Origin of the sequence: Variovorax sp. RO1 (genome assembly GCF_002849325.1) — a bacterium.
In the GTDB taxonomy this organism is placed as follows: domain Bacteria; phylum Pseudomonadota; class Gammaproteobacteria; order Burkholderiales; family Burkholderiaceae_C; genus Variovorax.
In genome coordinates, this window is record NZ_PKMT01000004.1 from 55901 (window position 1) to 171243 (window position 115343).

A 115343-nucleotide genomic window follows, 5' to 3' on the forward strand; every position below is an offset into this window, starting at 1 on the left:
ACCGGCGTAGCTGTCGTTGCCGTCGTTCACCGTCGCGACGAAGCGGTCGTTGCCGCCGCCGCCGTTGAGCACGTTGGCCAGCGCATTGCCCACGAGCACGTCGGCGCCATCGCCTGTCGTCACGTTCTCGATGCCGGCGATCGAGGCGAAGCCCGAGGCCGTTCCGGCCGTGAGGTTCACCGAGATGGCGGCGGCGCTGGTGTAGGTCAGCGTGTCGACGCCGAGCTGCAGATCGGCCGTGACCGATTCGACATTGCTCACCGTGCCCCCGGCCACCACCGTGAGCGCGGTGCCGTTGTAGCTCACCGCCAGCGCGTCGGCCCCGGCCGTTCCGATGACGTTCAGGGTGTCCAGCCCCGCGCCGCCGTCGACGGTGTCCGTGCCTTCGCCCATCGTGTAGTTGATGGTGTCGTTGCCGGCGCCGGCCACGATGCTGTCGCTGCCTGCGCCGCCGTCGATGAGGTCGTCCTGGCCGAGGCCATTGATGGCATCCGCGCCGCCGCCGCCGAAGATCACGTCCTGGCCTTCAGTGCCCGTGAGGACCTGGGCGGCGTTGTTGGCCGCGATGAAGTCGCCCGTGACCACGGTGGCTGCGGAGCTCACCGTTTCGAGCGCGCCCGCATCGTCCGTGAAGCTCACCGTCAGGCGCAGTTCGCGGTTGACCTGGCCGGCGCCCGGCGTGAAGGTCGCCAGGGTGGCGCCCGCGATGGGCGTGAACCCGGCGCCGCCGCCGCCGACGCCCGTGTTGACGGCCTGTTCCCATTGGTAGCTGAAGACGGCCCCCGTCAGCCCGTCCACGTCGCTGATGCCGAGGGTCGATGCCGTGAGGGTCTGGCCTTCGGTCGGCGTGGTGTCGCTGATCGTCGGCTGTCCGGTGGCTGCGGCGTTGAGGGCCAGCGGCGCGGTGGCGGCGGAGTACACGTTCTCCAGCACGTCGTTGGCATCCTTGTAGACCGCCCGCACGCGCAGTGCCAGGCCGGACTCGAAGGTGCGCGGCGTGAAGCTCGTGCCGGTGGCCCGGGCCACCTCGCCGCCGGCGTTCTCGATCAGGATGTCCTCGAAGATGCCGGGGCGAACCTCGGCCTGCCAGTAGTAGGCGATGGGGCCGGTGATCGCGCCGTCGGGGTTGGTCGCGCTGACGTTGTCCGGATCGGTCACGCCCAGGGCCGACACGGTGAGCGTCGCGCCCAGGGTGGGCGTGGTGTCACTGATCGTCAGCTGGCCTTCGGGGTCGAAGTTGAAGCCTTCTTCCGCAATGAACGCCGCACCATCGGAGAACTGCAGGCGCTCGATGTTTCGCACCACGTCGATGCCGTCGGAGCCGGCCACGCCGTCCACGACATGGCTGACGCGCCAGACATCGTTCTCGAGGAAGGTGATCTCGTAGTTGCCGAACACGTCCGAGAAAACGGCCGTGTCGAAGTCCGGCCCGTCCGACATCAGGATCTCACGGGCAATGGTGAGTTGCCCCGGGTTGTAGGTGCCGTTGAAGACCAGCCGCTGCAGCGCCAGGTCGGTCATGGTGTCGTAGCTCGCGATCTCGGCGCCGGTGCCGTCGGCGTTCTCCCGCACGCTGATGCGCGCGTTCAGCCAGGCATCGCCGTCGATGATGTCGTTGCCGCCGCGGCCCTCCAGCAGGTCGCTGCCGCCGCCGCCCAGGATGATGTTGCCGGCGAACGAAGTCACCGGCCCGTCCATCTCCATGCCGACCCCGAGCACCTCGTCCAGAAGCTCCTGCAGGCCGTCGATGAGTTCGATGTGGGTCAGCACGCTGCCGGTGGTGCCCGAAAGCGCCATGGCGGCCGGATCGTTGTCGTCGCCGCGCAGGACGTCGGCATGCGCCGAGCCCGACATGCCCTCGATCGAGGTGAACCGCGCCAGCACGGTCGCATTCGAGATCGGCACGGGCGTTTCGTCGAAGGCGCGCAGGAACAGGTCGGCCGTGACGCCGAAGGCATCGTCCTTGAAGCCGGCCCAGTCGAAGCCGGAGCCTCCTTCGTAGCGGTCCACCTGTCCGCCGTTGCCGAACATGATGTCGTCGCCGCCTTCGCCGTCCATCCGGTCGGAGATCGAGTTGCCGATGAAGACGTCGTGGCCCACCACCTGGTCGCGGCCGAAGGCGTCGAAGTTCTCGCCGGCGCTGCCGTCGGCCATGCCGTGCTCGATCCAGTCGTCGCCCTCGTTGCCGAAGACGAACTCGTTGGCCCGGGCCCCGAGGATGAAGTCGTTGCCCGTGCCGCCGAACGCCTCGGACGGGTCTTCGCCGGTGACGATGAAGTCGTTGCCGTGGCCACCCAGGATCAGGTTGATGCCGTTGCCGCCGTGGATGGCGTCGTTGCCGTCGCCGCCCTGCATGTTGTCGTCGCCACCCAGGTCCGTCATGATGTCGTCGCCGGCCCCGCCGAAGACGAAGTCGTTGCCATCGCCGCCTTCGAGCCGGTCATTGCCGGCGTCGCCCCAGAGCGTGTCGTCGCCCAGGCTGGAGATGATGGTGTCGTTGCCCGCGGTGCCGCCCAGCACGACGTGGTCCTCGCCGCTGTAATGCAGGTAGTTGGCGTCGGCCGCGTCGGTGCCCGGGTTGTTGCGCAGCACCACCGGCGTGAGGCTGCCTTCACCCGTCGGATCGTCGCGCCCGTCGAGCCCCAGACCCGTGAACTGCCGGGACGAATCCACCTCCAGCGTGTATCCCGGCGCCGTGAAGATGTCGCCGGGCAGGTGCTCGACGTCGGTGTTGGCCATCACCAGGCGGGCGAAGGAGTTGTTCTCCAGCTCGGTGAGGAAGTTCAGGCCCTGCGTGCGCTCCAGGTAGTAGAAGCGGTCGCCGTCCTGGAGCTTCTCCATCTGCTCCTCGAAGACGAAGTTGAAGGTCGAGCCGAGCAGCCCGCCGAACGGCATCTGCTTTTCGGCCAGGCCGCCGATCCACAGGTCGATGTCGTCGACGCCGGTGGTCGTGATGCCGGCCTGGTCGGCGTAGGCATTGCGCCCGTACAGGAAGTCGAGCCGGTCTTCCGGCGCACCGATGCCGCCGTAGACCAGCGCCACCGCCGCCGCGCGCTTCTCGGCCAGGGTGTCGGCCGCGGCCAGGCTGGCGTGCACGCCGTAGGCCGCAATGAAGTTGACCACCGAGGCTTCATGCTTGATGTGCTCCATGAAGTCGACCCAGTTCGCGTAGGGCTTGAGCTGGCTGTCGCCGGTCACGCCGTAGAAGTCGCGTCGCGCGGCGTTGAGTGTCGGCACGCCGGTGTCGCGTCCGCGCACGATGTTGATCGTCGCCAGGTCGAGCGGCAGGCCCAGCAGGTTGTTGCGCAGGGCCTCGGTCACGAACTCGTCGATCTCGTTGCCTTGCTGGCGCGTGAGGCCGCGCGCCAGGGCGCCGGCAGCTTCTTCCGCCGTGATGCCGCTGGCTGCGAACGCGAGCGGATTGAGGAAGGCCTCGATCAGCCCGAGCTGCTGGGTCGGGTCGGGCGTGCCGCCGATCACGTTGAAGTCGGCGTCGAAGCGGTCGACCGTTTCCGTCAGCATCGAATGGCCGAAGCGGTACACGGTGTGCGCGAACTCGGCGACGATCGACGGGTCGATCTCGGTGTCGTAGACCTGCGTGGCGGCAAAGAAGATGTCGATCTGCGGCTGCACCTTGCGCGCGAACTCCTCGAACACCAGGTGCTGGTACTGCATCTCGGTGCCGAAGCGGGCCGCCTGGAACAGGCGCTCGCCGTCCCACGAGCCGTCGGGCAGGTGCCATTCGGCAATGAAGGCCGCGTCGCCCGAGGCCATGATCACGGCCTTGGTGTGTTCGACCAGCCGGTTGTGCTCCGCGTGGAACACATGGTGAATGCTGGTCAGCGCGATGTTCTCGTTGACCCGGCCATCGCCGGCGATGTAGTGCGCGTCGAGCAGTTCGTCGTCGTAGAAGCCCGCGGCCGGTGTGCCGCCGGTGATGTCGTCGGTGTCCGGCGCCAGCGCAACGCCCTGGCTGTTCACCGGGTTGGCGGTGTGCGCGATGTCGGCCAGGAACACATGGCCCGTGCGCACGGCCAGGCTCGCATCGATCGGCGTGCCCGGCGAGCCCGAGGCCAGCGTGCCGCCGGCCTGCAGCACGATCTGCGCGAAGCCGGTCACCGGGTCGGGAATGAAGTTGCCGTACTCGTCGGCCGCCAGCAGCGGCAGGTTGAGCGCGTCGGCATCGTCCAGCGCAATGCCCAGCAGATCGCGCGCCTGCGCCTTGACCACCGCCCAGGTGGCCATGCCACCCAGTTCGATGTCGTCGGCCGTGCCGAAGATGCCGTCGGCGCCGAGGTCGCGGTTGGTGATCAGCCGCCCGGTGGCGACCGGCTTGCCTTCGGCGTTGAGCTCGTAGGAACGCAGGAAGACCTGGTGCGAGGAATGCGACGTGTAGGTCTGGTTCTGGTCGATGAAAGGCGTCGTGAGGTTCGTGGCCTCGTGCGTGGTGTCGTCCGCGGTGCCCATGACGCCGTCCTCACCGGGGCCGGCCACCTGGGTGGCGCGCGTCAGCACCAGGAAGTTGCTGTTGCCGCCCGGCACATAGAGCGGATCGTCGGGCTGCAGCGGGACGAAGATGGTGCCGTTGCCGCCCTTGGCCACGAGGTCCAGGCCATGGTCGAAGAACTGGCCGAAGAAGGTCATGAAGGCGTTGAACGGCGCCGACAGGCCTTCGTCCGGCGCGGTGTTCGGAATGACCAGCAGGGTGCCGACGGGAATCGCCACGCCGTCCAGGTCGTACAGAACGCCGTCCACCAGCGTGCCCAGGCCCGCGTCGACGAACGCGCTCACCGCGGCCGGGTTGTTGCTCGTCATGTCGACGATCAGGTTGCTGATGATGCGAGGATCGGCATCGACCACATGGCCGCTGGTGCCGTAGTCGGTGTTGGTGAGCGTGGTCCCCGGGCCGAGGTTGATGGTGTCGCCGTCCTGGTCGTTGAGGAACACCGGATCGACCAGGCGCGGGAACAGCTGGTCTGCGGCGCCGTATCCGGACTGGCCCTGCACCAGGTTGTTGTAGGAGCCGTCCACCGTGCGCAGGCCGAGCGGCGCGCGCGCGTTGTCCAGGATGTCGGTCAGCGCCTCGCCGCTCGCATGCCGCTCCGAGATCTTGATCTGCTCCAGGATGAACTGGAGGTCCGACTGGAGGAAGCGAACGCCCGCGCTGTCGACCAGCGCGGAGGAGGGCGGTGGCGCTGGCGGTACGACGGTGGCCACGCCGGTGACGGCGGCGGTGGGCGTGGAGTACACGGTTTCCAGCACACCGTCGGCATCGCGGTAGACGGCCCGCACCCGGATCGCCAGGCCGTCGAAGGGCGCGGTGACCCGGAAGGTCGTGCCGTTCACCGTGGCAGGCTGGCCGCCGCCCAGGTCGATGATGTCGCGGAAGACGCCCGGCGCGCGCGTCGGGTCGGCCTCGTACTGCCACGTGTAGCTGATCGGTCCGGTGACCGTGCCGCCGGGATTGTCGGCATCGGTGAGGGCGGCCGACACGCTCAGGAGCTGGTTGATCTGCGGCGTGTCGTCGCTGATCGTGACCGAGCCGCCCGGTGCGTTGTTGCTGCCGGACAGCAGCTGGACGGCGTCGGAGAACTGCAGCCGCTCGATGTTGCGCAGGGTGTCGGTGCCGTCGGTGCCGACGTTGTCGGTCACGATGGTGCGCCCATCGGTGCCGGTGGTGACGGTGTAGTTGGCGCGCGGCCCGGAGAACATCGCCGTGTCGTAGTCGGTCCCATCGGACATCAGGATCTCGCGCACGATGCTGAGCTGGGTCGGGTTGATCTCGCCCGAGAGCATGCGCGGCACCAGCTCCTTCAGGCTGTCGACGCTGGTGAGGCCGGGCACGCCCGAGACGGCGATGCGCACGTTGAGCCAGGCGTCGCCATCGATGATGTCGTTGCCGCCGCGGCCCTCGATGAGGTCGCTGCCGTCGCCGCCGAGGATGATGTTGCCCTCGCCGAACGAGGTCATGCCCGCGGGCAGCAGGCCTTGCAGGCCGTCGATCAGCGCGATGTTGGTGAGCACGCTGCCGGTCCAGCCGGCCTCCAGGATCTCGGCGGCGTCGGCGTCGTCGCCGCGCAGGAAGTCGGCGAAGGCCGAGCCCGACAGGCCTTCGGTGAAGGCGAAGCGGTCCATCATCGCGGCGTTCGAGTTGACCACCGGGGGCACCACGAAGTCGTTGACGATCATGTCGGCGGTCACGCCGTACTTGTCGAACTTGTAGTTGGCCCAGTCGAAACCGGAGCCGCCGTCGAAGTGGTCTTCGCCGTCGGAGCCGGTGAAGATGTCGTCGCCGCCTTCGCCGATCAGCTCGTCGAAGCCGCCGCCGGAGATCAGCACGTCGTTGCCGATGACGCCGTCTCTCACGAGCGGATCGGCGCTGTCGCCCGTGGTGCCGTCCTGGGTGCCCAGCTCGATCCAGTCGTGGCCCTCGTTGCCCAGGGTCGGCAGGTTGCCCTTGCTGCCCAGGACGAAGTCGTTGCCCTGGCCGGCGAAGACTTCGGAAACGTCCTCGCCGGTGACGATGAAGTCGCTGCCGTCTCCGCCGATGATCAGGTTCGCGCCGTTGCCGCCGTGGATGACGTCGTTGCCGCCGTTGCCCTTGAGCACGTCGTCGCCGCCGCGGTCCGTGATGATGTCGTCGCCCGCGCCGCCTTCGACCTGGTCGTTGCCGTCGCCGGACTCGATGCGGTCGTTGCCGCCATCGCCGTAGATCGTGTCGTCGCCGATGCTGGCAATGAGGGTGTCGTTGCCCTCGGTGCCGCCGAGCACGACGTGTTCGTCGCCCGTGTAGCGCAGGTAGGTGGTCTCCACGGCCGCGGTCGTGGGATCGTCACGGATCACCAGCGGGATGAGCTCGGTGCCGCCTTCGGTCGGGTCGCCGTGGCCGTCCACGCCGATGCCGGTGAACTGGCGCAGCGGGTCGACTTCGAGAATCAGGCCCGGGGTCGAGAAGATGTCGGCCGGAAGGTGCGTGGCGTCGGTGTTGAGCATCACCAGCTTGGCGAACGTGTTGTTCTCCAGCTCGGTGAGGAAGTTCATGCCGGCCAGGCGCGAGAGGTAGTAGAAGCGGTCGCCGTTCTGCAGCGCCTCCATCTGCGACTCGAAGACGAAGTTGAAGGTCGAACCGAGCAGGCCGCCGAAGGGCATCTGTTCTTCGGCCAGGCCGCCGATCCACAGGTCGATGTCATCCACACCCGTGGTGGTGATGCCGTTGACCATCGCGTAGACGCCCGTGCTGTTCAGGAAAGCGAGACGGTCCGCCTCGTCCGCGGTGAAGGTCCGCTCGCTGGCCGTCCCTGCGTTGAGGACGACGCTGCCGCCGAAGACGAGTGAGCCCGCCACGGCCCGCTTCTCGGCCATCGTGTCGACGTCGGCGGCTGTCAGCGCGGCATGCGTGCCGTACGCCGCAATGAAGTTGAGGACGGAGGCCTCGTGCTTGAGGTGCTGGGTGAGATCGACCCAGCTCGTGTAGGGCCGCAGCTGCGGGTCCGCGGTCGAGGCGTAGAACTCCCGGCGTGCTTCATTGAGCGTCGGAATGCCGGTGTCCCGGCCGCGCGCGATGTTGATGGCAGCGAGGTCCAGCGGCAGGCCCAGGAGCTGGTTGCGCACCGCGTCGGTGACGAACTCGTCGATCTCGTTGCCCACCTGCCGGGTCATGCCGCGCACGATGGCGCCGGCCGCTTCCTCCGGTGTCAATGCACCGTCGTTGTTGAACCCGAGCGGGTTGAGGAAGGCATCGACGAGCGCGAGATCGCTCGACAGGAAATTGGGGTCCAGCCGGTCCACGGTCTCGGTCAGCATCGTGTGGCCGACGCGGAAGACGGCATGCGCAAACTCGGCGACGATCGCCGGGTTGATCGTCGTCTGGTAGTTGGTTTCGGCCAGGAAGGCATCGACGTTCGGCTGCATCTTGCGTGCGAACTCTTCGAACACCAGGTGCTGGTACTGCATCTCCGTCGCGAAGCGCGCGGCCTGGAAGATGCGCTCACCGTTCCACGAGCCGTCGGGCAGCTGCCACGAGGCAATGAACGCGGCGTCGCCGCTTGCCAGCACTGTCGCCTTGATCTCTTCCGCCTGCCGGTTGTGCTCGGAGTGGAAGACGTGGTGGACGGAGGTCAGGGCGATGTTCTCGTTGCCGCGACCGTCGCCGGTGATGAAGTGGCGATCGAGCAGTTCGTCGTCATAGGTGCCGGGTTCCGAGAGGCCGACAGCCGAGTCGCTGTCCGGCGCCAGCACGCCGCCCACGAACACAGGCGCCGCGGCATGCGCGATGTCGTTGAGGAAGGCGTGGCCGGTGCGAACGCCCACGCTGGCGTCGATGGGCGCACCGGGCGTGCCCGAGGCCAGCCCGTTGCCGTCCAGGTCCAGCGGCCCGCCGACGTCGGCGGCTCGCAGCACGATCTGCGCGAAGCCGGTCACCGGGTCAGGAATGAACTTGCCGAACTGGTCCGTCGCCAGCAGGGGCAGGTCCAGCACGTCGGCGTCGTCGAGCTGGATGCCGAGCATCAGCGCCTGCGCCTTGACCTGGGCCCAGTTGGCAAGACCACCGTCGGTTCCATCGAGAAGGTTGCCCGTGGCCACCGGGCGGCCATTGGCGTCGAGAACGTACTCGCGCAGGAATACCTGGTGCGAGGGATGCGAGGTGTAGGTCTGGTTCTGGTCGACGAAGGGCGTCGTCTGGTTGGTCTGGTCGCCGTTCTCGTCGCGTATGGCGCGCGACAGGATCATGAAATTCGGGGCGCCTGGGGCCGTACTGAACAATGGGTCGTCCGGCTGCAGCGGCATGAAGATCATCTCGGTGCTGCTCTTGTTGACCAGATCGAGGCCGTGGTCGAAGAACTGGCCGAAGAAGGTGAACCATGAGTTGAAGGGCGCCGAGAGGCCTTCGTCGGGCGTGACGTTCGGAACCTCCAGCAGCGTGCCGGGGGGAATGACGACGCCCTGCAGGTCGTACAGGACGCCGGCCCCGTCGAGCGTTCCGAGGCCCGCGGCCACGAAGGCGCTCACTGCCGCGGGGTTGTTGCTGGTCATGTCGGCGACCAGGTTGCTGATCAGCCGCGGGTCGGCATCGACCACATTCCCGGCGCTGCCGTAGTCGGTGTTGGTGATCCCCGCGAAGGCGTCGTCCTGCTCGTTGCTGTAGGTCTGCGTCACCAGCTGGGGAAACGGGTTGTCGGCCGAGCCGTAGTCGGTCTGGCCCGGCATCAGGTTGTTGTACGACCCGTCGACCGTCCTCAGGCCGAAGGGCGCAAAGGTGTTCGGGACCAGGCTCGCGGGGTCCGCGCCCGCTGCTTGTGCTTCCGCAATGAGAATTTGTTGAAGAATGAATTCGAGATCGGATCTGATCAGCGTGGCCATTTCTATTCTCCTCAAGACGAACGACTTTCAATGCAGCCCCGATCCCGCCTACATGGCAAAAAGGCTCATGTAGCGTGGCTCAGGAGTGACCGCGCGCCTGGAATTACCAGCCGCGGGTTTTGCGAGGGATTGGGGCAGTGCGTGACTTGGTGGCGGTCACGCCTGGGGAACTGTCAGGTTCGTCGTCGGCCACTCAGGCACCGCAACGGGGCGGTGTCGAGGACATGCATTGCGCGAAGTCGGCTGGACGCAATTCCGACAGGGAGATGAAGCCCGCATCTCAGGCGGACCTTGATTCGACACTTGTTCATGCGATACCCCCACCATTGATCTTGGTAACAAGAATCTGGGTCGGCACGCCGAGAGTCGTTGCCGCTGATAAGCGGACGGCAACCGGTGGTCGATTGGTTGTCTTCGTAAACGAAGGTGCTAATTATGAGAGTCCATCTTCAGAAATGCAACTTTCTCACATACAAATTAACTGACGAGAGACTGACTAGGAGCGCCCTAGCCAAAAAAAAACTGCAAATGCCGCGACAGCGGCCGAAATCAGGGCGATCAGCGTCATTTCCCCATCTGCCCCATTGTTTTTGGGGGACACCGGAGCGGAAGGGGGAGGGCTTTCATTGCCGTGTTGCGGACTCGCGAAGGGGCTGTAGACGGCCGAGCCGGGACGGTCCGGGTCATCGCTTCCTGAAGCCGTCGGCGCGTCGGGAGAGGCCGTCACCACGGCCGCGTCATTTGCGACTTCTCCGTCTGGAACGCCGCCATCGGGGTTCTCTTGCACAGCATCGGCTGCAGACGCGGCTTCCGACGCGATCGCCAGGTTCGCGCACAAGCCCTGCGTTGCACAGGCAGCCACAAGCAGTGCCTGCACGAAGGGCCGCTTGTCGCGCGCGCGGCGAGGGCGGTCGGGGAAATCGAGCGGGTTCATGAGGGTCGCTGCCTCTCAGATCAGGCCCGTGTGAACGGCGAAGTTCACTGCCTGGGCGCGCGAATGCACATGCAGCTTCTTGTAGATGCTCTTGATGTGCACGTTGACCGTCTGGCCGGTGATGCCGAGCTTGGCGCCGATCTCCGCGGAGACGTAGCCCGAGGCCACGCAACGCAGGACCTCGCTCTCGCGTGGTGTCAGCGTCATGTCGCGCGGCGGCGGTCTCGGCGGCGGTGACGCCGGGTCGGCGACCGGCGCGCGCGGGTGGTAGTCAAGGCGGTGCAGCAGGCGCCGCGTGAGCCGGGGCGTGATCGCCGCGCCGCCGTTCACCACGTGCAGCACGGCATCGGCGAAGCTTTGCAACCAGGCGTTCTTCAGGAGGTACCCCATCGCGCCCAGTTCGAAGGCGCGCAGCACGTGGGCATCGTCCTCGAGCGAAGAGATCACGATGACCTCGCTGCTGCGGTGCAGACGGCGTGCCTCGGTGATCAGCTCGAAGCCCATCTCGTCGCCCAGCTGCAGTTCGAGCATCAGCACATCGAACGTGTGCGTGGCCAGCAGCCTGCGCCCCTCGCGAACGCTGTCGGCCTGGCCCTCGAGTTGGATGCGCAGGTCCGACAACAGCTCCTGGGCGATCACCCGGCGCATGTACTCGTCGTCGTCGATGAGCAGCACGCGCACCGGCGATTTTTCCTGGCCGATCAGGAAATCCGGCCACAGCCTCGCGGCGGGCGCGCAGATGCCGGCAGAGGCCTTTTCGCCCGAGCTGATGAGCCTGTGGTCAAGCATGTTCTTGCCCCGGTTGGCGTGAGCGACGCAGGCCGGTCGTTTCGGGCGCGGTCGGGCAGACGAAAAGGTCGTCCGGCGAGGGCTTCGGGGCCACTCCCCCCATCGGCGGTGAAGCAGTTTGGGGTTTCATACATTCTTCAAAAGAAAATGAGAGGCGCGTGCCGAATTGGATATTTTTCTTTGAGTTTTGAGTGGAATTCAATTCGGACCGAGGCTCACGCAATCCTATGAAGTTGACGCAGCGGTTGCGCGGGTCTTTTGCTCCTGTTTGTGGAAAGACATGAGTGTTTCAAAATGGAACTACCTGAACCATGACGTTCGATATACCTAACTTTCCTGCTTTTGAAGGTTAGGCGAAAAATCAGCGAATTGTCAGTCGTGCGAGCAATCCCGGTGTGAAGTCGGAATGCGTGGATTTATGAGGGAAAATTTTGAAGAATATGAAATTAATCAAATATCGAATACACGGCAAATGGAATATTTCAGGATTGTGCGAATTGCAAATATCATAAAACCATTTGAAACCACGGAAATAATTTGATTTTAATCGTCAATTTCAATTTTATCATTTGACGCCATCAGTTGAATAAATAAAACCTTGCCTTCATTTAATTTTTTGATGCTTTGGTCGTGATTTAAATTAAATTGAAATTCGTTGTTCTTTAAAACAACGCGAGATGCGATGCCGGGTCTTTTTCCCTCTGCCACACCGGTGCGCTCCCGCACGCCACCGAATCGCCGCAAATGGAGATCGGAAAGCGGGGAAATGGTTGATCCCAGGAGGCAAGCCGGCGTTATGCGGCCCGCAGTGAGTACCCCCGGGGCGCGGGGCCGGCGCGTGTCAGTGCGCCATCGCGTCGAGGCGGTGCTTGACGGCGTAGATGTACAGCTCGAGCCGGTTCGTCACGCCGAGCTTCTGGTAGATCGACGTGAGATGGTTGCGCAGCGTGTGTTCGGTGACGAAGGTCTGCCCGGCCAGGGTCTTGTTGGAGGCGCCGCTGCCGTGCACCACGGTGCGGACGATGTCGCGCTCCTTCTGGGTCAGGCTGGCCTGCTTGGCAGACTCGGGGTCGGCTTTCGGTGGTTTCTTCACCGAAGTGAGCTCCGAGAGCACGCGACCCATGGTCGGAGCGTCGACGCAGAGCTCGCCGTGGTGCACGCGTTCGATCGCATCGAGCACCTGCTCGGCCGAGGCGTCCTTGCGCATCACGCCGCGCGCCCCGCGCAGCACCGCAAGATCCAGGGTGCGCTGCTCGCGTTCGCCGGTCAGCACGATGACGCGCGACACCTCGTTCGACAGCAGCTGCGGCAGGATGTTGAGCGCGCATTGGCCGTCCAGGTCGAGGTCGAGCACGATGACATCGGGAACCAGGCTCTGCGTGTGCGCCACGGCTTCTTCGCAGCAACTGGCGGTGCCGACGACCTTCATGCGCGGCTGTTCGCCGTCGATGAGCCGGGACAGGCCCCACAGCATGGTCTGGTGATCGTCCACCAGCAGGACGCCGATGGGATGGGCTTCAGTTTGCATGAGGGGCTCCTCGGGGTGTCGTCGTGCTTTTTCTGTCAGATGGGGATTTCGATCAGCACCTCGGTGCCGCCGCCCCTGCACCGGTTGACCTGCGCGCGGCCTCCGAGCGCTGCGGCGCGGTCGCTGAGGGAGCGGGGCCGGAAATCCGCGAAGTTCTCTTCTTCGCCGCCTTCGTTCTCGATGCGCAGGTGCAAGCAGCCGTTGCGGCAGCCGATGCGCACGCTGCCGTGCCGCGCCTGCGTGTGCTTGCAGATGTTGTTCAGGCCTTCGCCCACCATCTGCAGGACCTCCGCGGTCATCCGGTCGTCAAGGCGCATCTGGCCTTCGACGTTCACCGAAATCTCGATGCCGTAGAGGCCCTGGATGCGGGCGGCCTGGCGGTACAGCTGGGGCAGCACGAGCCCGCTCGAACTTTCTGCGCCGTCCTTGACCGTGCCCGCAAAGCGCCGCAGGTCGGCGATCACGCCGTTCGCCACCTCGGCGAGCTTGTCGAGGTCTTCGAGCAGCGGGTTGTCTGCGGCGGCCTTCTTGCGCAGGGCGCACAAGCCCATGCGCAGCCCGATGTAGGGCTGCACGGCCGTGTCGTGCAGGTCCAGCGAGATCTTCAGGCGCTCGGTCGCGGCCGCTTCGGAGGCCATGCGGTCGAGCACCTCGATGGTCTCGATGACCGGGAAGATCTGTTCCATGAGGTGCGCGAGAAACAGCGCATCGGACTTGCTGAAGTGGCCGTTGCGTGACGAGATGAACACGCGGCCTTCGCCCAGCCGCAGCGGCAGCGCGGCGCTGATGAACGCGCGGGCCTCGAGCATGGCGGCCACCGCGGCACTGCGCCTGGCGCCGTCGCGGTCTTCGGGACGCCAGCCGGTCGTGCCGGGTCCGTGCATGTGGCTGCGCGCAAAAACGAGGTGCAGCGGCCAGGGCAGGCGGTTTCTCAGCACGGTGTGCGGATGCCCGAGCGCCATCAGCGGCGATTCGGCGATGCCCCCGAGCGTCTCGACACCGACATGCTCGCAGGTGTCGTCCTTGCGCAGCGTGCGCAGGGTCCAGTTGCCGGTGGCGGTGTCGCGCATCATGAGGATGCAATGGCTGGCCCTGAAGAAGGCCAGCGTCTTTTCCATCGTGCGGGCGATGGTGCGGCCCGCGCCGAAGCGTGGGTTCGACAGCTGGCTGATGTCGCCCAGGAGGGCCAGGCGCCGCTGCAGGATGAGCTTGGAGCCGCCCCAGTGCACGATCATGTGGCCCAGTGCCAGCAGGAAGGTCGTGCGCATCAGCAGCTGCGGCGCGTCGTCGCCCGTGCTGGTGCCGAGCCCGCAGGCGGCGAACGATGCGACCGAGACGACCGTGACGCGGGCGCCTTCCTCGAAGCCCCAGCGGAACGAGGAGGTCAGGATGGCGAAGAAGTAGAACAGGAAGAACAGGCTGTGCACGCCGCCCGACACGAAGACGATCAGCGTGAACCACATCACGTCGGACCAGTGGACGGCCTTGCCCTGCACATGACGCCAGCCCCCCTGCGTGCAGGCGTGCACCAGCACGCTATGCAGAAGGTACCCGCAAAAGGCCAGCCAGACCGCGCTGGCCACCGGTTGCCGGGCCGGCCCCGCATCGACCGCCATGGCCAGCACGGCCGAAATCGACAGCACGAGCCGCATCCGGGCGGCCATGAGGGCGTCCGTCGACAGGCTGCTGTCGAGGCTGGGGGCGGAGACGGGAGCGCGCATGAAATGGCATCCTTCGCATGAACCGGTTCATGCGCGGCAGGGGCCGAAACTCAGCTGTAACAGCGGGGCGTTCATTTCTTCTGGCGAATGACGTGGCGTATGTGAAGGTTTCACATTACTGCTTTGGTTTTCGAAAGGAACCTTGTGAGTGATCTGTGACGTCTGTTGCGCTTAGTTGCAATTGCGTCGCCGACAGGCTTTTTTCATCGCTGCACGAGGAGCGTCCACCTAGGCCGAGGACCACCGCATGGCAAACGGGTACCCGTTTCATGGAGGTGTGGGGGAGGGGGATGCGAGGGGCGATGGGCGTGTGCGCCGGACGCAGAAATCCATCAGCGCGCCAGGTCTGGCACGCCGCGCGACCCGGGCTCGGATTCAGGTCCGCCGTGGCACCAGCGCCGTCCGTCCCAGGGGCGTGACCCGCAAGACGGTGGCCTGCCGCAGCTTCTGCCGTGCACGGCAGATCGGGGGGAGGGTGGCCTCCACCATGCCGGCGGCTTCAAGGACCGCCACGGAGTTGATCTCCGACGGGTCCTCGGTATGGAGGGGAAAGGTCGAGTTGCCGATCCTGCGCAGGTAATCGAGCGGCATGACGCTCCATTGGGGGCGCTCTTCATGGACTGAAGTGCCGCCGCCGCAGAGCGTGGCGGCCTCCGCATGCCCCTCGTCCGTGATGGCAAAGACCTGGGCGCTTTCGTACCGCTGGTAGCCGAAGTTGTCGACATGGAACTCGGCTTCGATGAGTCCGGTGGCGACCAGCACCGATGCGTGCCGGATGTCTGCTTCGGCAGTGAGCATGACCGGAAAACGCTTGTTCAGAAGTCGAAGAAGAAGGACGAGCGGCATGCGGTGCTCCTCGGAGTGTCAGCGGTGCCGGCTGGCCCGGCAGCGAACAGGCATCCGATGCGTAGCCCCGCAAGGGGTGGCATCCGTCAGGCGTGGGCCTGCGATGCCAAGGGGGCGCAACGGTCGCACTGAACTCGCTGGGACAGACACGGAAGCCACCAATGTAAAAAATGTGATTTTTTCACTTTAATCCCTTTTTCGTACTTTCGCCACGGGTTTGGAGACAGATGGCCGAAGGTGTTATCTGGCCCGCGTGCGCGCAGGCCCGCCGCGGTGCGGCGATGTCGAACTGAATGGGAACGTCCCGGCTTCGCCTGCCGCCGGGAGGGGCGGGCGATGCGACCGGATAGCGGCAGGGCGCTGCGCCGCCGCTTCAGGTCAAGGGGTGAATGTCACCCGCTGGGCGATCAGAACGCCGTCGACCACCCGGTCTCCGACGACTGTCACACGCTGGCCGTTGGCCAGGTTCGCGGCGGTGCCGTTCTCGAACACGGTACCCGATCCGCTGGCGTCCACCGGCTGGCCCTGGACCCGGAAGTAGGCGAGCGACTGGTAGCCGCCGATGGCGCCGATGAGCGTGAACGATGCCGGCCCGCCCGTCCCCGGCACATGGCGGATGCGCAGCTTCTTGACGACCAGTACGCCGCCGGACATGAAGCCGTCGACCTCGACCTTCACACCGTTGCCGAGCGAACCGACGGGGCCGCCCGTGATCAGTGCGTTGGTGGCGTCCACCGGCGTGCCCAGCACCTCGAAGGCGCCGCGCGAGGCGAAATCGGTGATGACCCCCGCGAGCTGCAGTGCGATGCCGTTGCTCACCGGTATCGCGTACCAACCCTCCACCTTGGTTGCCGTGAACGCGCTGCCGACCGGCGCGGCGGTGCCACGGGCGCGCACGATGACGCCGTTGGCCAGCGACGAGGCGTCGATGCCCGCGAAGCTCGCGCCGCCATAGCTGACCGTCAGTTGGCCGAGCGTGAAGGTCTGGTTCGTGGCATCGAGGTTCTCGATGGCGCCCGTGACCAGCGGGGCGGTCAGCGTGGGCGCAATCTGCACGCGGGTGGCGCGCAGCGTGCCCGGTGCACCGGGCAGGCCCCACACCTGGATGAGGCTGCCATCGGCCACGCTGGCGAGCCCGCTCGCGTCGGCCCAGACCGTGGCCGCATCGATGCTCACGCTGATGCCCATCACGACGAAGCTGCCGGCGCCCACATCGATGCGCGAGACGGCCCCGCGCAGCTCGGCCCCCGACACGACCTGCGTCGCAATGCCGCGGGTGAAGTCGGAGTCGACCTTGCCAGCGACCCGCGCGCTCATGCCGATCTGGAGTGCGGTGGCGTCCTCGACGGTGATCGTGGCCGTGGCGGTGTCGTAGCGCAGGCCGTTCAGGATGATGCTGCCCAGGCCGTCCGCCGCGCCGATGCCGGCGGCGTCTGCAGTGACGCCGGTGCCGCCCGAGCCGACACCGGAGCCGTCGGTGTTGCCGTTGCTGGCGGTGTCGCCAGAGCCGCCCGTGCCCGCACCGGACCCGGTCGAATCTCCGCCCGAGCCTGTGCCCGCGCCGCTCGGGCTGTCACCGCCGATCGCAGTGCCCGTGCCCAGGCCGAGGTTCGATGCCGAGCCACCACCGCCGCCTCCGCAGGACATCAACAGGGCCATGAGGCCGGCCGATAGCAAGCCGAGCATGAGCCGGCGAGGTGTCTTCATCGTGCTCATGATGTGCGCTCACTTTCAGAGGACGTGGGCGGGGGCGGTGTGCCCTCGTCTTCGTAGTACGTGTAGATGCCGACCCGGATCCGCCCTTTGGCGCGGGCCGACGCGCGGTCGACCGCCTGCGCCATTTCCTGTGCGAGCTCGTGGTGCAGGGCGGACCAACGTTCGCGCACCAGGCGATGGATCTGTTCGCAATCGTGCAGCGACAGCCCGCGCGCGTACACCGCGCGCTCGAGCATGCGGGGCTGCTCGCCCAAGGTGTTGGAGACGGCTGCCAGCAGGTGGTCCCGCCCGTTGTCGCCCAGAAAAGCCAGCATGGATTGCAGGTCTTCCACGGGCACGAAACCATCGGTGGTGAGTTCGGCCACGCCTTCGTTTTCGGTCACCATGTTCAACCGGATCAACTCGTCGAGGATGGTGCGGTGGTGAACGTTGCCGCGGCTGCTCAGGCGCGCGACCGCCTCGAACGAAGGTGCCGTGTGGCCCGCCGTGACGGGCAGGCGCCGGAACGAAGCGTCTTCGGTCAGCATCTGCAGCCACAGCGTGAACGTCTTGGCCGCGGCCGACAGCTCGGTGTGTGGCAGGGGATCGACGGTGGCGCGGACCTTGGCGGTCACCGCCTTGCGGTTCAGGCCCGTGGTGACGGACAGCTGGCTCAGGTTGGGCTTGGGAACGCCCTGCGTACGCCAGGAGTGCTGCGCTTCCTCGATCAGCAGGTCGCGCAGCAACTCCTCCAGGTGGGGATGCTTGACCCCCATCGCGAGGGCGAGCCTGACCACGGGTCTGAGGATGCGTGAGCAGGCCGCGAGGGCCCAGTCCAGCCGTTGTTCCATGACGCGACGTGTAGTCCTGAAAGTGCAATGCCGACAGGATCGGAGGCGGCGCCTCCGACCACCATCAACGCCGCATTGTCCTGCGCACTGCGCTGGAGTGAAAGCTTTGGACCACGGTTTGTCGGCCAGTGGGCCAAAGTTTCATTGTTCAGGCACTGGGCGGCCGTCCGGCCGGTGATGCGGGTGCCGATCGGCTGATCGACTGGCCAGGCTGTCTATGTCTATGTCGATGCCGGCAGCGAGCGTGTCGATGCGCGGGCCTGAGCGTCAGGCCGCTTCGAGCCCGGTCGGAAAGTGCACGCCCGCGCGCTGCGCGGCCTGCACGATGTGCTGCGTCATCGCCTGCTGCGCCAGCGCCGGGTTGCCTTGCGCGAGCGCTTCGATGATCGCCATGTGCTCGTCGTAGGTGGCATGGCGCGCGCCGCGCTTGTAGAAGGGCAGGCGCTGGCTCTCCTGCATCACTTCGGCGCTGTTGCGCAGGATCTCGGCGATGGCCTGGTTGCCCGCGATGCCGATGATCTGCATGTGGAAGTCGAAGTCGAGCTGCGTGGCCTGCGTGAAATCGCCGGCGTCGATGCACGTGCGCATCGCCTGTGCATTGGCGCGCAGCGCGGCCAGATCGTCCGCCTCGATGACCAGGCAGGCCAGCCGTGCGGTGAAGTTCTCGACCGCGAAGCGCAGCTGGTACACGTCCTGCAGCGAATGCGAGGTGGCGAACTTCCAGGCCGGGGAGGCCGCCGGCGCCAGTTGGCCGCCGTCTTCGGCCACGTACATGCCCTTGCCGGGGCGCGGAATGACGAGGCCCGTGCCCTGCAGCGTCGACAGCGCCTCGCGCAGCGAGGTGCGGCTGATGCCGAGCTGCTCGGCGAGGTCGCGCTGCGAAGGCAGCAGCCCGCCGGCCACGTAGGTGCCGTCCGCAATCCGCTGCTGGATGAGGCGGGCGGCGGTGGCGGCAACGGCGGGGGAGGCGAGCATGGGCGGTTTTCGGTTCGGAGTGCGGCAGTGGCGGGAGCTGGAAATCTTACTGTGGCCGCACCCTGGGCCTTCCCTACTTGTTGACCAGCTTCGCCGGCACCGTGTAGGTGAGGAAAGCGCCGAACAGCAGCACGCCGGCCAGCACGAACAAGGCGATGTCGGTGCTCTTCGTGGCGTCCTTGATCAGGCCGATCATGTAGGGGCTCACGAAGCCGGCCAGGTTGGCGAAGGAGTTGATGAGCGCAATGCCCGCCGCCGCGCCCGCGCTCGACAGAATGGCCGTCGGCAGGCTCCAGAACAGCGGCGACGTCGCCAGGCTGCCGCCTGCGGCCAGGGCCAGTGCGGCCAGCGACAGGTACACGTTGTTGCTGAAGATCGCGCTCAGCGTGAGGCCCAGCGCGCCGCAGCAGAAGGGCACGATCAGGTGCCAGCGGCGTTCGCGCATGCGGTCGGAGCTGCGGCTCACCAGCAGCATCGAGACGATGGCCACGGCAAACGGAATGGCCGTGAGCAGACCGATGTTGAGCGCGCCCGACACGCCCGACTGGCGCACCAGCGTGGGCAGCCAGAAGGTCAGGCCGTACTGGCCCATCACCGTGCAAAAGCAGATCAGCGCCATCTTCACGATGCGGCGGTCGGCGAACAGCGCGCGCAGCGTCATGTGGCTGGTGCCGCCCTTGGTGGCGTTCTCGGCGGCGATGTTGCGTGCGAGCACGGCCTTCTCTTCGGCCGTGAGCCAGCGTGCGCCCTGGATGCTGTTGTCGAGGTACACGATGACCAGCAGGCCGATCACCAGCGAAGGCAGCGCCTCGACGAGGAACAGCCACTGCCAGCCGCGCAGGCCGCCCATGCCGTGCATGGCCTCCATGATCAGGCCCGACAGCGGTCCGCCCAGCACGCCCGACACCGGAATCGCGCACATGAACACCGCCACCATCTTGGCGCGGCGGTGCGAGGGAAACCAGTAGGTGAGGTACAGGATCATCCCCGGGTAGAAGCCGGCCTCGGCCGCCCCGAGCAGGAAGCGCAGCACGTAGAACTGCGTGGGCGTGGTCACGAACATCATCGCGGCCGAGATCAGGCTCCACGTGATCATGATGCGCGAGATGGTGGCCTTGGCGCCGATGCGGTGCATCAGCAGGTTGCTCGGCACCTCGAAGAAGAAGTAGCCGATGAAGAACAGGCCCGCGCCCAGCCCGTACATCGTTTCGCTGAACTGCAGGTCGCTGAGCATGTTCAGCTTGGCGAAGCCGACGTTCACGCGGTCCAGGTAGGCGGCCACGTAGCAAAGCATCAGGAAGGGCATGAGTCGCCATGCCACTTTCTTGTAGAGCGCGTTCTCCGCTGCAGCAGAGGTGGTGGCCGGCTGCAGCGGCGCATGAAGGGTGGTGGTTGACATGGGCGGTCCTCGAAGGCGTCGATGGGATGGATTAACTGGTATTACCGGTATGATTTAACGCGACCGAGACCTTAAGGCTTCACGCACCATTGGACACTAGCGATTTCCCTGACGCCAGGCGATTGACTGTCCGGATGCATCGCAAGGATACTGGTAGTACCAGTTGGACCAAATGCCGAGGAGTTTCCGTTGACGATTGCCAGCCCCACTTTCCTGCCCCCGGCGCCGGGCACGCCCGCGTCGCTCGCGCTCGTTGCGCAGCCGCTGACGCGCGAGGCCTTCGCCGCGTTCGGCGACGTCATCGAGAGCGCGCACAGCCGGTCGATGTCGATCAACGCGGGCATGACCACGCGCTTCCACGACCTCGCGCGCGTGGACCCGGGCCCCGGCGACAGCCGCGTGCTGGTGAACATCTTCGAGACCCAGCCCTATGCGATGCCGTTGCAGGTGCGCATGCTGGAGCGCCACCCGCTGGGCAGCCAGGCCTTCGTGCCGATGGACGGCAGCCGCTTTCTCGTGGTGGTGGCACCGGCCGGCGAGGCGGTGCGCGTGGAAGACATCCGCGCCTTCGTCACCGACGGGAAGCAGGGCGTGAACTACGCGCGCGGCGTCTGGCACCACCCGCTGGTGGTCACGCAGCAGCCGGCGAGCTTCGTGGTGATCGACCGCGGCGGGGTGGGGCCGAACTGCGACGAGATCTTTGTGCCGCCGGGGTGTGAGGTGCGCGTCAGTCTTGCGGACTGAGCGGGCACGCGCAGTAGCTCAGTACTGCAGCTTGGGGTACCAGTCGGTGCCGCGTCCGTCGGGCGTGAGGTCGAGCACCGACCACAGCGAGGCAATGTCGGGGGCATCGCGCGGGTCTTGCCCGGGGTCGGCCATTTCGCGCGTCATCTCGCTGGCCCAGAACAAGCGCACCTTCTCGCCGTCGCGCTTGAACACGACCAGCGCCGGGTACTCGCTGCCGTCCGCGAGCAGCACGCCCAAATCTTTCGCGTAGTCGTCGCCGACCGTCTGCACGAAGTTCAGGTCGCGCCAACCGCGCTCCTGCGCGAAGGCGCACTGCCGCTCCACCGGCGAGCGCCCGAGGATCTTCAGTGCCACGCGCTGCTTGATGTCGGCCGCGTTGCCGTTCACCGCGCCGAGCCAGTTGGTGCACATCGGGCACGGGCGTTCGCGCTGCGGCCCGTACATCCAGAAGTAGGTGACCAGCGTGTCCTTGTCGCCGAAGAGATCGGCCATGCCGACCTCGAAGGCCTGTTCGTCCTTGAAGCGGTAGTCCTTCAGGATGACGGGCCCCGGCGGCAGCGCGCGGCGCTGCTCGCCCAGCCGCGTCATGTGCCGGCGGAATTCGATTGCTTCCGCCAGCAGCGCCTGCCGGGCGGCCGCGTACGCCGCCGAGGCGCCGGGAAAAGAGGCCTTGCCCTGGGCCGCAAGCACCGCGGCCGGAATGCGTGAATCTTGCATGGGTGGCTCCTTGTGCATCCTTGTGCATCCTTGTGCATCCTTGTGCATCCTTGTGCCTGAAGGCCGCATGCTCTGGCGTTTGTGCCGCGTGCCAAGTAGGCGGAAACCGACAACCCGCCGTCGGCCATCGCCAGGGCATGTCTGTGCTGGCACCGGCGAGCATCCACAGCGCGCATCGCGAAGGCGATGAACGACGACAGCAGCTGCGGGCTTGCCTCGGACGATGTCATCTCCGCCTGACGGAATGCCCGGGCACCGCGTCGCTGACTTGCGGCCACTGGCGAACGAGGCCTACACCGTCAAGTTCATCTCGGTGAAACCTTCGGGCCATGGGTGAACGCCATGCGCAATCCAACGACATTCATGTGTATCGGAAGCCTCGCCATCGCGGTGCTCTTTGCCGCGCCGGTTGCGGCGCAGCCGACCGACAAGGCGCCCGCGCCGCAAGCGCAGCCCGACCCCGAGTTCATCGTGAAGCCGCCCGCCCATGGCAATCCGCGGCTGCTGAAGCCGGCCCCGCCCGACCGGGACCCCGGTCTGGTGAAGAAGCCGCCGACCGATGCCAAAGACGCGAAAGACACCAAGGACGCGAAGCCGGATGAGGGCAAGGCGCCTTCGCGCCAGGACGACTGCCGGGGCACCGCCGAAGACTGCAAGCAGAACTCCCCGCGCTGACGACCCCGGCGCGCTTTCATCGAAACGCTTCGACGACACGACACGACACGACACGAAACGACAGGAAGGACACGCTTCGCCATGAAATTCAAGGTTCTCAACGCCGGCCCGGAACGCACCATCGCGCTGGTGTTCGACACGGGCGACGAGGTCGTGCCGCTGCTTGAAGAGTTCGCGAAGGCGCAGGGCCTGTCGGCCAGCCGCTTCAGCGCGATCGGCGCGCTGCGCGGGGCGGTGCTGGGTTACTTCGATTGGGAGCGCAAAGAGTACGAGCGCATTCCCGTCGGGGAGCAGGTCGAGGTGCTGTCCCTCAACGGCGACGTCGCGCTCGATGGCGACCAGCCCGCGGTGCATGCGCATGTCGTGCTGGGCCGGCGCGATGGCAGCACGGTCGGCGGCCATCTGCTGCAGGCCACCGTGCAGCCGACGCTCGAGGTGCTATTGATTGAGTCGCCCGGTTATCTGCGCAAGACCTGCGACCGCGAGAGCGGCCTGGCGCTGATCGATATCGACGCCTGAGCAGGCGTCAGCTGTGCGCGGTGGGCTTGTTTATTGGCACTGGAACAGCACGCCCGATTCGGCGGGCGCCTTGCCGAGCCACTTGGGCTCCTGGCTCTTGGCGCTGCAGTAGTCCGAGGCCTGGGTGTAGGTCATGGCACGCAGCACACCGTCGCGGAAGGGAACGATCTGGTTGGGCGGCGTCGAGCAGCCGGCAATGACCAAAGCCAGGGGAAACAGAGTGATGCGCCAGTTCATCGGGCCATTCTAAAGAGGTCCCGCGGGCGCCGAAGTCTGCGCCGAGGGGAGGGCGGGGTCGACCCGCGCCGGCTTCTTTTTGCCGGGGCACGGGGCTATAGTCTGCGAGCACTGCCGCAGCCCCTTCCGATCCCCAAAGGACGTTCGTGCCGGACTCTCTGACTTCCACGCTCACCAGTTACTACGATGCGGTGCCCTACGACTCGCACCCGTTTCCCCAGTCCGCCGTGGAGCACCTGGAAGCCCTGGCCTTCTTGTTCGGCCTCGATGCGCCGCCGCCGCAGACCGCGCGCGTGCTGGAGCTGGGCTGCGCCGCCGGCGGCAACCTGATTCCGTTCGCGGTGCGCCACCCGGAGGCGCGCGCAGTCGGGGTCGACCTGTCGCGCGTGCAGGTGGCCCAGGGCGCCACGGCGCTCGACCACGCGGGGCTGTCGAACATCGAGCTCAAGACTTTCAACATCGCCGACATCGATGCCTCGTTCGGCCTCTTCGACTACATCGTCTGCCACGGCGTCTACAGTTGGGTGCCGGGGCCGGTGCAGGACGCCATCTTGCGCGTGTGCGCCGAGAACTTGGCGCCCAATGGCGTGGTCTACGTGAGCTACAACGTGTACCCGGGCTGGAAGGCGCGCGAGATCGTGCGCGACGCGATGATCTTGCGCGGCGGCCCGCGCGACACGCCCGAGGAAAAACTCTCGTACGCGCGCGGCATGCTCGAGTTTCTCGAGCAGTCGGCCCGGGCCGACAGCGTGCTCAGGAGGACGCTCGAAGAGACGATGCCGATCGTGCGCAACGCCGGCAACTACTATCTGCTGCACGAGTTCCTCGAGCCCTGCAACGAACCCTGCTATTTCAAGGAGTTCGTCGCCCGTGCCGAGGCACGCGGGCTGGCCTACCTGTGCGACGCCGAGCCCTCGACCATGTTCGTGCAGAACTACGGCGAGAAGGTGCGCGACCCGCTGCTGCGCGAATGCGGCGGCAGCCAGGTGATGATGGAGCAGTACCTCGACTTTCTGGTCAACCGCACTTTCCGCCAGACGCTGCTGGTGAAGCAGGGCAACGCCGCGAACATCCGCTACCGGCTCGAGGTGCCCCGCCTGCGCGCGCTGGAATTCGCCGGCGTCTTTCGCGTGGATGGCGGTGATGCGCTCACCATGGACGCCCGCGAGCAGCCCTGCACCGCGCTGCGCGACCTGAAGGTCACGTTGCGGCTGCCGGCGCACAAGGCGGTGGCCCAAGCGCTCGATGCGAGCTATCCGTGCTCGATGTCGACCGAAGCGCTGCTGGCCGCCGTGGTGACCCTCACCGGCGAGCCGCGCGAAGCGGTCGAGCCCATCGTGCTCGCCATGCTCGAAGAGCTGCTGATTCTTGGCGCGCTGCGCATCCGCCGCACGCCGGTGCCGGCGGCGTCTGCCGTGTCCGCGCTGCCGCAGGTGCTGGCGCCGGTACGCCACGCGCTGGCCGGCATGCCCGCATCGCAAGCATCGGCCGTGGTCTGCAACCAGTGGCACGAGCCGGTGTCGCTCTCGGTGCTCGAGCGCAGCCTGCTGCCGCTGCTCGACGGGGCGCACACGCACGAGGCGCTGGCCGCTTTCCTGCTCGACGAGGTGCGCGCCGAACGCTTGCGCTTCCTCAAGGACGACCAGCCGCTGACCGACCCGTCGGCGCTCGACGCTTTTTCGCAGGAGCAGGTCGCGCAGGCGCTGCAGAGTTTGCGGCGCAAGGCGCTGCTCACGGCCTGAAGCCCGCACCATTCACCCCTCCCTCATTCTTCATCCAACGCACAGAGGAGACTTTTCCATGCAGCATTTCAAGTGGACCCCCACCTTGCGCGCCGCCGTCGCGGCCGTGCTCACGTTGGCGGCGGCCGGCGGCGCGCAGGCCGCGTCGCAGGCGCCGGTTGCGGCCGAGCACGGCATGGTCGTGAGCGCACAGCACCTGGCCAGCAAGGTCGGCGTCGATGTGCTCAAGCGCGGCGGCAATGCGGTCGATGCGGCCGTGGCCGTGGGCTATGCGCTGGCGGTGGTGTATCCGGCCGCCGGCAATCTCGGCGGCGGCGGCTTCATGACCGTGCAGCTGGCCGACGGCCGCAAGACCTTTCTCGACTTCCGCGAGAAGGCCCCGCTGGCTGCCACGGCCAACATGTACCTCGACAAGGACGGCAACGTCGTCAAGGGCCTGAGCACCAATGGCCACCTCGCCGTGGGCGTGCCGGGCTCGGTGTCGGGCATGGAATACGCGCGCGAGAAGTACGGCACGATGAAGCGCGCCGACCTCATCGCCCCGTCGGTCCAGCTGGCCGACAAGGGCTTTGCGCTGGAGCAGGGCGACATCGACATGCTGCTCACGGCCACCAACGACTTCAAGAAAGACCCGGTCTCCGGCGCCATCTTCCTGAACAAGGGCGAGCCCTTCGCGGTCGGCCAGAAGCTGGTGCAGAAAGACCTGGCCAAGACGCTGAAGGAAATCAGCGCCAAGGGCACCGACGGCTTCTACAAGGGCTGGGTCGGCAAGGCCCTCGTGGCGTCGAGCCAGGCCGGCAAGGGCATCATCACGCAGGCCGACCTCGACCAGTACAAGACGCGCGAACTCGCGCCGGTCGAGTGCGACTACCGCGGCTACCGCGTGGTGTCGGCGCCGCCGCCGAGCTCGGGCGGCGTGATCATCTGCGAGATGCTCAACATCCTCGAGGGCTACCCGCTGAAGGACCTGGGCTACCGCTCGGCCGAGTCGGTGCACTACCAGATCGAAGCCATGCGCCAGGCCTATGTGGACCGCAACAGCTACCTGGGCGACCCCGACTTCGTGAAGAACCCGCTCGACCGCCTGCTCGACAAGGGCTACGCCGCGAAGATCCGCGCCGCCATCGACCCGAAGAAGGCCGGTGTGTCGAAGGACATCAAGCCCGGCGTGGCGCCGCACGAAGGCAGCAACACCACCCACTACTCGATCACCGACAAGTGGGGCAATGCCGTCTCGGTCACCTACACGCTGAACGACTGGTTCGGCGCCAAGGTCACGGCCGACAAGACGGGCGTGCTGCTGAACAACGAGATGGACGACTTCACCTCGAAGGTCGGCGTGCCCAATCTCTACGGCCTGGTGCAGGGCGAGGCCAACAAGATCGAGCCGGGCAAGCGGCCGCTGAGCTCGATGAGCCCGACCATCGTGTCGAAAGACGGCAAGCCGGTGTTCGTGGTCGGCACGCCCGGCGGCAGCCGCATCATCACGGCCGTGCTGCACACCATCCTGAACGTGGTCGACTACGGCATGAACGTGCAAGAGGCCGTCGATGCGCCGCGCTTCCACCAGCAGTGGCTGCCCGACGTCACCAACGTCGAAACCTTCGCGATCAGCCCCGACACCCGCAAGATCCTGACCGACATGGGCCACAACCTGGGCGTGCCGCAGCCGGCCAACCACCTGGCGGCGATCATCGTCGGCGCGCCCTCGCTGGGCGGCAAGCCGGTGGGCGCCAACCGCTTCTACGGCGCCAACGATCCCCGTCGCAACACGGGCCTGGCGGCGGGCTACTGAACCTGCGGCACACTTGAAGGCGGTCGTGCCCCTGTCGGCACGGCCGCTTTTTTCATTTTTCATGCACCTGCAAGACATCCTCTATACCCAGGGCTTCGGCACGCGCCGCGTGTGCGCGGGCCTGGTCCAGCAAGGCCACGTGAGCATTGCCGGCGCGGCCGTGACCGATCCCTTTGCCGACCTCGACCCCGAAGGCCTGCTGTTCACCGTGCAGGGCACCGAGTGGGCGTACCACGACAAGGCCTACCTGATGCTGCACAAGCCGGCCGGCACCGAGTGCTCGCAGAAGCCCTCGACCTACCCGAGCATCTACACGCTGCTGCCGTCGCCGCTGCGCCTTCGGCCCAACAAGGGCGCGGTGCAGGGCGTGCAGGCCATCGGCCGGCTCGACCAGGACACGACCGGCCTGCTGCTGCTGACCGACGACGGCCAGTTCATCCACAAGATGGGCTCGCCCAAGCACCACGTGCCCAAGGTCTACGAGGTGACGGCCAAGCACCCGATCGACGAAGCGCAGATCGCCAAGCTGCTGGCCGGCGTGGTGCTCGACGACGACCCGAAGCCCGTGCGCGCGGCGGCCTGCGAATCGGACAGCCCGCTGCACCTGCGGCTCACGCTCACCGAGGGCAAGTACCACCAGGTCAAGCGCATGCTGGCCGCGGTCGGCAACCGGGTCGAAGGGCTGCACCGTTCGCGCATCGGCGGCTTGGCGCTGCCGGACGACCTGGCGCCGGGCCAATGGCGCTGGCTCACGGCCGAGCAGGTGGCCCAATTGCGGGCGCCGGTGCCCCGGGCCGCTTGACATAGGTCAAGGCGCCGGGCCCGACAGCGGGGGGGAGGGCGTCGGCGGTCAGCTGTTCGTCGGGTTAGACCGTTAAGATTGTTAACTCTCTCCCGGAACCTTCCCTTGCGACTTCCTGCCTGCCCGAACGGCCGCATTGCGGCCTTCCTTTTCTCCTGCCTGACAGCCCTGGTGACCCTCCCCGCCGCGGCGGCGCCGCCGGCCCCCCCACCGGTCTTCGTGCTCAATTCGCTGGACGCCAGCGTGAGCGTGATCAACCCGGTCGACTGGACCGAGAAGCAGCGCATTCCCACCGGCAAGGAGCCGCACCACATCTACATGACGCCCGACGAAAAGTCGGTCATCGTGGCCAATTCGGCGGGCGACTCGCTCACGTTCCTGGACCCGCGCACGGCCGAGGTGCAGCGCGTGGTGTACGGGATCATCGACCCGTACCAGCTGCAGTTCTCGCGCGACATGAAGTGGTTCGTCACGGCGGCCAACCGCCTGAACCACGTCGACGTGTACCGCTGGGACGGCAAGGACCTGAAGCTGGCCAAGCGCATCGCCACCGGCAAGACGCCCAGCCACATCTGGATCGACAACACCAGCACGGTGGCCTACGTCACCATGCAGGACAGCGACGAGCTCATTGCAGTCGACCTGCCGACGCAGACCGTCCGCTGGCGCATGGCCACCGGCGCCATGCCGGCCGACATCTTCGGCGCCCACAACGACAAGACGCTGCTCGTGGGCCTCACCGGCAGCGACGGCGTGCAGGTGTTCGACGTGGCCGGCCCCCAGCCCAAGCTGGTCGGCAAGATTCCCACCGGCAAGGGCGCCCACGCCTTCCGCTCGGCCGGCGACGGCAAGACCGTGTTCGTGAGCAACCGGGTGGCCAACACCATCAGCCGCATCGACCTGACCACGCTGAAGGTCGTCGCCACCTACAACGTGCCGGGCGGCCCCGACTGCATGGACGTGTCGGCCGACGGCAAGACGCTGTACGTGACCTCGCGCTGGGCCAAGAAGCTCACGGTGGTCGACCTGGCGAGCCAGAAGGTCGTGCGGCAGGTCAACGTCGGCCGTTCGCCGCACGGCGTCTGGACGCTGGACCATGCGAAGCGGACCTGAGCGGGTGCGCGGTTTGCGCATCGCCGGGGTCGCCTGCGCCGTCGCGGCGCTGGCCTGCGCTACCGTGCCGGCGGCCGGGGCCCAGGAAGCCGCCGCCTGCGACAAGCCGGTCTACCTGACGCTGGACACCGGCCACATGGGCGTTGCCCCGCTGGTGGCCGACGTGCTCAAGCGCCAGGACGTGCGCGTCACCTTCTTTGCCGCCGCCGAGCGCACCCAGACCGACGGCGACAGCCTGGACGACCACTGGGCGCCGTGGTGGAAGGCGAGGGCGGCCGAAGGCCACGAGTTCGGCTCGCACACCTACGACCACGCCTACTGGCGCGGCGACGTCAAGGGCACGCCGCCCAGCTTTCGCATCAAGCCGTCGGCCGGCCCGCAGACCGGGAAAGAATCGGTCTGGAGCGCGGCCCAGTACTGCGCCGACATCCGCAAGTCGTCCGACCGGCTGGCCGCCATCACCGGCAAGAAACCGCTGCCGCTGTACCGCGCGCCGGGCGGCAAGACCTCGCCCGCGTTGCTGGCGGCCGCCAAGGATTGCGGCTATGCGCACGTGGGCTGGTCGCCCGCCGGCTTCCTGGGCGACGAGCTGCCGAGCGAGACGTTCCCCAACCCCAAGCTGCTGGCCCAGGCGCTCGGGGGCATCCGCCCCGGCGACATCCTGCTGGCGCACCTGGGCATCTGGTCGCGCAAGGACCCGTGGGCGCCCGCCAACCTGGAGCCGCTGATCGTCGGGCTGAAGGCCAAGGGCTTCTGCTTTCGCACGCTGCGCCAGCACCCGGACTACCGCGCCTGGATCGCCTCCCACCCCTGATTTCTGACTCCGAGTTCGTGCCGTGATCGATTGGTTGACCGACGTTTTTTCCGCCATGCAGGGCTGGCTCTTCGAGACCGCCGTGCAGCCGCTGGTGTACGCCATCGGCCTGGGCGGATGGGCCGAGGACGCCTTCGACGCCACCGGCTGGCTGCTCGTCGGCGTGATCCAGATCCTCGTGCTGCTGGCCGTGATCGGCCCGCTGCAGCGCTGGCGCGCAGTCGAGCCCGTGACCGACCGTCGCGCCATCCGCACTGACGTGCTCTACACGCTGATCCACCGTCTGGGCCTGTTCCGGCTGGCGCTGTTCTTCACGCTGCAGCCGTTGTTCGACGACCTGCTCGGCAACCTGCGCATGGCGGGGTGGGGCACCTTCCACCTGGACGAGGTCTGGCCCGGCGTGACCGACGTGCCGTGGGTGGCCTTTGCCATCTACCTCGTGGTGCTCGACTTTGTCGGCTACTGGATTCACCGCGGCCAGCATCACTTCAACGCGTGGTGGAGCCTGCATTCGCTGCACCACTCGCAGCGCCAGATGACGATGTGGAGCGACGACCGCAACCACCTGCTCGACGACGTGATCCACGACACGCTCATCGTCATCGTGGCGCAGCTGATCGGCGTGGCGCCGGGCCAGTTCATCGCCGTCGTGGCCTTCACCCAGCTCAGCGAGAGCCTGCAGCACGCCAACCTGCGGCTGAGCTTCGGCGCCATCGGCGAGCGGCTGTGGGTCAGCCCGCGGTTCCACCGGCTGCACCACAGCATCGGGCTGGGCCACGAGTCGCACGGCAAGAGCACGCTCGGCGGCCACAACTTCGGCGTGCTGCTGCCCTGGTGGGACATGCTCTTTCGCACCGCCAACTTCGAGAACCGCTACGACCCGACCGGCATCCGCGACCAGGTCGAGCCCGGCGCCGATGGCCGCCCGCGCGACTACGGCCAGGGCTTCTGGTCGCAGCAGTGGCTGGGGTTGAAGCGGCTGTTCGGCCGCGCCTGAACCGGACGCGGGGCCGGCGGCTGGCGGGCCGGGGCCTTGCGCTATCCTCGAACCTCATGCGCCTGCTCCTCGACTCCTTCTGGCGCGCGGTGGCCTATTGCATGCTCCCGCGCGTGATCGTGCTGTCGCTCCTGCCGTTGGCGCTCATGGTGCTGCTGGCCGCGGGGCTCGGCTACTTCTATTGGGACGCCGCCGTCGTCTGGACGCGCGAAGCCCTCGACGCCTGGCCGTTGCTGTCCAGCTTCTGGGCCTGGATCGGGCGCCTCTTTTCGAGCGATGTCACGGCCGCGCTGGCGCCGCTGGTGGTGGTGTTCGGTGTCACGCCGCTCATCGTGGTGCTGTCGCTGCTGATCGTGGCCGGCTTCATGGCGCCGGCGCTCACCAAGCTCGCGGCCGAACGGCGCTTTCCGACGCTCGAACAGAAAAAGGGCGCCTCCTTCTTCGGCAGCGTGCTGCGCTCGCTCGCCGCCACCGTGCTGGCGTTGATCGCCTTGGTGGTGTCGATGCCGCTGTGGCTCATTCCGCCGCTGGTGCTGATCCTGCCGCCGCTGATCTGGGGCTGGCTCACCTACCGGGTGATGAGCTTCGATGCGCTGGCCGAGCACGCCAGCCCCGAAGAACGCGCCACGCTGCTGCGCACCCACCGGCTGCCGTTGCTGTGCATCGGCGTGCTGTGCGGCTACCTGGGCGCCGCGCCGAGCATCGTCTGGGCCTCGGGCCTGCTGTTCGCCGCCGCCTTCTTCGTGCTGGTGCCGATCGCCATCTGGATCTACACGCTGGTCTTCGCTTTCTCCGCGCTCTGGTTCGCCCACTACTGCCTGGACGCGCTGGCCCAGATGCGCGCCCAGCGCGCGGCGCTGCAGCCCGCAACCGGCAGCGGCGAGGCACCGGCCCTCGAGGCGGCCGAAGCCACCGAGGCCAACAAGGCCGCTCTTTCTCAATGGGGTTCACCATGACACGCGCATTCGGTCTCATCGTCGTCGGCGACGAGATCCTTTCCGGCAAGCGGGCCGACAAGCACATGACCAAGGTCATCGAGCTGCTGGCTGCGCGCGGCCTGCAGCTGGGCTGGGCCGAGTACGTGGGCGACGAGCCCACGCGGATCACCGCGGCCCTCATGCGCGCCTTCGCCTCGGGCGACATCGTGTTCTCGACCGGCGGCATCGGCGCCACGCCCGACGACCACACCCGCCAGTGCGCCGCGCAGGCCCTGCGCGTGCCGCTGGCGCTGCATCCCGAGGCTGAAGTGCTGATCCGCGAGCGCATGCAGGACACGGCCCAGGAGCAGGGCGTGCCCTACGAGCCCGACCGGGCGGACAACATCCACCGGCTGAACATGGGCGTGTTTCCGCAGGGCGCGTCGATCATCCGCAACCCGTACAACAAGATCCCGGGTTTCAGCGTCGAGCACGTGCATTTCGTGCCGGGCTTTCCGGTCATGGCCTGGCCGATGATCGAGTCGGTGCTCGACAGCCGGTATGCCGATCTGTTCACCCGTAACGCCGTCGCCGAGAAGTCCGTGATCGTTTTCGGTGCGATGGAAGCCACCCTCACGCCGCTGATGCAGGCCATCGAGCAGGCCCACGCCGGCATCAAGGTGTTCAGCCTCCCCAGCGTGGATCACCCTCAGTACGGCCGCCACATCGAGCTGGGCGTCAAGGGTGACCCCGGGCTGCTCGATGCTGCCTATGGCCAGCTCATCGAAGGCTTGCACAGCTTTGATGCGAAGCTTGGCCCTGAATTGGTGCGTTAATTCGTATTGCACCAGTTTGGTGATTAATTCCTTTTCCGGCAGCCCCTGGGCCGTCACCCGGGCCTCATCCGGCGGGGTGACAATGGCACAGAAACTGCATCCTTCCGTTCCCGTATTCCTAACCACCATCCAACTCAGGAGAAACTGATGGCAAAGACCGTCGCCGATGTACTCAAGCTCGTCAAGGAAAACGAGGTCAAGTTCGTCGACTTGCGCTTCACCGACACCCGCGGCAAGGAACAGCACGTCACCGTGCCCGTGTCGCATTTCGATGAAGACAAATTCACCTCGGGCCACGCGTTCGACGGTTCGTCCATCGCCGGTTGGAAGGGCATCGAAGCCTCGGACATGCAGCTCATGCCCGACCCGAACACCGCCAACATCGACCCCTTCTTCGAAGAAACGACGCTGATCCTGACCTGCGACGTGATCGATCCGGCCGACGGCAAGGCCTACGAGCGCGACCCGCGCTCGCTCGCCAAGCGCGCCGAGGCGTACATGAAGGCTTCCGGCCTGGGCGACACCGCCTTCTTCGGTCCGGAACCCGAATTCTTCGTGTTCGACGGCGTGCGCTGGAAGAACGACATGTCGGGCTGCTTCGTGAAGATCGATTCCGAAGAAGCTTCGTGGAACACCGACAAGGAATACGAGCACGGCAACAGCGGCCACCGTCCCGCAGTCAAGGGCGGCTACTTCCCCGTGCCCCCGGTCGACAGCCTGCACGACATGCGCTCGGAAATGTGCCTGGTGCTCGAATCGCTGGGCATCCCGGTCGAAGTGCATCACCACGAAGTGGCCAACGCCGGCCAGCTCGAAATCGGCACCAAGTTCAGCACGCTGGTCCAGCGCGCCGACTGGGTCCAGCTGCAGAAGTACGTGATCCACAACGTGGCCCACGCCTACGGCAAGACCGCCACCTTCATGCCCAAGCCCATCGTCGGCGACAACGGCTCGGGCATGCACGTGCACCAGTCGGTCTGGAAGGACGGCAAGAACCTGTTCGCAGGCGACGGCTACGCAGGCCTGTCTGACTTCGCGCTGCACTACATCGGCGGCATCATCAAGCACGCCCGTGCCCTGAACGCCATCACGAACCCCGGCACCAACAGCTACAAGCGCCTGGTGCCCGGCTTCGAAGCCCCGGTGAAGCTGGCCTACTCGGCCAAGAACCGTTCGGCCTCGATCCGCATCCCGTTCGTGGCCAACCCGAAGGGCCGCCGCGTCGAAGCGCGCTTCCCCGATCCGCTGATGAACCCGTACCTGGGCTTTGCCGCGCTGCTGATGGCCGGCTTGGACGGCGTGGAAAACAAGATCCATCCGGGCGAAGCCGCCAGCAAGGACCTGTACCACCTGCCGCCGGAAGAAGACGCGCTGATCCCGACCGTCTGCCACAGCCTGGACCAGGCCCTGGAGCACCTGGACAAGGACCGTGCGTTCCTGACCAAGGGCGGCGTGTTCACCGACTCGTACATCGACGCGTACATCGACCTCAAGATGCAGGAAGTCACGCGCTTCCGCATGGCGACGCACCCGGTGGAATTCGACATGTACTACTCGCTGTAAGAAGCGCTGTAGAAAACCTGCCCTCGCGGGCAGGTAAGACAAAAGGACGGCCCCGGCCGTCCTTTTTCCTTGGTGCGGAACATCCCATCGTGAGAGGGCCCGAATTGCATCAAAATGCGCGTTTGTCGCGCCCTCTCCAGAATCAAATGAAGACTGTCTCCCTGATTTTCCTGGCCGCCGCCTCGTTCGCCACCGCCTCGGCGGCGCTCGCGCAAGAGCGCGTCTGGCGTTGCGGCAACGAGTACACCAACAACGCGACCGTGGCCCAGCAAAAGGGCTGCAAGGTCATGGAAGGCGGCAACGTCACCGTCGTGCAGGGCACGAAGCCTTCCGGCGGTGGTGGCGGCAGCGCGTCGTCGGGCTCGGGTTCGTCGGCCGCGCGTGCGCCGGCAGGCAGTCCGCGCGTCGAAGGCGTCGACCAGCGTGCCCGCGACGGCGAGGCGCGCTCGGTGCTCGAAACCGAGCTGCGCAAGGCCGAGGCGCGCCAGACCGAGCTCAAGAAGGAATACAACAACGGCGAGCCCGAGAAGCAGGGCAGCGAAGGCCGCAACTACCAGAAGTACCTCGACCGCGTGGCTGAAATGAAGGCCGAACTCGCGCGCAACGAGAGCGACATCGCCGGCATCCGCCGCGAAATCGGCCGCCTGCCCGGCAAGCCGCAAGCGCAGTAAACGGCGTCACCATGGTGTTCGGGAAGAAGGCGACTGGCGCCACTCCGCGCTTTCGCGCCTTCGACCTCTTGTCCACGCTGATCGCGGTGGTCAACAGCGACGGCTCGGTGCTGTTTGCCAACGCAGGCCTCGAAGACGCGCTGGGCACCTCGCGGCGCACGCTCGAGGGCTCGCAGTTCGGCGCCTGTTTCCATGAGCCGCAGGTGCTGCGCACGGCGCTCGACGGCGCCAGCAGCAACGACTTCGCCACGCTGCGCTACGAGGCCTTTCTGCGGCGTGTGAACCACGAGCTGATGCCCGTGCAGGTCACGCTGGCGCACGGCGACAAGAAGGGCGAACTCATCATCGAGATGTCGCCGCTGGAGCAGCAGGTGCGCCAGGACCGCGAAGAGCGCCTCATCGACCAGGCGCAGGCCAACAAGGAACTCATCCGCAACCTCGCGCACGAGATCAAGAACCCGCTGGGCGGCATCCGCGGCGCGGCGCAGCTGCTGCAGATGGAGGTCGAGTCGCGCGACCTCATCGAATACACCCAGGTCATCATTCACGAGGCCGACCGGCTGCAGACGCTGGTCGACCGGCTGCTGGCGCCGCACCGCCGCCCGCACGTGGTGGGCGACGTGAACATCCACGAGGTGTGCGAGCGTGTGCGCTCGGTCATCCTGGCGGAGTTCTCGCGCGACCTGCACATCGAGCGCGACTTCGACGTCTCCATTCCCGAGTTCCGCGGCGACCGCGAGCAGCTCATCCAGGCCACGCTCAACATCGCGCACAACGCGGCGCAGGCCCTGGCCGAGCGCCGCGCGGCGGGCGATGCGCAGATCACTTTCAAGACGCGCGTGGCCCGACAGGTGATCTTCAACAAGCAGTGGTATCGATTGGCACTGGAATTGCATGTCATCGACAATGGACCGGGTGTGCCGGACACGATCAAGGACCGCATCTTCTATCCGCTCGTTTCGGGCAGGGAAGGCGGAACCGGGCTGGGGTTGACGCTTGCACAGACTTTTGTGCAGCAGCATCACGGCGTGATCGAGTGCGACAGCGTCCCGGGCCGAACCGATTTCAAGATATTGATTCCGCTGCCCTAGCGCAGCCCCGGCAACAGAGGAGATGCATGAAGCCGATCTGGATAGTTGATGACGACCAATCGATACGCTTCGTGCTCGAGAAGGCCCTGCTGCGCGAAGACATGCCCACGCGCAGCTTCACGAACACACGCGAAGTGCTGGCCGCACTCGAACAGGCCGAGGGTGACGAGCAGCAGGGCCCGCAGGTCCTGGTGAGCGACATCCGCATGCCGGGCGGCTCGGGGCTCGACCTGCTCGACAAGATCAAGGCCAAGCACCCCGGCCTGCCGGTCATCATCATGACGGCCTTCTCCGACCTCGACAGCGCGGTCTCGGCCTTCCAGGGCGGCGCCTTCGAGTACCTGCCCAAGCCCTTCGACCTGCCGCGCGCCGTGGAACTCATCCGCCGTGCCGTCGACGAAAGTCAGCGCGAAGAAGTGTCCGAAGAGCGCATGGTCGCCGCGCCCGAAATGCTCGGCCAGGCGCCCGCGATGCAGGACGTGTTCCGCGCCATCGGCCGGCTCTCGCAGAGCAACGTCACGGTGCTCATCACCGGCGAATCGGGCTCGGGCAAAGAGTTGGTGGCGCGTGCGCTGCACAAGCACTCGCCACGCGCCAACGGGCCCTTCGTGGCGATCAACACCGCCGCCATTCCCAAAGACCTGCTCGAGAGCGAACTCTTCGGCCACGAGCGCGGTGCCTTCACCGGCGCGCAGACGATGCGCCGCGGCCGCTTCGAACAGGCCGAGGGCGGCACGCTGTTCCTCGACGAAATCGGCGACATGCCCTTCGACCTGCAGACGCGCCTGCTGCGCGTGCTCAGCGACGGCCATTTCTACCGCGTGGGCGGTCACAACTCGGTCAAGGCCAACGTGCGCGTCATCGCGGCCACCCATCAGGACCTCGAACAGCGCGTGAAGCTCGGCGGCTTCCGCGAAGACCTGTTCCACCGCCTCAACGTGATTCGCTTGCGCCTGCCCGCGCTGCGCGAACGCGGCGAAGACGTGCCCGCGCTCACGCGGCACTTCTTGCAGCAGAGCGCGCGCCAGCTGGGCGTCGAGCCCAAGCGCATCTCCGACGCCGCACTCGCCAAGCTCGCGACCTTCGGCTTCCCGGGCAATGTGCGCCAGCTCGAGAACATCTGCCACTGGCTGACCGTGATGGCGCCGGCGCAACTGATCGAGTCGAAAGACCTGCCGCCCGAAGTGATGGCGGTCAGCGGGGCGGACGTGCATGCGGCGGTGGCCGAGGTTGCGGCGCCCGTGCAGGCTGCGGCGCCATTGGCTGTCGAGCGCGACGCTTCGGCACCAGTTGCCGCCGCTCCCGAGGCGGTGTCAGGTGCACCGACCGGCCCCAGCGCCTGGGAAAGCGGCCTGGAAGCTGAAGCTCAGGCCCTGCTCGCCGCAGGCCGCACCGACGTGTGGGACGTGCTCACGCGCCGCTTCGAATCGCGGCTGATCCTCACCGCGCTGGCCAACACCCGCGGCCGGCGCATCGAGGCGGCCCAGAAGCTGGGCATCGGGCGCAACACGATCACCCGGAAAATCCAGGAACTCGGTATCGAATGAAAAGGCCCTCTACGGGCCTTTTTTACGACCTGCCAACGCGCGCGACTTGAATCCTTCCAGGGGATACCGCGGAACCGGCTTTGCCGGGCCGCTGGTATCGCCCCCTGCAAGGGGGTTGGCGTAGCGACACGAAGTGCGCGCAGCCTGGGGGTGTGCCAAGTTATCGGCTGCGTTGGCCCAGGGTGAGGGAGTCGAGCTGGAAATTGCCGCTCTTGTCCCAGAGCCAGGTGTCGACGTAGGTGTGGCCGCCCAGCTTGCCGGGGCTGGGCAAGGGCGAGGTCGCCCGGATCAGGTCCGCGATCATCGGCGGCACTTCAGGCGCATGACTGGGCACGCGGCTGAAGGTCACGTTGGTGATCTTGCCGTTTGCATCGATCTCCGTCTCGACCACGACCACGGCATACACCAGCGGCGGGATCTTGCCCTTGTAGATGCGGCTGGCGTAGGCCTTGTAGATGTGGCGCGCGCCGGTCTTGCGGTAGGTGCGGATGGCGGGCGTCTGCGCGGTGATGAGCCGCACGGTCGGCACGTCGCGGCTGCCTTCCGTGGCGGTTGCGCCGCCGGGCGATGTGCTGCCCGTGCCGCTTTCCGACCCGCCACCCGGCTTCAAGACCGAGCAGGCGGTCAGCGCGAGCACCGCGGCGGCGATCGCGGCAGAACGGGTGAGGCGGGCGGCGATCGGCGTCGTCATGGCCGTCAGGCGCCCGGGCCGAGTTCGAGCACCACCGGGGCGTGGTCGCTCGGCTTTTCCCACTTGCGCGGCACGCGGTCGATGACGCAGCCCTTCACGCGTGGCAGCAGCGGCTCGCTCACGAGGATGTGGTCGATGCGCAGGCCGCGGTTCTTCTGGTAGCCCAGCATGCGGTAGTCCCACCACGAATAGCTCTTTTCGGGCTGCTCGAACATTCGGAAGCTGTCCGTCAGGCCCAGGCCGAGCAGCGCCTTGAAGTGGTCGCGCTCTTCGGTCGTGTGATGGATCGTTTCCTTCAGGCCCACCGGGTCGAAGCTGTCGCGGTCTTCGGGCGTGACGTTGAAGTCGCCCAGCAGCACGAGGTTGGGGTGCGCCGCGAGCTCGCGGGCCACATAGTTGTGCAGTGCGTCGAGCCACTTCATCTTGTAGGCGAACTTCTCGCTGCCCGGCTCCTGGCCGTTCACGAAGTAGCCGTTCAGCACGCGCAGCGGACCCGAGGGCGTGTCGATGGTGGCGGCGATCACGCGCGACTGCTCATCGGCGAAGTTCTCGATGTTCTTCACCACGTCGCGCATCGGCGCGAGGCTGAGGATGGCGACGCCGTTGTAGGTCTTCTGCCCGAACACCGCCGCCTCGTAGCCAGCCGACTTCAGCACCTCGAGCGGAAACTTGTCGTCGGTCATTTTGAGCTCTTGCAGGCACAGCACATCGACCGGGTTGGCGATGAGCCAGTCGAGCACATGCTGCAGGCGCGCCGTGAGGGAGTTGACGTTCCAGGTGGCTATTTTCATGAGGGCTCTAGGTTATTTGTGGCGTCGGGGCCGCGTGCTTTCGCGGCCGGTCGGCGGTGTGGCTGGGCAGGCGCACGCAGTGGCCGGTGGCCGGTGGCCGTTCTGCAGGTCCGAAAGGAATGTCGGCAGTGACACCGCGACAGTGATTTCCATCGCAGCATTTTGCCTCGCTGGAGGGGGAGGCCATGTAAGCGAAAGCGAGGCGCGCAGAACCGCCCAAAGCCTGCCGACGCTAGGGCCGAAGGTGCCATCCCAATTCCCCCTGCAGGAACTGGGCGGCCTCGGGCGGCAGGTCTTCTGCGTCGAAGAAATTCGCCACGGGCCGCTCGACGACGATGCGTCCCGCATGCAGGTACGCCACGCGCGTGGCCAGGCGCTTGGCCTGCCCGAGGTTGTGGGTGCTCATCACGATCGTCACGCCGCTGTTGGCGACCTCTTCGATGAGGGCCTCGATCTCGTTCTTGGCGCCGGGGTCCAGGCTGGCGGTCGGTTCGTCCAGGAACAGGATGTCCGGCTGCAGTGCCCAGGCGCGTGCCAGACCGAGGCGCTGCTGCTGTCCGCCCGACAGCGAACGCGCCGACCGCGCGGCATGGTCCAGCAGGCCCACCCGCGCCAGCGCCAGGCCGCAGCGTTCGCTGCGTTCGGCGGCCGGTACGCCGGACAGCCACAAGCCGATCCAGACGTTGCGCCACACCGAGAGGCTCAACAGGAAGGGCCGCTGGAACAGCATGGCCGCGCGTGGAAGCCGGCCCTGGGGTTGCAGCGGCAGGCGCTCGCAGCGGCCTTCGCAAGGCAGCAGGCCATGCAGCAGCCGCAGCAGCGTGGTCTTGCCCGAGCCGTTGGCGCCGACGAGCACGAGCCGGTCGCCCCGGTGCAGGGTCAGCGATGCCTCGTTCAGCGCAATCACCTGGCCGAAGCGCACCGTGACCTTCTCGGCCCGGATCAACGGCATCGCCTCGGCGGCAACGTGCGTGCGCGGGGCGGGCGTCCGGCGCACCGCATGCGGCTTCACTGGCGCGGCGGCGCCCAGCGGGCGCGTGGCCAGCCACTGCAACAGCCCGATCGCGCCGTTGACCGCGCCGACCACCGCCAGCAACACGATGCCCAGTGCCAGGGCCAGCGCGAGATCGCCCTTGCTGGTTTCCAGTGCGATCGTGGTGGTCATCACGCGCGTCACGCCGGCGATGTTGCCGCCCACGATCATCACGGCGCCGACCTCGGCGATGGCGCGCGCAAACGCCGTGAGCAGCACGGTGGCCACGCCCATCCGGTCGTGCACCAGCATCAGGAGCGACGTGGCGAGCGGCCCGGCGCCCAGCGAGCGCAGCTGGTCGCCGCCATCGGCCAGCGCTGCCATCACGAGCCGGCGCGACAGCGCGGCGATCAGCGGCGTGACGAGCACGCTCTGCGCCACCACCATCGCCGACGGCGTGAACAAGATGCCCAGCTGGCCCAGCGGGCCCGAGCGCGAGAGCAGCAGGTACACCAGCAGGCCCACCACCACGGCGGGCAGGGCGAGCAGCGTGTTCACCAGCCACACGGCCAGCGCATGACCCGGAAACCGCGCCACTGCCAGCCAGGCGCCCAGCAGCAGGCCGAACACCGCACCGATCACGCAGGCCGTCGCGCTCACCTGCAGCGAGAGCGCGGTGATGCGCACGAGTTCGGGGTCGGCGGCGGCGATGAGTCGCCAGGCCAGCGCCCAGCCTTCGGTCATGGTGTTCATCGAAGGACGGCTTTCATCGCCGCCGCGAGGTCGTGCGCATCACGCGGCCCGGCCCCGCCATCAACCGGCGCGCCGCTCACTGGTTCGCGTTCGGGAAGAAGAGCTGCTCGCCGCCGATCTTGTACGAGGCAATGGCGGCCTGCCCGTCGCGCGACACCACCCAGTCGGAGAAACCTTGCGCCAGGTCTTTCTTCACGTGCGGGTGCTTGGCCGGGTTCACGACGATCACGCCGTACTGGTTGAACAGCTGCTTGTCGCCCTCGACCACGATGCCCAAGTCGGCGCGGTTCTTGAAGTTGAGCCAGGTGCCGCGGTCGGACAGCACATAGGCATTGGTCGATGCCGCGATGTTGAGCGCCTGCCCCATGCCGCAGCCGCATTCCTTGTAGCCGGCAGGCTTGGCGCTGGCGAGGTCGATGCCGGCCAACTTCCACTGGCGCAGTTCGGCCGAGTGGGTGCCGCTCTTGTCGCCGCGCGAGACGAAGGCCGTGCCCGTGGTGCCCAGGCGCTTGAGCGCCACCGCGATGTCCTTGCCGCGCACGCCGGCCGGGTCGGACTTCGGCCCGATCAGCACGAAGTCGTTGTACATGACCGCCTGGCGCGCGAGGCCGAAGCCTTCGGCGACGAACTTCTCTTCGGCGGGCTGGTCGTGCACGAACAGCGCATCGGCGTCGCCGCGGCGTGCCATGTCCAGCGCCTGGCCCGTGCCCACGGCCACCACGCGCACCTCGGTGCCGGTCGCTTTGGTGAACTGCGGCAGCAGGTGCTTGAACAGGCCCGACTGTTCCGTCGAGGTGGTCGACGCCAGCACGATGAACTTGTCCTGTGCCTGCGCGATCGGCGCGAGCAACGCGCCGGCGAGCGCGCCAGCGAGGGCGAGAAGGGTGAAGCGTCTGCGCGAAGCCATCGGGAAGGTCCTTTGGATGGAGAGTGGAAGAAGCGGTCCTGGTCTCAAGCGGCGGGGTCGACGCGAAAGCCCAGCCGGCCCAGCGCCTCGCGCGCCGCCGCCGACTGCAGCAACGCAACGAAAGCCTGCACAGGCGCGCGCGCCAGACGGGCCTTGGGCACGGCGAAGTCGTAGCGTTCTTCCTGCACCGGAATGAAGCCCAGCCCGTACTGCCGCGCGACCGTGTCGATGGCCAGGCCCCAGTCGGCGCGCGCTTGCGCCACGGCCACCGCCACCGCGTTGTGCGACTTGGTCTGCACGCCGTAGCCGGGCGGCTTCGTGCCGGCGAGCAGGCGATCGATGAGGATGCGCGTGCCGCTGCCCGCATTGCGGTTGACCATGGTGCAGCCGGGCTGCGTGGTCGCGGCGGTGATGGCCGTGGCGGCATCGAGCCCGTCGAAGCGCGCGTCGCCCGGGCGGTAGACGATGCCCTGCATGCGGCCATAGCCCGGCACCAGCTCGAGCGCCGGCGTGAGCAGCGGCAGGTTGTAGACGCCCGTGGCCGGGTCCATCAGGTGGATGCCCGCCACGTCGCATTCGCCGCGCTTTGCGGCCATGAGCCCGCCCGTGCTGCCGACGTTCATGGCCTTGATGTGCAGGCCCTGGCGCATCAGTTCGCCGGCCAGCCAGTCCAGGCCCACGCAATGGCTGCCGATGAAGATCAGGTCGGCGGCGTCCAGCCCCTGGCCCAGCCGCTGCACCTGCACGGGCGCGCCGGCATCGAGGATCTCGGTGTGCTGGCCGATGGTGATGAAGCCGTCCGCGCTGCTGAACGTGGTGACCGAGCCCGAGCCCTTGCCCATCGGGTAGGCGGCCATGCCGTCGTCGGTGGGCACGAGGCCCACGAGCAAATATTCGGTGCGCCCGCGCTCGGAGTTCACGCGCATGGGCAGCGTGGCCGCCACGTGCTCGCGCCGCTCGGGCGGCTGGCCTGCAAAGGCGCGGATCACGGGCGCAAGGAACTCATGGAAGGTGAAGACCGCCGAGGTTGGAAAGCCCGGCAGGATCACGACCGGCTTGCCGCCCGTGACCGCCAGGCACACCGGCTTGCCGGGCTTGAGCGCCACGCCGTGCGCCACGACGCCCGGGTCGCCGAGGGCCGCGACCACGCGGTACGACAGGTCGCCTTCGCCCTTGGACGTGCCGCCTGAGAAGACCACGGCGTCGCATTCGAGCCCGAGCGCGAGGGCGGCCGACAGCAGGGCTTCGTCGTCCGGAATCACGCCCAGCCGCACGGGCTCGCCGCCCAGTTCCTCGACCGCGGCGCCGATGATGGCGGCGTTGGAGTCGTACACGGCGCCCGTGGGCAGCGGTGCTCCGGGCGCGACGATCTCGTTGCCCGTGGAGAAGATGGCGACGCGCGGTTTGCGGTACACGCTGACCTCGGCCAGGCCCAGTGCCGCGAGCACGCCGATCTCGCGCGAGCTCAGTGGCTGGCCGGCGCGCAGCACGGTTTCGCCGCGTGCGATGTCGGTGCCGGCGTAGCTGACGTTCTCGCCCGCCGTGGCGGCGCGGCGAACCTGGACGTCGCCCTGGTCGAGGTCGGTGTGTTCCACCATCACCACCGCATCGGCGCCGCGCGGCAGCATGCCGCCGGTGGCAATCGCGGTCGCGTGGCCGGGCGTCACTTCGCGCTGCGGCACGATGCCGGGTGCGAGCGTCTCGCCCACGAGGGTCAGCGCGCGCACCTGTTCTTCCATTGCGCCCCAGGTGTCGGCGGCCTGCACGGCAAAGCCGTCGACGTTGGAGCGGTCGAAGCCGGGCACGTCGATGGCTGCGACCACGTCGTCGGCCAGCACCCGGCCCAGCACCGCGTGCAGGGGAATCGTCTCTCGGCCCAGCGGCGCGAGGGTCAGGTGTTCGCGGAAGCGGCGCTCGGCCTCGTCCCGCGTGACGACATCAAGGAATTGCGATTGGGCTTTCACAGGCACTCGTACAGATGAACAGTGACGTCGGTCCCGGGCCCGAAGCCTTCGCTTTCGGCGGGGGCGATCACGAAGCCGTCGGCCCGCGTCGTCGAGCTCAGCACCGACGCGCCCGAGAGCGCGAGCGGCTCCACGCCGTCGCTGCCGATCTTCACGCGCACGTAGTCGACGCGCCCCACCTGCGAGACGATCTTGCGTGCCACGGTGGCGCGCGTGCGCGGGTAGGGCCAGTCGGCGGGCCGGCCGCCGAGCTGGCGGATCGCACGTCCGGCAAAGAAGTCGTAGGCGCACAGGCAGGACACGGGGTTGCCCGGCAGCAGGAAGACCAGCGTGTCGCCGATGCGCCCCATGCCGGCCGGGCTGGAGGGGCGCATCGCGATGCCGTGGATCGCAAGCTCGCCGAGTTCGGCCAGCAGGCGCGGCGCATGGTCCTCGGCGCCCACGCTGGAGCCGCCGGAGATGAGCACCACGTCGGCACCCGGCGCTGCGAGCGCTTGGGAGATGACCTGCGGGTCGTCGCCCAGACGCCGGTGCGACTCGAGCACGCCGCCGTCGCGCGCGACGAGGCCGCGCAGGGTCACGGAGTTGGCGTCGTAGATCTCGAAGGGCCCCTTGGGCGTGCCGGGCGCGCGCACTTCGTTGCCCGTGACGAGCAGCCGCACACGCGGCCGGCGCACCACCTGCAACTGCGCCAGGCCCAGCGACGCCGCCAGCCCTGCATCCTGTGGACGCAGCCGGCGGCCCGCGGGCAGCGCCGTGCTGCCGCGCGCGATGTCTTCGCCGATGTGGCCCACGTGCTGGCCCGGCGCGACGGCGCGCGTGATGGCCAGGCGCCCGTCCTGCTCGCTCGTGTATTCGGCGGGCACCACGGCGTCGATGCCTTGCGGCACCGGGGCGCCGGTCATGATGCGGACCGCAGCGCCTGCGGGCACGTCGCCCTCGAAAGGCCGACCGGGCCAGGCGTGGCCCACGATCGGAAATTCCAGCGGGTTGTATTCGCCGGCGCCGGTGGTGTCGCCGCCGCGCAGTGCATAGCCGTCCATGGCCGCGCGATCGAACTCGGGCACCGCGATGGGCGCGATCACCTCATCCAGCAGCACGCGTCCCGTGGCCTCGTCGACCGCCACGGATTCACCGGACAGCAGGGGCGTGTGGGCATCGATCCAGGCGAGGGCGGTGGGCACCTCGGCGCGCTGCGTGAAGCCGCGCATGCGCACATCGGTCGAGGCAGTTCGTTCGGGTGGAGGCATCGGGGCCAGTATAGAAGTTGGATGTGGCCAGCGTTGTCAGGCACAACACCCGGTCGCACGCCGAAAGCGGCCACGCCGGCGCTGGCCGGCGAGCCATTTCAGGCTTTCTCTCTTTGGTCGCGCCCGCGCAGGTGCGGCGCGCTGCCGACCTACTTCTTGGGCGCGGGATTCGTCTGCGCCGAGGTCTGGTTCGAACTCGGTGGCGACGCGGCCGTGGGGGCCGGGGAGTGCGCGCCCGAGGCCTCGATGGGCTTGACCTCGGGCTTGGGCGCCGCGGCGTAGGGGCCGGGGTCCACGCAGGGCGGCGTGGCCACCGCGGCCGGTGCCGGCTTGCCCGCGGCCTCGGCGCTGGCGCGGTACTTGGCGGCGACCTGGTCCTGCGACTTGCACAGCAGGTAGCCGTCAGTCTTGGCGGACCACGCGGTGCGGGCCGCGGTCTCGGCGGCCTTGGCCTGGGCTTCCGGCCCGAGCGGCGGGAGCTTGGCGAACGCGGACGCTGCAGCCAGCGTGCACAGAAGGGTCAACGTGTGCTTCATACGGAGGTTCCTTGCGCCGTCGCCGGCCGAGCAGGCTCCGGGGTGCCGGCGGGCTGCGAGCGCTGCGCGGGGATCTTGCCGGCCTCGATGTCGTCGTACCAGAGGCGGTGGTGCTCGCGCGCCCAGGTCTCGTCGACATAGCCTTCGCGCATCGCCTTGTAGGCGCCGGTCATGCCCAGCGTGCCGATGTAGATGTGGCCCATGATCATCGCCATCATGAGCAGCGTGGCCACGGCATGCACCATGTGTGCGACCTGCATCTCGCCGCGCGTGTAGACGAAGCCGGGCAGCAGCTTGTCGAGGAACAGGCCCGAGGCGATGACGATGCTGCCCAGGAACAGCACGCCGCCCCAGAACACCGCCTTCTCGCCCGCGTTGAAGCGGTGCGACGCGGGCTCCTTGCCGCCGAACAGGCCGCCGCCTTGCCGCAGCCAGGTGAAGTCGTCCTTGCTCGGCCAGTTGCTGCGGATGAAGGTGAAGACCATGAACAGCGTGGTCACCACGAACAGCGGCCCCACGAAGTTGTGCACCGTCTTGAGCACGTAGGCGAGCCATCCGAACAGCGCGCTGCCGAGCACCGGCAGCAGGAAGAACTTGCCGAAGGCCATCACGATGCCCGAGATCGCGAGCGTGACGAAGGCCAGGGCGTTCGACCAGTGCGTGGCGCGCTCGAACGGCGTGAAGCGCTCGATCTTGCGGCCCGTTTCCTTGCCGTGCAGGCGGATCGGTCCGCGCGTGAAATAGAAGATCGCCAGCGCCAGCAGCGTGACGAAGAGCAGCGCCGCGCCGTACGGAATGATCCAGTTGTTGCGCACCTGCCGCCAGGCCTCGCCGGCGTTGGTGAAGCGCGAACCCGGGTATTGCACGAAGCGCTGGATCAGGTTGCCGGCCTCGGGCGCCTCGCTCACGGGCAGGCTGCTGTAGCCGGTGACGCCGCCGCTCACCTGGCGCCACATCGGCGCGTTGTTGCCGGGCTGCACTTTGTTGCGCTCGCCGTTGGTCTGGTTGAGGTAGTTCGGGTCGGCACTGGCTTCGGGCTTGACGTCGAAGATGTTCTGGCTGCGGATGCCGCCCTCGGCCTTCGGTGCCGGTGTGGCCGCAGCAGGCGACGCGGGCGCGGGCGAGCCGGTGACGGCGCCGCTCGCGGCCGGGTTGGCCTCCTGGGCCAGCGCCCCGGCTGCACAGCCCAGGAGCGCGGTCGCCAGCAGCGCGTGGAACGCGTGCCTCGTGCGAATGGTGACGCTCATGCGGCCTCCGGTTCAGTTCGTTCGGGTGTACTCGTTCTGGCCGTTGGAGCGCGTCTTGATCTGCTGCTCCCACGACGCCTTGTCGCCCACCTTCCAGCCGGGCGCGGTGAAGACCGTGCCGGTGTTGGCCTGCGTGCCGGTGCCGCTCCAGGGCACTGCGTCGTACTTGACGCCCTCGGCGTTGGTCTGCGGCTTCTCGCTGCAGGCCGCCAGCAGCATCGCGCCCGAAGCGAGCGCGGCGAGCATCACGACCGCGCGCTTCACTTGGTGCCTCCGGTGGGCGGCGTGCCGGCCTGTTGCGAGCCGTAGGCCGTGCCCCAGCCCCAGACTTCGGCACCCGTGCCGCGGTGCACGACGCGGGTGCGGAAGATGTCGGCCACCACGTCGCCGTCGCCGGCCAGCAGTGCCTTGGTCGAGCACATCTCGGCGCAGGCCGGCAGCTTGCCTTCGGCCAGGCGGTTGCGGCCGTATTTTTCGAACTCGGCTTCGGAGCCGTTGGCTTCGGGGCCACCGGCGCAGAAGGTGCACTTGTCCATCTTGCCGCGTGCGCCGAAGGTGCCTTGCGACGGGAACTGCGGCGCGCCGAAGGGGCAGGCGTACGAGCAGTAGCCGCAGCCGATGCACACGTCCTTGTCGTGCAGCACCACGCCTTCGTCGGTGCGGTAGAAACATTGCACGGGGCACACCGCCATGCAGGGCGCGTCGGAGCAGTGCATGCAGGCCACCGAGATCGACTTTTCGCCCGGCAGGCCGTCATTGAGCGTGACCACGCGGCGGCGGTTCACGCCCCAGGGCACCTCGTTCTCGTTCTTGCAGGCCGTGACGCAGCCGTTGCACTCGATGCAGCGCTCGGAATCGCAGACGAACTTCATTCTTGCCATGGTGATTCCTTATGCTTTCTCGATGTTGCAGACCGTGGTCTTGGTCTCTTGCATCATGGTGACGCTGTCGTAGCCGTAGGTGGTGCCGGTGTTGATGGCTTCGCCACGCACGATGGGCGCCGCGCCCTTCGGGTAGTAGGCAAGCAGGTCTTCGCCCTGCCAGCGGCCCGAGAAGTGGAAGGGCATGAACACCGTGTCGGGCCCCACGCGCTCGGTGACGAGGGCCTGCACGTTGAGCTTGGCGCCCGTGGGCGTGTGCACCCAGGCGCGCTCGCCGTTGCGGATGTTCTTCTCGGCCGCCACCTTCGGGTTGATCTCGATGAACATCTCTTGCTGCAGCTCGGCCAGCCAGGGGTTGGAGCGCGTTTCCTCGCCGCCGCCTTCGTATTCCACGAGTCGGCCCGAGGTCATGATGTACGGGAATTTTTCGGCGATCTTGTCGGCGATGTTCTTCTGCTGCACGGTCTTGTAGAGCGTGGGCAGGCGCCAGAAGGCCATCTTGTCGTCGTGGGTCGGGTACTTGGCGACGAGGTCGGGGCGCGTGCCGTAGAGCGGCTCGCGGTGCTGCGGAATCGCATCGGGAAAGTTCCACACCACCGCACGCGCCTTGGCATTGCCGAAGGGGTGGCAGCCGTGGTTCTTCATGAACACGCGGATCATGCCGCCCGAGCTGTCGGTCTTCCAGTTCTTGCCTTCGGCCTTGGGCTTCTCGGCCTCGGTGAGTTCGTCCCACCAGCCGAGCTTCTTGAGCAGCAGGTGGTCGAGTTCGGGGTAGCCGGTGGTGATGTCGGCGCCCTTCGAATAGGAGCCGTCTTCGGCCAGCAGGTTCTTGCCGTTGCGCTCCACGCCGAAGTTCGCGCGGAAGTTGCCGCCGCCGTCCATCACGTGCTTGGACGGGTCGTACAGGTTCGGCGAGCCGGGGTGCTTGAGTTCGGGCGTGCCGTAGCAGGGCCAGGGCAGTCCGAAGTAGTCGCCCGAGATGTCGTAGCCGTTGACCTTGTCCTTGACGGAGCCCTTGGCCTTGAGCGTGCGCACGTCGAACGCGGCCATGTTGCGCATGTGCGCCTGCAGCCGCTCGGGGCTCTGGCCCGAGTAGCCGACGGCCCAGCACGACTTGTTGATTTCTCGCAGGATGTCTTCCGGCACGGGCTCGTCCATGCCCTTGACCTTCTGCATCTTGTAGTTCTTGCTGAGTTCCTTGCCGAAGCCCAGGCGGTCGGCGAACTGCTGCATGATCATGTGGTCGGTGCGGCTTTCCCACAGCGGCTCGATGACCTTCTCGCGCCATTGGACCGACCGGTTCGATGCCGTGACCGATCCGCTGGTTTCGAACTGCGTGCACGCGGGCAGCAGGTACACCGCGCGGTTCGCGTTGGCGTCTTCGGGCCGGCCGGGCATTGCGGCCATGGCGGCCGTGGCCGACGGGTACGGGTCGACCACGACGAGCAGGTCGAGCTTGTCCATGGCCCGCTTCATCTCGAGGCCGCGCGTCTGCGAGTTGGGCGCATGGCCCCAGTAGAAGACGCCGCGCAGGTTCGAGTCCTGGTCGATGAGCTCGTTCTTCTCGAGCACGCCGTCGATCCAGCGCGACACCGTGATGCCGGGCTTGCTCATCATCGCGGGCGAGGCGAAGCGGCCCTTGATCCATTCGAAGTCCACGCCCCAGGTGGCGGCGAAGTGCTTCCACGAGCCTTCGACCAGGCCGTAGTAGCCCGGCAGCGAATCGGGGTTGGGGCCGACGTCGGTCGCGCCCTGCACGTTGTCGTGGCCGCGGAAGATGTTGGTGCCGCCGCCCGACTTGCCCACGTTGCCCAGCGCCAGCTGCAGGATGCACGAGGCCCGCACGATGGCGTTGCCGATGCTGTGCTGCGTCTGGCCCATGCACCAGACCACGGTGCCGGGGCGGTGCTCGTGCAGCATCGTCGCGACCTTCAGCACCTGGGCTTCGCTCACGCCGCAGGCCTCTTCGACCTTGTCGGGCGTCCACTTGCTCATGACGTCGGCACGCACTTCTTCCATGCCGTAGACGCGGTCGTTGATGTAGCGCTTGTCTTCCCAGCCGTTCTTGAAGATGTGGTGCAGGATGCCGAACAGGAACGCGATGTCCGAGCCCGAGCGGATGCGCACGTACTCATGGGCCTTGGCCGCGGTGCGCGTGAAGCGTGGGTCGACCACGATCATCTTGCAGCCGTTTTCCTTGGCATGCAGCATGTGCAGCATGCTCACGGGGTGCGCCTCGGCCGCGTTCGAGCCGATGTACATCGCAATCTTCGAATTGCGCATGTCGTTGTACGAATTGGTCATGGCGCCGTAGCCCCATGTGTTCGCCACGCCCGCGACCGTGGTCGAGTGGCAGATGCGCGCCTGGTGGTCGCAGTTGTTGCTGCCGAAGAAGCTCACGAACTTGCGCAGCAGGTAGGCCTGCTCGTTGCTGTGCTTGCTCGAGCCGATCCAGTAGATCGCGTCGGGCCCGCTGGCCTTGGTGAGTTCCTTGAGCTTGGCGGTGATCTCGTCGAGGGCGGTGTCCCAGCTGATGCGCTCGTACTTGCCGTTGACGAGCTTCATCGGGTAGCGCAGGCGGTATTCGCCATGGCCGTGCTCACGCAGCGCGGCGCCCTTGGCGCAGTGGGCGCCCAGGTTGATGGGCGAGTCGAACACGGGCTCCTGCCGCACCCACACGCCGTTTTCGACCACGGCGTCGGACGCGCAGCCGACCGAGCAGTGCGAGCACACGGTGCGCTTCACTTCGATCTTGCCGGCGCCGATGGCGGTGGGCCGGCCGTCCGCGGCCTTGGCCTTCTGGATCAGCGTGAGCTGGCTGGCCGCCAGGCCCACCCCGACGCCGAGGCCGGAGCGCCGCAGGAAGGCGCGGCGGTCCATCGTCGGCAAGGCGTTCGCGAGGCCGCGGCGCAAGCTGTGAACGAAGGGCGAGGTGTCGGAGGCCCGCTGGCTCGCGGTGCCTGGGGATTTTCTGGTCAGAAGCACGGGGTCTCCTCAGGCTGACGTGGTGGCGTAGTAGCGCTTGACGTGTTCGCTCAGGGAATAACCGCCGCCGTTTTCGGGCGGAGGCGGCAAAGAGGGGGCGACGGCGGCGACGGGCGTCTCGGCCATGTTTGGCAGCGACGTGACGGCCACCGCGGCGGCGCCGGCGGTGGCGGCACCGATGAAGAATCCGCGGCGGGAGGCCGGCTTGATGCCGGTGTTTTGGCTGTCCTGCATATTGACTCCAGGAGTGGCTGGGCGCGACGAGAGAGGGGAAACCCGGTCGGCCTTGTGGATACTAGACCAGCAACAAGGTGTGAGCAACCTGAATACCCCTTGCATTGGTTCGCTTCAGTCCAGCATGTCGAAGGCCTGCGCCTCGACATCGCCGAACGCGCGCGTGAAGACGGCAAGGGCCGCGTAGAACCGGGCCTGCGGATGCTGCGACACCGCATCGCAGAGCGCGGGCAGCCAGGGCTGGATGTGTTTGGAGAACAGGGCCTGCTGCTGCGTGAGGTTGGCCACCGCCACATCCTCGCCGGCGATCAGGTAGCGCATGACCTCGAACAGGCAGGCGATGTGGTCCTCGGTTTCGTAGGTGGTCTCGGTGCGCGCCAGGCCCAGCCGGTCGAGGTCGTTGCGCAGTTGCACGAGCGGCTTGTCGTTGAGAAAGCCGCTGAGGTAGTGCGAGCCGAACAGCAGGACCTCGGGCTTGCCGATGCCGCCGAAGAGCGCGTCGTATTCCTCGTGTGCGGCCGCCGCGCTGGTGTCGCGCGCGATGCCGACCAGCTGGCGCCACGGTTCTTCCAGAAAGGCGCCCGCGGCCGGCGCTTCGGTGGGCGCCACCTGGAAGGCTTCGAGCAGCGCGGCATCAGGTGCGGCGTACCAGAGCCGCGCCAGCAGGCCGTAGAGCTCGGCCCGGGCCACCTCCTCGTCGAGTGCGGACGTGGCGGGAAAGGTCTGGCTCATAGCGGGGCGATCTTCACTTCGTTGGTGGCGCTGTACAGGTCGATGACGCGGCAGTCGCTGCACATCTTGAGGCGCTCCAGCGCCTCGCCCTGGAACATCGCATGCCCGGCCAGCTTGCCGAGCATGGCTTCGATGGCTTTCTCTGTACCGAAGGGTTTGCTGCAGCGGATGCAGGCCCAGGGCTTGGCCTCGTTCAGCAGCACCTGTTGCTTGCGCTCGGGCGCGGCCAGCAGGCGCGGCACGAGCGAAACGGCGTCTTCGGGGCAGGTGATTTCGCACAACCCGCACTGCACGCAGTTCTTCTCGATGAAGCGCAGTTGCGGCGCGCTCTGGCTGTCCAGCAGCGCGCCCGACGGGCAAGCGCTCACGCAGGCCAGGCACAACGTGCATTTGTCCTTGTCGACCGCGATGGCGCCGAGCGGCGATCCGGCCGGCAGCACGAAAGCCAGCGGCGCATCGCCAGGCGTCTGCAGGGCAGGGGCCGCGCCCATGAGGTGGTCGAGCGTCATCTCGAGCCGGTCGCGCTTGTCGGCGCCGACGGCGAAGCGGGCGGCGGTGGCCGGCACGCGCTGCGTGGTCGTGCGCAAGCCGGCCAGCGCGGCGTCCAGCACGGCGGGCGCGTCGGCCTCGATCACGTGGAAGTGCGTGCCGGTGTAGCCCAGGCCCAGCAACAGCGCCTGCGCGACGTTCATCTGCTGCTTGAGCGTGGCGAGGTACTGCGGCGCCTCGTCGCCGGTGCACAGCACCGCGACCTGCGAGGCGCCGAAGGAAATCGCGCTGAGCCACAGGTCGATGCCGGTGCTGGCCGCATGAAAGAGGTCGACCGGAATCACACGCGCCGGCACGCCCTGGGCCTTGCCCAGCTGCGCCTGCCGCCCGAGTTGCTCGAGCAGCGCCTGGCCGCCTTCCTGGCTGTGCAGCAGCAGCGCCGCATCGCGCCCGCCCGCCGAGGCATAGGTGCTGAGCAGCTTGCGCAGCTTCAAGCCCTGGTCGGGCGCGCGCGGGTAGGTGTAGCCCAGCGCGCCCGTCGGGCACACCGTGGTGCAGGCGCCGCAGCCGACGCACAGGTTCGGGTTGACCACGATGCGCTGGCGTTGCGGGTCGCTGCTCACGGCATGGGCCGAGCACACGTCGACGCAGGCGTTGCAGCCGACCACTTCGTTGCGGCTGTGCGCGCAGAGCTTCTGCTTGTAGTCGAAGAACTTGGGCTTTTCGAATTCGCCGACCAGCTCGCGCAGACGTAGCAAGGTCTGCAGGCCCTCGGCCTGCGCGACGCCGCCGGGCAGGTGGAAGTAGCCCTGCGGCGGCGCGTGCCAGTCGATCTGCGGCGTGGCGCCGAGGTCGAGCACGAGGTCGAAGGCTGCGTCGAGCGCCTGGGCTTCGCGGCTGAAATTGATGGCGCCGGCCACGCTGCAGGCGCGTTCGCAGTCGCGGTGCGAAGTGCAGCGCGCGTTGTCGATCTGGTAGTCCAGCCCGATGGCCTGTTCGGGGCAGGCGACCACGCAGGCGTTGCAGCGGGTGCACAGGTCGAGGTCGATCGCGTTGTCGCGCGTCCAGCGCAGCGTGAAGGCGCCGAGCCAGCCTTGGAGCGAATCGATGCGCCCGGCAATCACCGGCCAGCGGCGTGCCTGTGCGCCACCGGCCGCACCGGGGCCCTGCGCGAGCAGGGTGACGTCGAGCGTGTCGCCGACCAGCGCCGCGGCGCGTTCGGCGGCGTCGAGCGGGCCGATGATCAGCAGCCGGCCCTGGCTGTTGTAGCTCACGGTCGAGACGGGATCGGGCTCGGGCAGGCTGGCGGCGGCCAGCAGCGCGGCGATCTTCGGCATCGCGCTCTTGGCGTCGCGGCTCCAGCCGCCCGTCTCGCGGATGTTGATGAAGCGGATCGGCGAGGTGGCGTTGGGCGTCTGCGTGGCGAGTTCGCCGAACAGCCGTTTTTCCTGGGTGCAGGCGACCACGACGTCGTCGCCGGACTGGATGGCGCGCTGGAAAGAGGTCGCCTCGCGGCGGCACAGCGACGAATGCAGCGGAAGGGTTTCAGCCAGTGCCGCGCCGAGCGTCTTCGGCTCGAGCGGCATCGTCTGGTTGCAGTCGCAAATCAGCGTGGTGGTCATCGGTTTCTTGGCTGGCGGGTTGCATCGGGGCAACCGGCGGGCTGGGAAGCGTTGCGGGATCCTGGGACTGTGCCACGTCCGTCGCCTCGGCGGCGTCGGGGGTTTCAGGGGGAATGTCTTCGGCGGCTTCGGCGTCTTTGGGCTCTTCGTCGAAGAGCTTGAGGAACTTGGCGCTGGCCATCTGGCGCAGCACGCTCTCGGGCACGGGGGTGGACTGGGAGTAGTCGTCGACGTAGGTGTCGAGGCCGTCCATCACATTGAAATGCGGGTCGGTAAAGAGCTTGCGGAAGGCCGCGTTCTTGACCTCGGGCGCCACCTGCTTCGTGAGGAAGGGCGTGTAGTCGGACTCGATGCCCAGCGCGTCCACGTCCGCAAGGGTCAACGGCGGCGCGCCGTCCGGGTCGGCTTCGGGCGGCAGGGCGACCGGCGCCGCAACGAGGCCGGGCGCCGGAACAGGCTCATCTGCCGTCGGCGCCTTCTCTTTCTCTTCCACGACCGTCTCGGCCGCGCGCACTTCCTGCTTGCGGCGCGACCAGCGTCCGAGAAAACCCTCAGACATCGCCCGCACCCCGTCCGCGTTTTTTCTCGGTCGACACGCTCGCGGCGTTGCCGAAACGGTCGACCAGCGACCGGAAGCTCTCGGGCCGCCGGCGGCGCTTGGGCTCGACCACGTAGTGCTCGTCGACGAAGGCGCGCACCCAGTCGACCACCTCCGCGGGGGCCGGCACCTGCTCGACGGTTTCCTGCGCATCGAGCCAGCGCCCGGCTTCGTAGTAGCTGAGCGTGACCACCACCGGGCGCGGAATGGGTTCCGTGGAAAGCGTCGCTTCCTCGTCCATGCGCCACAGCACGAACCAGCACGGCGTCGGCGTGATCGCGTTGAGGTGGTAGCCCTCGGCCTCGTCGCGGAACAGCTCGACCTTGAAGCTGGGGTGCAGCCACTGCTGCTCGCCGTCGTCGTCGCGCAGCAGGCGCGGTTCGGTGCCGAAGCCGGGCTCGTCGGGCTGCACGCTGTCGAGCGTCCAGCGCCACGGCTGCCAGTGGCTCGACGGGCCATGCAGGCGCTCGCGGCGCATGACCACCGCGACGTCGAGCGTCGGGCGGCCCGTGGGCGCGGTCGCAGGGGTGTCCGAGGAGAGCATGGGCCGAACCATAGCCGATGGCACGCGGGTCTGCGCGCAGTACCCCTCGATCGCCGACGCGAAAACCCGGGCATGCCGCGCCGGCGCGGTGTCGTAGCATTCCTGCATGGCCCCACTTGATGAAGACGAAGCAGACGACGCGAACGAAGCACCGCTGGCTTTCGACGCCGTGGCGCTGCCCCGGCGCGCCGACGCGCCGCGCCTGAACCCGGCGCGTGGCCCGCTGCTGCGCCGCATCGAAATCGTCGACCAGCACGGAGAGCGCCGCGACATCGACATCCCGGCGGAGCGGCCGTTGACCGTCTTCGTCGACAAGCGCGAACTCGTGACGCTCATGACACTGGGCGCCGCGCCTGAACTGCTGGTGCTGGGCTACCTGCTCAACCAGAACCTCGTGCAGCGCGCGAGCGACGTCGAGAGCATCGATGTCGACTGGAGCGTCGAGGCGGCCGCCGTGAAGACGCACGCCGGCATCACCAATCTCGCTGAAAAAACCGCGCACCGGGTCGTGACCACGGGCTGCGGGCAAGGCACCGTGTTCGGTGATGCGATGGCCCAGATCGGCGCCGTGCGGCTGCCGACGGCGCAGACGGCGCGCATCGCGCAGGGCACGCTGCTGCGCATTCTCGAACTCATGAAATCGCGCCACAGCGTGCACCGGCACGCGGGCTCGGTGCATGGGTGTGCGCTGTTCCGCGGCACCGAGATGCTGGTGTTCGTGGAAGACGTCGGGCGGCACAACGCCATCGATTCCATTGCCGGCTGGATGGCGGTGCACGGCATCGACGGCGGCGACAAGGTTTTCTACACCACGGGCCGGCTGACCAGCGAGATGGTGATGAAGTCGGCCCACATGGGCGTGCCGATCATCGTGTCGCGCAACGGCGTCACCGCGATGGGGCACGAGCTGGCCAGCAAGCTCGGCATGACCTTGTTCGGCCGGGCCGCCAACCGCCACTTCCTGTGCTACTGCGGGTTCGAGCGCTTCGACGCCGAGCCGCAAGCGAACGCGCAGGTGCAGGCGCAGGCACTCACTGCCGACTGAGGGGCGTGCGCGGCTTACCCGCGCGCCACGTCGATCACCGCCTTCGCAAACGCCTCGGGCGCTTCCTGAGGCAGGTTGTGGCCGATGCCGCCGCTGACCAGCCGGTGCGCGTAGCGCCCCGAGAATTTCTTCGCGTACGCGCTGGGTTCCGGATGCGGCGCCCCGTTGGCATCGCCTTCGAGCGTGATCGTCGGCACGCCGATCACCGGCGCCTGGGCGAGCCGGTTCTCCAGCGCCTGGTACTTCGCCTCCCCCTCGGCCAGGCCGAGGCGCCAGCGGTAGTTGTGCACCGTGATCGCCACGTGGTCGGGGTTGTCGAAGGCCACGGCGCTGCGCTCGAAGGTGGCGGCATCGAAGTTCCACTTCGGCGAGGCGAGCTGCCAGATGAGCTTGGCGAAGTCGTGACGATTCTTCTCGTAGCCCGCGCGGCCGTGCTCGGTCGCGAAGTAGTACTGGTACCACCACTGCAGCTCGGCCTGCGGCGGCAGCGGCGCCTTGCCGGCCTCCTGGCTGCCGATGAGATACCCGCTCACCGACACCAGCGCCTTCACGCGCTCGGGCCACAGCGCGGCCATGATGCAGGCGGTGCGCGCGCCCCAGTCGCAGCCGGCCACGGTGGCGGACGGGATCTTCAGTGCGTCCATCAGCGCGATGATGTCGACGGCCACGGCCGACTGCTGCCCGTTGCGCGGCGTGTCGGCCGACAGGAAGCGGGTGGTGCCGTAGCCGCGCAGGTACGGCACGATGACGCGAAAGCCCGCGGCGGCCAGCTGCGGCGCAACGTCGACGAACATGTGGATGTCGTAGGGCCAGCCGTGCAGAAGAATCACCGGCGCGCCGTCGGCGGGGCCTGCTTCGTAGTAGCCGATGCGCAGGCTGCCGGCTTCGATGCTCTTGAGGGGCTCGAGGCGCTTGCTGCCGCCGGTGCTGGCGGATTGGGCGAAGGCGGGAACGATCGACGTGAGCTGCGTGGCGGCGAGGCCGAGCGCGGCCTTGCCGAGGAACGAACGGCGCAGCAGCGATGGGGATGTGGTCATGGAAATCTCCTGGGATGCGAAGGGGTTAGACGGCGCGATTGTTCGGCGCGAAGTCCGCCTGTTGACCGGCTCGTGTATGCCTCTGTATCCGCGCCGGTTTCGGCCACACTAAATTTCAATCGCAGGCGCGCGAGGCGGCCTCAACGCAACGTGGTGTGTCGATTTCAGGTGGAGATACACAGGCATACGCAATGCCCGTCGCGCGGTGAAAAGGCGGCCAACAATCCGCCCGTCATCCACTCACGCATCGCCCGAAGGAAACCCCCATGACGCGCTCTCGCGGATTCAAGAAGCTCTGGTTCGCACTGCTGTTCTTCGCGGGCGGGTTCGCGCACGAGCTGCGCCACCCGACGCAGTGCCAGAGCGTGGCGTCGGTCAGTCTCTCGCTTCGACCGCCGAAGCGAGCACGTAGCCTTCGCTGCGCACGGTCTTGATGTAGCGGGGCTCACGCGCATCGTCGCGCAGGCGCTGGCGCAGCCGGCTCACGAGCAGGTCGATGGAACGCTCGAAGAGCTCGGCTTCGCGCCCTTGCGTCAGGCTCAGCAATTGGTCGCGGCTGAGCACCTTCTGCGGGTGGTCGAGGAACACGCGCAGCAGCCGGTACTCGGCGCCGCTCAGCGCCACCATCACGCCGGCGTCGTCGATCAGGTGGCGTGCCACGGTGTCGACCTGCCACTCCCCGAACCCCAGTTTCTGCGAGGGCTCGACGCTGCCCATGTTCGGCGGCAGCATCCGCGTGCGCCGCATCACGGCGCGGATGCGCGCCAGCAGTTCGCGCGCGGAAAAGGGCTTGGCCAGGTAGTCGTCGGCGCCCATCTCCAGGCCCAGGATGCGGTCGGCTTCCTCGCTGCGCGCGGTGAGCATGAGGATGGGCGTGGCCTTGTACTTGCCGGTGCGCAGGTCGCGGCACAGCGTGAGCCCGTCTTCGCCGGGCAGCATCAGGTCCAGGATGATCAGGTCGAAGGGCCCCGACGCCTCGAGCGCAGCGCGCATGTGGCGCCCGGTGGGCACCGCGACCACGCGCAAGCCGTTCTTCACCAGGTAGGTGGTGAGCAGTTCGCGGATGTCCCGGTCGTCGTCGACGATGAGGATGTGGTCGGAGGTCTTGGGCGTCATGGCAGGGTAGGCAATGGCGGCACGGCGCCGCAGCCGCAATGTAGCGTTCCCGGGTCGCGCCGGCAGCGGCCGTTGAAACGTAGTGTGTGGGTTTCCGGCGCAGATACACAGGCATACAGAAGGCGATCCGGCAGGGGGAGGGCGGCCCAACAATCCGTCCGTTTTCCAACCACCCTGCACCCAAGGAACCCTCATGACCCGCATCGACAAAGTCCTCTACACCGGCAAGACCCGCACCTCTTCGGGAGGCCGCGACGGCGAGGCGCGCAGCTCGGACGGCCGCCTGGACATCAAGCTCTCATCGCCCGGCAGCGCCGGCACCGGCACCAACCCTGAGCAGCTGTTCGCGGCCGGCTGGTCGGCCTGCTTCATCGGCGCGATGGGCAAGGCCGCCGGCAGGATGAAGGTCGCGCTGCCGCCCGACCTGGCCGTCGATGCCGAGGTCGACCTCGGCACGGCGGGCGGCGAATACTTTTTGCAGGCGCGCCTGAACGTGAGCCTGCCGGGCCTGGACCGCGAGGTGGCGCAGGCCCTCACGGAGGCCGCACACCAGACCTGCCCCTATTCCAAGGCGACCCGAGGCAACATCGACGTTGCCATCCACCTGGTGTGAGCCCGCTGCACTGACGCATCGCCACGCCGCCTACCGACGAAGGTGTTCATGTCCACTTCCGCGAATCCTGTTGCGAACCCGACCGGACCTGCGCCGCGCTGGCGCCGGCTGCTGCCCGGCTCGCTGTATGCCCGTGTGACGCTGATCATCGTGGTGGGCCTGGCGATCGCGCAGCTGCTGACCTTCGCGGCGATCCGCTACGAGCGGAACATGGCGCTTCGCGAGCTGATGATGATCGGCATCGAGCGCGACATCGCGAGCTCGGTCGCCATCCTCGACCGGCTCCCCGCGCCGGAGCGCGCCGGCTGGCTCGACAAGCTGGAGCGGCGCAACTACCGCTTCGTGCTGGGCGGCCGTGCGCAGGGCGGCGCGCCCGCCTCGGAAGCGGCGCAGCAGTTTGCCGCGGCCATCGTCGATGCGATGCGCCCGTTCCCCGTCGTCAAGGTCGGCGAGGTGGCCTGGCCGCCCGAGGGCCTGCAGATCGAGGTGCGGCTGGGCGACGGCTCGTCCGTGGTCGTGCACGCCATGCGCGTGGGCATGCCGGTGTCGGGCTGGGTGATGTGGCTGCTGGTGGGGCAACTGCTGGTGCTGGCCGTGTGCGCCTGGGTCGCGGTGCGGCTGGTGACACGGCCGCTCGCGCAGCTGTCCGCCGCGGCCGACCAGCTCGGCCCCGACCTGAAGAGCCGCACGCTGGCGGAAGAGGGCCCCACCGAAGTGGCGCACGCGGCGCGCGCCTTCAATGCCATGCAGCAGCGCATCGCGGGCTACATGTCGGAGCGCGTCGAAATTCTGGCTGCCATCTCGCACGACCTGCAGACGCCCATCACGCGCATGCGCCTGCGCACCGACCTGATGGACGACACGCACGACCGCGAGAAATTCCGCCAGGACCTGGACGCGATGAACGCGCTGGTGCGCGAAGGCGTGACCTATGCGCGCACGCTCCACGGCGCCACCGAGCCGCCGCTGCGCATCGACGCCGACGCGCTGTTCGAGAGCATGGTCGCCGACTACGAAGACGTGGGCCAGCAGGTGCGGCTCGACGGCCGGGCCGGTGCGCCGATCGTGAGCCGCCCGAATGCGCTGCGCCGCATCCTCATGAACCTGATCGACAACGCGCTGAAGTTCGGCACCGACGTGACGCTGCGCGTGCAGGCCGAAGGCGAAGGCGGCCGCCTCGTGGTGAGCGTGCTCGACAACGGCCCCGGCATTCCCCCCGACGAACTCGACGCGGTGCTCAAGCCCTTCTACCGCGTCGAGAGCTCGCGCAACCGCAGCACCGGTGGCACCGGCCTGGGCCTGGCCATTGCGCACCAGCTGGCCATGGCCATGGGCGCCGAACTCACGCTGCACAACCGCGCCGAAGGCGGGCTCGAGGCGCGGCTGGCGTTGGCCGCCGCGCCCGCTCGCTGAACCCCAACCGACACCGCACACATCACCATGCTCATCCTCTTCATCGCCTACCTGGGTGGGGTGCTCACGATCCTGAGCCCCTGCATCCTGCCGGTGCTGCCCTTCGTGTTCGCGCGCGCCGACCGTCCGTTCCGCTCGCACGGCTTGCCGATGCTCGTGGGCATGGCGCTCGCCTTTGCCGTGGTCGCCACGCTGGCGGCGGTGGGTGGCGGCTGGATCGTCACGCTCAACGAATACGGGCGCTATGCCGCGATGGCCTTGCTCGCGCTGTTCGGTGCGACGCTGCTGTTCCCGCGCGTGGCCGACCGCCTGAGCCGGCCGCTCGTGGCGTTGGGCTTGCGCATGTCCGACGCGCAGGGCTCGGCGTTTTCACCGCTGTGGCTGGGCGTGGGCACGGGCCTGCTCTGGGCGCCGTGCGCGGGGCCGATCCTCGGGCTGATCCTGACGGGCGCGGCGCTCAACGGCGCGAGCGTCGGCACCTCGCTGCTGCTGCTCGCCTATGCCGCCGGCGCGTGCACGTCGCTCGCGGTGGCGCTGCTGTCGGGCGGTCGATTGCTCGCAGCGCTGAAGCGCACGCTGCCGACTGGCGAAAGGGTGCGGCGCATCGCCGGCGCGGCGGTGCTGGCAGGCGTCGGCGCCATCGCGCTGGGGCTGGACACCGGCTGGCTCGCGCGCCTGTCGCTGGGCACCACGTCGGCACTGGAGCAGGCGCTGGTCGACACGCTCCGCAAAGACACGCCGCAGGCGCAGCGCACAGACGCCGGCTTCCTGCGCGTCTCGGACACCCGTCCGGCGCCGGTGCCCGCGCACAACCTCCGCGTCGAAGGCCATCTGCCGTCGCTGGCCGGTGCGACCGGGTGGATCAACTCGCCGCCGCTCACGCCCGAGGCCTTGCGCGGCAAGGTGGTGCTGGTCGACTTCTGGACCTACTCGTGCATCAACTGCCTGCGCACGCTGCCCTACGTGCGCGCGTGGGCCGACAAGTACAAGGACGCGGGCCTGGTCGTCCTCGGCGTGCATGCGCCGGAGTTCGCGTTCGAGAAGAACCCGGCCAACGTGCGCAAGGCCGTGAAAGACCTGGGCATCGGATTCCCGGTGGCGCTGGACAACGACTTTGCCATCTGGCGCGGCTTCGACAACCAGGCCTGGCCGGCGTTCTACTTCGTCGATGCGCAGGGGCGCATCCGCCATCACCAGTTCGGCGAGAACCGCTACGACAAGGCCGAGCAGGTCATCCAGCAGCTGCTGGCCGAGGCCGGGCAAGCCGACGTCGCCGCTGGATTGGTGGCGCCACTGGGGCAGGGCACCCAGGCCGCGCCCGGCGCCGAGCCGGCGCAGTCCGGCGAAACCTACCTGGGCCATGCCCGTGCGCACGGCTTTGCGTCGCCCGGCGGCATCGCGCGCGACCGTGCGAAGGCCTACGAGCCCGCGGCTTCATCGCTGCGCACCAACCAGTGGGCGTTGGGCGGCGACTGGACCGTGGAAGCCGAGCGTGCTGTGCTGAACCGTGCCAACGGCCGCATCGCCTACCGCTTCAAGGCGCGCGACCTGCACCTGGTGCTGGGGCCGATGGCCGACGGCAAGCCGGTGCGTTTCACGGTGCGGGTGGACGGTCAGCCGCCGTTGGCGGACCACGGCGCGGACACCGATGCCCAGGGCCACGGCGTGGTCGATGCGCAGAAGCTGTACCAGCTGGTGCGGCAGTCGGCGGGCGGTAGGGAACGGCTGTTCGAGATCGAGTTTCTCGACGCGGGCGCGCAGGCCTACGCGTTCACCTTCGGTTGAGCGTGGCTGAGGTCAGGGCGTCATGCCCACCGCGTTGGCGGCGCGGCAGACGTCCACCTCCCGGCGCGTGGGAAGTGCATAGCAGCGGGCGTCCGCCTCGCGTGCGACGGCTTCGCGCAGTTGGCGTTCCTGCGCGGTTTCCACCTGCAGCTCGACGAGCCACTTCATGAGCAGCGCCATCACGATCAGCAGCACGACCGAAGCCGCGAGCAGGGTCGTGCGCCAGCTCTGGACGCGAAAGACGGAGGCGTTGGTCGTGCTCATGTCTCGACCCTCAACGCGACAGCTGCGGAAAGATCCACAGGCTCATGCCGAGCACCACGCCCGCGCCCAGCGACATGGCCGCCGCGGTCGCGAACAGGCAGGCCACGACCAGGCTCGGCACCATCACCGACATGCTCAGGAAGGCGACGGCGACGAGCACGTAGGCCAGCACGGGCAGCAGCGCGATGTAGGCCGGCCGCGAGATGCCGGCCGGCAGTTCGTCGGGCGTCATGTCACGCAGAAACGGGTTCAGCATGGCGGACGATCAGCAGTTGCCCTTCTTGGCCTGGCCCGGCGGGCAGAAGTTGCCGCCCTTGTGCGCGGGTGCGGGCTCCGCACGCGGTGGCGCGTGGTGGTGCACACAGGCGCTCATGAGAACGGATGCCGCCAGCGCGAGCATCACGGTGATCGTGGATTTGGTGGATTGGGTCATGGGGACTCCCTGCTTTGATTTGTTATGCACCTAAGGTGCTTGAGGGCTGGACAATAGTTGCCTCATTAACAATCCCACAGGGAAATGCTCACATTTGTGAGTGAATTGAGGTGGGTGCGGTCAATCTCCGGGCGGGATTGCGCAGTACTTCACACCCGTGCGGCCGACCGGTCGCCGCCGCAGAACCGCTACATTGCATGCCCCATGGACCGCCTCGACAACATAGAGACCTTCGTGCGGGTCGCACAGACCCAGAGCTTTGCCGAGGCCGCGCGTCAGATGCGGGTGTCGAAGTCGGTGGTGACCAGTCGCGTGAAGCAGCTCGAAGACCATGTCGGCGCGCCGCTGTTCCACCGCAGCACGCGCGTGGTCCGGCTCAGCGACGTGGGGCAGGCCTTCCTGCGCGACTGCGTCGAGCTGGTCGGCCGGGCCAACAACATCATGGACCAGATGCGCGACGCCAAGGACGGGCCCACCGGCACGCTGCGCGTGCATGCGCTCACCGGCTTCGTGCTGGGGCATTTCGCCACGCTGCTGCGGGCCTTCCAGGTGAGCTTTCCCGACATCCACCTCGAGCTCATCGTGAGCGACGCGGTGGTCGATCCGGTGAAGGCGGGCGTCGACTGCGCGCTGCAGATTTTTCCGGCGGCGTCGACCGAGCTGGTGTCGCGCCCGCTGTTCCCGGTGCGCCGCGTGTTCTGCGCCACCCCCGAGTACCTGGCCGCGCACGGCCGGCCCGCGAGCCCGCGCGAGCTGCACAAGCACACGCTCGGCCTGTACTCGGGCTACCCCACGCGCGACCGCTGGACCTTTCACCACGCGGGTGAACAGGTCACGCTGTACATGAGCGCCGCGCTGCTCACCAACAGCGTCCACCTGCTGCGCGAATACGCCATGGAGCACGCCGGCATCGTCTGCCTGCCGACGCTGGTGGCCGGCGAGGCGATCCTGCGCGGCGACCTGGAAGTGGTGCTGCCGGCGCATCAGCTGTCGTCGTTCTCGCTGAGCGCGGTGTACGCGGGCACCTCGCGCAATGCGTTCAAGCTGCGGCTGTTCATCGAGCACCTGACCCAGGCGTTCTCGAAGGTGCCGCCGTGGGACGCGGCCATGATCGAGCGCGGCCTGCTGCCGCCGGGCCTGATCTCGGACGCCTGATGCGAACGCCGTCCGTTCCGGGGTAAACCCTGTGCATTGAACGGATTTGCCGAACAATGCGGCCCGCGTTTCGGGCCTACCGCTGTGGCCCTTCGTTTCCTACAGTGCAGACATCGCAGCCGCCACGCTGCATCGTCCGGCACCTCAGGAGACACCATGACCGTCGCATACCAGACCCGCTTCGGGTCCCTCAAGCATTTCGAGAAGGGCCACGTCGAGCCGATCGACGACGACGTGCGCCACTACGCGTTCTCCAATTGCTTCGAGATCGCCAGCATCAGCGCACCGTACGAGAAGGTCGTGTTCGGCCAGAACCAGATCTACGTGCTGGAAACGCTGCGCGCCGAAGGCACCTCGCCCTGGTACACGAGCGCGCACGACGAGTTCGCGCTGGTGATGGACGGCGACGTCGAAGTGCACCTCGTGCAGCTCGATGCGGCCCAGACCGTGGCCGACACCGAGAAGAACGGCGCCGTGCTCGTGAAGGGCGAACCCCAGGGCAAGAAGATGGGCTGGATGAAGCTCTCGCGCGGCCACCAGGGCCTGCTGCCGAAGAACACGGCCTACCAGTTCCGCGTGGCCGGCGACCCCGGCGTGATCGTGCTGCAGACCTGCAAAGGCGACCTCTCCATCGAGAAGTGGGCCGACATCTGCCAGACGCACTGAACACACCCGCCATCCAGGAGCCACACCATGAACGCACCCGCAGAACTCGCCAAGGTCCTCGCATCGCAACCCGACGCCACGCTTGGCTACAAGGATTTTTCGCTCGGCAGCTTCGGCTTCCGCCGCGACGAGTACTTTGCCCACATCACCTGGAAGACCCGTGACGGCCGTCCCATGAGCCACACCATGGACGCCGGCAGCTACCTGCGCGCGCTGATGCGCGACGTGGCCTGGGGCTTCTTCTATGGCTGGGTCAACTTCGACAACGTGTTCGGCACCATCAACCACTACGACTCGGTCGACCTGTACGCCGGCAGCTTCAACGGCACCATGAAGGACGCGGGCATCGACCTGCTCGAGAACTTCCCCACCGCGCAGATCCGCGCCACCTTCGAGGCCATGCTCGACGACTGGACCAACGAGAGCTTCGACCCTTTCGCCGCACCGCAGGAAACCGGCTCGGCCTACGGCCGCAAGAGCGGCAACAACACCGCCAAGATCACCCGGGCGCGCGAGCTGGCCAAGCGCTGCGTGGGCCTGAAGGGCGACCTCGACCTGCGCAGCGACGAACGCGGCGCACCCATCAACCGTGCCTTCGCCGACGTGCCGCAGGCCCAGCCCGAGCTGCACCCCGAGCCCGGCTTCGAGAACGAGGTGCACGCCTTCAACCTCTTCGGCTTTTTGAGCCGTTCGCAGGTGACGTGGAACCCGAGCTTCACCTCGGTGGTGAAGCACAGCTACATGTGCCCGACGACCGAGGAGCACATCCTGCCGATCATCCACGGCAACGACCGTGTCGAGTGGTTCTTCCAGATGACCGACGAGATCCACTGGGACTGCGGCGACAAGAACACCGGCAAGCCCATGGCCCGCGTGATCATGAAGGCCGGCGACATGGCCGCCATGCCCGCCTACTGCCGCCACCAGGGCTTCAGCCCCAAACGCTCGATGCTGCTGGTGTGGGAGAACGGCTCGCCGAGCCTGGTCTTCGAGATCCAGAAGGGCGAGTCGCCCGAGATTCCGGTCGAGTTCTGACCGGCCGGCCCGCCTCCTTTTTTCCCTCCGCCACCCATCCATCCAACCCTCCCCGCGCGGGGAGGGTGAGGAGAACCCATGCCTGCTCTTTCCATCCGCCACCAGCTTTTCATCGACGGCCGTTTTGTCGACGCCGAATCCGGTGAGACGCTCGCCACGCTGAACCCGCACGACAACACGCCCATCGCCCAGGTCGCGCTGGCCGGCAAGGTCGACGTCGACAAGGCCGTGGCCGCCGCGAAGCGTGCGTTCCCCAAGTGGAGCCGCATGGCCGCCGCCGACCGCGGCCGCATCCTGCTGAAGCTGGCCGACCTCATCGAGGCCAACGGCGAAGAACTCGCGCGGCTCGAATCGCTCGACACCGGCCACCCGATCCGCGACTCGCGCCGGCTCGACGTGCCGCGCACCGCCGCGTGCTTCCGCTACTTCGGCGGCATGGCCGACAAGTTCCAGGGCGAGACCATTCCGGTGGAAGAGGGCTTTCTCAACTACACCCTGCGCGAGCCCGTCGGCATCGTCGGGCAGGTGGTGCCGTGGAACTTTCCGCTCATGTTCACGAGCTGGAAGATGGCGCCCGCGCTCGCGGCCGGCAACTGCATCGTGATGAAGCCGGCCGAGATCACGCCGCTCACGTCGCTGCGCATCGCCGAGCTCATGGCCGAGGCCGGCGTGCCGCCCGGCGTGGTCAACATGCTGCCGGGCCTGGGCAGCGTGGCGGGCCAGTACATCGCGGAGCATCCTGAGATCGCCAAGATCGCTTTCACCGGCAGCACCGCCACCGGCCGGCGCATCGTGCAGGCCAGCGCGGGCAACCTGAAGAAGGTGCAGCTCGAGCTCGGCGGCAAGGGCCCCAACATCGTGTTCGAGGACGCGAACCTGCAGGCCGCCGTGAACGGCAGCGCCTGGGCCATCTTCCACAACCAGGGGCAGGCCTGCATCGCAGGCTCGCGGCTGATGCTGCACGAGAAGATCGCCGACGCCTTCCTCGAACAGTTCATTCCGCTCGCGCAGTCCATCCGCCTGGGCAATCCGCTCGACGAGAACACCGAGATGGGCCCGCTCACCAGCGCCCAGCACCGCGACCGCGTGCTGAGCTATGTCGAGGTCGCGAAGGCGCAGGGCGGCGAGGTGCTGGCCGGCGGAACCTCACCCGGCGGCGATCTGGCACAGGGCTGCTACGTGGCGCCGACCGTGGTGCGCGCCCGGTCGTACCAGGACCGCGTGGCGCAGGAAGAAGTGTTCGGCCCTTTCGTCACCGTGCTCACCTTCAAGACCGACGAAGAAGCGATGCAGATCGCCAACGGCACCGACTACGGCCTGGGCAGCGGCCTGTGGACCAACAACCTGCAGCGCGCCCACAAGGTGGCGCGCGACCTGCACGCCGGCATGGTCTGGATCAACAGCTACAAGCGCGTGAACCCCGGCTCGCCCTTCGGCGGCGTGGGCCAGAGCGGCTACGGCCGCGAGATGGGCTTCGACGCGATGCGCGAGTACACGCAGGTCAAGAGCGTGTGGGTCAACGTCGACGCGCAGATTCCGCCGCACTTCGTGCGCTGAACGGAACGCGCCATGCACGACTTCATCCACACCACCCATCCGCAGCGCGTGGTGTTCGGCGCCGGTTCTCTGCGCCACCTGGCGCGCGAGATCGATGCGCTGGGCGCGAAGCGGGCGCTGGTGCTCTGCACGCCCGAGCAGCGCCCGCAGGCCGAGCGCGTGGCGGCGTCGCTCGGTGCGCAGGCGGCCGGCCTGTTCGATCGCGCCGTGATGCACGTGCCTGTCGAGACGGCGCGCGAAGCGCGTGACCTGGCGCGCCAGCTCGGCGCCGACTGCGCCGTGGCGCTGGGCGGTGGTTCCACCACGGGGCTGGGCAAGGCCATCGCGCTGGAGTCCGGGCTGCCGATCGTCGCCATTCCCACCACCTACGCGGGCAGCGAGATGACGCCGATCTACGGCCTCACCGAGAACGGCCTGAAGAGGACCGGCAAGGACCCGCGCGTGCTGCCGCGCACCGTGATCTACGACCCCGAGCTGTCGCGCACGCTGCCCGTGGGCCTGAGCGTGACGAGCGGCATCAACGCCATCGCGCACGCGGCCGAGGGCCTGTACGCGCAAGACAGCAACCCGGTGATGGACCTGATGGCCGAGGAGGGCATCGGCGCACTCGCCCGCGCACTGCCCGCCATCCGCATTCAGCCCGACGACCTGGCGGCGCGCTCCGACGCGCTCTACGGCGCCTGGCTCTGCGGCGGCGTGCTCGGCGCGGTGGGCATGGCCTTGCACCACAAGCTGTGCCACACGCTGGGCGGCAGCTTCAACCTGCCGCACGCCGAGGTGCACACGGTGGTGCTGCCGCATGCGCTCGCGTTCAACGCGCAGGCCGCGCCGCGTGCCATGGCGCGCATCGCGCGCGCGCTCGGCGGCGTGTCGGCACCGGCGGCGGTCTATGCGCTGGCACGCGACAACGGCGCGCCGGTGGCGCTGAAGGACATCGGCATGCGCGCCGCCGACCTCGATCGCGCGGCCGACATCGCCGTCTCCAACCCCTACTGGAACCCGCGGCCCTTCGGCCCGGCCGAGCGCGACGCGATCCGCGCGCTGCTGCAGCGCGCCTTCGACGGCGAGCCGCCGGGTTAGCCCACGGCGCGGGCACAGACACACACACGAACAACGAAGGAGACAGCCATGACATTCAACCGCAGACAGTTCACGCAGGCCACCGCCGCACTCGTGGCCTCGGGCGCCACACCGCTGGTGTTCGCCGCCGACACGCTCAAGATCGGCTACGTGTCGCCGCAGACCGGGCCGCTCGCGCCCTTCGGCGAGGCCGACAAATGGGTGATCGAGCAGATGAAGGTTGCCTTCAAGGACGGCATCTCCGTCGGCGGCAAGAAGTACGCCGTGCAGATCGTGCTGAAGGACAGTCAGTCGAATCCCAACCGCGCGGGCGAGGTGGCGAACGACCTGATCCTGAAGGACAAGGTCGCGCTCGTGCTCACCGCCGGCACGCCCGAGACCGCCAACCCGGTGAGCGACACCTGCGAACTCAACGAGGTGCCGTGCATCTCCAGCGTGGTGCCGTGGCAGCCCTGGTTCTTCGGCCGCAAGGGCGATCCGGCGAAGGGCTTCAACTGGACCTACCACGTGTTCTGGGGGCTCGAGGACGTCATCGCCACCTTCACCGCCGGCTGGAAGACCGTGGCCACCAACAAGAAGGTCGGCGGCCTGTTCCCCAACGACGGCGACGGCAACGCCTGGGGCGACAAGGAGCTGGGCTTTCCGAAGCCTCTCGCACAGATGGGCTTCACGCTCACCGACCCCGGCCGCTTCCAGAACGGCACGCAGGACTTCAGCGCGCAGATCGCGGCCTTCAAGCGCGACAACGTCGAGATCGTCACCGGCGTGGTGATTCCGCCCGACGCCAAGACCTTTCTCACGCAGGCGCGGCAGCAGGGCTTCAAGCCCAAGGTGATCACGCTCGGCAAGGCGCTGCTGTTTCCGGGCGCCATCGAGGCACTGGGCGAACTGGGCGATGGTCTCTCGACCGAGGTGTGGTGGAGCCCGTCGCATCCGTTCAGCTCCAGCCTCACGCAGCAAAGCGCCAAGGCGCTGGCCGAGGCCTACGAGGCCGGCACGAAGAAGCAGTGGACGCAGCCCATCGGGTTCGCGCATGCGCTGTTCGAGGTGGCGGCGAACGCGCTGTCGCGTGCCAAGTCGCTGAAGGCCGGCGACGTGCGCGACGCCGTGGCCGCGACCTCGATCAACTCCGTGGTCGGCCCCGTGAAGTGGGGCGGCCAGGGCCCGTTCAAGAACGTCAGCAAGACGCCGCTGGTGCTCGGCCAGTGGGGCAAGGGCAAGCAGCGCAAGATGGAGCTGACGCTGGTGAACAACGAGGCCGCGAAAGCGATTCCGACCGGCGGCGCGCTGCGCCTGCTCTGAGTGACCGCTGCCATGACGCTGCTGGCATTGCATGGGGTGAGCAAGTCCTTCGGGGCGCTCAAGGTCACGGACGGCATCACGCTGTCGGTGACCGAGGGCGAGACGCTGGGCATCCTCGGGCCCAACGGCGCGGGCAAGACCACGCTGTTCAACCTGATCTCGGGCGACGCGCGCGTCGACGCCGGCCGCGTGGAATACGCCGGCCGCGACGTGACGCGGCTGCGCCCGCACCAGCGCTGCCGCGCCGGTATCGGCCGCAGCTACCAGGTGCCGCAGCCCTTCGGCCACATGAGCGTGTTCGAGAACCTCGTCACCGCCGCCTGCTTCGGCGGCCAGCAGGCCGAGCGCGAGGCGTGGGAGACGGCGCACGAGGTGCTGGGCCAGACCGGCCTGGCGGCACACGCCAACAAGCCGGCCGGCGGGCTCACGCTGCTCGATCGCAAGCGGCTGGAGCTGGCGCGCGCGCTAGCGACCAAGCCGCGCCTGCTGCTGCTCGACGAGATCGCGGGCGGGCTCACCGAGCCCGAGGCGGCGGTGCTGGTGGCGGAACTGAAGCGCATCAAGGCGCGCGGCGTGACCATGATCTGGATCGAGCACGTGGTGCATGCGCTGCTGTCGCTGGCCGACCGGCTGTTCGTCATCAACTTCGGGCAGCAGCTCGCGGAAGGCGCGCCGCGCGCGGTAATGAACGACCCCGAGGTGCGGCGCGTGTACATGGGGATCGAGGCATGAGCGCGCTGCTCGACACCCACGGCCTGCAGGCCTTCTACGGCGATGCCCAGGCGCTGTTCGGCATCGACTTCACGCTCTCGGCCGGCGAGCTGGTGGCGATCATCGGCGCCAACGGCGCGGGCAAGTCGACCTTTCTCAAGAGCCTCACGGGGTTGTTGCGCGCGCCGTCCGACTCGATCCGCTTCAAGGGCGCGCCCATCGGCGGCCTGCCGCCCGGCGAGATCGTGCGGCGCGGCCTGGCGATGGTGCCGGAAGGCCGGCGCCTGTTCCCGAGCCTGAGCGTGGAAGAGAACCTGCTGATGGGCGCCACGCCGCGCCGCGCGGGGCCGTGGAACCTGCAGCGGCTGTACGGCCTGTTCCCGATCCTGGCCGAGAAGCGGCGCCAGCCTGCCACCTCGCTGTCAGGCGGGCAGCAGCAGATGGTGGCGCTGGGCCGAGCGCTCATGAGCAACCCCGAGCTGCTGCTGTGCGACGAGCTGTCGCTCGGCTTGGCGCCGGTCGTCATCCGCGAAATCTATGCGGCCATGCCGGCCATCACGGGGGAGGGCATGACGGTCGTGATCGTGGAGCAGGACGTGCGCATGGCGCGGCAGGTGTCGCAGCGCGTGTACTGCTTCCAGGACGGGCGCGTGTCGCTCACGGGGCGCTCCGACGAACTCACGCCCGAGCAGATTTCGCAGGCTTACTTCGGCATCGAGGACTCCCATGCTTGAAACCCTGCTCCAGGGCGTGCTGCTCGGCGGCCTCTACACGCTGTTCGCGCTCGGCCAGTCGCTGATGTTCGGCGTCATGCGGCTGACCAACACGGCGCAGGGCGACTTCATCATCCTGGGCGCCTTCGCGGTGATCGCCGGTGTTTCGATGACCGGCGCGTCGGTGCCATGGCTGGTGGTGCTCGCGGTGCTGCCGCTGGCCTTCGGTTTCGGCTACCTACTGCAGCGCCACGTGCTCAACGGCACGCTGGGCAAGGACCCGCTGCCTTCGCTGGTCGTGACCTTCGGCCTGTCGATCGTGATCCAGAACCTGCTGCTGGAGCTGTTCTCGGCCGACCCGCGCGCCATCGAGGTCGGTGCGCTGGCCACCGCGTCGGTGCCGCTGGGCGACGCACTGGCACTGGGCGCGCTGCCGCTGGTGATCCTGGCGGTCGCGGTGGCGGCCACGGCCGTGATGCAGTGGATGTTCGCGTGCACGCCGCTGGGCCGCACCTTCCGCGCGGTGTCCGACGACCGCGAGATCGCCGAGCTGATGGGCCTGAAGGCCAAGCAGGTCTACGCGCTGGCCACGGGCATCGCCTTCGTGCTGATCGCCATCGCCGGTGCGCTGCAGGGCATGCGCACCACGGTGTCTCCGTCGGACGGCCCGCTGCTGCTGCTGTTCGCCTTCGAGGCCGTGATCATCGGCGGCATGGGCTCGTTCTGGGGCACGCTGGCCGGCGCCATGATTTTGGGCATCGCGCAGCAGATCGGTTTTCGCATCGACCCGGGCTGGGGCATCTGGTTCGGCCATCTCGTGTTCCTCGCGGTGCTGGTGCTGCGGCCGCAGGGACTGTTCCCCAAGACCCGCTGACGACAGCGCCCGACATGACCGACAAGACCTCCCCCGCGCCGCTCAAACACGTGCTGTTCATCATGTGCGACCAGCTGCGCGCCGACCACCTCTCGTGCTACGGCCATCCGCGCCTGCAGACCCCGCACATCGATGCGCTGGCCGCGCGCGGCGTGCGCTTCAGCCATGCCTATGCGCAGGGCGCGGTCTGCGGCGCCTCGCGCATGTCGACCTACACCGGCCGCTATGTCAGCAGCCACGGGACCATGTGGAACTTCGTGCCGCTGTCGGTAGGGCAGAAGACGCTGGGCGACCATCTGCGTCCGCACGGCGTGCGCTGCGCGCTGGTCGGCAAGACGCACGTCGAGGCCGACACCGAGGGCGCCCGCCGCCTGGGCATCGACCCGGCGCAGGGCGCGGGCCGGCTCGCCATGGAAGGCGGCTTCGAGCCCTATGCGCGCGACGACGGCATCTGGCCGCCGGGCTTCAAGGTCACGGGCAATGCGTACTGCGACTGGCTGCGCGCGCAAGGCTACGAATCCGACAACCCCTGGCACGACTTCGCCAATTCGGGCCGTGGCCCCGACGGCGAGATCCTCAGCGGCTGGCAGATGCGCTGGGCCGACCGGCCCGCGCACATTGCCGGCGCGCACAGCGAGACGCCCTACACGACCGACCGCGCGATCGACTTCATGCGCGAGGCCGGCGATGCGCCCTGGGTGCTGCACCTGTCGTACATCAAGCCGCACTGGCCCTACGTGGCGCCTGCGCCGTACCACGCGATGTACGGGCCCGACGACATGCTGCCGGTGGTGCGCAGCGAGGCCGAGCGCGTCGATGCGCACCCGGTGGTCGAGGGCTTCCGCCGCGAGACCGTGAGCCGCAACTTCAGCCGCGACGAAGTGCGTAACACCGTGGTGCCGACCTACATGGGGCTTGTGAAGCAGGTCGACGACCAGCTCGGCCGGCTCTTCGCGTTCATGGCCGAGCAGGGGCTGGACCGCGACACGCTGGTCGTCTTCACCAGCGACCACGGCGACTACCTGGGCGACCACTGGCTGGGCGAGAAGGAGCTGTTCCACGACCCGATCGTGAGGGTGCCGCTGATCGTGGTCGACCCGCGCGCCGAGGCCGACGCGCGCCGCGGCAGCGTGAGCGACGCGCTGGTCGAGTGCATCGACCTCGTGCCGACGATGCTCGACGCGCTGGGCCTGCCGCAGCCGGCCGAATGGCTCGAAGGCCAGTCGCTGCGCCCGCTGCTGCACGGCCACGCCGGCGCGGCCGGCAAGGACGTGGTGGTGTGCGAGAACAGCTTCGCCTTCCGCGACGAGGCGCGGCTGCCGCTCGGCCAGCCCGTCGAGCGCTGCCACATGACGATGCTGCGCACGCGCCGCTGGAAATTCGTGCACTTCGAAGACCTGCCGCCGCAGCTGTTCGACATGCAGGTCGACCCCGACGAGCTGGTCGACCTCGGCCGCGACCCGGCCTTCGCCGCGGTGCGCGAGCAGATGCTGGGCCTGTTGTTCGACTGGCTGCGCCAGCGGCGGCGCTTTCCCACGGTGGCGCCCGAGGACATCGCGCGATGGAACGCGCGCGAGCTGGCGGCCGGCATCCTCATCGGCGCCTGGTAGGCCACGCCGACCGGCCCGCGCACCCCATTTCAAAAAAGGAGACATCCCATGAACGCTTTCCGCCGACCTCTTGCGGCCTGCCTGGCGGCTGCTGCTGCATTCGCCACCGTCGCAGTACCTAGCCACGCCGCCGATGCCTGGCCCACCAAGCCCGTGCGACTGGTGGTGGCCTTTCCGGCCGGTGCGCCGGGCGACATCATTTCGCGGCTGATGCAGCCGGCCCTGCAGAAGGCACTGGGCCAGCCCGTGGTGGTCGACAACAAGCCGGGGGCGGGCGGCAACATCGGCATGCAGGAAGTGGCACGCGCCACCGACGGCCACACCGTGCTGGTCGGGCCCGACACCATGCTGACCATCAACCCGCACCTGTACCGCAAGCTCGCCATCCGCCCGATGGAAGACCTGGTGCCCGTGACCCAGCTCGCGTCGTTCAGCCAGGAGCTGGTGTGCTTTCCCGGCGCCGGCATCAAGACGCTGCCCGAGCTGTTGGCTGCGGCCAAGGCCAAGCCGATGAGCTACGCCTCGGGCGGCCCCGGCGTGCCGGGCCACATGGCCATGGAGATGCTGCTGGCCGATGCCGGCGTGCAGATGCAGCACGTGCCCTACCGCGGCCCGAGCCCGGCCATGCAGGACGTGATGGGCGGCATGGTGCCCTGCGGCTTCCTGGCCTCGCCGACGGTCGGCCCGATCATTCGCGACGGCAAGCTGGTGCCCATCGCCGTGTCGGGCAGCAAGCGCCTGGGCAGCCAGCCGTCGGTGCCGACCGTGGCGCAGGCGGGCGTCCAGGGCTACGACGCCAGCTTCGCCGAGATGATGGCCATGCCGCGCGCCACGCCGCCGGCCGTGGTGGCGCGGCTGCAGGCCGAGGTGGCGAAGGCGCTGTCCGCGCCCGAGCTGCGCGAGCGGCTGGCCACCATGGACCTCGAGGTGGTGGCCAACACACCCGAAGAGGCCGCGCGCCGCCTGCGCACCGAGCACCAGCGCTGGGGCCAGGTGGCCGCGCGCGTGCAGCTGCAGCTGGACTGAGCGCGATGGCCCCCGTCGTCGTCATCGACACCGGCAGCAGCCGCCGCGCGGGCTGGACCGCCGCCGCGCTGGTGGCAGTGGCCGCCACGCTGCCCTTCTGGGGCGAGCCGAGCTGGATGCGCGAGTTCGTCGAGATCGCCTGCTACTTCATCTTCGCGATGATGTGGAACCTGCTCGCCGGCTACGGCGGCATGGTCAGCATCGGGCAGCAGGCCTTCTTCGGCTTCGGCGGCTACGTGATGCTGATGCTCGGCAACTTCGCGGGCGTGAATCCGTTCGTGGCGATTCCCCTCGGCGCACTGGCCGGCGCGCTGATCGCGGTGCCGGTGTCCTTCGTGGCGTTCCGGTTGTCGGGCGGCTACTTCGCCATCGGCACCTGGGTGATCGCCGAGGTGTTCCGGCTCAGCTTCGCCAACGTGTCGGCGGTGGGCGGCGGCTCGGGCACCACGCTCACGGCGCTGCGCGGCATCGAGCGCGCCACGCGCGAGAGCGTCACCTACTGGATGGCGCTGGCCTGCGTGGTGGCGGCGGTGTCGCTGGTCTATTTGTTCCTGCGCAGCCGCTTCGGGCTGGCGCTGCTGGCGATCCGCGACAACGAGATGGCGGCCGAGTCGCAGGGCATTCCGGTGGCGCGCATGAAGCTCGCGGTGTACGTGGTGGCGGCCTTCGGTGCCGGGCTGGCGGGGGCGCTGTACTTCGTGGGCAACCTGCGCATCAGCCCCGACGCGGCCTTCGCGCCGAACTGGACCGCCTTCGCGATCTTCATGGTCGTGATCGGCGGCATCGGCCGCATCGAAGGGCCGCTGGTGGGCGCGCTCGTGTTCTGGGCGCTGAACAAGTTCTTCAGCGACTACGGCACCTGGTACCTGCTCGGGCTCGGGCTGCTGGCCATCGTGGTCACACTCTTCTTCAAGCAGGGGCTGTGGGGCTGGGCGCAGCAGCGCTGGGCCTGGTCCCTGTTCCCGACGCAACGGCGCCTGATGATGCCGCCGCACGCGCTTTCTTCTTCCGACCTGGAGCCCGACGCCCATGCGAAACATCGATGAACACACCATCACCGCCGCCGTGCTCGACCGCATGGCGGGGTGCGAGGACGCGCGGCTGAAAGAAGTGATGTCGGCGCTCGTGCGCCACCTGCACGACTTTGCGCGCGAGGTGAAGCTGACCGAGGCCGAGTGGGCCGCCGGCATCGACTTCCTCACGGCCACGGGCCAGAAGTGCGATGCGCAGCGCCAGGAGTTCATCCTGCTGTCGGACACCCTGGGCCTGTCGATGCTCACCGTGGCGATGAACCACGCGAAGAGCCCGCAGGCCACCGAGGCCACCGTGTTCGGCCCCTTCCACGTGGCCGACGCACCGCGGCTGCCGCTGGGCAGCGACATCGCGGCCGGCGCGGTGGGCGAGCCGCTGTTCGTGGAAGCCACGGTGCGCGGGCGCGACGGCGAGCCCATCGCCGATGCGGTGGTCGATGTGTGGGAGGCCGATGCCGAAGGCTTCTACGACGTGCAGCGGCCCGGCGATCACGCGCAGGGGCGGGCGGTCTTCCGCACGAACGCCGAGGGCCGGCTGTGGTTTCGCGGCGTGGCGCCGGTGGCCTATCCGATTCCCACCGACGGGCCGGTGGGCGCGATGCTGCGCGCGACCCGGCGGCATCCGTGGCGGCCTGCGCATGTGCATTTCATGGTGCAGGCGCCGGGCTACGAGACGCTCATCACGCACGTCTTCCGCGAGGGCGACCCCTACCTCGACAGCGATGCGGTGTTCGGCGTGCGCAGCTCGCTGATCGGCGACTTCGCGACGCATGCCCCGGGCCGCGCGCCCGACGGCAGCCTGCACGACGGGCCGTTTCACACGCTGGACTTCGCGTTCGTGCTCGAGCCGGCCGGGGGCTGACGAGGGAGCCCGCGAACCGTTTCGGCGTTTCGCCGCCTCCATGTCAGGTGTCCATCCCCAAGGAGCCCTGCACCATGTGTCCTGTTTCCATCACCTGGCATCTGCTTCGCGGCGCGGGAGCCCTCGCGCTCATCGCGCTGGCCGTGCTGTTGTCGTCCGCCCATCCATGGACCGTGCCGCCGGCCCTCATCGGTGCCTTGCTGCTGCTGCGCGGCTGCCCCATGTGCTGGCTCGTCGGGCTGCTCGAAAGGCTGTCTGCGCGCAAGGAGGCAAAGGCGTCCGAGGCCACTTCCCAGAGGGCTTGAGAGCGTTCGGCCTTCGCGAAATGGAAGGCTGATCCGGGATTCCATCGACCCGTGTCGAGGGGCCGACGTCCCTTTAGTGTGAGTTTGTTTGCACCGCATGACAAAAGAACGGAGCTACTTGTTTCCGTTGGTCAATATCGGCACTTTTCCCTATCGACTGTTGATAAACGTTAATACATTTCACTCCATTGTGAGAGGCATGTGGGAGCGATGAAAAGGGAACCGATGGTGGACAGGGTGGAACAGAAAAACGGCCGTGTGGTGGTGCTGACGGACTCTGGCGAAGAGATCGACTGGCTGCGAAGCCGGTTGAAGGACGCCGGCTTCAGCCCGCTGTGTGTGGTCAACGAGGAAGACCTGCTCGAGGCTGCGTCGATGCCGGGCGTCGGGTTGTTCCTGCTGATGGGTGAGGCGATGGAGTGCGCGCTGCCGGAGATCCTGTTCGGCATCGGTGCCAGCCGTTCGGCCACGGCGCCGGTGGTCGTGCTGACCCGGTCGCGCGGCGTGCTGGAAACGGCTCGCGTGTCGGTGTTCGACGTCGACGATTTCCTGGTGAACCCCTGGAATGCGGAAGAGGTCGTGGCACGTGTGTCGTCGCTGTGCGGCACGAAGTCGCTGCGCAGGAACGCCAAGCCGCACGGTCTCTACGGTTTCCAGCTCGTGCGCAGCCGCCTCGCGGTCGAGTACGCGAGCCGCGAAGCCATCATGACGCCGAGCGAATTCGAGATTGCCCGGGTGCTGGTGCGCCACCTCGACACGCCCGTGTCGCGGCAGCAACTGCCCCAGGGGCCCCGATGCAATGGCGAGCTGGGGGCCAGCCGGTCGCTCGACGCGCTGGTGTCGCGGGTGCGCAAGAAGCTGGAATTGATCGTGTGCGGCGAATTCCGCGTGCGCTCGCTCTACGGCGTGGGCTACACGCTGGAGCGCGCGCACCACCGGCACGGCAAGTGAGCCGTCGCGGGCGCCGCCCGCGGCATCCGAAGGGGTGACGCAAGGTCACCTTGAAAAAAAAGCAGACGCCCACCGATCCGCTTTCGGATTGAAGCTGGGCGTCAACAGAGCTGTGAATTAATTCCGGTGAGGTGAGCCGGTTCGGAATGACTTGAATTGAATTCAAGTCAATGGCGCAGCCGTGCCTGTCTGAATGGAATTGGATTTTGAAAAACCAGAAAAACTAAATTCCATTCGAATCGCGACCGAAACCTTTGGCGTACAGGGTTGGAGCCATGAAAATGAAATTAACGGCGCCTGATTACACAAGGCTGTGAATTTGTAAATTCAGTTTCGAAGATGCCGGGAAGGGTGCTTTTGAGGTCGCTCGAAGCGCCTTGCTTCGCCATCGAAACCCTGGCAGATCACTGGGTCCAGGTGGGTGGTGAGATGAAATTATCCAAACACATCAACCACTTGGAGTCGATGCGCCTGTGAAATAGGTCACAGGTTAATTGCAGCTCTATTCACAATTGATGCACTCGCCCAGATTGCATCGGCATTCACAATTGTTAACTTTGGAAGACTTGCCGTGACATTTTCACGGAACCCAAGGCGATTGAAAGAGGCGGATCACGGAGGCGCGATTGGTTTTGTAAACATTTGGAAAATAATATGAACGTGGTAAATGGCTCATGAATGTGGCTCGCAAAGAGTTCACTTGCGTGAGGTCAAGAGCGGGCATCGGAGGCAGTCGTCGCCGGTGCCGATGTGTCAATGGTGTGCTGCAAGTGGCTGGGAAATGGCGTCGACGCCAATTCGCGAGGCCACAGGTCAAGTCGGTTGATCTCTGTGCTGCCTCAGTCTGGCTTTGAAGTTGTTTTTTAGGAGTTGTCTATGTCTATCGGAAGTTCATCTCAATTGAATTCGTTCATGTCGCCGGCTGTCCGGCTGACCGTTCGCCTCGGCCTGGGGCTCGGCGTGGCCCTGACCCTGGGGTTGGGCGGCCTGGGCGCTGCGCAGGGCACGCAGGTCGCGCCCACGCCCACCGAGGCGGCGCAGAAGAAGACCGTGGCGGTCGTGCTCACGCAGGCCAAGGTCGTCAAGGACGCGCAAGGCAAGGAGCAACTGGTGGCGGCCGATTCGGTCAAGCCGGGTGACGTGCTCGAGTACACGGCGACCTACACCAACCACACGGGCAAGAGCGTGACGGGCCTCGTGGCCAACCTGCCGATTCCTGAAGGCCTGGAGTACCTGCCGAAGACGGCCAAGCCCGGCGCGACGCTGGTCAAGGCGGCGACCAAGGACGGCGCGTTCGCTGCCGAGCCGCTGGCGCGCACCGTCAACGGCAAGTCGGAGCCGGTTCCGTACAACGAGTACCGCTCGCTGCGCTGGACGCTGGGCCAACTGCCCGCCAATGGCGTGACCGCGGTGACCGCGCGCGCCAAGGTCGAGGTGGTCGTGCCGCCCGCACCCGTGGCTGCTGCCGCAGCTGCCGCTCCGCTGAAGGTCGCGCGCACCGCGCCCTGAGTTCCCCGTGCTGACGACGGTCGTCGGCGGCGCTGAGCTGCGCTGACGACCGGTTCTTTCTCTCTTTCCAAAACCCCGCTGGTTTTTCCATTGCCGGTTTCCGTTCGCGGAAATCCCCGGCCGGGGTGAGTTCGTCCTTTTTTTGACCCTTTTCTGATCCCAACCCCGAGGAGAAAACCAAGTGATTCCTACCTTGTCTGCCCGTCGCCCCGGCCCCGCGCCGCGCGCGCTCTGGGCGGGCGCAGCAGCCTTGACGCTGAGCTTCCTGTTCGGAAGTTCCGGTGCCTTCGCTGCGGCTCCACCCGCCAACACCATCATCGGTAACCAGGCTTCGGCCACCTACCTGGACCCTAACGGCGCCAGCCAACTGGCCACCTCCAACCTCGTGCAGACGACGGTGCAGCAGGTCGGCTCGTTCAACCTGGACACCTACACCACCGTGACGACCAACGTGGTCAACACGAAGACCGGCGCTGCAGGCACGACCGTGTACGCACCGCACGTGCTGACCAACACCGGCAACGGCAGCGACACCTTCACGTTCACCGTGACCGCGCCGGCCAGCCCGAACGGCTTCACCAAGGTCGAAGTGTTCGCCGATGCGAATGCCGACGGCGTGCCTGACAGCACGACCGCGCTGTGCTCGGTCGTTCCGGGTGCGGTCTGTACCGTCCCGGCCCAGACCGTGGCCGGCAACAACGGCACGTTCCCGTTCGTCGTCGCGTACTCGATCCCGAGCACCGCTTCGTCGGGCACGTTCACCTCGCCGGTCGCAGCGACCATCACGGCCACCGCAGGCACGCCGGCGTTGTACCCGGCTGCCAACCTGACGGCAGCCGACGTCGACCACGTGAACCTCACGGACAAGGCGGCTTTCAACGCCACCAAGAGCCTGAGCGTTCCGTCGGTCGGCTGGTCCGCCAACGGCGGCACCTGGCCCGCGGCGTCGGTGAGCGGTCCGCGCTCGGTCGCCGGTTGCGCCGCCACCGTGGCAGGCGCGACCGCGCCGGCCGCAGGCTGCGTCTACACCACCTACACGTTGAAGTTCAACAACACGGGTGGTGCGGCTGGCCGGTTCGCCTTGACGGACGCGCTGCCCGCGGGCTTCACGTACGTGCCCGGTTCCGCGGTCTGGAGCAACGCCCCCGGCGTCGCGCTCACGGATGCGGCAGCGGGCGACACGGCCGGGATCGATTTCAGCGCCGCTGGAAACGCCCTGACCGTGGTCGTGAACACGCTGCAGCCGAACGTCACGCAGACGGTGAGCTTCGTGGTGATGGTCAATGACACGGCGGCCATCGGCACGTCGACCACGACCAACACCGCCAAGTACAACCCGGTCGACGCACCGGGTGCGACCTCCACGACCCCGGGCACGACGGGTTCGCCGACCAACCCGGCGAGCTACAACGTCATCGGCACCTTCGGCATCATCCTGGGCTCGGCTGACGCCAGCGCCAGCGTCACGGCGTCGAAAGACACCGGCGTGGGCAACCCCAACACGAGCGCGGCCGACACCACGGCCGTCGCCAGTGCAGGGGCAGGCACCACGGTGAAGTTCACGCAGACCGCGTTCAACACCGGCAATGCCACGGACGTCGTGAACCTCACGGTGGCTGCAGGCAGCACGTTCCCGGCGGGCACGACCTTCAAGTTCTTTGCCGCCGACGGCCTCACGCCGTTGATCGACAACAACAGCGACGGCGTTCCCGACACCGGTCCGATCGCGGCCAACGGCAGCGTTCAGTTCGTGCTGGCGGCCACGCTGCCGGCCTCGGCAACGCCGGGCGCGGGCGGCACGGCGATCGTCACCGGTACCTCGACGGGCGATGCCACGAAGACGGAATCGACGCGCGACACGCTGACGAACGTCACGGGCGTGCTGGTCGACCTGACCAACACCACCGGCGGTAGCAGCGACGCGCTCAAGGGCGACCTGGGCACGGGCCCGAGCGTGCAGCCGACGACCGTGAACTCGACGCCAGCCGGTACGGGCACGATCTTCACGCTGTTCGTCAAGAACAACGACTCGACCGCCAACACCTACAGCCTGGCGGCCAGCCAGAGCAACAGCTTCCCGGGCAGCCTGCCCGCGGGCTGGACCGTCAAGTTCGTGGCGGCGGGTACGACCTGCACGGGCGCAGCGCTCACCACGGTGGCTGTCGCCGGCAACGCGCAAGCGCCGGTCGATGCCTGCGTGACGCCGCCTGCCTCGCAGACGCCGGTCACCGGCCAGGCCGTGTACTTCCAAGTGCGTTCGACCATTGCGACCTCCACGGGCGTGGTGGCCATCGACACGAAGATGGACGCAGTGACAGTGACCACGGCCAACACCTTCGGCGCGACCCTCACGCCGAACAACAACGGCCAGGTCGCTCCCGGCGGTTCGGTGGTGTATGCCCACACGGTGACCATCACCGGCGCGCAAAGCTGCGGCACGAAGTACAACGTGACGGCTACGCTGCCCGCAGCCGATGTGACGGCGGGCTGGACCACCGCGCTGTACGTCGACGTGAACGGCGACGGCCAGATCGACGGCGGCGACACGCTGGTGACGAACGGCACGGTCACACCGACCCCGCCGTCCTCCGGCACCGCGCTGGACAGCGGCAAGACCCAGAAGCTGCTCGTCAAGGTGTTCGCACCAGGCGGCGCAACGGCTGGTGCTACCGACACCGCCACGGTGACGGTGACCTTCCCTGACGTTGCAGCCTGCGGTACGCCGACGGCCACCGACATCACCACGGTCATCACGGGCCAGATGCGCCTCGTGAAGACGCAGGCGCTGGACGTGAACTGCGATGGCACCGAGGTCCCGACCTCGTCGGCCCCGCTGGTCGCCAAGCCCGGTGAGTGCCTTGTGTACCGCGTCGTTGCGACCAACGAAGGTTCCGCTCCGGTAACCAACATGTCGATCAACGACGCCGTGCCGGCCTACACCACCTTCACCGGTGCAACGCAGCCTCCGGCCGCCACCCAGTGCACGTCCACCGGCGTGACCGGTACGGCCCTGGCCTACAGCAGCACCGCCACCACCGTGGCCTGCGGCAGCGCAAGCAACACGGTCGCACCTGGCGGCGCCGCCACGCTGCTGTTCTCCGTGAAGGTCAACAACTGAGCTTCGCCTGAGTGAAGCAGAGGAGCCGATGGGCGCAAGCCCGCCGGCTCCCTCGCACAGGGCCTGCGAAAGCCTGTGCGTTTTTCCTTTGCGCCTTCTCTCGTTCTCGAGGCGAGGGCGCAAACGAAAAAGTTCTTTCGTTTCTTCTGATCCCCACGCGGTGATCGATCAAGGGTTTCGCGGCATGCAGTTCACTTTCAATCCCGAAGGCACACGCCTGCGCTCATGGCGCGGATGGATGGGTGCACTCGTGGCGGGCGCTGCGCTGCTGCTCGGCGCTGCCACGCAAGCGAACGCCGCACCGGCACCCGCCGGCATCGTGATCCGCAGCATCGCCACGGGCACGTACGTTCCCAACGGCCTGGCGCAGACCGAGACCATCTCGTCCAACGAAGTGATCGCCACGGTGCTGCCGGTGGAGGCTCTGGTGCTCACGCAGGACCAGTCGCTGTCGCGCCCGCCGGCGAGCATCGTCACGCTGAGCCATTTGCTGACCAACACCGGCAACGTCGCTTCGACCTACACACTCGCGCTGGCCAACAACGCCGCAGGTTGCACGGCCGACACGCTCGATCTGTCTGCACTGCGCGTGGTGCGCGACACCAACAACAACGGCGTGGTCGATCCGGCCGATCCGGTCGTGCAACTCAACGCGGCAGGTGCCATTTCTCTCAAGCCCGGCGAGACCGCTGCACTGCTCGTGCAGGGCACGATCCCCATGGCTGCGACGGGCGTCGCCTGCGTGGGCCTGACCGCCACCACCGCACTGCAAGGCCTCGTCGCCACCAACCGCGACACCGTCACCATCGGCAACGCCGCCGCACTGCAGCTCGTCAAGTCCGCCAGCTACCCCGGCAACGTCATCCCCGGCCAGACGCGCATCGACTTCTCCGTCTCGGGCACCAACATCGGCGCGCAGGACGCACAGCCGTCCAATGTCATCGCCCCGACCAACACGCCGCTGCTGGTCAACGGCGCGCCTTCTGCTCTCGTCCTCGTGCGCGACCCCGTGCCCGCCGGCACCCAGTACGTGCCCGGCACCCTGCGCACCACCGCCGCCAACGCCGTCAAGCTGTACCGCCTGGCCGCCGACCCCGCGTTCAGCTACCGCACCGCAGAAGATGCTTCTGCTGTCGAAGTGGCCATCGGCATCTCCACGCCCGTGGCGCGCAACGTGTCCATCGCGATGCAGTTCGCCGTCAAGGTCAACGCCGACCAGGTCGGTGAGATCCGCAACACCGCGCACAGTGCCTACAACGACGGCACAGGCCCGGCCACCGTGCCCTCCAACACCATCGTCATCAGCTCCAGCCAGGCTCGCATCGGCGTGGCCAAGGCCGCCTCGACCCCGCGTGTGAACCGCAGCGCCGACGGCAAGACCGACGGCACCGCCACCGTGCGCTTCAGCGTCAACGTGCGCAACTACGGCACCTCCTGGCTGTACGGCGTGCAGGCCGCCGACGTGATGGAAGGCGCAGGCGCCACGCAGTTCGGTGCCTACACCGCAGCCGCAGTGCCCGGTGCGAATCAATACACCATCGTGCCCGGCTCGATCGTGATTGCGCCCGCACCCAGCGGCGGTACGGTTGCTGCGGCCAACCCCGCCTTCAAGGGCACGTCCGCTGCCTCGAACCTGCTGGCCGACGGCGCCGTGCTGCCCGCGGGCGCACAACTCACGGTGCAGTTCGATGCCCGCATCAACTTCACCGGCCGCACCGGCACCTTGTTCAACACCGTCAAGGCCTCGGGTGCATTGAATGCCGGCGGTCCTGCAGTGGCCCTGGACGACTCCGTCAACGGCGACAACCCCGACGCAGACGGCGACGGTAACCCCAACAACGACACCTCGCCCACGCCGGTGTCCACGCAGCTGCCCACGCTCACGCTGACCAAGCAGGCCTCCATCGCCCGTCGCGTGTCGCCTGGCGTCTACGAGCTGGACTACACCTTCAAGGTCACCAACACCGGCGCGGTTGTCGCACCCAACGTGCGCGTGATCGACAACCTGAACTGCACCTTCGACATGGACAAGAGCAGTGGCCAGGTTGCCTCCTGGGAACTGCTGGGCCCGCCCAAGAGCGCCAACGGCAACCTCAACGCCGCCACCGGCTTCACCGGCCGCGCCACCTGCAACAGAAGTACCCAAGACAGCGCCGACCCCTTCCAGCTGCCCACCGAAGTGGCGCTGAGCCTGACGGATGGAAGTCGTGCATTGGCCCCCGGCCAGAGCGAGCAGATCCGTTTGAGCGTGCGCGTCACCGAGAAGGCATCGGCCATCGGCGGGCGCGTCTCGCTCACCAACAAGGCCTGGGCCGCCGCCTTCGAGCAGAACACCGTCAACGTCACCCCGACGATGCTGCTGGCCGCCACGGCCACCTCGGTGCAGTCGTTGCTGGTCGATCCGCAGGGCACGGTCTACAACGCGTTGACCCGTCAACCCGTGGCCGGCGCGCTGGTCACCTACACGCGCCAGTCCTGCAGCAGCGGCACGGCCGGCCCCATCACCGCCGCAGAGATCTACGGCGCGGACTCGGGCACCTACACGCTCAACCCCAACGGCAGCATCTCGATGACCACGGGCGCCGATGGCGCCTACCAGTTCTACCTGCAGTCGCCGCCGGTGACCGGCCTGTGCACGTACGGCATCTCGGTCACGCCCCCGGCAGGCAGCGGCTACGTCTACCCCTCGCAGCTGATCCCCGTGACCGGCGGTTCGTTCAGCAGCTGCGGCGCCGTCGTGCCCAGCGCCGTGCCCCCGAAGGACGCCGACCCGACCAGCTATTACTTCCAGGTGCAGGCCGGTGCCAAGCCCGATGGCACGCCCTGCGATGCCGTGCACAACCACATCCCGCTCGATCCGGGCAACATCCTGGGCCTGGTGCTGCGCAAGGACGGCAGCAAGCGGCAAGTCGAGTTCGGCGACTTCATCGACTACGCACTCACGGTCACCAACAAGACCGGCTTCCCCGTCACCGGCGTCACCTTCAACGACACGCTGCCCCCGGGCTTCGCGTACGTGGCCAACAGCGTGCGCCTGAATGGGCAAGTGGTGCCCAACCCGGCCGGCGGCGCCGGCCCGGGATTGATCTTCAACTACCCCGCGCTGGTGGTGGCCCCCGACCAGTCGGCCATGGTGCGCTACCGCGTGCGCATCGGCGTGGGCGCGCCCACCAACGGCGACGCCATCAACCGCGCACGTGCTACTTCGGGCCCGATCCAGTCGAACCTGGCCAACTGGACCGTGCGTGTGACCGGCGGTGTGTTCTCCGACGATGCGTTTGCCTTCGGCAAGGTCTATCTGGACTGCAAGCGCGACACCGACCAGGGTCCCAAGCGCGACGGCCGCCAGGAAGGCACCGACGAGATCGGCGTGCCCGGCGTGCGCCTGTACATGGAAGACGGCACCCACGTCGTCACCGACATCGAAGGCAAGTGGAGCCTGTACGGCCTGAAGCCCGTGACGCACGTGCTGCGTCTGGACCAGACCACGCTGCCCCTCGGAGCCAAGCTCGAGGTGCTCGACAACCGCAACTCGGGTACCCCCGAGAGCCGCTTCGTCGATCTGAAGAAGGGTGAGTTCCACAAGGCCAACTTCGTCATCACCAACTGCGAAGACAAGCGCGTCATCGCCGAAGTGGCCGCCCGCCGCGCCGCCATCGCTGCGCGCCCCGACACCGAGGCCGAAGCGCAAGTGCGCCTGCGCCTGGACCCCGAAGGCAAGGTTGTGCCTGTGGGCGACGTGCGTGGCCTGCCGGCCACCGGCCAGGCATTGGCCAGCGGCAGCACGGGCGCCGTGCAGACCACCTCTGCACCGCTGATCGCACTGCCCGTGGCCCCGGCCAATGCCAGCAGCTTTGTCAGTGGCGGTGGCGGCAGCATGGGCGGCACGCTGGGCGTGCAACCAGCAGCGCCGCTGGATGGAACCGTGCCTGCGATTCCCACTGGCAGCCTGTTCTCGCCGCTGAGCGGTCTGCCCACCTCGGGCTTGTCGTCTTCGCCCACGGGCAGTTCGGCAACTGGCGTCGGCTCCCAAGCCATGCGCCCGATCGGCATGGGCGGCGCGATGCTCGAACCGCGCACCAACCCGCTGCTCCCTCAAGCAGCTCCCAGCCCGATCGAACTCGAGACCCTGCTGCCCCAGCTGGAGAACAACACCCTGGCCTTCATCGGCCTGAAGGACCGCGACACCGTCGCCGGCCAGTCGATCAACGTGCGCGTCAAGGGCACTGCAGGCACCAGCCTGCGCCTGAGCGTCAACGGAACGGCTCTGGAAGAACGCCGCGTCGGCAAGAAGACGCAACTGGCTTCCAAGAACATCGCTGCCTGGGAATACATCGGCGTGGCCCTGCGCCCCGGTGTCAACACCCTCAAGCTCGAAGCCGTCGACGGCTTCGGCAACGTACGTTCCTCGGCCGACGAGATCACCGTCATCGCCCCCGACAAACTCGGCGCCATCGAAGTCGACCTGCCCGAAGTGGCCCGCGCCGACCTGCGCACGCCTGTCGTCGTCAAGGTGCGCCTGATCGATGCAGCCGGCGTGCCCGTCACCGCCCGCACCCAGCTCACGCTGGAGAGCGACCGTGGCCGCTGGATGGCCGAAGACCTGAACCCCACCGAGCCGGGCACCCAGGTCTTCATGGACGGTGGTGCGGCCGAGTTCCAGCTGATGCCCCCGGGCGAACCCGGCGATGCGCGCCTGCGCGTGAGCGCCGGCACCTTCGTCAAGGAAGTGCGCCTGGCGCTGCTGCCCGAGATGCGCCCCATGATCGGCGTGGGCATCGTCGAAGGCGTGCTGGACTTCACCAAGCGCGGCAAGCTGCCGATCGGCGCGATGCCCGCAGGTGCCGCGTTCGAAGCTGAACTGACTGGCCTCAAGGACGAGGGCACGAACAGCCGCGCTGCGGGTCGCGCCGCCTTCTTCTTCAAGGGCACGGTCAAGGGCGAGTACCTGCTCACGGCCGCCTTCGACTCCGACAAGACCCGCAAGGATCGCCTGTTCCGCGACATCCGCCCCGACGAGTTCTATCCCATCTACGGCGACTCCGCGGTCAAGGGCTTCGACGCTCAGAGCACGCAAAAGCTCTACGTGCGCATCGACAAGAACCGCTCGTACCTTCTGTACGGCGACTTCACCACCGCCAGCAGCACCGAGGTGCGCAACCTGAGCCAGAGCAACCGCTCGCTCACGGGCCTGAAGCACGTGTACGAAGACGAGAACGTGCGCGCCACCAGCTATGTCTCGCGCACCGCGCAGACCCAGCAGGTAGAGGAATTCCGCGCCGTGGGCACCTCGGGCCCGTACTACCTGAGCGTCAGCAACGGCGAGTTCGTGGACAACAGCGAGCAGATCGAGATCGTGGTGCGCGACCGCAACCAGCCCAACATCGTGCTGCAGCGCACGGCCGTGGCGCGCTTCGTGGACTACACGGTGGAGCCGCTGACGCGCCGCGTTCTCTTCACGCACGCCATCGCGTCCATCGATGCGAACCTGAACCCGCAGTCGATCCGCGTCACCTACGAAGTCGACTCGGGCGGCCCCAAGTTCACCGTGGCCGGCACCGACGTGCAAGTGAAGATCGACGACCGTCTGCAGCTGGGCGTGGTGGCCTCTACCGACGAGAACCCGCAGAACAAGCGCAGGCTGATGGCGCTCACGGGCGTGGCGCGCATCGGCCAGAACACCAGCGTCGCCGGCGAGATGGTCAAGACCGACTCCGACGAGAAGGGCAACGGCCACGGTGTGCGTGCGGAAGCGCGCTACCAGGACGAGAAGCTCGCCGTGGTGGCCCTGGCGGCCAAGACCAGCACCCGTTTCGACAACCCCGGTGCGAGCTTCTCGGCCGGGCACGCCGAGGTCTCGGCGCGCGCCGAGTACCGTGTCGACCCGACCCTGGCCGTGCGCGGCGAGGCGCTCTACAGCAAGGATGCGGCGCAAGTCGATGAGCGCAAGGGCGCCACCGTGAGCGTGCAGAAGAAGCTCAGCGACAAGACGGTCGCCGAGGTGGGCCTGCGCCATGGTCAGAGCAACAACGCGCTGGGTTCGAGCTCGGGCTTCGACTACGGGCAGATCTCCACCTACAACGGCCAGATGGGCAGCAGCATCGGCGCCAACAGCGTGACCACGCTCGGGGCCGCAGCAGCCGCAGCCGGCGTGGACACCCAGAGCCAGACCACGGTGCGAGGCCGCCTGTCCACCGAAGTGCCCGGCGTGGCCGGTGCGCAGGTGTTCGTCGAAGGCGAGCAGGACATCAAGGACGGCAAGCGCCACGTGCTGGCCATCGGCGGCAACTACGCCATCACCGACAAGACCCGCGTCTATGGTCGCTACGAGCTGATCTCGACCTTGAACGGCCCCTACGAGCTGGACAGCACGCAGCGCAACAACACGGGCATCGTCGGCATCGAGAGCAACTACATGGAAGGCGGGCGCGTCTACAACGAGTACCGCATCGCCGACGGTGCCGAGGGGCGCGGGGTGCAGGCGGCCATCGGGGTGCGCAACACCTTCAAGATCAACGAGCAGATCCGCGTGACCGGGGGCATCGAGCACACGCGCGACATGAGCGGCTACAGCAACAGCAAGAACACCGGCACGGGCTACGCGGGTGGCCTGGGCGAATCGACCGCGATCACCAGCGGCGTCGAGTACATCACCGACCGGATCAAGGCCTCGGGGGTCTATGAAGCCCGCCGCGGCGACGACGCGAACACGCGCCTGTTCAGTGCAGGATTCGGCGTCAAGCTCGATGCCTCCTGGAGCCTGCTGGCGCGCAGCATCGTGAGCGACAGCGAGGGCCAAGGGGCCAACGCGGGCAACGAGCGTCATCTGCAGCGCCACCAGATCGGCATTGCCTACCGGCCGGTGGACAACGACACCTGGAACGCACTGGCGCGCTACGAGCGCCGCTCCGAGAACGTGGTGGGTGCGGGCAATGCGGCAGGCTCCCTGCAGGGCAGCAGCGTCTTCGGCGCCGACAACGGCGCGAGCCTGCCGGGCAAGACAAGTGCAGACATCGTCTCGGCGCATGTGAACTACAACCCCGAGCCGGGCAAGGCAGTGATGGCGCGCTACGCCTTCAAGCTCAGCCGCGCGGACGATGGAATGCTCGCCAGCAAGTACTGGGCGCATCTGGTGCAGGCGCGCTACACGCAGGACCTCAACCAGGACTGGGACTTCGGGGTGCAGGCGGGCTTGCTGTACGGCAAGGGCGGGGCGCTGCAGAAGACGCTGGGCGTGGAAGTGGGCTACCAGGTGCAGAAGAACATGTGGGTGTCGGCGGGCTACAACTTCGTGGGGTTGAACGACCGCGATCTCACCGCCAACGAGTACACGAGCAAGGGTGCGTATGTGCGCCTGCGCTTCAAGTTCGATGAGACGCATCTGGGGTTTGCTTCGACGGGGGCGGATGTGAACACGGCCAAGGCTGCGAAGGCAGAGAAGGTGGCAGCGATCGAAGTCGCACCGCTGCCGGCGCGCACCGTGCTGCAGGCCGAAGCGCTGTTCGAGCCCTCGAAGTCCTTCATCAAGCCGCAGGCGCATGACGCACTGAACACGCTGGCCGCGCAGATCAAGGCGACCGAGGCGCAGGTGGTGATCCACATCAGCCACGCCGATGCGCAAGGCAGCGCCGACGACCGCCAGCAGCTGATCGCGCAGCGGACCAACGCGGTGCGCAGCTATCTCATCGGACACGGCGTGGATGTGCTGCGCCTGCGCACCGACACCAAAGAAGACACGCAGCCCGTCGCAGGTGATGACCGCAGCGCCAAGAGCCGCTGGGTCGTGATCGCCGCCGCCGCGCAAGAACCCCGCTGAACGAGACCATGATGCAAAGCAGAACGAGAAACGACGCGGGCGGGATGGCGGTGCTTGGCGGCATGTTGAAAGGCGTGTTCGCCACGGCGGCGTTGTGGCTGCTCGCCATGACGGGCGCGCAGGCTGCAGTCACCTCATGTACGCCGCAGGCCGGCTTCAACACCTGCGTGGCCTTCACCCATTCGGGCGCGGCACAGGCCTTCACGGTGCCGGCGGGCGTGTCGTCGGCGCGCGTCACGATGTGGGGCGCAGGCGGTGGTGGCTCGCTGACGGCAGGCGGCAATTCGGCCAACGGTGGCGCCGGTGGCTTCGCCGACGGGACCGTGTCGCTCACACCGGGCACCGCCATGGCGGTGACGGTGGGGCAGGGCGGGCGCAACGGGGGCACCGGCGCGACCTACGGCCGCGGCGGTGGCGGCGGCGCAGGCGCGAACGCAGGCGTCGCCGGCTCATCGGGCGGCGGCATGAGTGCGCTGTGGAGCGGCAGCACGGAATTTTCGACAGCCGCCGCACGACTGGTCGCAGGCGGTGGCGGCGGCAGCGCCTTCTGGACCGACGTCGGCAGCCCGGTGCCGGGCGGCGGCGGCGGTACCAGCGGCGGATCGTCCACCGGCACGGGCGGGCGGGGCGGTACCCAGTCCGCCGGCGGCGCGATCGGAACCCCGACGACTGCGGGGACGGCGTGCCCGGGCGGTTCCGCAGGCAGCGCCTTGCAGGGCGGCACCGGGTGTTCAGCTTCTGGGGGGACCGCTGTCCAGTACGAAGGCGGCGGTGGCGGTGGCGGCGGCTGGTTCGGCGGCGGCGGCGGCATGGCCCAGTGCAGCAACACGCCCAACCCCAGCACGGCCCTGTGTTCCTACAACGGACCGGGCGGTGGCGGCTCGGGCTTCATCGGCACGGGCGTCACTGGCGGCGTGCTCACTGCAGGGGCCAACGGCAGCTACTCGGCGAACTCCAATCCGGGCAACACGGGTGCGCCCTACCAGGCGGGTGTCGGCGTGGGCGGGTCGCGCAGCTCGTTGACCGGGGACACCGGCGGCAACGGTCTCGTGGTCATCCAGTTCAACGTGGTCACGCTGCAACTCGCGAAGGCCTGGTCGGCCGGCAGCAACGCCGGTGACGTGGCGCGCATTGTGGCCACCACGGGCGGCAGCAACTTCTTCGGCGCCAGCAACACCGCGACCTTCACTGCGACGGCACCGACGGCCGGCAACAGCGGCACGCCCGTGGGCGTGAACATCGGCAACGTCATCACGCTGCCCGCCGAAACACTGACCACCGGCACGCTCGCGAACTACAACACGGTGCTCTCGTGCACCGTGAACAGCGGCACCATGGCCAGCACGCTCAGCGGCACCAACGGACAGGTATCGAACACGCTGACGATCGCCCTCGGCGACATCGGCAAAGACATCGTCTGTACCTACACCAACACGCGCAAGACCGCGACCTTGCAACTGGCCAAGTCCTGGAACCCCACCAGCGTGACGGGCAATGTGGCGAACATCGGCGCGACCACGGGCGGGGCGGCCAACACCACGGCGTTCGCATCGACCGCACCGACGGCCAACACCAGCACGACCGTGACCGTCGCGGCCGGCAACACGATCACGTTCCCGGCGGAAACCATGAGCTCGGGCGCACTGGCGAACTACACGACCGTGTTGTCGTGTACCGCTGGTGGCGGGCCGACGGCCAACACGCTGAGCGGCACCAACGGGCAAGCCACCAATACGCTGGTGATCGGTGCGGCCGACGAGAACAAGGCCATCGTCTGTACCTACAGGAACACGCCGAAGACCTCCACGCTGCAACTGGCCAAGGCGTGGGGCGCGAACAGCCTCACGGGCAACGTGGCGAGCATCGGCGTGTCGTCGGGCGGCACGAACAACACCGCGGCGTTCACGGCGACGGCGCCCTCGGCGGCGACCAGCGGCACGGCCGTGACCGTGGCCACGGGCAACACGATCACGCTGCCGGCCGAGACCCTGACCACGGGCACGCTGGCGAACTACAACACCGTGCTGGCGTGTACCGCAGATGGCAGCACCACGGCCAACACGCTGAGCGGCACCAACGGGCAGACCACCAACACGCTGGTGGTCGGTGCGGCCGACGCCGGCAAGGCGATCGTCTGTACCTACACCAACACGCCGAAGCCGGCGACCTTGCAGATCGCCAAGGCGTGGGGTGCGAACAGCATCACGGGCAATGTGGCGAGCCTGGGCGTGTCGTCGGGCGGCGCCAACAACACCGCCGCCTTCACGGCAACAGCGCCGACGGCCGGCAACAGCGGCACGGCCGTGACCGTGGTTGCGGGCAACACCATCACCTTCCCCGCGGAGACGATGCCGACGGGCACACTGGCCAACTACAACACGGTGCTGGCCTGCACGGCCGGTGGCGGCGCCACGGCCAACACGCTGAGCGGCACCAACGGACAGAACACCAACACGCTGCTGATCGGCGCGGCCGACACGGGCAAGCTGATCCTCTGCACCTACACCAACACGGCGAAGCCGGCGACGCTGCAACTGGCGAAGTCCTGGGGCGCCGGCAGCATCAGCGGCAACGTGGCCAGCATCGGCGCGAGCACGGGCGGCGCGAGCAACACCACGGCGTTCACCGCCACGGCGCCGACGGCCGGCACCAGCGGCACCGCCGTGAACGTGGTCGCGGGCAACACCGTCACGCTGCCCGCAGAGACGATGCCCACGGGCACGCTCGCGAGCTACACCACGGCGCTGTCGTGCACGGCCAATGGCGGGCCCACGGCCAATGCGCCGAGCGGCACCAATGGGCAGGCGAGCAACACGCTGCTGATCGGCGCGGCCGATGCGGGAAAGGCCATCGTCTGTACCTACGCCAACACCGGCAAGCCCTCGACCCTGACCATCGCCAAGCGCTCGCTCGGCGGTGTGGCCGGCTTCGACTTCACGGGCACCAACGGCGTGGCCGCGCACACCATTACCACCACCGTGGCCGGCACGGCCGTCAACGGGCCGCTGCAGACGCTGACCACGCCGGGCGCGGCGACCACGGTCACCGAAACCTACACGCCGGCCACGGGCGTGCCCGACTACGTGATCACCGACGTCTCGTGCACGGGCATGGGCAGCGGCGGCACGGTGACGCGCGGGACCGCGCAAAACAAGAACCAGTTCACGCTGGATGCCGCGGCCACAGCGGCGGGGTCGAACATCGTCTGTACCGTTACCAACGCCAAGGCGCCGACGGTGGCGCTGCGCAAGAAGTGGGTCAACGCGCTGGTCAACGATGCCTTCACGCTGACTGCTTCGGGCACGGTTCACCCGAACCACAACATCGGCTATGCCTTCAACCTGCAGGCGACGGCCAACACGCCCAACGAGACCGACATCGGCGGCGCACAGCGCGTGGCGGTGGGCGACACGGTCACTCTGTCGGAGACGCCGTTCGGCACCAACGCAGGCTCGTACACGGCCAGCGCCTGGAGCTGCACCGGCGGCGGTTCGCTCAGCGGCAACCTGCTGACCCTGGGCAACGCCGATGCCGGCCTGCCGATCATTTGCGAGATCACCAACACCGCGAAGACCGCGAACGTCACGCTGGCCAAGACCTGGTCGGGCGCGATCGTCAATGACGCGGTGAGCGTCACTGGCACGGGCCTGACCACGCTGGCCTCCGTGGCCAACACGACCACCGAGACCGACAACGGCACCGCGCTGGCCGTTCCGGTGGGCAGCGTCATCACGCTGGCCGAGAGCTTCACGACCGGCAGCGCCGCCAACTACACGAGCGCGCTGAGCTGTACCGGCACCAGCGGCTTGTCGGGCAGCACGCTGACGATCGGCGCGGCCGACACGGCCATCGTCTGTACCTACACCAACACGCGCAAGACCGCGGCGGTGACGTTGACCAAGAGCTGGAGCGGCGCCATCGCCGGCGACAGGGTCAACCTGACGGTCAGCGGCAGCGCTGCCGAGGTGACGGGCGCGACCGCCGGCACGTCGACCGCGCCGGCCACCACCACCAACGCCACGGCCACCGCGGCCAGCGGCGCCACGGTGACGCTGGCCGAAGCCTTCACGACGGGCAGCGCGGCCAACTACACCACGACGCTGGCCTGTACCAAGGTGTCGGACGGCAGCACGGTGACGGTGACCGGCAGCGGCCTGAGCCGCACCTTCACCATGCCGTCGGACAGCGCGGTGAACTGCGGCTACACCAACACGCGCAAGACCGGGACGCTGCAGCTGTTCAAGGCCTGGAGCACAGGCAGCACCACGGGCAACGTGGCGAGCATCGGCGCGACCACGGGCGGCACGAGCAACACCACCGCGTTCACGGCGACGGCGCCGACGGCCGGCACCAGCGGCACTGCGGTGTCGGTGGGCGCAGGCGACACGCTCACGTTCCCGGCCGAGACGATGACCACGGGCACGCTGGCGAACTACACCACCGTGCTGTCGTGTACCGCCGATGGCGGCGCCACGGCGAACATGCTGAGCGGCACCAACGGGCAGGCGAGCAACACGCTGCTGGTCGGCGCGGGCGATGCGGGTAAGGCCATCACCTGTACCTACACGAACACGCCGAAGACGGCCACGCTGCAACTGGCGAAGGCCTGGAACCCCAGCAGCATCACGGGCAACGTGGCGAGCATCGCCGCGAGCACGGGCGGATCGAACAACACCACGGCCTTCACCGCGACGGCACCCACGGGTGCCAACAGCGGCACGGCGGTGAGCGTGCAGGCAGGCAACACGATCACGCTGCCGGCCGAGACGATGGCGCCGGGCACGCTCGCCAACTACAACACCGTGCTCGCGTGTACCGCTGGCGGCGGCGCCACGGCCAACACGCTGAGCGGCACCAACGGGCAGGTGAGCAACACGCTGCTGGTCGGTGCAGGCGACGCCGGCAAGGCCATCGTCTGCACCTACACCAACACGCCGAAGACCGTCACCGTGCAACTGCGCAAGGCCTGGAGCGCGGACAGCACGAGCGGCGATGTGGCCAGCATCGGCGCCACCTCGGGCGGCAGCAGCAACACGACCCTGTTCACCGCGACCGCCCCCACCGCTGGCAACAGCGGCACGGCGGTGTCGATGGTCGTCGGCGGCACGCTCACGCTGCCCGCCGAGACGATGACCACGGGCTCTATCGCCAGCTACAGCACGGTGCTCGCGTGTACCGCCGACGGCGGCGCCACGACCAATCCGCTGAGCGGCACCAACGGCCAGGTGAGCAACACGCTGGCGATCGCCGCAGCCGATGCCGGCAAGGCCATCGTGTGTACCTACACGAACGCGAAGAAGACCGTCACCCTGCAGGTGCGCAAGGCCTGGGGCGCGAACAGCGAGACGGGCAACGTCGCCAGCATCGGCGCGACCACGGGCGGAACCAACAACACGGCGCTGTTCACCGCGACCGCGCCCACGGCCGGCAACAGCGGCGCGGCGGTGGTGGCGGCGGTCGGCAACACCATCACCTTCCCCGCGGAAACGATGACCACGGGCACGCTGGCGAACTACACGAGCGTGCTGTCGTGTACCGCCGATGGCGGCGCCACGGCCAACGCACTCAGCGGCACCAACGGCCAGGCCAGCAACACGCTGGTGATCGGCGCGGGTGATGCCGGCAAAGCCATCGTCTGTACCTACAGCAACAACCGCCTGCCGACGGTGCAGATCCGCAAGCAGGCGTTGGGCGGCACGGGCATCTTCGCGTTCAGCGGCACCAACGGCTTCGGTTCGGACAGCATCAACGTCTCGGTGTCGGGCTCGACGGTGGTCGGCACGATCAAGACGCTGACCACGGCGAACACGCAGACGGTGCTGACCGAAGTCGCGGCCTCGATGTCCGGCGGCTTCGCGTTCTCGGGCGCGACCTGCACGGGCCTCGCGGGTGGGGCGACCGCTGCGGTCGATCTCGTGGCGGGCACCATCACGCTGCCCGCGGCCGGGCTGACGAACGGCGCGGCCGTGGTCTGTACCTTCACCAACACGCTCGCGGCGATCGTGAGCGGTCGCGTGTTCCTGGACAACGGCGTGGGCAGCGGCACGGCCAACGACGGCATCGTCAACGGCGGTGAAGGCCCGTTGTCGGGCGTGAGCGTGCGGCTGACCAACTGCGGCGCGACCGTGTACGCGAGCGCGCTGACGGACGCATCGGGCGGCTACAGCCTGAGCGTGCCGGCCGGCACGGCCACGGGCTCTGCGATGTGCGTGGAAGAGACCAACCCCGGCACGCGCGTGTCGACGGGCGCGTCGGTGGGCAGCGTCGCGTTGCCGTCAGGCTCTGCCGTCGCAGCAGCCGGTGGCACGTACACCTACACGCGCACCGGCACGCCGGACCGCATCGCCTTCAGCTGGAACGGCACGGGCCACAGCAACTTGAACTTCGGCGACGTCGACAACAGCGCTTTCGCCACCGACGGCGCCAAGACCGGCCTGCCGGGCAGCACCGTGACCTACGCCCACACCTTCACGGCCGGCACTGCTGGGCAGGTGCGTTTCAGTGTGGCGAGCGAGACGGCCACGCCGCCGATCACCGGCTGGACGACGAAGATCTTTGCGGACGTGGGTTGCACCGGCAGCCTGCAGGCTGGCGCAGCGCAGCTGTACCCGCCGAGCGCGGCGGCCACGCCCGTGGTGTTCGCGGGCAAGGTCTGCGTGATCGTGCAGGAGTTCATCCCCGCGACCGCGCCCTTGGGCTCGAGCAACAAGGCGACGATCCGCGCCGACTTCACCTACACCAACGCGAGCCCATCGCTCAGCGGCAGCTTCACGCTCGACGACCTCACCACGGTGTCGGGCGTGGCGCTGGAGCTGAAGAAGGAAGTGCGCAACATCACGCAAAGCGGCACCTTCGGCGTGAACAACCAGGCCAAGTCGGGCGAGACGCTCGAGTACCGCATCACCTACACCAACAACGGCGACGCACCGATCCGCAGCATGGTCGTGAACGACATGACGCCGGGCTACACGACCTTCGTGAGCGCGACGACAGGCACCACGCCGGCGTCGCTGACGGGCTGTGTGAAGAACACGCCGGCGAATGCACCGCCTGCCGGTGCGGTGGCCTGCACCACGGTTCAACCCGCAGGCGGCACGGGCGCGATCGACTGGCGCTTCACCGGCACGGTCGAGCCGGGCGGCACGGGCTTCGTGCTGTTCCAGCTGAAGGTCGACTGACGACCTGCGGGGCCTTCAGGCCCGGCGCTTGAACAGCGCGGACGCGCCGCTGGCGCGCGCCACGTCGTCCGCCGCGGCCAGCAGCTGCGGGCCCAGCGCGAGCATGCGTTCTTCCGTGAGCCGCACCAGCGGCCCCGCGATGGTGATGACGCCGATCACGCCGCCATGCGCGCCGCGCACCGGCGCGGCCATGGCCGTCATCGCGGGGGAGAACACCTCGTTGATCATCGAGAAGCCGCGCTTGCGTGTCGCGCGCAGGAACACGAGCAGCGCCTTCATGGTGGTCGGCGCCTTGGGGCCGAAATCTTCCGGCTGGCCGAAGCCTTGTTTCGCGACGAGTTGCAGCGCCTGTTCGTCCGTCATGGTCGAGAGCCACGCGTGGCCTGCGGAACTGCACGAGAGGTTCACCGACAGGCCCATGTCCGGGTCGTAGCGCAGCCCGCGCGTGGCGCCTTGCGCCTTCGCGACGAAGGTGAGTTCGTCGCCGTCGACCACCGCCAGCCGCACCAGTTCACCCGATGCGACCGCGAGCCGGTCGAGCAGCGGCTGCGCCACGTCGACGATGCCGCTGTTGCTCAGAAAGCTCAGGCCCAGCGACACCAGCTTGATGGTCAGCATGTAGTCGCCATGGCTCTGGTCTTGCCGCACATAGCCGCAGCGCACCAGTTCGCTCAGCAGGCGATGGGTGGCGCTCAAGGGCATTTCCAGCTCGGCAGACAGCGCGGAAAGCGCGCGGCCTTCGGGGTGGCCGGAGAGGTGTTCGAGCACCTTGAAGCTGCGTTCGAGTATGGCTGTCATGAGACGACTCTAGCATTTTGCCAAGTGTTTTCACTAGTAGAAAGATTTTCCACTAAATCGATAAGATCGCGCCGTCTGGGGTCGGAGGCGCTTCTTGGCGCCCCGGCATGGATCGCTCACATCGCAAGCTGGAGAACAACTTTGAGAACGCTTTACCGCTCGCTGGCCACCGCCGGCCTCGCCCTCGCCCTGGTCGTTCCTGCCGTTGCGCAAGCGCAGCAGGAGCGCGTGATCCGCTTCGGCCACCTGAACAACGCCGACCATCCCGTGAGCTTCGGCGTCAAGCGCTTTGCCGAGCTGCTCTCGGCCAAGAGCGGCGGCAAGATGAAGGTCCAGGAGTTCCCCGCCTCGCAACTGGGCAACGAGATGCAGCAGCAGTCGGCGCTGCAAGGCGGCGTGCAGCAGATGTCGGCACCGGCGACGACATCGCTGGCAGGCATCGTCAAGGAGTTCGGCCTTGTCGACTTCCCCTTCTCGGTCAACAACTTCGCGCAGGCCGATGCACTGCTCGACGGACCATTGGGTCAGGCGCTGATCGCCAAGCTCCCGGAGAAGGGCCTCGTCGCGTTGGGCTACTGGGACCTGGGCTTTCGCAACGTCACCAACAGCAAGCGCCCGATCAGCAAGCCTGAAGACCTCGAGGGTTTGAAGATCCGCGTGATCCCCAACCCGGTGTTCCTCGAAACCTTCAAGGCCTTCAAGGCCAACCCCGTGCCGATGCCCTTTGCCGAGCTGTACGGTGCCCTCGAAGCCAAGGCGGTCGATGGGCAAGAGAACCCGTATGCGGTGATCCTGTCGAACAAGTTCTACGAAGTGCAGAAGTTCGTGAGTGCGACGAACCATGTCTACGCCGCCAACATCGTGCTGGTGAGCAAGAAGTTCTGGGACTCGCTCACGCCCGCCGAGCAGAAGATGATGAACGACGCGGCCAACGAGGCACGTGGTTACCAGCGGCAAGTGAGTCGCGCCGCCGCACAGAAGGCCGTGGGCGAGCTGCAGGCCAAGGGCGCGCAGTTCAACGAACTCAGTGCTCCCGAGCAGAAGCGCATGCGCGACATCGCCAAGCCCGTTGTCGACAAGTTCGCCGCCCAGTACGACCCCGCCATCGTCAAGCTCTACAACGACGAGCTCGCGCGCATCCGCAAGTAGCGCGTCCCCACCCACGGCGGACGACGAATTTCTTCTTCGTTCCCGCCGGCAATTTCCGTCACTCCCACGTCTGCGCCTGCCGCCACCCGCGGCGCAGCGACACGTGCTGGGCGCGTGCGCCCGTCCGATTCCGCCATTGACCACCAAGAGGAGACTCCGTTGAAACATTCCAGATCCTTTCCCTTCGGACTTGCATCGGCCGCCGCGCTCGCGCTGGCATTGACTGCCTGCGGTGGAGGCGACGGCGGCGGCGGCGCGGCCTTGCCGTTCCTGCCCGTGGCGCCCGCGCCCGCTGCATCGGCGCCGCCGCCCGCACCGACCGATGAAGTGCCGCCGCCCACCGAACCGGTGGCCGAGGTCGACGACAGCTTCGACGAGTACTACAACGTGTGCCGCGGCACCAACCCCAAGTGCTACAACGACTGGGGCGCCTTCGCCAGCACGCCCGACCGCGTGCTGATCTACTCGCGCACCGCGGGCCCGCGCCATGCCGTGCTCGGCACGCCGATGGCGGTCGGCCTGAACCCGGCGATGAACCCCGACAACGTGATGCAGGCCGGCCTGCTGCGCATGCTGTCGGCCGAGGGCATCACGGTCGACTGGACCGAGGACGTGTCGGTGCTGAGCAGTCGCATCAACAACTACAAGGCCATCATCTTCGCGAGCTCGAACCGCGACACCTTGTGGAACGGCGCCGTGAGCACCAGCCAGGACGCCGCGCGCACCGCGCTGCGCAACTACATGCGCCGCGGCGGCGGCTTCGTGGGCCTGCACAACGCCTTCGGCGCCGAATACAACTGGCCGTACTACGAAGGCCTGCTGGGCAACGCGAACTTCTACAACCACGGACCCAACCGCGCGGGCGATGTCGAGATCGTCTCGGACGACCCCTCGACGAAGGACGTGCCCAAGCGCTTCTCGTTCCAGGACGAGTGGTACAACCTGATGCCCTTCCCGACGAAGGTGAAGTTCCTGGCCAAGGTCGACACCTCGACGCTGAAGCCGCTCACCTCCGCGCCGCATCCGGGCCACGCCGACTTCCATCCGGTCGCGTGGTGCCAGTACTACGACGGCGGCCGCGCCTGGCTCTCGACGCTCGGGCACAACGCCCACTCGTTCACCGCCGACCTGTCGGGCGTGGGCGCCATCGAGTTCCAGAAGCTCGTCGTGCAAGGCGTGAAGTCGGCGATGGGCCTGACACCTTTCTGCACCACCGAATAAGCACGACCTCCCGGGGCCGGTGCGGCGCCGTGCGCGCGCCACCGGTCGTTTCGAACACCCCTGTTCCAACGTTCACCGAGTAGAGACATCCATGAAGAAAAAATCATTGGTCACGCTGCTGATCTCGTGCGGCGTGCTCGCATCGCCGTTGCTGATCACCGCCTGCGGCGGCTCCAGCGGCGGAGGTGGCACGCCCGTGCTGCCCGTGGTGCCGGCCCCCGCGCCGCCGCCGTCTGCCGGCGCAGCGCCGCCTGCATCGCCACCCGCAGCCGCCGCACCTGCGTCTGACCTGTCGGACTGCTGCACCGCCGGCGACAAGGACTTCCCGAAGGTCGGCGGCAACCTGGGCAATCAGAACTATTCGAGCCTGCGCAAGATCAACAAGGGCCTCGTCACGCAACTCGGTGGCGCCTGGGTCAACCAGATCGAAGGCGGCATGACCACCGGCAACAACCAGAGCACGACCGTCGTCGTCGACGGCGTGCTCTACATCGAGTCGGCGCCCGGCAACGTGGTCGCGGTGGACGGCAAGACCGGTGTCACGAAGTGGAAATGGACCACGCCCTACGGCAACATCACCCGCCGCGGCGTGGCCGTCGCCAAAGACCTGGGCCTGGTGTTCACCGTCGCCACCGGCAACCGCCTCGTGGCGTTGCGCACCGACACCGGCGCCGTCGAGTGGATCAAGCAGTACCCGACCAGCAGCACCGACCCCGACTACAAGGGCGCGCTGCAGAAGGTCGCGCTGGTGTATCACGACAAGCGCCTCTACCTGGGCACCAACGACGGCAACCGCGGTGCCGCGTTCTCGGCCGACGCGCTCACCGGCAAGGTGCTGACCACCTTCTGGGGCGTGCCCCGCGCGGGCGAGCTGGGCTACGACACCTGGGGCGGCGCGCCCGATGCGGCACGCACCGGCGCCACGCCGTGGATTCACCCCGCGGTCGATCCCGAACTGGGCCTGGTGTACTGGACCTTCGGCAACGTGCGCGGCGGTTCGTCGCAAGACGGTTCCTCGCGCCCGGGCCAGAACCTGTTCGCCAACTCCATCGTCGCGCTCGACCTGAAGAGCGGCGAGTACAAGTGGCACTTTCAATCGGTGCACCACGACATCTGGGACATGGACAACGTGATGTCGCCCGTGCTCGCCGACGTGAAGATCGACGGCAAGGACCGCAAGGTCGTCATCTACGGCAGCAAGACGGGCATGTACTACATCCTCGATCGCAAGGACGGCAGCGCACCGCTGGGCATCGACGAAGTGCCCGTGAAGCAGGACGCCCGCCAGGCCAGCTGGCCCACGCAACCGCTGCCGCGCCAGGGCGCCTGGACCGAGACCTGCATCGTCGACCAGCCGCTGGGCACCGCCATTCCGGGCGACCCCAACCGCGCGGTGCCCAACTACACGAAGGGCTGCCTGTACGACGCGCACTGGGACGTGCCGATCCTGTCCATCCCGGGCCACGGCGGCGGTGCCAACTGGAACCACCAGTCGTTCAGCCAGCGCACGGGCCTGGTCTACACGGGCATGGGCTACGTGTCGGCCGCGCACTCGCTCAGCGAGTCGAGCAACGGCCTGCGTCCGCCGGGCACCTACATGACCGGCGCGGTCGTGGCGGTCGATCCGAGCACCAACCTCGTCAAGTGGAAGAAGCCGCTGCCGTACTCGGTGGCGCACGGCAACGGCATCCTGAGCACGGCCTCCGACCTGCTGTTCATCGGCCAGCCCGACGGCAACCTGCTGGCGCTCGATGCGCAGGACGGCACCGAGCTGTGGCGCTTCCAGACCGGCGCGGCGATCAGCGCGAGCCCGGTCTCCTACGAGATCGACGGCGAGCAGTACATCGCGGTGTTCTCGGGCGGCACGAGCATTCCGTACGGCGACTCGGCACCGCGCGGCGACCGGCTGTGGGCCTTCAAGGTCGGCGGTGCGGTGACGGCGGCGGCCACGCCGACACCGCCGGTGGTGCGACGGCCTGTGTCGGGCCAGGCGGTCGAGGGCTCGGCACTGCCCACGCCGAACACCGTGTTCCTGGCGCGCGTGCAAACGCCGACGAACGAGCCCGGCGCGACCGAGTCGACGGCCGTGAATGCCATGACGCCGACCTTCATGCGCGTGCCGGTGAACACCGCCGTGACCTTCACGAACCCCGCCGCCAACGCGAACACCCACTGCGCCACGCAGTTCTTCGAAGGGAGGTTCAATTTCAGGCTGACCCCGGGCCAGTCGCAGACCCACACCTTTGACACGCCGGGCGAATACTTTTACAACGACTGCCATAGCCCGCGCCCGACGGGAAAGATCGTCGTTTATTGATATGTCCCTCAACCCCAACCCTGAAGGAGCAATGCGATGAAGTGGTGCAAGCCTGAGTTTGAAGAAATGCGTTTCGGTTTCGAAATCACGATGTACATTTCCGCGCGCTGAGCGCGGCCCCCACACGGCACCGGCCTTGCGCCGGTGCCGTTTTTTTGTTGGGCCTCCATGAAGATTCTGGTGCTGGGTTCGGGAGCGGGCGGTGGCTTCCCTCAATGGAATTGCAATTGCCGCCTGTGCGCCGGCCAGCGAAGCGGACAGGTGCGGGCCACGCCCCGCACGCAGAGTTCGATCGCGGTGTCGGCCGATGGCGAGCGCTGGATCTTGCTGAACGCGTCCCCCGACCTCGGCGCGCAACTGCGCGCCTCGCCGGCCCTGTGGCCGCGCCACGGACTGCGCCATTCGCCGATCGAGGCGGTGGTGCTGATGGACTCTCAAATCGACCACGTCGCAGGCCTACTGAGCCTGCGCGAAGGGCAGCGGTTGCAGCTGTACTGCACGCCCGAGGCCCATGACGACCTGACGGGCAGCCTGCCGCTGCTGCGCACGCTCGACAGCTACTGCGGCGTGACCTGGCACCCGTTGTCGCTCGAGCCTGGCGGCGGCGCCTGGCACGACATCGCCGGCCTGCGGCTGCAGGCACTGCCGGTGCCCGGCAAGGCGCCGCCGTATTCGCCGCGCCGCCAGACCGAGGCGCGCAGCGAGAACGCCGCAGTGCTCATCGAAGACCCCGCCACCGGCAAGCGCGTGCTCTATGCGCCGGGCCTGGCGCAGGTCGGCGAGGCCGAGCGCCGCAGCCTCGATGTCTGCGACTGCGTGCTCGTCGACGGCACCTTCTGGACCGAAGACGAAATGGTCGCGGCCGGCCTCGGCAAGAAGCACGCGGCCGACATGGGTCACCTGCCGCAATGCGACGGGCCGCACGGCCCCGGCATGCTGCAGGCGCTCGACGCTTGCGCTGCACAACGCAAGGTGCTCATCCACATCAACAACAGCAACCCCATCCTGGACGAAGACGGGCCGGAGCGCGCGCAGCTCGTGCGCCACAGCATCGAGGTCGCGTTCGACGGCATGGCCCTGGAGATCTGAACACGTGATGCAACAGCAACGGCAAGAGACACAAGGCCCATGGTCCCCGCAGGAGTTCGAAGCGAGGCTGCGCGCCATGGAGTCGCGCTACCACAGCCACCACCCCTTCAACCGCCGGCTCAATGCGGGTGAGCTGCAGCCCTTCCAGGTGCGCGGCTGGGTGGCGAACCGCTTCTACTACCAGTGCCGCATTCCGGTGAAGGACGCCGCCGTTCTGTCCAACTGCGACGACCGCGCCACGCGCCGGCGCTGGGTGGTGCGCATGCTCGACCACGACGGGCACGGCGACCATGAAGGCGCCAACGCGGGCGGCATCGAGATCTGGACCCGTCTGGGCATTGCCACCGGCCTGTCGCGCGAGGTGCTCGAGTCGCATGCGCTCGTGGTGCCCGGCGTGCGCTTCGCGGTCGATGCCTACGTCAACTTCGCGCGCACGGCACCGTGGCAGGAGGCGGTGATTTCGTCGCTCACCGAGATGTTCGCGCCGCGCATCCACAAGGACCGGCTCGCGGGCTGGCCCACGCACTACCCGTGGATCGACACCTCGGGCCTGGACTACTTTCGCAGCCGCATTCCGCTGGCCGACCGCGACGTCGAGCACGGCCTCGAAGTGGCGATGCAGTGGTGCACCACGCGCGAGCGGCAGCAGCGTGCATTGCACATCCTGGGCTTCAAGCTCGACATCCTCTGGGCCATGCTCGACGCGATCGAGAAGGCCTACCCCGACGACCTTCCGAAAGAGAAGCAGCCATGACCGCATGGACCGACGATGCCCAGCCGGCGCTCACCTCGATCTACCGCATGCAGTGGGAAGAGGCGCAGCAGTGCCACGTGCTGCTGTTCCCCGAGGGCATGATCAAGCTCAACGGGCCGGCGGCCGAGATCCTCCAGCGCTGCGACGGCAAGACCTCGGTGGCCGCGCTCGTGGCCGACCTGGAGCGCACCTTCGGCGAGAGCGATCTGCATGCCGACGTACTCGAATTTCTGGAGCAGGCCCGTGGACGCCACTGGATCCGCTGAGCCGCAGGCCCGCGCACCCCGCGCTGCGGCCAAGCCGCCGCTGTGGCTGCTGGCCGAGCTGACCTACCGCTGCCCGCTGCACTGCGCCTTCTGCTCCAACCCGGTCGACTACACGCGCTATCGCGAGGAGCTGGGCACGGCCGAATGGATTCGCGTGTTCCGCGAAGCACGCGCGATGGGTGCGGTGCAGCTGGGTTTCTCGGGCGGCGAGCCGCTGCTGCGCGACGACCTGCCCGAGCTGGTCGCGGCGGCGCACGAGCTCGGCTTCTATACCAACCTGATCACCTCGGGCGTGGGCCTCACGCCGCAGCGCGCCGAGACGTTGAAGCGTGCGGGGCTGGACCACATCCAGCTGTCGTTCCAGGACTCGAGCCGCGAACTCAACGACTTCCTCAGCTCCACGAAGACCTTCGACCTCAAGCAGCGCGTGGCCCGCACCATCAAGGACCTCGGCTACCCGATGGTGCTGAACTGCGTGATGCACCGCTACAACCTGCCGCACGTGGGCCGCATCATCGAGATGGCCGAGGCGATGGAGGCCGACTTTCTCGAACTCGCCAACGTGCAGTACTACGGCTGGGCCTGGCGCAACCGCGAGATGCTGATGCCCTCGCGCGACATGCTGGCCACGGCCGAGGCGGTGGTGGAAACCCACCGCCCGCGCCTGGACGGCCGCATGAAGATCCTCTGGGTGGTGCCCGACTACGCCGAGGGCAAGCCCAAGCCTTGCATGGCGGGGTGGGGCAGCGTGTTCCTCGTGGTGGCACCCGACGGCGTGGCGCTGCCGTGCCACAGCGCGCGCATGCTGCCCGGTCTCGACTTTCCCAATGTGCGCGCGCACAGCATCCGCAGCATCTGGCAGGAGAGCCCGGCCTTCGGCGCGTACCGCGGCACCGGCTGGATGAGCAGCACCTGCCAGAGCTGCGACGAGAAGGAAAAGGACCACGGCGGTTGCCGCTGCCAGGCCTTCCTGCTGACGGGCGACGCAGCCGCCACCGACCCGGTGTGCCCGAAGAGCCCGCGGCATGACGAGGTCGAGGCGATGGTCAAGGCGGCGGGCGATCCGCGCGACCAGGGCATGCCGATCCGTTTCGTGCCGGGCGCGCGGCGTGCGGGCGAACTCGTCTTTCGCACCGACGCGAACGCGTCTGCTTGAGCGGGCGCGCGCCGATGACGATCACCCATCGCCTGCCTCTGGACGGCGGGCATGTGATGCACGTCGAGGAGCACGGCAACCCGGCAGGCCTGCCCGTGGTGGTGCTGCACGGCGGGCCGGGCTCGGGCAGCTCGTCGCTGTTGCACCGGGACTTCGATCCGGCGCACTACCGCATCATTTGCCCCGACCAACGCGGTTCGGGCCTCAGCACACCTGCAGGATCGATTGAACACAACACGCTCGCCGATCTGTTGGCTGATCTGCGGCTGCTGCGCGCGCACCTGCACATTGATCGATGGCTGGTGGTCGGCGGCTCGTGGGGCGCCACGCTGGCGCTGATGCATGCGCTCGATGTACCGGAGGCTGTGGCGGGCCTGCTGCTGCGCAACGTGTTCCTCGCGCGCCCGAGCGACATTCACGCGCTCTTCGCTGGGGCCCGGCGGCATGACGGCCCTGCATGGCGCGCACTGTGGGACGAGGCCGAGCAAAGGCAATGCCCGGTGACGGTGCCGATCGCCGAGGTCTTCGCGCACGGCACCTGGGCGCGGCAGTGCGAGCTGACACGCTGCTGGTTCGATTGGGAACAGCGCCTCGCCACCGGCGGTGCCGCACCGCCGCTCGACGAGGCGATGCTGCCGCGGCTCGTGGCGCGCTACCGCGTGCAGAGCCATTACCTGCGACATGGCTGCTGGCTCGATGCGCCCACGCTGCTGCAGCGCTGCGCCGCAATGCCTGTTGTGCCCACGCTGATCGTGCACGGCACGCAGGACGCGCTGTGTCCGCCCGAGGGCGCGCGGGCACTGGCGCAGGTGCTGGGCGCGCCGCTGCAGTGGGCGCAGGGCTCGGGCCACGACCCGACGCACCCGGCCATCGCCGCGGCCATGCAGCAGGCCTTGCGCGACTATGCGGCCACGCAGGCCTTCGGTGTCAGCGCAGCCGCGCCTTGAGCGGATCGCCGATCAGCGTCACCCGCCCATCCTTGCCGTCCTTTCGATAGGACCACAGCCGGTCGTTGCCATGGCCGTCGTCAGCCACGAAGAGCACCGCGTCACCGAGCGCACGAAAGCCCAGCGGCATGGCGTGGCGTTCGCCGGCGGCGAGGTCGGCCACGGCGCGCGTGCCGGCCGTCGTGCCGTCGCTGGTCCACGGCTCGACACCGCGACCACCGCCGCCGTTCGCCGCGAACCACAGGCGCGTTCCGACGACGGCGAAGCGCGCCGGCGAGCCGTTCTCCGCGCCCGGTGCAATGTCTTTCACGCGCACCGTGCCCGCGGCCGAGCCGTCGCTGCGCCACAGCTCCGCGCCCGACGCGCCGTCGGTCGCTGCGAAGTAGAGCTTGCCGCCCATCACGGCGATCGCGCTCGACACGGAGCCGCTCGGCCCCGGCCGGATGTCCTTCACCAGCGCCGTGCCCTTCGCAGTGCCGTCGGTCTTCCACAGTTCGATGCCGTGCACGCCGTCGTCGGCCGAGAAGTACAGCGTGCGGCCCAGCGCCGCCAGGTGCGTCGGCCGCGAGGGCGCGGCGCCGGGGCGCAGGTCTTTCACGAGTTGCGTGCCGTGTTCGGTGCCGTCGCTCTTCCACAGCTCGGCGCCGTGCTCGCCGTCGTGCGCGGTGAAGTAGACGTCGCTGCCCACGGCCGTGAGGTTCTGGATGCCCGCGTCCTCGAGGCCCGGGCGGATGTCCTTCACCAGCCGTGTGTGCTCGGGCGTGCCGTCGGTCACCCAGAGTTCGTGGCCCTGCGTGCGCGTGGTCGCCGTGAAGAACAGGCGCGGGCCGGCCACGGTGAGCTGGCGGGTGAGGGCGCGCGGCCCGGCGTCGACGGCGGACACGCGCGTGGTGCCCTTCGCGTCGCCCGTGGTCTTCCACACCTGGAAGCCGGTCTGGCCGTCGTCGGCCACGAAGTAGAGCGCGTCGCGGAACACGGTCAGCTCGTTGGGCATCGCGCCTTCCTCGCCGGGGCGCAGGTCGATCACCTGCGCCGTGCCGGCGGCGGTGCCGTCGGTGCGCCACAGTTCGAGCCCGCTCGCGCCGTCGGTGGCGGTGGTGTAGACGTGGCCCTTGAACGCGACCTGAGCGGCGGGGAACGACCCCCTGAAGCCCGGCCGGATGTCCTTCAGCAAGGTAGTGCCGGCGTTGCTGCCGTCGGTGACCCACAGCTCCTGGCCGGTCGTCACGTGGAAGGCGCTGAACACCATCTTGCCGTTGCCCAGCGGCGCGAGGCCGGAGGGCGCGATGAAGGCCAGCCGCTGGCGCTGCTCGGGCAGTACCTCGCGCTCGGGGTCTTGCGCAGCGGCAGGCAGGGCCGCGAGCAGGGCGAGCGCGGCGAGGCAAATGGCGCGCACCGGCTCAGCCCCCGAACCACCGCGCCGGCACGATCACCAGCTGCGGAAACGCCACCATCACGAACAGGATCGCGAACTCGGCCAGCATGAACGGCACCACGCCGCGTGTGACGTCGTCCATCGAGATCTTGCCGACGCCCGCCACCACGTTGAGCACCGTGCCCACCGGCGGCGTGACGAGGCCGATCGAGTTGTTGATGATGAACAGCACGCCGAAGTACACGGGGTCGATGCCGGCGGCCTTCACCACGGGCATGAGCACTGGCGTGAGGATGAGGATGGTCGGCGTCATGTCCATCGCCGTGCCCACCACCATCACGAGCACCATGATCGCGATCATGAGCAGCATCTGGTTGCCCATGAACGGCTGCAGCATGCCCACGATCTTCGAGGGCAGGTCGGCCACCGTGATGAGCCAGGCGCTCACCATGGCCGCGGCGATCAGGAACATCACGATGGCGCTGGTCTTGGCCGCGTTCACGAAGATGGCGTACAGGTCTTTCCAGGTGATCTCGCGGTACACCACCGTCGACACGAAGAGCGCATACACGGCGGCCACCACCGCGGCCTCGGTGGGCGTGAACACGCCCATGCGCAGGCCCACGAGGATGATCACCGGCAGCATCAGCGCCCACAGCGCGTTGCGGAAGGCGGCGGCAATTTCGGCCGACGACTTGCGCGGCGGCGGCACGATCTTTTCGCGCCGCACCAGCCAGGCCCAGGTGATCCACAGCGCGCCGCCGATCAGCAGGCCCGGCACGATGGCCGCGAGAAACAGCTTGGAGATCGACACGTTGGCCGCCACGCCGAAGATCACGAGGCCGATGCTCGGCGGGATCACGGGGCCGATCACGCCGGTGGCCGCAATGAGGCCGGCCGCGCGCGGCTTGTCGTGGCCCGCGCGCACCATCATCGGCAGCAGCAGCGCGGTGAGCGCGGCGGCATCGGCCACGGCCGAACCCGAGAGCGCCGACAGCAGGCACCCCGCCATGATGGTCACGTAGCCCAGGCCGCCCTTCACATGGCCGACGAGCGCGAGCGCGAAGTCGACGATGCGCTTGGACAGCCCGCCCACGTTCATGATCTCGCCCGCGAGCATGAAGAAGGGCACGGCCAGCAGCGGAAAGCTGTCGGCGCCGCCGATCACGTTCTGCGTGAGGATCTGCGCGTCGAACAGGTCGAGGTGCCACATCAGCGCGACACCGCTGGCCAGCAGCGAGAAGGCGATGGGAATGCCCATCGCCATGGCGAGCAACAGCGAGCCGACAAAAACAGCGATGGTCATGGCCGTGCCCCCGGTTCCTTGGCGCCTTGCGAACCCAGGATCTGCTGCAGCTGCACCGCTTCTTCCGACTCCTGCACCATCACCAGCTCGTGGTCCGCGATGCGGCCCGTGAGCAGGCGCAGCAGGTCGAGCGCCAGGATGAGTCCGGCGAGCACCGAGAACACGATGCCCGCGGCGTAGACGATGGCCATCGACGCGCCGGTGACGGGTGCCGTCACGTCCCAGTTGATGCGCGCCTGCGCGATGCTGCCTTGCAGCAGCAGCCAGACGATGTAGAGCATCACCACATGGCCGACGGCCAGGCAGATCTTCTTTCCGATGGGGGGCAGCTTCTGCACCACCATGTCCACACCCAGGTGGCCGTGCTCCTTCAGCGCCACCACGGCACCCAGGAAGGTCATCCAGATGAAGAGCCAGCGCGAAATTTCCTCGGACACCGTGATGCCCGAGTTGAAGCCGTAGCGCAGCACCACGTTGCCGAACACGAGCACGACCATGACCGCGAGCGCGGCCGCGATCAGCGCCTCGATGCCGGTGCAGCACCGGTCGAGCCAGCGGGTCATGCGGAGGCCTGTGCTTGCGCCTGGCGCTGCATGTCGACCAGCGCGCGCAATGCCGCCAGGTACGACAGCGGACCCAGGCCCTGGACCGTGCCCTTCACCGCCGGCGAGATGATCGAATGCGCGCGCCATGCCTCGCGCGCGGCGATGTTGGACATGTGGACCTCGATGGTCGGGAACGGCATGGCCTTGATCGCGTCGTGCAGCGGCACGCCGTGCTGCGTGAGGCCGGCGGGGTTCACCAGCGCGCCCTGCGCATCGTCGATGTGGGTGTGCAGGAAGTCGATCAGGTCGCCTTCGTGGTTCGACTGGATGGTTTCGAGCGTCACGCCGAGCTCGACGGCGAGGGCCTGCAGCTGTGCGTTGATTTCGGCGAGCGTGGTCTTGCCGTAGATGTGGGGTTCGCGGCGACCGAACAGGTTGAGGTTGGGGCCGTGGAGAACGAGGATCTTCATGGGGAGCTTCGGTGAGGGACTGACTTGCTTGCTGACTTGTTTACTTGCGGATGCGTACGAGCTCGTCGTTGTAGAGCTTGACGATGGCGGGGTCGTACTGCGCGGCGAACTTGTCGATGACGGGCTTGGCGATGTCTCGCATGCGCTTCTGTTCGGCAGTGCTGAGTTCGTTGAACTGCGCGCCCTTGGCCTGCAGGTCGCCGACGGCCTTTTGTGCGGCGGCACGGCTCACTTGCCGCTGGTAACCGCGTGCCTCGTTGGCCGCGTCGTTCATCATCTTCTGCTCGGCCGGCGTGAGCGAGTCCCAGAACTTCTTGCTCACCAGCACGATGTTGGCGGCATAGACATGGTTGGTCGCGCTCACGAACTTCTGCACTTCGTAGAACTTGTTCGACAGGATCACCGCATACGGGTTCTCTTGCCCATCGACCGCCTTGGCTTCGAGCGCACCGTACAGCTCGGCGAAAGGCATCGGCACCGGGTTGGCCTTGAAGGCCTTGAAGGTTTCGAGGAACACCGGGTTGGGGATCACGCGAATCTTCAAACCCTCGAGGTCTTCAGGCTTGGTGATCGGGCGCTTGCTGTTCGTGACGTTGCGAAAGCCCAGGTCCCAGTAGCCCAGGGCGACGAGGCCCTTCTCGGGGAGCTTGGCGATCAATGCCTGCCCGAGCGGTCCGTCGAGCAGTGCATCGGCCTGCGCGAAGTTGTTCACCGAGAAGGGGAAGTCGACGAGGCCGAACTCCTTGACGATGCCGGCCAGCGAGGTGGTGGCCGGTGCCGACATCTGCTGCACGCCGCCTTGCAGCGCCGACTGCTGCTGCATCTCGTTGCCCAGCTGCGAGGCGGGGAACTCCTGCACCTTCATCTTGCCGCCGCTCTTGGCCGAGAGCAGCTCGGCAAAGCGCTTGACGCCGAAGCTCACGGGATGGTCGGCGTTGTTCAGGTGGCCGAAGCGGATCACGCGCTCCTGCTGCGCCCACGACGGGGCGGTGAGACCGGCGCACAGGCCGGCCACGGCAAGCATACGAAGAAGTTTCACGAAAGGTCCTCAGGCGGGAAGGAAGAAAAAAGGAGAAGAAAGAGGGAACAGAGGTGAAGAAAAAATGCAGGACGGAGGCGATCGTATTTTTGTTGGAAAGAATTTCCATAATGGAAATCCCTTCCCCGAGTTCTGCTACGCTGGCGACCCACGAGCCGCGGGCCTCAGTGCCCGCGTTGACGAGACGACACCCGGAGGACGAAATGAGCGGAATACTGGAGCGCAGCTTCAAGGTGCTGGAACATCTGGCGGAGCATCCCGAGGGGTGCGCGCTGTCGGCGTTGGCCAGCGAATTGCAGATTCCATTGAGTGCATCGCACCGATTGCTCGCGGAGCTCATCCGCTGCGGCTACGTGCGACAAGAGGCGCGCGATGGCCACTACGTGCTGACCATCAAGCTGGTGTCGATCAGCCTGTCGTTCCTCAGCCGCTCGGGCATCGTCGACATCGCGCAGCCGCTGCTCGACCAGCTGGCCTCGACCTCGGGCGAGCTCGTGCGCCTGGCGGTGGTCGACGGTGAAGACCTGACCTTCGTCGCCAAGGCGCAGGGCGCCACGCACGGCCTGCGCTACGACCCCGACATGGGTCTGTCGGTGGCGCTCTCGTGCAGCGCGGCCGGGCACGCGTGGCTGTCGACCCTGGGCGAAGACGACGCGATGGCGCTCGTCGCCAAGAAGGGGCTGGGCAAGCCCGAGGACTTCGGCCCCAAGGCGCCCACGTCGCTCAAGGCCGTGATGGCTTTCGTGAAGGCGGCGCGCCAGCGCGGCTTCAGCATGATCAACGAGGTGTTCGCCCCCGCGATGACCGCCATGGCCGCGCCCGTGTTCGGCGCCGACGGCACGGCGATCGGGGTCGTCACCATCGCGGGCCCGTCGGTGCGGCTCACGCCGCAACGCATGGAAGCGCTGGGGCCGGCGCTGTGCCAGGCCGCCGAAGAAGTGGCGCGCGCCAGCGGGGCCTCGGCGCTGTTCAAGAAGAGGGCGTAGGCCCTGCCGGTTTCACCACCCCCCAGAAAAGAGAAGGAGACATCACCATGAAGACGAAGCATTCGAAGCGCACCTTGCTGCTGGCCGCCGTGGCAGCGACCCTCGCGTTCGCCGCCCCCGGCGCGTTCGCGCAGCTCAAGGAGCGCACCATCAAGTTCGCGTTCCAGAACCAGGCCGGCCATCCGCAGGCGCAGGGCGCGCAGAAGTTCGCCGACCTCGTGGCCGCGAAGTCGGGCGGCAAGATCACCGTGAAGCTGTTCCCCGGCGGCACGCTCGGCGGCGACCTGCAGACCGTGTCGGCGCTGCAGGGCGGCACGGTGGAGATGACCGTGCTCAACGCCGGCATCCTGTCGGCGCAGGTGAAGGAGTTCGCGGCCTACGACTTTCCGTTCCTCTTCAACAGCGGCAAGGAAGCCGACGTCGTCACCGACGGGCCCTTCGGCCAGAAGATGATGGCCAAGCTGGAAGACAAGGCGCTGCACGGCCTGGGCTACTGGGACCTGGGCTTTCGCAACCTGACGAACAGCAAGCGCCCGATCGTCAAGGCCGACGACATCGCGGGCCTGAAGATCCGCGTGATCCAGTCGCCGATCTACATCGACATGTTCAGCGCGCTGGGTGCCAACGCCACGCCGCTGCCGTTCCCCGAGCTGTACCCCGCGCTCGACCAGAAGGCGGTCGACGGCCAGGAGAACCCGAACACGACCATCCTGTCGTCCAAGTTCGCGGAAGTGCAGAAGTACATCACCCAGACCCGCCACATCTACAACCCACAGGCGCTGCTGATCAGCCGCAAGACCTGGGACGGCATGAGCGCCGACGAAAAGAAGATCGTCAACGAGGCCGCCGCCGAAGCGACCGTGTTCCAGCGCCAGGCCTCGCGCGGCGCGGCCGACAGCGCGCTCGACGCGCTCAAGAAGGCCGGCATGACCGTCTCCGAGCTGCCGCCCGAAGAGATGGCGAAGCTGCGCGCCAAGGTGAAGCCGGTGATCGAGAAGTACACGGCCTCGGTCGGCGAGGCCACCGTCAAGGAGCTGATGGCGGAGATCGAGAAGGCGCGCAAGTAGCAGGGCAAGTAGCAGGAAAAGGCACCGAGCGCAGCCGCGGGAGCCGGGTGACATGTGTGTTGCCCGGCCCCCGCCGTGTTTCAAGTTGGGGCGCTGCCACATCAGACACCCCAAACGACGCACCTTCTGAGGGCTTTTCGCCTCAATCTGGTTCTCCAATCCGGCAAAATGCAGGATTCGCATAAGGTTATGCACCGTTTTGGAAAACAGAGGATTGGAATGAAGCACGCATCCGCCGGGGGGTTCCTCGCACACGTCGCACAACGCAACCCCGGACAGCCCGAGTACCTGCAGGCCGTGACCGAGGTCATGGAAAGCCTCTGGCCGTACATCGAAAAGCACCCCAAGTACACGAGCCACAGCCTGCTGGAGCGGCTGGTCGAGCCCGAGCGCGTGATCATGTTCCGCATCTCCTGGGTGGACGACCACGGCGAAGTGCAGGTCAACCGCGGCTTTCGCATCCAGCACAGCCTGGCCATCGGCCCGTACAAGGGTGGCATGCGCTTCCACCCCTCGGTGAACCTGTCGATCCTGAAATTCCTGGCCTTCGAGCAGACCTTCAAGAACGCGCTGACCACGCTGCCCATGGGCGGCGGCAAGGGCGGCGCCGACTTCGACCCCAAAGGCAAGAGCCAGGGCGAGGTGATGCGCTTCTGCCAGGCGCTCGTGACCGAACTGTTCCGCCACGTGGGCTCCGACACCGACGTGCCGGCCGGCGACGTGGGCGTGGGCGGGCGCGAGGTCGGCTTCATGGCCGGCATGGTCAAGAAGCTCACCAACCGCGCCGACTGCGTGTTCACCGGCAAGGGCCTGAGCTTCGGCGGCTCGCTGATCCGCCCCGAAGCCACCGGCTACGGCAACGTCTACTTCGCGCAGGAAATGCTCAAGCGCAAGGGTCGCAGCTTCGACGGCCTGCGCGTGAGCGTCTCGGGCGCGGGCAACGTGGCGCAGTACACCATCGAGAAGGCCATGGCGCTGGGCGCGAAGGTGGTCACGGTGTCGGACTCGAGCGGTACCGTGGTCGACGAGGAAGGCTTCACGCCCGAAAAACTGGCCGTGCTGATGGACGTGAAGAACCACCTCTACGGCCGCGTGAGCGACTACGCCGAGCGCACCGGCACCCGCTTCGTGGCCGGCGCGACGCCGTGGCATGTGCCGGTCGACGTGGCACTGCCCAGCGCCACGCAGAACGAGCTCAACGAGGAAGACGCGCGCACGCTGGTGAAGAACGGCGTGGTGTGCGTGGCCGAAGGCGCCAACATGCCCTCGACCATCGAGGCCGTGAAGGTGCTCGAAGGCCACGGCGTGCTGTATGCGCCGGGCAAGGCCAGCAACGCGGGTGGCGTGGCCACGTCGGGCCTGGAGATGAGCCAGAACGCGGCTCGGCTGGTGTGGACGCGTGACGAAGTCGATGCGCGCCTGCTGCAGATCATGCAGGGCATCCACGAGTCGTGCCTGCATTACGGTTCGCGCGCCGACGGCAGCGTGAGCTACGTGGACGGCGCGAACATCGCCGGCTTCGTGCGCGTGGCCGATGCAATGCTGGCGCAGGGCGTGGTCTGACGCTGCACCGCTGAACGCGACCTCTCTTTCTCGTGTCCCGAAAGCTGCATCTCGCCTGGGCCCTGCTCGGGGCGGCATTCAGCGCCGGCGTTCATGCGGCGGGCGGCACGCAGGTGTTGCCTTGGCACACGCGCGGCGAAGTGCTCGAATACCAAGCCTGCGGCTGTGCCGATGCGTGCTGGGTGGCGCAGGTGCGCAACGTGCGAACGAAGGCGCTGAAAGACCGGCTGCGTTGCGATTGCGAGCGTCTGTTCTACAGGCCCGGTCCGCGGGAACCCGAGCGCGTGGTGTCGCAGCGTTGCGAGCCGAACGACAGCAGCGACAAGTCGCGGGCGATCAGTCAGGCGTTGGAACGCCTGCGCGTCACAGCTCGATGAACGAAGAGGTCGCCTTGTTCAGTGCCAAGCGGCCCTTCGCGGTGATCGATTCCACCTGGGCCAGCTGACGGATCGCGCGTTCGTCGGGCGCGCGCTCCGACGGCGGAATGAATGCAGTCACGAGCTCGGCGGCACGCAGCACGCGCAGCCTGTCGATGTCTGCGGGCGTGTGGAGGACGTATGGCAATTTCTGCTCGGCGATGGTCCGAAGAAATTCCATGGACATGGGGCGTCTCCTTGGGTTGAGGGGAGGGCGGTTCGGACATTGTGCGCACAAACAATTAGCGCTGTGTAAACCCTGCGCCGGGCATGCCTTTGTCGCGTGTACCGAAGTGTTCTTTTTGCAAGCGCAAACGACCCCGGTGTGCCGCTTTGTTTCTGCGGTGTCCGCTTACCGCAGGGCCGCCTGCATCGGCCATGCCGTGGTGTCGGGCCGCAGCAGATGCCAGGCGATCGGATCGATGCCTTCGAAGGTCGCGCGGTAGCGATCGGACAGCCGGTTTTCGTCGGTCACGTCGCGGATCACGATGCCGTCGATGCGCTGCGAATGCGCACGGAACACCTGCGCATAGATCTCGGGATCGGCCTCGCCCGAATCGCCCACGAGCACGAAGCGGCGCTGCGGAAATTCAGCC

At 67.7% G+C, this 115343-nt stretch carries 92 protein-coding genes (2 of these 92 running past the window's edge); 51 read left to right on the forward strand and 41 right to left on the reverse strand.

Annotated features, from left to right (window positions below):
- The 10 genes from CY658_RS20625 to CY658_RS20665 form a co-directional block, all read right to left on the reverse strand.
- Positions 1-9360 carry the 5' portion of a peroxidase family protein gene (locus tag CY658_RS20625; protein WP_101491978.1) on the reverse strand. It extends 1635 nt beyond the left edge of the window, so 9360 of the gene's 10995 nt are visible here — the first part of the coding sequence; it begins with the start codon at positions 9358-9360; its stop codon lies beyond the left edge, outside the window.
- A 496-nt stretch (positions 9361-9856) separates the two neighbouring features.
- Positions 9857-10294 (reverse strand): hypothetical protein, encoded by a 438-nt coding sequence (locus CY658_RS32510; protein WP_143713727.1) that lies wholly within the window; start codon positions 10292-10294, stop codon positions 9857-9859.
- 15 nt (positions 10295-10309) lie between these two features.
- Positions 10310-11083 (reverse strand): LuxR C-terminal-related transcriptional regulator, encoded by a 774-nt coding sequence (locus CY658_RS20630; protein ID WP_101491979.1) that lies wholly within the window; start codon positions 11081-11083, stop codon positions 10310-10312.
- Positions 11084-11924: 841 nt separating this feature from the next.
- Entirely contained in the window at positions 11925-12611 is a 687-nt protein-coding gene (locus CY658_RS20635) for a response regulator (RefSeq protein ID WP_101491980.1), read from the reverse strand.
- A 35-nt stretch (positions 12612-12646) separates the two neighbouring features.
- Positions 12647-14332 (reverse strand): sensor histidine kinase, encoded by a 1686-nt coding sequence (locus tag CY658_RS20640; protein WP_101491981.1) that lies wholly within the window; start codon positions 14330-14332, stop codon positions 12647-12649.
- A 375-nt stretch (positions 14333-14707) separates the two neighbouring features.
- Positions 14708-15178 (reverse strand): hypothetical protein, encoded by a 471-nt coding sequence (locus CY658_RS20645; protein ID WP_101491982.1) that lies wholly within the window; start codon positions 15176-15178, stop codon positions 14708-14710.
- 378 nt (positions 15179-15556) lie between these two features.
- Entirely contained in the window at positions 15557-16894 is a 1338-nt protein-coding gene (locus CY658_RS20650) for a DUF5666 domain-containing protein (protein WP_101491983.1), read from the reverse strand.
- A complete protein-coding gene (locus CY658_RS20655; protein ID WP_101491984.1) occupies positions 16891-17724 on the reverse strand; it encodes a DUF6502 family protein in 834 nt (277 codons plus the stop codon). Before CY658_RS20655 ends, CY658_RS20650 begins: the two co-directional genes overlap by 4 nt.
- A gap of 267 nt (positions 17725-17991) precedes the next feature.
- Positions 17992-18699, reverse strand: coding sequence for a FadR/GntR family transcriptional regulator (locus CY658_RS20660; RefSeq protein ID WP_101491985.1), 708 nt, complete (start codon positions 18697-18699; stop codon positions 17992-17994).
- 73 nt (positions 18700-18772) lie between these two features.
- Positions 18773-20098 carry an MFS transporter gene (locus CY658_RS20665; protein ID WP_101491986.1) on the reverse strand — a complete coding sequence of 442 codons (1326 nt, stop codon included), beginning with the start codon at positions 20096-20098 and terminating at the stop codon, positions 18773-18775.
- A 189-nt stretch (positions 20099-20287) separates the two neighbouring features.
- Here CY658_RS20665 and CY658_RS20670 point away from each other — a divergent pair, with 189 nt between their 5' ends.
- The gene (locus CY658_RS20670; RefSeq protein WP_257884948.1) at positions 20288-20842 is read left to right on the forward strand and encodes an ureidoglycolate lyase; all 555 of its coding nucleotides are present in this window, start codon (positions 20288-20290) and stop codon (positions 20840-20842) included.
- A gap of 18 nt (positions 20843-20860) precedes the next feature.
- On the opposite strand, the gene CY658_RS20675 is transcribed toward CY658_RS20670, so the two are convergent.
- Positions 20861-21562 carry a DUF899 family protein gene (locus tag CY658_RS20675; protein ID WP_101491987.1) on the reverse strand — a complete coding sequence of 234 codons (702 nt, stop codon included), beginning with the start codon at positions 21560-21562 and terminating at the stop codon, positions 20861-20863.
- A gap of 342 nt (positions 21563-21904) precedes the next feature.
- Between CY658_RS20675 and CY658_RS20680 the strand changes: the two genes are divergently transcribed.
- Together CY658_RS20680 and CY658_RS20685 are read left to right on the forward strand one after the other, a co-directional pair.
- Positions 21905-22237 (forward strand): hypothetical protein, encoded by a 333-nt coding sequence (locus tag CY658_RS20680; RefSeq protein ID WP_143713729.1) that lies wholly within the window; start codon positions 21905-21907, stop codon positions 22235-22237.
- 81 nt (positions 22238-22318) lie between these two features.
- Complete coding sequence (locus CY658_RS20685; protein WP_101491989.1) at positions 22319-22756, forward strand: PPC domain-containing DNA-binding protein; 438 nt, start codon at positions 22319-22321, stop codon at positions 22754-22756.
- Between the two features lie 30 nt (positions 22757-22786).
- On the opposite strand, the gene CY658_RS20690 is transcribed toward CY658_RS20685, so the two are convergent.
- On the reverse strand, positions 22787-22993 hold the full coding sequence (locus CY658_RS20690) for a hypothetical protein (protein ID WP_062470893.1): 207 nt from the start codon (positions 22991-22993) through the stop codon (positions 22787-22789).
- 146 nt (positions 22994-23139) lie between these two features.
- Here CY658_RS20690 and CY658_RS20695 point away from each other — a divergent pair, with 146 nt between their 5' ends.
- The 12 genes from CY658_RS20695 to ntrC all read left to right on the forward strand — a co-directional run bounded on the left by CY658_RS20695 (position 23140) and on the right by ntrC (position 36881).
- A complete protein-coding gene (locus CY658_RS20695) occupies positions 23140-24735 on the forward strand; it encodes a methyltransferase regulatory domain-containing protein (protein WP_101491990.1) in 1596 nt (531 codons plus the stop codon).
- A 58-nt stretch (positions 24736-24793) separates the two neighbouring features.
- Complete coding sequence (gene ggt / locus CY658_RS20700; protein ID WP_101491991.1) at positions 24794-26530, forward strand: gamma-glutamyltransferase; 1737 nt, start codon at positions 24794-24796, stop codon at positions 26528-26530.
- A 61-nt stretch (positions 26531-26591) separates the two neighbouring features.
- Positions 26592-27332 (forward strand): pseudouridine synthase, encoded by a 741-nt coding sequence (locus CY658_RS20705; protein ID WP_101492389.1) that lies wholly within the window; start codon positions 26592-26594, stop codon positions 27330-27332.
- Positions 27333-27437: 105 nt separating this feature from the next.
- Complete coding sequence (locus CY658_RS20710; protein ID WP_101491992.1) at positions 27438-28445, forward strand: YncE family protein; 1008 nt, start codon at positions 27438-27440, stop codon at positions 28443-28445.
- Positions 28429-29259 (forward strand): polysaccharide deacetylase family protein, encoded by an 831-nt coding sequence (locus CY658_RS20715; protein WP_101491993.1) that lies wholly within the window; start codon positions 28429-28431, stop codon positions 29257-29259. The genes CY658_RS20710 and CY658_RS20715 overlap by 17 nt, the downstream gene beginning before the upstream one ends.
- A gap of 22 nt (positions 29260-29281) precedes the next feature.
- A complete protein-coding gene (locus CY658_RS20720; RefSeq protein ID WP_101491994.1) occupies positions 29282-30256 on the forward strand; it encodes a sterol desaturase family protein in 975 nt (324 codons plus the stop codon).
- A 56-nt stretch (positions 30257-30312) separates the two neighbouring features.
- A complete protein-coding gene (locus CY658_RS20725) occupies positions 30313-31212 on the forward strand; it encodes an EI24 domain-containing protein (RefSeq protein ID WP_101491995.1) in 900 nt (299 codons plus the stop codon).
- Positions 31209-32009 carry a competence/damage-inducible protein A gene (locus CY658_RS20730; RefSeq protein WP_180839008.1) on the forward strand — a complete coding sequence of 267 codons (801 nt, stop codon included), beginning with the start codon at positions 31209-31211 and terminating at the stop codon, positions 32007-32009. Before CY658_RS20725 ends, CY658_RS20730 begins: the two co-directional genes overlap by 4 nt.
- A 147-nt stretch (positions 32010-32156) precedes the next feature.
- A complete protein-coding gene (gene glnA, locus CY658_RS20735) occupies positions 32157-33572 on the forward strand; it encodes a type I glutamate--ammonia ligase (protein ID WP_101491997.1) in 1416 nt (471 codons plus the stop codon).
- Positions 33573-33718: 146 nt separating this feature from the next.
- Positions 33719-34243 carry a hypothetical protein gene (locus CY658_RS20740; RefSeq protein WP_101491998.1) on the forward strand — a complete coding sequence of 175 codons (525 nt, stop codon included), beginning with the start codon at positions 33719-33721 and terminating at the stop codon, positions 34241-34243.
- Between the two features lie 11 nt (positions 34244-34254).
- Positions 34255-35334 (forward strand): nitrogen regulation protein NR(II), encoded by a 1080-nt coding sequence (gene glnL, locus CY658_RS20745; protein WP_101491999.1) that lies wholly within the window; start codon positions 34255-34257, stop codon positions 35332-35334.
- Positions 35335-35360: 26 nt separating this feature from the next.
- The gene (ntrC, locus tag CY658_RS20750) at positions 35361-36881 is read left to right on the forward strand and encodes a nitrogen regulation protein NR(I) (protein WP_099796014.1); all 1521 of its coding nucleotides are present in this window, start codon (positions 35361-35363) and stop codon (positions 36879-36881) included.
- A 160-nt stretch (positions 36882-37041) separates the two neighbouring features.
- On the opposite strand, the gene CY658_RS20760 is transcribed toward ntrC, so the two are convergent.
- The 16 genes from CY658_RS20760 to CY658_RS20835 form a co-directional block, all read right to left on the reverse strand.
- Positions 37042-37572: a hypothetical protein gene (locus CY658_RS20760; RefSeq protein ID WP_101492000.1), complete on the reverse strand. Its 531-nt coding sequence runs from the start codon at positions 37570-37572 to the stop codon at positions 37042-37044.
- 5 nt (positions 37573-37577) lie between these two features.
- Positions 37578-38363, reverse strand: coding sequence for an exodeoxyribonuclease III (gene xth, locus CY658_RS20765; protein ID WP_101492001.1), 786 nt, complete (start codon positions 38361-38363; stop codon positions 37578-37580).
- Positions 38364-38595: 232 nt separating this feature from the next.
- The gene (locus tag CY658_RS33125; RefSeq protein WP_101492002.1) at positions 38596-40089 is read right to left on the reverse strand and encodes an ABC transporter permease; all 1494 of its coding nucleotides are present in this window, start codon (positions 40087-40089) and stop codon (positions 38596-38598) included.
- 76 nt (positions 40090-40165) lie between these two features.
- Entirely contained in the window at positions 40166-40996 is an 831-nt protein-coding gene (locus CY658_RS20775) for a substrate-binding domain-containing protein (RefSeq protein WP_101492003.1), read from the reverse strand.
- 44 nt (positions 40997-41040) lie between these two features.
- On the reverse strand, positions 41041-42960 hold the full coding sequence (locus CY658_RS20780) for a molybdopterin biosynthesis protein (protein ID WP_101492004.1): 1920 nt from the start codon (positions 42958-42960) through the stop codon (positions 41041-41043).
- On the reverse strand, positions 42957-44210 hold the full coding sequence (locus tag CY658_RS20785) for a molybdopterin molybdotransferase MoeA (RefSeq protein ID WP_101492005.1): 1254 nt from the start codon (positions 44208-44210) through the stop codon (positions 42957-42959). The genes CY658_RS20780 and CY658_RS20785 overlap by 4 nt, the downstream gene beginning before the upstream one ends.
- A 149-nt stretch (positions 44211-44359) precedes the next feature.
- Positions 44360-44746, reverse strand: a complete 387-nt coding sequence (locus tag CY658_RS20790) for a hypothetical protein (RefSeq protein WP_101492006.1) — start codon at positions 44744-44746, stop codon at positions 44360-44362.
- Positions 44743-45993 carry a formate dehydrogenase subunit gamma gene (locus CY658_RS20795; RefSeq protein ID WP_101492007.1) on the reverse strand — a complete coding sequence of 417 codons (1251 nt, stop codon included), beginning with the start codon at positions 45991-45993 and terminating at the stop codon, positions 44743-44745. Before CY658_RS20795 ends, CY658_RS20790 begins: the two co-directional genes overlap by 4 nt.
- 12 nt (positions 45994-46005) lie before the next feature.
- A complete protein-coding gene (locus CY658_RS20800; RefSeq protein WP_374221126.1) occupies positions 46006-46239 on the reverse strand; it encodes a hypothetical protein in 234 nt (77 codons plus the stop codon).
- Positions 46240-46253: 14 nt separating this feature from the next.
- Positions 46254-46874: a formate dehydrogenase FDH3 subunit beta gene (gene fdh3B, locus CY658_RS20805; protein ID WP_062470938.1), complete on the reverse strand. Its 621-nt coding sequence runs from the start codon at positions 46872-46874 to the stop codon at positions 46254-46256.
- A 9-nt stretch (positions 46875-46883) separates the two neighbouring features.
- Entirely contained in the window at positions 46884-49859 is a 2976-nt protein-coding gene (locus CY658_RS20810; RefSeq protein ID WP_101492009.1) for a formate dehydrogenase subunit alpha, read from the reverse strand.
- A 9-nt stretch (positions 49860-49868) separates the two neighbouring features.
- Positions 49869-50093 (reverse strand): formate dehydrogenase, encoded by a 225-nt coding sequence (locus tag CY658_RS20815; protein ID WP_070059792.1) that lies wholly within the window; start codon positions 50091-50093, stop codon positions 49869-49871.
- A gap of 114 nt (positions 50094-50207) precedes the next feature.
- Entirely contained in the window at positions 50208-50825 is a 618-nt protein-coding gene (locus tag CY658_RS20820) for a TorD/DmsD family molecular chaperone (RefSeq protein ID WP_101492010.1), read from the reverse strand.
- The gene (locus CY658_RS20825; protein ID WP_101492011.1) at positions 50822-52900 is read right to left on the reverse strand and encodes a 4Fe-4S dicluster domain-containing protein; all 2079 of its coding nucleotides are present in this window, start codon (positions 52898-52900) and stop codon (positions 50822-50824) included. Before CY658_RS20825 ends, CY658_RS20820 begins: the two co-directional genes overlap by 4 nt.
- Positions 52860-53495: a DUF3306 domain-containing protein gene (locus CY658_RS20830; protein WP_101492012.1), complete on the reverse strand. Its 636-nt coding sequence runs from the start codon at positions 53493-53495 to the stop codon at positions 52860-52862. Before CY658_RS20830 ends, CY658_RS20825 begins: the two co-directional genes overlap by 41 nt.
- Complete coding sequence (locus CY658_RS20835) at positions 53488-54078, reverse strand: DUF3305 domain-containing protein (protein WP_101492390.1); 591 nt, start codon at positions 54076-54078, stop codon at positions 53488-53490. The genes CY658_RS20830 and CY658_RS20835 overlap by 8 nt, the downstream gene beginning before the upstream one ends.
- A 106-nt stretch (positions 54079-54184) precedes the next feature.
- Between CY658_RS20835 and CY658_RS20840 the strand changes: the two genes are divergently transcribed.
- On the forward strand, positions 54185-55123 hold the full coding sequence (locus tag CY658_RS20840; protein ID WP_180839009.1) for a formate dehydrogenase accessory sulfurtransferase FdhD: 939 nt from the start codon (positions 54185-54187) through the stop codon (positions 55121-55123).
- 14 nt (positions 55124-55137) lie between these two features.
- Here CY658_RS20840 and CY658_RS20845 read toward each other — a convergent pair whose 3' ends face one another.
- Both CY658_RS20845 and CY658_RS20850 read right to left on the reverse strand, forming a co-directional pair.
- Complete coding sequence (locus CY658_RS20845) at positions 55138-56160, reverse strand: alpha/beta fold hydrolase (protein ID WP_101492013.1); 1023 nt, start codon at positions 56158-56160, stop codon at positions 55138-55140.
- A 375-nt stretch (positions 56161-56535) separates the two neighbouring features.
- The gene (locus CY658_RS20850; protein WP_101492392.1) at positions 56536-57276 is read right to left on the reverse strand and encodes a response regulator; all 741 of its coding nucleotides are present in this window, start codon (positions 57274-57276) and stop codon (positions 56536-56538) included.
- A 193-nt stretch (positions 57277-57469) separates the two neighbouring features.
- On the opposite strand from CY658_RS20850, the gene CY658_RS20855 reads away from it, so the two are divergent.
- Genes CY658_RS20855 through CY658_RS20865 form a run of 3 tightly spaced genes read left to right on the forward strand, consistent with a single transcriptional unit; the run spans position 57470 to position 61087 of the window.
- Positions 57470-57889, forward strand: a complete 420-nt coding sequence (locus CY658_RS20855; protein ID WP_101492014.1) for an organic hydroperoxide resistance protein — start codon at positions 57470-57472, stop codon at positions 57887-57889.
- Positions 57890-57937: 48 nt separating this feature from the next.
- The gene (locus CY658_RS20860; protein WP_101492015.1) at positions 57938-59302 is read left to right on the forward strand and encodes an ATP-binding protein; all 1365 of its coding nucleotides are present in this window, start codon (positions 57938-57940) and stop codon (positions 59300-59302) included.
- A gap of 27 nt (positions 59303-59329) precedes the next feature.
- Positions 59330-61087, forward strand: coding sequence for a cytochrome c biogenesis protein DipZ (locus tag CY658_RS20865; protein ID WP_101492016.1), 1758 nt, complete (start codon positions 59330-59332; stop codon positions 61085-61087).
- Positions 61088-61099: 12 nt separating this feature from the next.
- Here CY658_RS20865 and CY658_RS20870 read toward each other — a convergent pair whose 3' ends face one another.
- Genes CY658_RS20870 through CY658_RS32810 form a run of 3 tightly spaced genes read right to left on the reverse strand, consistent with a single transcriptional unit; the run spans position 61100 to position 61784 of the window.
- The gene (locus tag CY658_RS20870) at positions 61100-61351 is read right to left on the reverse strand and encodes a general secretion pathway protein GspL (protein ID WP_101492017.1); all 252 of its coding nucleotides are present in this window, start codon (positions 61349-61351) and stop codon (positions 61100-61102) included.
- 10 nt (positions 61352-61361) lie between these two features.
- Entirely contained in the window at positions 61362-61607 is a 246-nt protein-coding gene (locus tag CY658_RS20875) for a hypothetical protein (RefSeq protein ID WP_101492018.1), read from the reverse strand.
- A gap of 9 nt (positions 61608-61616) precedes the next feature.
- Positions 61617-61784, reverse strand: coding sequence for a hypothetical protein (locus CY658_RS32810; protein ID WP_180839010.1), 168 nt, complete (start codon positions 61782-61784; stop codon positions 61617-61619).
- A gap of 204 nt (positions 61785-61988) precedes the next feature.
- Here CY658_RS32810 and CY658_RS20880 point away from each other — a divergent pair, with 204 nt between their 5' ends.
- From CY658_RS20880 to CY658_RS20970, 19 genes are all read left to right on the forward strand, one after another.
- Positions 61989-62939 carry a LysR family transcriptional regulator gene (locus tag CY658_RS20880; RefSeq protein WP_101492019.1) on the forward strand — a complete coding sequence of 317 codons (951 nt, stop codon included), beginning with the start codon at positions 61989-61991 and terminating at the stop codon, positions 62937-62939.
- 156 nt (positions 62940-63095) lie between these two features.
- Positions 63096-63605, forward strand: coding sequence for a hydroxyquinol 1,2-dioxygenase (locus tag CY658_RS20885; RefSeq protein WP_101492020.1), 510 nt, complete (start codon positions 63096-63098; stop codon positions 63603-63605).
- 27 nt (positions 63606-63632) lie between these two features.
- The gene (locus CY658_RS20890) at positions 63633-64640 is read left to right on the forward strand and encodes a hydroxyquinol 1,2-dioxygenase (protein ID WP_101492021.1); all 1008 of its coding nucleotides are present in this window, start codon (positions 63633-63635) and stop codon (positions 64638-64640) included.
- A gap of 93 nt (positions 64641-64733) precedes the next feature.
- Positions 64734-66197 carry an aldehyde dehydrogenase family protein gene (locus CY658_RS20895; RefSeq protein WP_101492393.1) on the forward strand — a complete coding sequence of 488 codons (1464 nt, stop codon included), beginning with the start codon at positions 64734-64736 and terminating at the stop codon, positions 66195-66197.
- A 12-nt stretch (positions 66198-66209) separates the two neighbouring features.
- A complete protein-coding gene (locus CY658_RS20900; RefSeq protein ID WP_101492022.1) occupies positions 66210-67277 on the forward strand; it encodes a maleylacetate reductase in 1068 nt (355 codons plus the stop codon).
- Between the two features lie 48 nt (positions 67278-67325).
- Positions 67326-68579 carry an ABC transporter substrate-binding protein gene (locus CY658_RS20905; RefSeq protein ID WP_101492023.1) on the forward strand — a complete coding sequence of 418 codons (1254 nt, stop codon included), beginning with the start codon at positions 67326-67328 and terminating at the stop codon, positions 68577-68579.
- Between the two features lie 12 nt (positions 68580-68591).
- On the forward strand, positions 68592-69311 hold the full coding sequence (locus tag CY658_RS20910; RefSeq protein ID WP_101492394.1) for an ABC transporter ATP-binding protein: 720 nt from the start codon (positions 68592-68594) through the stop codon (positions 69309-69311).
- A complete protein-coding gene (locus CY658_RS20915) occupies positions 69308-70024 on the forward strand; it encodes an ABC transporter ATP-binding protein (RefSeq protein ID WP_101492024.1) in 717 nt (238 codons plus the stop codon). Before CY658_RS20910 ends, CY658_RS20915 begins: the two co-directional genes overlap by 4 nt.
- Positions 70017-70877, forward strand: coding sequence for a branched-chain amino acid ABC transporter permease (locus tag CY658_RS20920; protein WP_101492025.1), 861 nt, complete (start codon positions 70017-70019; stop codon positions 70875-70877). Before CY658_RS20915 ends, CY658_RS20920 begins: the two co-directional genes overlap by 8 nt.
- Before the next feature lie 14 nt (positions 70878-70891).
- Positions 70892-72487 (forward strand): sulfatase-like hydrolase/transferase, encoded by a 1596-nt coding sequence (locus CY658_RS20925; RefSeq protein ID WP_101492026.1) that lies wholly within the window; start codon positions 70892-70894, stop codon positions 72485-72487.
- A 48-nt stretch (positions 72488-72535) separates the two neighbouring features.
- Positions 72536-73513: a Bug family tripartite tricarboxylate transporter substrate binding protein gene (locus CY658_RS20930; RefSeq protein WP_101492027.1), complete on the forward strand. Its 978-nt coding sequence runs from the start codon at positions 72536-72538 to the stop codon at positions 73511-73513.
- 5 nt (positions 73514-73518) lie between these two features.
- Positions 73519-74559 carry a branched-chain amino acid ABC transporter permease gene (locus CY658_RS20935; RefSeq protein ID WP_257884952.1) on the forward strand — a complete coding sequence of 347 codons (1041 nt, stop codon included), beginning with the start codon at positions 73519-73521 and terminating at the stop codon, positions 74557-74559.
- A complete protein-coding gene (locus CY658_RS20940) occupies positions 74543-75406 on the forward strand; it encodes an intradiol ring-cleavage dioxygenase (RefSeq protein ID WP_101492028.1) in 864 nt (287 codons plus the stop codon). The genes CY658_RS20935 and CY658_RS20940 overlap by 17 nt, the downstream gene beginning before the upstream one ends.
- Positions 75407-75480: 74 nt before the next feature.
- Positions 75481-75711 (forward strand): hypothetical protein, encoded by a 231-nt coding sequence (locus CY658_RS20945; protein WP_101492029.1) that lies wholly within the window; start codon positions 75481-75483, stop codon positions 75709-75711.
- Between the two features lie 237 nt (positions 75712-75948).
- A complete protein-coding gene (locus tag CY658_RS20950; protein ID WP_180839011.1) occupies positions 75949-76662 on the forward strand; it encodes a response regulator transcription factor in 714 nt (237 codons plus the stop codon).
- Between the two features lie 912 nt (positions 76663-77574).
- A complete protein-coding gene (locus CY658_RS20955; RefSeq protein WP_101492031.1) occupies positions 77575-78171 on the forward strand; it encodes a DUF11 domain-containing protein in 597 nt (198 codons plus the stop codon).
- 181 nt (positions 78172-78352) lie between these two features.
- Positions 78353-81289: a beta strand repeat-containing protein gene (locus CY658_RS20960; protein ID WP_101492032.1), complete on the forward strand. Its 2937-nt coding sequence runs from the start codon at positions 78353-78355 to the stop codon at positions 81287-81289.
- Positions 81290-81473: 184 nt separating this feature from the next.
- Positions 81474-89105, forward strand: coding sequence for an OmpA family protein (locus tag CY658_RS20965; RefSeq protein ID WP_257884953.1), 7632 nt, complete (start codon positions 81474-81476; stop codon positions 89103-89105).
- Positions 89106-89116: 11 nt separating this feature from the next.
- Positions 89117-96283 (forward strand): prealbumin-like fold domain-containing protein, encoded by a 7167-nt coding sequence (locus CY658_RS20970; RefSeq protein ID WP_143713732.1) that lies wholly within the window; start codon positions 89117-89119, stop codon positions 96281-96283.
- Positions 96284-96298: 15 nt separating this feature from the next.
- On the opposite strand, the gene CY658_RS20975 is transcribed toward CY658_RS20970, so the two are convergent.
- Entirely contained in the window at positions 96299-97081 is a 783-nt protein-coding gene (locus CY658_RS20975) for an IclR family transcriptional regulator (protein ID WP_099796036.1), read from the reverse strand.
- Between the two features lie 141 nt (positions 97082-97222).
- On the opposite strand from CY658_RS20975, the gene CY658_RS20980 reads away from it, so the two are divergent.
- The 9 genes from CY658_RS20980 (at position 97223) to CY658_RS21020 (ending at position 105980) form a co-directional block, all read left to right on the forward strand.
- Positions 97223-98230 (forward strand): TRAP transporter substrate-binding protein, encoded by a 1008-nt coding sequence (locus CY658_RS20980; protein WP_101492034.1) that lies wholly within the window; start codon positions 97223-97225, stop codon positions 98228-98230.
- 159 nt (positions 98231-98389) lie between these two features.
- Positions 98390-99451, forward strand: coding sequence for a ThuA domain-containing protein (locus CY658_RS20985; protein ID WP_101492035.1), 1062 nt, complete (start codon positions 98390-98392; stop codon positions 99449-99451).
- A 91-nt stretch (positions 99452-99542) separates the two neighbouring features.
- Positions 99543-101768 (forward strand): outer membrane protein assembly factor BamB family protein, encoded by a 2226-nt coding sequence (locus CY658_RS20990; protein WP_101492036.1) that lies wholly within the window; start codon positions 99543-99545, stop codon positions 101766-101768.
- 36 nt (positions 101769-101804) lie between these two features.
- The gene (gene pqqA / locus CY658_RS33190) at positions 101805-101879 is read left to right on the forward strand and encodes a pyrroloquinoline quinone precursor peptide PqqA (protein WP_013539171.1); all 75 of its coding nucleotides are present in this window, start codon (positions 101805-101807) and stop codon (positions 101877-101879) included.
- Between the two features lie 57 nt (positions 101880-101936).
- The gene (pqqB, locus tag CY658_RS21000) at positions 101937-102857 is read left to right on the forward strand and encodes a pyrroloquinoline quinone biosynthesis protein PqqB (RefSeq protein ID WP_101492037.1); all 921 of its coding nucleotides are present in this window, start codon (positions 101937-101939) and stop codon (positions 102855-102857) included.
- 7 nt (positions 102858-102864) lie between these two features.
- A complete protein-coding gene (pqqC, locus tag CY658_RS21005; RefSeq protein ID WP_101492038.1) occupies positions 102865-103611 on the forward strand; it encodes a pyrroloquinoline-quinone synthase PqqC in 747 nt (248 codons plus the stop codon).
- On the forward strand, positions 103608-103877 hold the full coding sequence (gene pqqD / locus CY658_RS21010) for a pyrroloquinoline quinone biosynthesis peptide chaperone PqqD (RefSeq protein ID WP_062481654.1): 270 nt from the start codon (positions 103608-103610) through the stop codon (positions 103875-103877). Before pqqC ends, pqqD begins: the two co-directional genes overlap by 4 nt.
- A complete protein-coding gene (pqqE, locus tag CY658_RS21015) occupies positions 103855-105033 on the forward strand; it encodes a pyrroloquinoline quinone biosynthesis protein PqqE (protein ID WP_101492039.1) in 1179 nt (392 codons plus the stop codon). Before pqqD ends, pqqE begins: the two co-directional genes overlap by 23 nt.
- A gap of 14 nt (positions 105034-105047) precedes the next feature.
- Positions 105048-105980: an alpha/beta fold hydrolase gene (locus CY658_RS21020; RefSeq protein WP_101492040.1), complete on the forward strand. Its 933-nt coding sequence runs from the start codon at positions 105048-105050 to the stop codon at positions 105978-105980.
- On the opposite strand, the gene CY658_RS21025 is transcribed toward CY658_RS21020, so the two are convergent.
- The 5 genes from CY658_RS21025 to CY658_RS21045 are packed head-to-tail and all read right to left on the reverse strand — an operon-like array spanning position 105961 to position 110700.
- The gene (locus CY658_RS21025; protein WP_101492041.1) at positions 105961-107376 is read right to left on the reverse strand and encodes an ELWxxDGT repeat protein; all 1416 of its coding nucleotides are present in this window, start codon (positions 107374-107376) and stop codon (positions 105961-105963) included. The genes CY658_RS21020 and CY658_RS21025 overlap by 20 nt on opposite strands.
- A gap of 4 nt (positions 107377-107380) precedes the next feature.
- Positions 107381-108661 (reverse strand): TRAP transporter large permease, encoded by a 1281-nt coding sequence (locus tag CY658_RS21030; RefSeq protein WP_101492042.1) that lies wholly within the window; start codon positions 108659-108661, stop codon positions 107381-107383.
- Positions 108658-109224 carry a TRAP transporter small permease gene (locus CY658_RS21035; RefSeq protein WP_101492043.1) on the reverse strand — a complete coding sequence of 189 codons (567 nt, stop codon included), beginning with the start codon at positions 109222-109224 and terminating at the stop codon, positions 108658-108660. The genes CY658_RS21030 and CY658_RS21035 overlap by 4 nt, the downstream gene beginning before the upstream one ends.
- Positions 109221-109676 (reverse strand): type II 3-dehydroquinate dehydratase, encoded by a 456-nt coding sequence (locus CY658_RS21040; RefSeq protein ID WP_101492044.1) that lies wholly within the window; start codon positions 109674-109676, stop codon positions 109221-109223. The genes CY658_RS21035 and CY658_RS21040 overlap by 4 nt, the downstream gene beginning before the upstream one ends.
- 40 nt (positions 109677-109716) lie before the next feature.
- Positions 109717-110700: a TRAP transporter substrate-binding protein gene (locus CY658_RS21045; RefSeq protein ID WP_101492045.1), complete on the reverse strand. Its 984-nt coding sequence runs from the start codon at positions 110698-110700 to the stop codon at positions 109717-109719.
- Positions 110701-110918: 218 nt separating this feature from the next.
- Between CY658_RS21045 and CY658_RS21050 the strand changes: the two genes are divergently transcribed.
- The 4 genes from CY658_RS21050 to CY658_RS21065 all read left to right on the forward strand — a co-directional run bounded on the left by CY658_RS21050 (position 110919) and on the right by CY658_RS21065 (position 114708).
- Positions 110919-111701 (forward strand): IclR family transcriptional regulator, encoded by a 783-nt coding sequence (locus tag CY658_RS21050; RefSeq protein ID WP_101492046.1) that lies wholly within the window; start codon positions 110919-110921, stop codon positions 111699-111701.
- A 47-nt stretch (positions 111702-111748) separates the two neighbouring features.
- Positions 111749-112768, forward strand: a complete 1020-nt coding sequence (locus tag CY658_RS21055) for a TRAP transporter substrate-binding protein (protein WP_101492047.1) — start codon at positions 111749-111751, stop codon at positions 112766-112768.
- Positions 112769-112987: 219 nt separating this feature from the next.
- Positions 112988-114331, forward strand: coding sequence for an NADP-specific glutamate dehydrogenase (gene gdhA / locus CY658_RS21060; RefSeq protein ID WP_099796058.1), 1344 nt, complete (start codon positions 112988-112990; stop codon positions 114329-114331).
- A gap of 32 nt (positions 114332-114363) precedes the next feature.
- Positions 114364-114708 (forward strand): hypothetical protein, encoded by a 345-nt coding sequence (locus tag CY658_RS21065; protein WP_101492048.1) that lies wholly within the window; start codon positions 114364-114366, stop codon positions 114706-114708.
- On the opposite strand, the gene CY658_RS21070 is transcribed toward CY658_RS21065, so the two are convergent.
- Together CY658_RS21070 and CY658_RS21075 are read right to left on the reverse strand one after the other, a co-directional pair.
- On the reverse strand, positions 114695-114934 hold the full coding sequence (locus tag CY658_RS21070) for a hypothetical protein (protein WP_101492049.1): 240 nt from the start codon (positions 114932-114934) through the stop codon (positions 114695-114697). The two genes, CY658_RS21065 and CY658_RS21070, sit on opposite strands and share 14 nt — an antisense overlap.
- Before the next feature lie 165 nt (positions 114935-115099).
- A protein-coding gene (locus tag CY658_RS21075) for a phosphatidate phosphatase App1 family protein (protein ID WP_101492050.1) crosses the window boundary here: on the reverse strand, positions 115100-115343 show its 3' end. It continues 884 nt past the right edge of the window; the window shows 244 of its 1128 coding nt (coding positions 885-1128); its start codon lies beyond the right edge, outside the window; it ends in the stop codon at positions 115100-115102.

Coding starts and splice junctions, on each gene's coding strand:
- CY658_RS20840 (WP_180839009.1), top strand. CDS start 54,185: ATGGCCCCACTTGATGAAGACGAAGCAGACGACGCGAACGAAGCACCG.
- CY658_RS20730 (WP_180839008.1), top strand. CDS start 31,209: ATGACACGCGCATTCGGTCTCATCGTCGTCGGCGACGAGATCCTTTCC.
- CY658_RS20865 (WP_101492016.1), top strand. CDS start 59,330: ATGCTCATCCTCTTCATCGCCTACCTGGGTGGGGTGCTCACGATCCTG.
- CY658_RS21050 (WP_101492046.1), top strand. CDS start 110,919: ATGAGCGGAATACTGGAGCGCAGCTTCAAGGTGCTGGAACATCTGGCG.
- CY658_RS20660 (WP_101491985.1), bottom strand. CDS start 18,699: ATGCTCGCCTCCCCCGCCGTTGCCGCCACCGCCGCCCGCCTCATCCAG.
- CY658_RS20795 (WP_101492007.1), bottom strand. CDS start 45,993: ATGAGCGTCACCATTCGCACGAGGCACGCGTTCCACGCGCTGCTGGCG.
- CY658_RS20885 (WP_101492020.1), top strand. CDS start 63,096: ATGACCGTCGCATACCAGACCCGCTTCGGGTCCCTCAAGCATTTCGAG.
- glnA (WP_101491997.1), top strand. CDS start 32,157: ATGGCAAAGACCGTCGCCGATGTACTCAAGCTCGTCAAGGAAAACGAG.
- CY658_RS20820 (WP_101492010.1), bottom strand. CDS start 50,825: ATGAGCCAGACCTTTCCCGCCACGTCCGCACTCGACGAGGAGGTGGCC.
- CY658_RS20725 (WP_101491995.1), top strand. CDS start 30,313: ATGCGCCTGCTCCTCGACTCCTTCTGGCGCGCGGTGGCCTATTGCATG.
- pqqC (WP_101492038.1), top strand. CDS start 102,865: ATGCAACAGCAACGGCAAGAGACACAAGGCCCATGGTCCCCGCAGGAG.
- CY658_RS21030 (WP_101492042.1), bottom strand. CDS start 108,661: ATGACCATCGCTGTTTTTGTCGGCTCGCTGTTGCTCGCCATGGCGATG.
- CY658_RS21055 (WP_101492047.1), top strand. CDS start 111,749: ATGAAGACGAAGCATTCGAAGCGCACCTTGCTGCTGGCCGCCGTGGCA.
- CY658_RS20815 (WP_070059792.1), bottom strand. CDS start 50,093: ATGCAGGACAGCCAAAACACCGGCATCAAGCCGGCCTCCCGCCGCGGA.
- pqqB (WP_101492037.1), top strand. CDS start 101,937: ATGAAGATTCTGGTGCTGGGTTCGGGAGCGGGCGGTGGCTTCCCTCAA.
- CY658_RS20630 (WP_101491979.1), bottom strand. CDS start 11,083: ATGCTTGACCACAGGCTCATCAGCTCGGGCGAAAAGGCCTCTGCCGGC.
- CY658_RS20825 (WP_101492011.1), bottom strand. CDS start 52,900: ATGCCGCTCGAGCCGAAGACGCTCGGCGCGGCACTGGCTGAAACCCTT.
- CY658_RS20830 (WP_101492012.1), bottom strand. CDS start 53,495: ATGTCTGAGGGTTTTCTCGGACGCTGGTCGCGCCGCAAGCAGGAAGTG.
- CY658_RS20790 (WP_101492006.1), bottom strand. CDS start 44,746: ATGAAGCACACGTTGACCCTTCTGTGCACGCTGGCTGCAGCGTCCGCG.
- CY658_RS20665 (WP_101491986.1), bottom strand. CDS start 20,098: ATGTCAACCACCACCCTTCATGCGCCGCTGCAGCCGGCCACCACCTCT.
- CY658_RS33125 (WP_101492002.1), bottom strand. CDS start 40,089: ATGAACACCATGACCGAAGGCTGGGCGCTGGCCTGGCGACTCATCGCC.
- CY658_RS20990 (WP_101492036.1), top strand. CDS start 99,543: ATGAAGAAAAAATCATTGGTCACGCTGCTGATCTCGTGCGGCGTGCTC.
- CY658_RS20890 (WP_101492021.1), top strand. CDS start 63,633: ATGAACGCACCCGCAGAACTCGCCAAGGTCCTCGCATCGCAACCCGAC.
- glnL (WP_101491999.1), top strand. CDS start 34,255: ATGGTGTTCGGGAAGAAGGCGACTGGCGCCACTCCGCGCTTTCGCGCC.
- CY658_RS20785 (WP_101492005.1), bottom strand. CDS start 44,210: ATGCCTCCACCCGAACGAACTGCCTCGACCGATGTGCGCATGCGCGGC.
- CY658_RS20970 (WP_143713732.1), top strand. CDS start 89,117: ATGCAAAGCAGAACGAGAAACGACGCGGGCGGGATGGCGGTGCTTGGC.
- CY658_RS20645 (WP_101491982.1), bottom strand. CDS start 15,178: ATGCCGCTCGTCCTTCTTCTTCGACTTCTGAACAAGCGTTTTCCGGTC.
- CY658_RS20635 (WP_101491980.1), bottom strand. CDS start 12,611: ATGCAAACTGAAGCCCATCCCATCGGCGTCCTGCTGGTGGACGATCAC.
- CY658_RS20690 (WP_062470893.1), bottom strand. CDS start 22,993: ATGAACTGGCGCATCACTCTGTTTCCCCTGGCTTTGGTCATTGCCGGC.
- CY658_RS20740 (WP_101491998.1), top strand. CDS start 33,719: ATGAAGACTGTCTCCCTGATTTTCCTGGCCGCCGCCTCGTTCGCCACC.
- pqqD (WP_062481654.1), top strand. CDS start 103,608: ATGACCGCATGGACCGACGATGCCCAGCCGGCGCTCACCTCGATCTAC.
- ntrC (WP_099796014.1), top strand. CDS start 35,361: ATGAAGCCGATCTGGATAGTTGATGACGACCAATCGATACGCTTCGTG.
- CY658_RS20925 (WP_101492026.1), top strand. CDS start 70,892: ATGACCGACAAGACCTCCCCCGCGCCGCTCAAACACGTGCTGTTCATC.
- fdh3B (WP_062470938.1), bottom strand. CDS start 46,874: ATGGCAAGAATGAAGTTCGTCTGCGATTCCGAGCGCTGCATCGAGTGC.
- CY658_RS20915 (WP_101492024.1), top strand. CDS start 69,308: ATGAGCGCGCTGCTCGACACCCACGGCCTGCAGGCCTTCTACGGCGAT.
- CY658_RS21035 (WP_101492043.1), bottom strand. CDS start 109,224: ATGACCCGCTGGCTCGACCGGTGCTGCACCGGCATCGAGGCGCTGATC.
- CY658_RS20920 (WP_101492025.1), top strand. CDS start 70,017: ATGCTTGAAACCCTGCTCCAGGGCGTGCTGCTCGGCGGCCTCTACACG.
- CY658_RS20650 (WP_101491983.1), bottom strand. CDS start 16,894: ATGAGCACGATGAAGACACCTCGCCGGCTCATGCTCGGCTTGCTATCG.
- CY658_RS20910 (WP_101492394.1), top strand. CDS start 68,592: ATGACGCTGCTGGCATTGCATGGGGTGAGCAAGTCCTTCGGGGCGCTC.
- CY658_RS20680 (WP_143713729.1), top strand. CDS start 21,905: ATGCGCAATCCAACGACATTCATGTGTATCGGAAGCCTCGCCATCGCG.
- CY658_RS20930 (WP_101492027.1), top strand. CDS start 72,536: ATGAACGCTTTCCGCCGACCTCTTGCGGCCTGCCTGGCGGCTGCTGCT.
- CY658_RS21040 (WP_101492044.1), bottom strand. CDS start 109,676: ATGAAGATCCTCGTTCTCCACGGCCCCAACCTCAACCTGTTCGGTCGC.
- CY658_RS20935 (WP_257884952.1), top strand. CDS start 73,519: ATGGCCCCCGTCGTCGTCATCGACACCGGCAGCAGCCGCCGCGCGGGC.
- CY658_RS20875 (WP_101492018.1), bottom strand. CDS start 61,607: ATGCTGAACCCGTTTCTGCGTGACATGACGCCCGACGAACTGCCGGCC.
- CY658_RS20775 (WP_101492003.1), bottom strand. CDS start 40,996: ATGGCTTCGCGCAGACGCTTCACCCTTCTCGCCCTCGCTGGCGCGCTC.
- CY658_RS21020 (WP_101492040.1), top strand. CDS start 105,048: ATGACGATCACCCATCGCCTGCCTCTGGACGGCGGGCATGTGATGCAC.
- CY658_RS20945 (WP_101492029.1), top strand. CDS start 75,481: ATGTGTCCTGTTTCCATCACCTGGCATCTGCTTCGCGGCGCGGGAGCC.
- CY658_RS20655 (WP_101491984.1), bottom strand. CDS start 17,724: ATGGAACAACGGCTGGACTGGGCCCTCGCGGCCTGCTCACGCATCCTC.
- CY658_RS20905 (WP_101492023.1), top strand. CDS start 67,326: ATGACATTCAACCGCAGACAGTTCACGCAGGCCACCGCCGCACTCGTG.
- CY658_RS20880 (WP_101492019.1), top strand. CDS start 61,989: ATGGACCGCCTCGACAACATAGAGACCTTCGTGCGGGTCGCACAGACC.
- CY658_RS20845 (WP_101492013.1), bottom strand. CDS start 56,160: ATGACCACATCCCCATCGCTGCTGCGCCGTTCGTTCCTCGGCAAGGCC.
- CY658_RS21045 (WP_101492045.1), bottom strand. CDS start 110,700: ATGCTTGCCGTGGCCGGCCTGTGCGCCGGTCTCACCGCCCCGTCGTGG.
- CY658_RS20685 (WP_101491989.1), top strand. CDS start 22,319: ATGAAATTCAAGGTTCTCAACGCCGGCCCGGAACGCACCATCGCGCTG.
- CY658_RS20860 (WP_101492015.1), top strand. CDS start 57,938: ATGTCCACTTCCGCGAATCCTGTTGCGAACCCGACCGGACCTGCGCCG.
- CY658_RS20715 (WP_101491993.1), top strand. CDS start 28,429: ATGCGAAGCGGACCTGAGCGGGTGCGCGGTTTGCGCATCGCCGGGGTC.
- CY658_RS20760 (WP_101492000.1), bottom strand. CDS start 37,572: ATGACGACGCCGATCGCCGCCCGCCTCACCCGTTCTGCCGCGATCGCC.
- CY658_RS20850 (WP_101492392.1), bottom strand. CDS start 57,276: ATGACGCCCAAGACCTCCGACCACATCCTCATCGTCGACGACGACCGG.
- CY658_RS20870 (WP_101492017.1), bottom strand. CDS start 61,351: ATGAGCACGACCAACGCCTCCGTCTTTCGCGTCCAGAGCTGGCGCACG.
- xth (WP_101492001.1), bottom strand. CDS start 38,363: ATGAAAATAGCCACCTGGAACGTCAACTCCCTCACGGCGCGCCTGCAG.
- CY658_RS20640 (WP_101491981.1), bottom strand. CDS start 14,332: ATGCGCGCTCCCGTCTCCGCCCCCAGCCTCGACAGCAGCCTGTCGACG.
- CY658_RS32810 (WP_180839010.1), bottom strand. CDS start 61,784: ATGACCCAATCCACCAAATCCACGATCACCGTGATGCTCGCGCTGGCG.
- CY658_RS20675 (WP_101491987.1), bottom strand. CDS start 21,562: ATGCAAGATTCACGCATTCCGGCCGCGGTGCTTGCGGCCCAGGGCAAG.
- CY658_RS20975 (WP_099796036.1), bottom strand. CDS start 97,081: ATGACAGCCATACTCGAACGCAGCTTCAAGGTGCTCGAACACCTCTCC.
- gdhA (WP_099796058.1), top strand. CDS start 112,988: ATGAAGCACGCATCCGCCGGGGGGTTCCTCGCACACGTCGCACAACGC.
- CY658_RS20940 (WP_101492028.1), top strand. CDS start 74,543: ATGCGAAACATCGATGAACACACCATCACCGCCGCCGTGCTCGACCGC.
- ggt (WP_101491991.1), top strand. CDS start 24,794: ATGCAGCATTTCAAGTGGACCCCCACCTTGCGCGCCGCCGTCGCGGCC.
- CY658_RS20855 (WP_101492014.1), top strand. CDS start 57,470: ATGACCCGCATCGACAAAGTCCTCTACACCGGCAAGACCCGCACCTCT.
- CY658_RS20800 (WP_374221126.1), bottom strand. CDS start 46,239: ATGCTCGCCGCGCTCGCTTCGGGCGCGATGCTGCTGGCGGCCTGCAGC.
- CY658_RS20955 (WP_101492031.1), top strand. CDS start 77,575: ATGTCGCCGGCTGTCCGGCTGACCGTTCGCCTCGGCCTGGGGCTCGGC.
- CY658_RS20835 (WP_101492390.1), bottom strand. CDS start 54,078: ATGCTCTCCTCGGACACCCCTGCGACCGCGCCCACGGGCCGCCCGACG.
- CY658_RS20965 (WP_257884953.1), top strand. CDS start 81,474: ATGCAGTTCACTTTCAATCCCGAAGGCACACGCCTGCGCTCATGGCGC.
- CY658_RS32510 (WP_143713727.1), bottom strand. CDS start 10,294: ATGAACCCGCTCGATTTCCCCGACCGCCCTCGCCGCGCGCGCGACAAG.
- CY658_RS21070 (WP_101492049.1), bottom strand. CDS start 114,934: ATGTCCATGGAATTTCTTCGGACCATCGCCGAGCAGAAATTGCCATAC.
- CY658_RS20900 (WP_101492022.1), top strand. CDS start 66,210: ATGCACGACTTCATCCACACCACCCATCCGCAGCGCGTGGTGTTCGGC.
- CY658_RS20705 (WP_101492389.1), top strand. CDS start 26,592: ATGCACCTGCAAGACATCCTCTATACCCAGGGCTTCGGCACGCGCCGC.